89 protein-coding genes, 5 tRNA genes and 1 pseudogene (1 of these 95 running past the window's edge) are annotated in these 115,343 nt (G+C 22.9%); 41 read left to right on the top strand and 54 right to left on the bottom strand.

Annotated elements, in window-relative coordinates:
- From nuoF to Lyticum_RS03735, 4 genes and pseudogenes are all read left to right on the top strand, one after another.
- Nucleotides 1-676: the 3' portion of an NADH-quinone oxidoreductase subunit NuoF gene (nuoF, locus tag Lyticum_RS03750; protein ID WP_322498995.1), read on the top strand. The gene continues 593 nt to the left of window position 1, outside the view; 676 of the gene's 1,269 nt are visible here — the last part of the coding sequence; its start codon lies off the left edge, out of view; the stop codon is at nt 674-676.
- 183 nt (nt 677-859) lie between these two features.
- A tRNA-Trp gene (locus tag Lyticum_RS03745) sits at nt 860-935 on the top strand.
- 210 nt (nt 936-1,145) lie between these two features.
- Nucleotides 1,146-1,340, top strand: a pseudogene (gene rpmI, locus Lyticum_RS03740) (50S ribosomal protein L35); the annotation flags it as partial.
- Between the two features lie 449 nt (nt 1,341-1,789).
- Complete coding sequence (locus tag Lyticum_RS03735; RefSeq protein ID WP_322499047.1) at nt 1,790-1,915, top strand: bL35 family ribosomal protein; 126 nt, start codon at nt 1,790-1,792, stop codon at nt 1,913-1,915.
- 523 nt (nt 1,916-2,438) lie between these two features.
- Here Lyticum_RS03735 and Lyticum_RS03730 read toward each other — a convergent pair.
- Entirely contained in the window at nt 2,439-4,553 is a 2,115-nt protein-coding gene (locus Lyticum_RS03730) for a M23 family metallopeptidase (protein ID WP_322498994.1), read from the bottom strand.
- Between the two features lie 338 nt (nt 4,554-4,891).
- Between Lyticum_RS03730 and Lyticum_RS03725 the strand changes: the two genes are divergently transcribed.
- Together Lyticum_RS03725 and Lyticum_RS03720 are read left to right on the top strand one after the other, a co-directional pair.
- Nucleotides 4,892-5,380 (top strand): hypothetical protein, encoded by a 489-nt coding sequence (locus tag Lyticum_RS03725; protein ID WP_322498993.1) that lies wholly within the window; start codon nt 4,892-4,894, stop codon nt 5,378-5,380.
- A gap of 27 nt (nt 5,381-5,407) precedes the next feature.
- Nucleotides 5,408-6,418 carry a type I glutamate--ammonia ligase gene (locus tag Lyticum_RS03720; protein ID WP_322498992.1) on the top strand — a complete coding sequence of 337 codons (1,011 nt, stop codon included), beginning with the start codon at nt 5,408-5,410 and terminating at the stop codon, nt 6,416-6,418.
- On the opposite strand, the gene Lyticum_RS03715 is transcribed toward Lyticum_RS03720, so the two are convergent.
- From Lyticum_RS03715 to Lyticum_RS03705, 3 genes are all read right to left on the bottom strand, one after another.
- The gene (locus Lyticum_RS03715) at nt 6,399-8,327 is read right to left on the bottom strand and encodes a hypothetical protein (RefSeq protein WP_322498991.1); all 1,929 of its coding nucleotides are present in this window, start codon (nt 8,325-8,327) and stop codon (nt 6,399-6,401) included. The genes Lyticum_RS03720 and Lyticum_RS03715 overlap by 20 nt on opposite strands.
- Nucleotides 8,328-8,864: 537 nt before the next feature.
- Complete coding sequence (rplQ, locus tag Lyticum_RS03710) at nt 8,865-9,251, bottom strand: 50S ribosomal protein L17 (protein ID WP_322498990.1); 387 nt, start codon at nt 9,249-9,251, stop codon at nt 8,865-8,867.
- Nucleotides 9,252-9,487: 236 nt separating this feature from the next.
- Nucleotides 9,488-9,564: transfer RNA gene (locus Lyticum_RS03705), tRNA-His, on the bottom strand.
- A gap of 394 nt (nt 9,565-9,958) precedes the next feature.
- Between Lyticum_RS03705 and dapF the strand changes: the two genes are divergently transcribed.
- Complete coding sequence (dapF, locus tag Lyticum_RS03700; protein ID WP_322498989.1) at nt 9,959-12,484, top strand: diaminopimelate epimerase; 2,526 nt, start codon at nt 9,959-9,961, stop codon at nt 12,482-12,484.
- Nucleotides 12,485-12,661: 177 nt separating this feature from the next.
- Nucleotides 12,662-13,363, top strand: coding sequence for a hypothetical protein (locus Lyticum_RS03695; RefSeq protein WP_322498988.1), 702 nt, complete (start codon nt 12,662-12,664; stop codon nt 13,361-13,363).
- A gap of 379 nt (nt 13,364-13,742) precedes the next feature.
- Here the strand turns inward: Lyticum_RS03695 and Lyticum_RS03690 are convergent, their stop codons facing one another.
- On the bottom strand, nt 13,743-13,907 hold the full coding sequence (locus Lyticum_RS03690) for a hypothetical protein (protein ID WP_322498987.1): 165 nt from the start codon (nt 13,905-13,907) through the stop codon (nt 13,743-13,745).
- 350 nt (nt 13,908-14,257) lie between these two features.
- Here Lyticum_RS03690 and rpsP point away from each other — a divergent pair, with 350 nt between their 5' ends.
- A complete protein-coding gene (gene rpsP / locus Lyticum_RS03685; protein WP_322498986.1) occupies nt 14,258-14,551 on the top strand; it encodes a 30S ribosomal protein S16 in 294 nt (97 codons plus the stop codon).
- A gap of 239 nt (nt 14,552-14,790) precedes the next feature.
- Here the strand turns inward: rpsP and Lyticum_RS03680 are convergent, their stop codons facing one another.
- From Lyticum_RS03680 to Lyticum_RS03655, 6 genes are all read right to left on the bottom strand, one after another.
- Nucleotides 14,791-15,708, bottom strand: a complete 918-nt coding sequence (locus Lyticum_RS03680; protein ID WP_322498985.1) for a hypothetical protein — start codon at nt 15,706-15,708, stop codon at nt 14,791-14,793.
- A 37-nt stretch (nt 15,709-15,745) separates the two neighbouring features.
- Entirely contained in the window at nt 15,746-16,465 is a 720-nt protein-coding gene (locus Lyticum_RS03675) for an alpha/beta hydrolase (protein ID WP_322498984.1), read from the bottom strand.
- 252 nt (nt 16,466-16,717) lie between these two features.
- Nucleotides 16,718-17,377: an RDD family protein gene (locus Lyticum_RS03670; RefSeq protein ID WP_322498983.1), complete on the bottom strand. Its 660-nt coding sequence runs from the start codon at nt 17,375-17,377 to the stop codon at nt 16,718-16,720.
- Between the two features lie 103 nt (nt 17,378-17,480).
- A complete protein-coding gene (locus Lyticum_RS03665) occupies nt 17,481-17,996 on the bottom strand; it encodes a thioredoxin domain-containing protein (protein WP_322498982.1) in 516 nt (171 codons plus the stop codon).
- Between the two features lie 284 nt (nt 17,997-18,280).
- Entirely contained in the window at nt 18,281-19,684 is a 1,404-nt protein-coding gene (locus tag Lyticum_RS03660) for an MFS transporter (RefSeq protein ID WP_322498981.1), read from the bottom strand.
- Between the two features lie 207 nt (nt 19,685-19,891).
- On the bottom strand, nt 19,892-20,332 hold the full coding sequence (locus Lyticum_RS03655; RefSeq protein ID WP_322498980.1) for a ribonuclease H family protein: 441 nt from the start codon (nt 20,330-20,332) through the stop codon (nt 19,892-19,894).
- 434 nt (nt 20,333-20,766) lie between these two features.
- On the opposite strand from Lyticum_RS03655, the gene Lyticum_RS03650 reads away from it, so the two are divergent.
- The gene (locus Lyticum_RS03650; protein ID WP_322498979.1) at nt 20,767-21,606 is read left to right on the top strand and encodes a TrbG/VirB9 family P-type conjugative transfer protein; all 840 of its coding nucleotides are present in this window, start codon (nt 20,767-20,769) and stop codon (nt 21,604-21,606) included.
- 173 nt (nt 21,607-21,779) lie between these two features.
- Here the strand turns inward: Lyticum_RS03650 and Lyticum_RS03645 are convergent, their stop codons facing one another.
- The 3 genes from Lyticum_RS03645 to Lyticum_RS03635 form a co-directional block, all read right to left on the bottom strand.
- The gene (locus Lyticum_RS03645) at nt 21,780-23,732 is read right to left on the bottom strand and encodes a hypothetical protein (RefSeq protein ID WP_322498978.1); all 1,953 of its coding nucleotides are present in this window, start codon (nt 23,730-23,732) and stop codon (nt 21,780-21,782) included.
- A 189-nt stretch (nt 23,733-23,921) separates the two neighbouring features.
- On the bottom strand, nt 23,922-24,440 hold the full coding sequence (gene lspA, locus Lyticum_RS03640) for a signal peptidase II (protein WP_322498977.1): 519 nt from the start codon (nt 24,438-24,440) through the stop codon (nt 23,922-23,924).
- A 361-nt stretch (nt 24,441-24,801) separates the two neighbouring features.
- A complete protein-coding gene (locus Lyticum_RS03635) occupies nt 24,802-26,754 on the bottom strand; it encodes a hypothetical protein (RefSeq protein WP_322498976.1) in 1,953 nt (650 codons plus the stop codon).
- A gap of 587 nt (nt 26,755-27,341) precedes the next feature.
- Here Lyticum_RS03635 and Lyticum_RS03630 point away from each other — a divergent pair.
- Nucleotides 27,342-28,208, top strand: coding sequence for a sigma-70 family RNA polymerase sigma factor (locus tag Lyticum_RS03630; RefSeq protein WP_322498975.1), 867 nt, complete (start codon nt 27,342-27,344; stop codon nt 28,206-28,208).
- 395 nt (nt 28,209-28,603) lie between these two features.
- Here the strand turns inward: Lyticum_RS03630 and Lyticum_RS03625 are convergent, their stop codons facing one another.
- From Lyticum_RS03625 to Lyticum_RS03600, 6 genes are all read right to left on the bottom strand, one after another.
- A complete protein-coding gene (locus Lyticum_RS03625) occupies nt 28,604-29,050 on the bottom strand; it encodes a hypothetical protein (RefSeq protein WP_322498974.1) in 447 nt (148 codons plus the stop codon).
- A gap of 121 nt (nt 29,051-29,171) precedes the next feature.
- Nucleotides 29,172-29,852: an adenylate kinase family protein gene (locus tag Lyticum_RS03620; RefSeq protein WP_322498973.1), complete on the bottom strand. Its 681-nt coding sequence runs from the start codon at nt 29,850-29,852 to the stop codon at nt 29,172-29,174.
- A 54-nt stretch (nt 29,853-29,906) separates the two neighbouring features.
- Nucleotides 29,907-31,187, bottom strand: coding sequence for a preprotein translocase subunit SecY (gene secY, locus Lyticum_RS03615; protein ID WP_322498972.1), 1,281 nt, complete (start codon nt 31,185-31,187; stop codon nt 29,907-29,909).
- 498 nt (nt 31,188-31,685) lie between these two features.
- A complete protein-coding gene (grxD, locus tag Lyticum_RS03610; protein WP_322498971.1) occupies nt 31,686-32,015 on the bottom strand; it encodes a Grx4 family monothiol glutaredoxin in 330 nt (109 codons plus the stop codon).
- A gap of 232 nt (nt 32,016-32,247) precedes the next feature.
- Complete coding sequence (locus Lyticum_RS03605; RefSeq protein WP_322498970.1) at nt 32,248-33,465, bottom strand: sugar phosphate nucleotidyltransferase; 1,218 nt, start codon at nt 33,463-33,465, stop codon at nt 32,248-32,250.
- 473 nt (nt 33,466-33,938) lie between these two features.
- The gene (locus tag Lyticum_RS03600; RefSeq protein ID WP_322498969.1) at nt 33,939-34,859 is read right to left on the bottom strand and encodes a TatD family hydrolase; all 921 of its coding nucleotides are present in this window, start codon (nt 34,857-34,859) and stop codon (nt 33,939-33,941) included.
- A gap of 114 nt (nt 34,860-34,973) precedes the next feature.
- Here Lyticum_RS03600 and Lyticum_RS03595 point away from each other — a divergent pair, with 114 nt between their 5' ends.
- The 4 genes from Lyticum_RS03595 (at nt 34,974) to Lyticum_RS03580 (ending at nt 40,333) form a co-directional block, all read left to right on the top strand.
- Nucleotides 34,974-35,126 (top strand): hypothetical protein, encoded by a 153-nt coding sequence (locus Lyticum_RS03595; protein WP_322498968.1) that lies wholly within the window; start codon nt 34,974-34,976, stop codon nt 35,124-35,126.
- A 303-nt stretch (nt 35,127-35,429) separates the two neighbouring features.
- Nucleotides 35,430-36,536: a tRNA guanosine(34) transglycosylase Tgt gene (gene tgt / locus Lyticum_RS03590; RefSeq protein ID WP_322498967.1), complete on the top strand. Its 1,107-nt coding sequence runs from the start codon at nt 35,430-35,432 to the stop codon at nt 36,534-36,536.
- Nucleotides 36,537-36,610: 74 nt separating this feature from the next.
- Entirely contained in the window at nt 36,611-38,488 is a 1,878-nt protein-coding gene (locus Lyticum_RS03585; protein ID WP_322498966.1) for a ribonuclease E/G, read from the top strand.
- Nucleotides 38,489-38,578: 90 nt separating this feature from the next.
- Nucleotides 38,579-40,333, top strand: coding sequence for an ABC transporter ATP-binding protein (locus tag Lyticum_RS03580; RefSeq protein ID WP_322498965.1), 1,755 nt, complete (start codon nt 38,579-38,581; stop codon nt 40,331-40,333).
- A 71-nt stretch (nt 40,334-40,404) separates the two neighbouring features.
- Here Lyticum_RS03580 and Lyticum_RS03575 read toward each other — a convergent pair whose 3' ends face one another.
- The 3 genes from Lyticum_RS03575 to hslU all read right to left on the bottom strand — a co-directional run bounded on the left by Lyticum_RS03575 (nt 40,405) and on the right by hslU (nt 44,041).
- Nucleotides 40,405-41,550 carry a rod shape-determining protein MreC gene (locus Lyticum_RS03575; protein ID WP_322498964.1) on the bottom strand — a complete coding sequence of 382 codons (1,146 nt, stop codon included), beginning with the start codon at nt 41,548-41,550 and terminating at the stop codon, nt 40,405-40,407.
- A gap of 107 nt (nt 41,551-41,657) precedes the next feature.
- Nucleotides 41,658-42,551, bottom strand: coding sequence for a lipoyl synthase (gene lipA, locus Lyticum_RS03570; RefSeq protein ID WP_322498963.1), 894 nt, complete (start codon nt 42,549-42,551; stop codon nt 41,658-41,660).
- Between the two features lie 149 nt (nt 42,552-42,700).
- Nucleotides 42,701-44,041, bottom strand: coding sequence for an ATP-dependent protease ATPase subunit HslU (hslU, locus tag Lyticum_RS03565; RefSeq protein WP_322498962.1), 1,341 nt, complete (start codon nt 44,039-44,041; stop codon nt 42,701-42,703).
- Between the two features lie 319 nt (nt 44,042-44,360).
- Here hslU and Lyticum_RS03560 point away from each other — a divergent pair, with 319 nt between their 5' ends.
- The 3 genes from Lyticum_RS03560 to Lyticum_RS03550 all read left to right on the top strand — a co-directional run bounded on the left by Lyticum_RS03560 (nt 44,361) and on the right by Lyticum_RS03550 (nt 48,700).
- A complete protein-coding gene (locus tag Lyticum_RS03560) occupies nt 44,361-46,628 on the top strand; it encodes a glycosyltransferase (protein ID WP_322498961.1) in 2,268 nt (755 codons plus the stop codon).
- A 148-nt stretch (nt 46,629-46,776) separates the two neighbouring features.
- Nucleotides 46,777-47,565, top strand: a complete 789-nt coding sequence (yajC, locus tag Lyticum_RS03555; protein WP_322498960.1) for a preprotein translocase subunit YajC — start codon at nt 46,777-46,779, stop codon at nt 47,563-47,565.
- A gap of 151 nt (nt 47,566-47,716) precedes the next feature.
- Nucleotides 47,717-48,700, top strand: coding sequence for a DMT family transporter (locus tag Lyticum_RS03550; RefSeq protein ID WP_322498959.1), 984 nt, complete (start codon nt 47,717-47,719; stop codon nt 48,698-48,700).
- 594 nt (nt 48,701-49,294) lie between these two features.
- On the opposite strand, the gene Lyticum_RS03545 is transcribed toward Lyticum_RS03550, so the two are convergent.
- Nucleotides 49,295-50,809 (bottom strand): pseudouridine synthase, encoded by a 1,515-nt coding sequence (locus Lyticum_RS03545; RefSeq protein ID WP_322498958.1) that lies wholly within the window; start codon nt 50,807-50,809, stop codon nt 49,295-49,297.
- A 520-nt stretch (nt 50,810-51,329) separates the two neighbouring features.
- Here Lyticum_RS03545 and tatC point away from each other — a divergent pair.
- A complete protein-coding gene (tatC, locus tag Lyticum_RS03540; RefSeq protein WP_322498957.1) occupies nt 51,330-52,166 on the top strand; it encodes a twin-arginine translocase subunit TatC in 837 nt (278 codons plus the stop codon).
- Between the two features lie 391 nt (nt 52,167-52,557).
- Nucleotides 52,558-52,632 (top strand) — tRNA-Asn (locus tag Lyticum_RS03535).
- A 409-nt stretch (nt 52,633-53,041) separates the two neighbouring features.
- Here Lyticum_RS03535 and Lyticum_RS03530 read toward each other — a convergent pair.
- On the bottom strand, nt 53,042-54,097 hold the full coding sequence (locus Lyticum_RS03530; RefSeq protein WP_322498956.1) for a hypothetical protein: 1,056 nt from the start codon (nt 54,095-54,097) through the stop codon (nt 53,042-53,044).
- Between the two features lie 447 nt (nt 54,098-54,544).
- Between Lyticum_RS03530 and Lyticum_RS03525 the strand changes: the two genes are divergently transcribed.
- Nucleotides 54,545-55,375, top strand: coding sequence for a M15 family metallopeptidase (locus tag Lyticum_RS03525; RefSeq protein ID WP_322498955.1), 831 nt, complete (start codon nt 54,545-54,547; stop codon nt 55,373-55,375).
- 190 nt (nt 55,376-55,565) lie between these two features.
- Here the strand turns inward: Lyticum_RS03525 and Lyticum_RS03520 are convergent, their stop codons facing one another.
- The 4 genes from Lyticum_RS03520 to Lyticum_RS03505 form a co-directional block, all read right to left on the bottom strand.
- The gene (locus Lyticum_RS03520) at nt 55,566-55,892 is read right to left on the bottom strand and encodes a HesB/IscA family protein (protein ID WP_322498954.1); all 327 of its coding nucleotides are present in this window, start codon (nt 55,890-55,892) and stop codon (nt 55,566-55,568) included.
- Between the two features lie 132 nt (nt 55,893-56,024).
- On the bottom strand, nt 56,025-56,249 hold the full coding sequence (locus Lyticum_RS03515) for a DUF167 domain-containing protein (protein WP_322499046.1): 225 nt from the start codon (nt 56,247-56,249) through the stop codon (nt 56,025-56,027).
- Nucleotides 56,250-56,374: 125 nt separating this feature from the next.
- Complete coding sequence (locus Lyticum_RS03510; protein WP_322498953.1) at nt 56,375-58,729, bottom strand: ACT domain-containing protein; 2,355 nt, start codon at nt 58,727-58,729, stop codon at nt 56,375-56,377.
- 137 nt (nt 58,730-58,866) lie between these two features.
- Nucleotides 58,867-58,952, bottom strand: a tRNA-Leu gene (locus tag Lyticum_RS03505).
- 201 nt (nt 58,953-59,153) lie between these two features.
- On the opposite strand from Lyticum_RS03505, the gene ruvA reads away from it, so the two are divergent.
- Together ruvA and mlaD are read left to right on the top strand one after the other, a co-directional pair.
- Entirely contained in the window at nt 59,154-59,801 is a 648-nt protein-coding gene (gene ruvA / locus Lyticum_RS03500) for a Holliday junction branch migration protein RuvA (RefSeq protein ID WP_322498952.1), read from the top strand.
- Between the two features lie 194 nt (nt 59,802-59,995).
- A complete protein-coding gene (mlaD, locus tag Lyticum_RS03495) occupies nt 59,996-60,580 on the top strand; it encodes an outer membrane lipid asymmetry maintenance protein MlaD (RefSeq protein ID WP_322498951.1) in 585 nt (194 codons plus the stop codon).
- A 143-nt stretch (nt 60,581-60,723) separates the two neighbouring features.
- On the opposite strand, the gene Lyticum_RS03490 is transcribed toward mlaD, so the two are convergent.
- The 4 genes from Lyticum_RS03490 to Lyticum_RS03475 form a co-directional block, all read right to left on the bottom strand.
- Nucleotides 60,724-61,005: a glycine zipper 2TM domain-containing protein gene (locus Lyticum_RS03490; protein WP_322498950.1), complete on the bottom strand. Its 282-nt coding sequence runs from the start codon at nt 61,003-61,005 to the stop codon at nt 60,724-60,726.
- A gap of 295 nt (nt 61,006-61,300) precedes the next feature.
- Entirely contained in the window at nt 61,301-61,825 is a 525-nt protein-coding gene (locus tag Lyticum_RS03485; RefSeq protein WP_322498949.1) for a GNAT family N-acetyltransferase, read from the bottom strand.
- A gap of 285 nt (nt 61,826-62,110) precedes the next feature.
- Nucleotides 62,111-62,842 (bottom strand): peptidase associated/transthyretin-like domain-containing protein, encoded by a 732-nt coding sequence (locus Lyticum_RS03480; RefSeq protein WP_322498948.1) that lies wholly within the window; start codon nt 62,840-62,842, stop codon nt 62,111-62,113.
- Nucleotides 62,843-63,006: 164 nt separating this feature from the next.
- Nucleotides 63,007-63,501 (bottom strand): NuoB/complex I 20 kDa subunit family protein, encoded by a 495-nt coding sequence (locus Lyticum_RS03475; protein ID WP_322498947.1) that lies wholly within the window; start codon nt 63,499-63,501, stop codon nt 63,007-63,009.
- Nucleotides 63,502-63,718: 217 nt separating this feature from the next.
- Between Lyticum_RS03475 and Lyticum_RS03470 the strand changes: the two genes are divergently transcribed.
- Nucleotides 63,719-64,618, top strand: a complete 900-nt coding sequence (locus tag Lyticum_RS03470) for a lysophospholipid acyltransferase family protein (protein ID WP_322498946.1) — start codon at nt 63,719-63,721, stop codon at nt 64,616-64,618.
- Nucleotides 64,619-64,720: 102 nt separating this feature from the next.
- Here Lyticum_RS03470 and tsaE read toward each other — a convergent pair whose 3' ends face one another.
- Entirely contained in the window at nt 64,721-65,242 is a 522-nt protein-coding gene (gene tsaE, locus Lyticum_RS03465; protein WP_322498945.1) for a tRNA (adenosine(37)-N6)-threonylcarbamoyltransferase complex ATPase subunit type 1 TsaE, read from the bottom strand.
- 235 nt (nt 65,243-65,477) lie between these two features.
- The gene (locus Lyticum_RS03460; RefSeq protein WP_322498944.1) at nt 65,478-67,301 is read right to left on the bottom strand and encodes an ABC transporter ATP-binding protein; all 1,824 of its coding nucleotides are present in this window, start codon (nt 67,299-67,301) and stop codon (nt 65,478-65,480) included.
- Between the two features lie 246 nt (nt 67,302-67,547).
- On the opposite strand from Lyticum_RS03460, the gene Lyticum_RS03455 reads away from it, so the two are divergent.
- From Lyticum_RS03455 to Lyticum_RS03440, 4 genes are all read left to right on the top strand, one after another.
- The gene (locus tag Lyticum_RS03455) at nt 67,548-69,071 is read left to right on the top strand and encodes a Do family serine endopeptidase (RefSeq protein WP_322498943.1); all 1,524 of its coding nucleotides are present in this window, start codon (nt 67,548-67,550) and stop codon (nt 69,069-69,071) included.
- Between the two features lie 76 nt (nt 69,072-69,147).
- The gene (uppS, locus tag Lyticum_RS03450) at nt 69,148-69,906 is read left to right on the top strand and encodes a polyprenyl diphosphate synthase (protein WP_322498942.1); all 759 of its coding nucleotides are present in this window, start codon (nt 69,148-69,150) and stop codon (nt 69,904-69,906) included.
- A gap of 344 nt (nt 69,907-70,250) precedes the next feature.
- Complete coding sequence (mraY, locus tag Lyticum_RS03445; RefSeq protein ID WP_322498941.1) at nt 70,251-71,330, top strand: phospho-N-acetylmuramoyl-pentapeptide-transferase; 1,080 nt, start codon at nt 70,251-70,253, stop codon at nt 71,328-71,330.
- Between the two features lie 31 nt (nt 71,331-71,361).
- Nucleotides 71,362-73,191, top strand: a complete 1,830-nt coding sequence (locus Lyticum_RS03440; RefSeq protein ID WP_322498940.1) for a Mur ligase family protein — start codon at nt 71,362-71,364, stop codon at nt 73,189-73,191.
- 701 nt (nt 73,192-73,892) lie between these two features.
- Here the strand turns inward: Lyticum_RS03440 and glmM are convergent.
- Together glmM and Lyticum_RS03430 are read right to left on the bottom strand one after the other, a co-directional pair.
- Nucleotides 73,893-75,245: a phosphoglucosamine mutase gene (gene glmM / locus Lyticum_RS03435; protein WP_322498939.1), complete on the bottom strand. Its 1,353-nt coding sequence runs from the start codon at nt 75,243-75,245 to the stop codon at nt 73,893-73,895.
- 49 nt (nt 75,246-75,294) lie between these two features.
- A complete protein-coding gene (locus Lyticum_RS03430; protein WP_322498938.1) occupies nt 75,295-76,257 on the bottom strand; it encodes a zinc-binding dehydrogenase in 963 nt (320 codons plus the stop codon).
- Between the two features lie 190 nt (nt 76,258-76,447).
- On the opposite strand from Lyticum_RS03430, the gene Lyticum_RS03425 reads away from it, so the two are divergent.
- Nucleotides 76,448-77,863 (top strand): hypothetical protein, encoded by a 1,416-nt coding sequence (locus Lyticum_RS03425; RefSeq protein ID WP_322498937.1) that lies wholly within the window; start codon nt 76,448-76,450, stop codon nt 77,861-77,863.
- Between the two features lie 300 nt (nt 77,864-78,163).
- On the opposite strand, the gene Lyticum_RS03420 is transcribed toward Lyticum_RS03425, so the two are convergent.
- From Lyticum_RS03420 to Lyticum_RS03400, 5 genes are all read right to left on the bottom strand, one after another.
- Nucleotides 78,164-79,096: an RlmE family RNA methyltransferase gene (locus tag Lyticum_RS03420; RefSeq protein ID WP_322498936.1), complete on the bottom strand. Its 933-nt coding sequence runs from the start codon at nt 79,094-79,096 to the stop codon at nt 78,164-78,166.
- Between the two features lie 136 nt (nt 79,097-79,232).
- Nucleotides 79,233-82,001, bottom strand: a complete 2,769-nt coding sequence (gene ppdK / locus Lyticum_RS03415; protein ID WP_322498935.1) for a pyruvate, phosphate dikinase — start codon at nt 81,999-82,001, stop codon at nt 79,233-79,235.
- A gap of 176 nt (nt 82,002-82,177) precedes the next feature.
- On the bottom strand, nt 82,178-83,110 hold the full coding sequence (locus Lyticum_RS03410; RefSeq protein WP_322498934.1) for an EamA family transporter: 933 nt from the start codon (nt 83,108-83,110) through the stop codon (nt 82,178-82,180).
- A gap of 83 nt (nt 83,111-83,193) precedes the next feature.
- Nucleotides 83,194-83,267 (bottom strand) — tRNA-Gly (locus Lyticum_RS03405).
- Nucleotides 83,268-83,437: 170 nt separating this feature from the next.
- Nucleotides 83,438-84,043 (bottom strand): DedA family protein, encoded by a 606-nt coding sequence (locus Lyticum_RS03400; RefSeq protein ID WP_322498933.1) that lies wholly within the window; start codon nt 84,041-84,043, stop codon nt 83,438-83,440.
- 272 nt (nt 84,044-84,315) lie between these two features.
- Between Lyticum_RS03400 and Lyticum_RS03395 the strand changes: the two genes are divergently transcribed.
- On the top strand, nt 84,316-85,068 hold the full coding sequence (locus Lyticum_RS03395; protein WP_322498932.1) for a DUF2659 family protein: 753 nt from the start codon (nt 84,316-84,318) through the stop codon (nt 85,066-85,068).
- A gap of 222 nt (nt 85,069-85,290) precedes the next feature.
- Here the strand turns inward: Lyticum_RS03395 and thrS are convergent, their stop codons facing one another.
- Together thrS and Lyticum_RS03385 are read right to left on the bottom strand one after the other, a co-directional pair.
- Nucleotides 85,291-87,321 carry a threonine--tRNA ligase gene (gene thrS / locus Lyticum_RS03390; RefSeq protein ID WP_322498931.1) on the bottom strand — a complete coding sequence of 677 codons (2,031 nt, stop codon included), beginning with the start codon at nt 87,319-87,321 and terminating at the stop codon, nt 85,291-85,293.
- A 329-nt stretch (nt 87,322-87,650) separates the two neighbouring features.
- Nucleotides 87,651-88,595 carry a 16S rRNA (uracil(1498)-N(3))-methyltransferase gene (locus tag Lyticum_RS03385; RefSeq protein WP_322498930.1) on the bottom strand — a complete coding sequence of 315 codons (945 nt, stop codon included), beginning with the start codon at nt 88,593-88,595 and terminating at the stop codon, nt 87,651-87,653.
- A 381-nt stretch (nt 88,596-88,976) separates the two neighbouring features.
- On the opposite strand from Lyticum_RS03385, the gene Lyticum_RS03380 reads away from it, so the two are divergent.
- The 4 genes from Lyticum_RS03380 (at nt 88,977) to lptB (ending at nt 95,499) form a co-directional block, all read left to right on the top strand.
- Complete coding sequence (locus Lyticum_RS03380; protein WP_322498929.1) at nt 88,977-90,323, top strand: cytochrome ubiquinol oxidase subunit I; 1,347 nt, start codon at nt 88,977-88,979, stop codon at nt 90,321-90,323.
- Nucleotides 90,324-90,334: 11 nt separating this feature from the next.
- Nucleotides 90,335-91,462 (top strand): cytochrome d ubiquinol oxidase subunit II, encoded by a 1,128-nt coding sequence (gene cydB / locus Lyticum_RS03375; protein ID WP_322498928.1) that lies wholly within the window; start codon nt 90,335-90,337, stop codon nt 91,460-91,462.
- A gap of 611 nt (nt 91,463-92,073) precedes the next feature.
- Complete coding sequence (locus Lyticum_RS03370; protein ID WP_322498927.1) at nt 92,074-94,317, top strand: transglycosylase SLT domain-containing protein; 2,244 nt, start codon at nt 92,074-92,076, stop codon at nt 94,315-94,317.
- Between the two features lie 477 nt (nt 94,318-94,794).
- Nucleotides 94,795-95,499, top strand: a complete 705-nt coding sequence (gene lptB, locus Lyticum_RS03365; protein WP_322498926.1) for an LPS export ABC transporter ATP-binding protein — start codon at nt 94,795-94,797, stop codon at nt 95,497-95,499.
- A gap of 118 nt (nt 95,500-95,617) precedes the next feature.
- Here lptB and Lyticum_RS03360 read toward each other — a convergent pair whose 3' ends face one another.
- Both Lyticum_RS03360 and argS read right to left on the bottom strand, forming a co-directional pair.
- The gene (locus Lyticum_RS03360) at nt 95,618-95,746 is read right to left on the bottom strand and encodes a hypothetical protein (RefSeq protein ID WP_322498925.1); all 129 of its coding nucleotides are present in this window, start codon (nt 95,744-95,746) and stop codon (nt 95,618-95,620) included.
- Between the two features lie 104 nt (nt 95,747-95,850).
- Entirely contained in the window at nt 95,851-97,764 is a 1,914-nt protein-coding gene (argS, locus tag Lyticum_RS03355) for an arginine--tRNA ligase (RefSeq protein ID WP_322498924.1), read from the bottom strand.
- 220 nt (nt 97,765-97,984) lie between these two features.
- Between argS and rsfS the strand changes: the two genes are divergently transcribed.
- Nucleotides 97,985-98,479, top strand: coding sequence for a ribosome silencing factor (gene rsfS, locus Lyticum_RS03350; RefSeq protein WP_322498923.1), 495 nt, complete (start codon nt 97,985-97,987; stop codon nt 98,477-98,479).
- Nucleotides 98,480-98,958: 479 nt separating this feature from the next.
- On the opposite strand, the gene Lyticum_RS03345 is transcribed toward rsfS, so the two are convergent.
- Nucleotides 98,959-99,852, bottom strand: a complete 894-nt coding sequence (locus tag Lyticum_RS03345; RefSeq protein ID WP_322498922.1) for a ribose-phosphate diphosphokinase — start codon at nt 99,850-99,852, stop codon at nt 98,959-98,961.
- A gap of 41 nt (nt 99,853-99,893) precedes the next feature.
- A complete protein-coding gene (locus tag Lyticum_RS03340; protein ID WP_322498921.1) occupies nt 99,894-101,048 on the bottom strand; it encodes a hypothetical protein in 1,155 nt (384 codons plus the stop codon).
- 156 nt (nt 101,049-101,204) lie between these two features.
- Here Lyticum_RS03340 and fliP point away from each other — a divergent pair, with 156 nt between their 5' ends.
- Together fliP and eno are read left to right on the top strand one after the other, a co-directional pair.
- Nucleotides 101,205-102,047 carry a flagellar type III secretion system pore protein FliP gene (gene fliP / locus Lyticum_RS03335; protein ID WP_322498920.1) on the top strand — a complete coding sequence of 281 codons (843 nt, stop codon included), beginning with the start codon at nt 101,205-101,207 and terminating at the stop codon, nt 102,045-102,047.
- Nucleotides 102,048-102,103: 56 nt separating this feature from the next.
- A complete protein-coding gene (gene eno / locus Lyticum_RS03330; RefSeq protein ID WP_322498919.1) occupies nt 102,104-103,441 on the top strand; it encodes a phosphopyruvate hydratase in 1,338 nt (445 codons plus the stop codon).
- 53 nt (nt 103,442-103,494) lie between these two features.
- Here the strand turns inward: eno and Lyticum_RS03325 are convergent, their stop codons facing one another.
- On the bottom strand, nt 103,495-104,139 hold the full coding sequence (locus Lyticum_RS03325) for a hypothetical protein (RefSeq protein WP_322498918.1): 645 nt from the start codon (nt 104,137-104,139) through the stop codon (nt 103,495-103,497).
- 231 nt (nt 104,140-104,370) lie between these two features.
- Here Lyticum_RS03325 and Lyticum_RS03320 point away from each other — a divergent pair, with 231 nt between their 5' ends.
- Entirely contained in the window at nt 104,371-105,666 is a 1,296-nt protein-coding gene (locus Lyticum_RS03320; protein ID WP_322498917.1) for a hypothetical protein, read from the top strand.
- Between the two features lie 128 nt (nt 105,667-105,794).
- On the opposite strand, the gene Lyticum_RS03315 is transcribed toward Lyticum_RS03320, so the two are convergent.
- The 4 genes from Lyticum_RS03315 to Lyticum_RS03300 all read right to left on the bottom strand — a co-directional run bounded on the left by Lyticum_RS03315 (nt 105,795) and on the right by Lyticum_RS03300 (nt 108,734).
- Nucleotides 105,795-106,310, bottom strand: coding sequence for a dihydrofolate reductase (locus tag Lyticum_RS03315; RefSeq protein WP_322498916.1), 516 nt, complete (start codon nt 106,308-106,310; stop codon nt 105,795-105,797).
- A 105-nt stretch (nt 106,311-106,415) separates the two neighbouring features.
- Nucleotides 106,416-107,252 carry a TrmH family RNA methyltransferase gene (locus tag Lyticum_RS03310; protein ID WP_322498915.1) on the bottom strand — a complete coding sequence of 279 codons (837 nt, stop codon included), beginning with the start codon at nt 107,250-107,252 and terminating at the stop codon, nt 106,416-106,418.
- 25 nt (nt 107,253-107,277) lie between these two features.
- Nucleotides 107,278-107,880, bottom strand: coding sequence for a NifU family protein (locus Lyticum_RS03305; protein WP_322498914.1), 603 nt, complete (start codon nt 107,878-107,880; stop codon nt 107,278-107,280).
- Nucleotides 107,881-107,984: 104 nt separating this feature from the next.
- Nucleotides 107,985-108,734 carry a F0F1 ATP synthase subunit A gene (locus Lyticum_RS03300; protein WP_322498913.1) on the bottom strand — a complete coding sequence of 250 codons (750 nt, stop codon included), beginning with the start codon at nt 108,732-108,734 and terminating at the stop codon, nt 107,985-107,987.
- A gap of 255 nt (nt 108,735-108,989) precedes the next feature.
- Between Lyticum_RS03300 and Lyticum_RS03295 the strand changes: the two genes are divergently transcribed.
- Complete coding sequence (locus Lyticum_RS03295; protein WP_322498912.1) at nt 108,990-109,640, top strand: hypothetical protein; 651 nt, start codon at nt 108,990-108,992, stop codon at nt 109,638-109,640.
- A gap of 104 nt (nt 109,641-109,744) precedes the next feature.
- Nucleotides 109,745-113,455 carry a hypothetical protein gene (locus tag Lyticum_RS03290; RefSeq protein WP_322498911.1) on the top strand — a complete coding sequence of 1,237 codons (3,711 nt, stop codon included), beginning with the start codon at nt 109,745-109,747 and terminating at the stop codon, nt 113,453-113,455.
- A 226-nt stretch (nt 113,456-113,681) separates the two neighbouring features.
- Here Lyticum_RS03290 and Lyticum_RS03285 read toward each other — a convergent pair whose 3' ends face one another.
- The gene (locus tag Lyticum_RS03285) at nt 113,682-114,392 is read right to left on the bottom strand and encodes a hypothetical protein (protein WP_322498910.1); all 711 of its coding nucleotides are present in this window, start codon (nt 114,390-114,392) and stop codon (nt 113,682-113,684) included.
- 319 nt (nt 114,393-114,711) lie between these two features.
- Between Lyticum_RS03285 and Lyticum_RS03280 the strand changes: the two genes are divergently transcribed.
- Nucleotides 114,712-115,077, top strand: a complete 366-nt coding sequence (locus Lyticum_RS03280) for an HIT domain-containing protein (protein WP_322498909.1) — start codon at nt 114,712-114,714, stop codon at nt 115,075-115,077.
- Nucleotides 115,078-115,343: the final 266 nt, after the last annotated feature.

The raw sequence follows: 115,343 nt of genomic DNA, 5'->3' as shown, positions 1-115,343 counted from the left end.
TCCTGCAGTAAATGGATTATATGGATGTCCAACAGTTGTAAATAATGTAGAAACTATTGCATCTGTTCCTACAATTATAAGACGTGGTGCAGATTGGTTTAAAAGTATGGGAAGACCTAATAATTATGGTTGTAAAATATTTAGTATATCTGGACATGTTAACAATCCTTGTAATGTTGAACAAGAAATGTCAATCCCATTAAAAGAGCTTATCAATAAGTATGCTGGAGGTGTGAAAGGTGGATGGGATAATCTTCTAGCTATAATTCCTGGTGGATCTTCTGTACCTCTTTTACCTAAACATATATGTGAAACTGTTTTAATGGATTTTGATAGCTTAAAAGAAGCAGGTAGCTATTTAGGTACAGGTGGTGTAATAGTTATGGATAAATCAACAGATTTAGTTGCTGCAATAGCTAATCTTTCGAAATTTTATATGGATGAATCATGTGGCCAATGTACTCCATGCCGTGAGGGAACAGGATGGATATATCGCATAATGTCACGTATAGCAGATGGAAATGGAAGTATTGAGGATTTAGAAACATTATTTCAAATCACAAAACAAATTGAAGGTCATACTATATGTGCTTTAGGTGATGCTGCTGTGTGGCCAATTCAAGGATTATTTCGTCATTTTAAAGTAAAATTAATGAAAAAAGTGAATTTTTATTAAAAAAATAATTTTGTAAAGATATAAAAAGATTTTAAATTTTTCTTAAAAAATTTTTAATATATGAATTTAATATTAATTATATTATTTTTTAATATATAATTCTTTATAGATAAATTTTTATTACAAAACTTTATATTGTTTTTTTATAAAATATGTGTATTAATATTCGGTATAGCTTTATATAGGAGCGTAGCTCAATTGGCAGAGCACCGGTCTCCAAAACCGGGGGTTGAGGGTTCGATTCCTTTCGCTCCTGCCAGCAAAATATTAATTAATTTGCTGTACAAATCTTTAATAGCTATATTTATAAGTAATAAATATGCAATAATATAAGTAAATTTTATATTAATGTATTTTTAGTTCATAAAATGATATTTTCCAAAAGCTGTTGCAATTTCAGTATTACTTTGATAGCATAAAATTGTTTAAAAAGTGATTGAAATCATTTATAAAATATGAATATTAATATATGCCTAAGCTAAAAACTAAAAGTGGTGCTAAAAAAAGATTTAAAGTATTAGCTAGTGGAAAAATAAAATCTACACAAGCTAATAAAAGACATAACATGAGAAAATTAGGCAATAGACAACTTAGAACTCTACGCGGTACTACAATATTAGATCAAGTTGAAACAAGACGTGTACGTGCTTATTTTCCATATAACTCTAAAAGAAGAAAACCAAAACAAGTTATTTCTTTTACTGATGAACAAATACGTGAATTTAGTGAACTTGGGGAAAAGATTCTATCTCAAATAGAAAATATCAATTAAATAAATTAAAGTATTTTTATAGTAAAATCATAGTAAAATATAAATACATGTAATGAATTACATATAATAAATATGTAATAAATTTATAATTTTTATTATTATGATATATAATAAATACTTCATCAATAATATCATAAATATTACTATAAATATAATTAATTTTTCTTTTTTTTGATGAATTACTAATATATTTATTTTTAAAATCTTAATTTTAATCTTTTAATATATAAAAGTATATATTTATATATAATTTATTTAATAATATTAAAATATATAATAAATAATTAATATTTCATAAAATATTGTATAAATATTATTTATATTAAATAAGGATTGAATAAATACTAGCTAGTGGAAAAATAAAATCTACACAAGCTAATAAAAGACATAACATGAGAAAATTAGGCAATAGACAACTTAGAACTCTACGCGGTACTACAATATTAGATCAAGTTGAAATCTTTTAGATCATTTTTGAATTTATCACATAAAAATGGAAAATACTTGATTAATAAAGTTATTTAATAAAGAATATTTAATTAATAAAGAATATCTAATTATTTTTTATTATTTATCAATATTTTCTTACAGCATTTTCTATTACTTTATTATTTTAGATCATTTTTGAATTTATCACATAAAAATGGAAAATACTTGATCAATAAAGTTAATTAATAAAGAATATTTAATTATTTTTTATTATTTATCAATATTTTCTTACAGCATTTTCTATTACTTTATTATTTTAGATCATTTTTGAATTTATCACATAAAAATGGAAAAATACTTGATCAATAAAGTTAATTAATAAAGAATATTTAATTATTTTTTATTATTTATCAATATTTTCTTACAGCATTTTCTATTACTTTATTATTTTAGATCATTTTTGAATTTATCACATAAAAATGGAAAAATACTTGATCAATAAAGTTATTTAATGAAAAATACTTGATTAATAAAGAATATCTAATTATTTTTTATTATTTATTAATATTTTCTTACAGCATTTTCTATTACTTTATTTATTTTACTTTGTTGTTCTTTAAATGCTATCATTTGTTTTCTATCAATAGAATTGATATTTCCTATAATTGGTGCTGGGTTTATTCTTTTGCCATTCTCATGTATTTCAAAATGCAGATGTGATCCTGTTGCACTACCACTACTTCCCACATATCCAATGAGTTGTCCTTTCTTTACAAATCTACCAATATGAATTCCTGGTGCAAAATTAGACATATGAGCGTATAGTGATAAATAGCGACGATTATGTCTAATTTTTATTGTTTTACCAAAACCACCATTTTTACCCTGCTCAACAATAAATCCATCTCCTGCTGCTACTATTTTTGATCCATAAGGAGCACCATAATCTACACCATAATGCATTTTATATCTTTTATGAATTGGATGATAACGTACTCCATAATTAGAATTAAAAGATCCTATACTAACTGGTTTAATCCAATCAATCTCTTTTGAAAAAAATTTATTATCATTTTTCATAAGATAATATCGATCACCATATTGAGATATATATCTATATACTTCAATTTCTCTAGCATTTTTAGCTTTTTTTAAAGAAAAATAAAGCAATTCTGGCTTATTATGTAATAAATGTGAATTTAAATTATTCTCACTTTTTTTATTATAAACAATAATAAATTCTTGTTGTTCTTTTATTTTATAAATATCATCATTATTAAATGCATATCTTAATTGAGATACAACTGTTGATGGTATATTGTGTGTAAGAAAAGACTTAAATAAGGATTTTCCAGGATTAACAATTCCTTTTATTAAAACTGTATTTCCTTTTTCATTATTCTTAATTAGATTAGTTTGTAGATTAGTTTGAATTAATTGATTATTATTATCAGTTTTTTTAATAAAATTATTCGTATTTTTATTATAAAATCCATTATCTAATAAACTATTAGTAGTATTATTGCTGTTAATACTATTATCTATGTTGGTATTATTATTTATATTTAATAATTTTTGTTCTTTTTTATTTTTTTGATTATTTTCATTATTTATTAAACTTAATTCTGTTAATTTATTATTATAATAGTTAAATTCTATGATATTTTCTTGATTATTATTATGAGTATTAGTATTAGGATAATTATTTGTTATTTTAGATGAAATATTATCATCTATTGTTATAATCTTTGCTATATATTTATTTTTATCAGATTTAATAACAGCAATCAAATTCTTATCTGTTTTTATTAGAGCAATAAATTCAATTGAAAAACCTTCTGTATATAATATATTACTGATATTCGATGCTAGAGTTTTTTCAGTATTTTTTGAATAATTTATTTTTAAATTACTGAAACTTTTATCTTTTAATTTTTGTTTAAATAAATGAGAAAATGCTCTGAATAAAACTTTAGAATCTTTTTTAATGATTTCTTTATTAGGTAAAAAAATTTCAAGTGTTTGATCTATTTTTAGTCTTTTTAATGTAAAAACTTTATTAACAGCTTGTGATACTAAATGTGAAGATTTTGTATTTAATCCTGATATTGAAAGAATTTTTGATAATGTATCTCCTGATTTTATTTTATAATTAATTATATCAAAATATTTTGTGGATTGTTTAAAGTGATTTGGAATTGAAATATGAGGTAAATTCGAAATTAGTTTATTATTTACACAATCATTAATATTATAGATTACATTATCTATATTATCATAAATAATATTATGTAATAATGTAATATTTACTTTTTGATTATATAAATTTAATTTATAACTTGGTTTAGTTTTTTCCGAATTTTCAATTAATTTTTCAAATATATATTTCTCTTTGGTATTTTTTATGCTAGAGATTGAAATATTTATATCACTTATAATAAGATTTACATCTTTAAATAGGGTATCATTATTATAAAATATGCTATTACTATTATAAAAACTAAAATTTACTCTATTAACTTTTAAATTGTTAAATTTATATGAAAAATTAAAAACTATAGCAATGTATGCTAAAAGAACAATTATTTTATAATAAGAAATTTTATTATTATAATGATTTTTTAGTATAATTTCGCAGTTTGATATGATCTCACATAAATATTTCTTTAAAATCATTCCAGAAACCCGTTGAAGCTATTGTATTTAAGATTGAGTTTTAAGTACTACTTTACATTTATAAAATATAGTATTATTATTATAGTTTCAGAAAAAATAAAAAAGTCAATAAAATATTGCATATAATATGATATATATCGCTTAAAATTATTATTTTATTTAATTTAAACATTTAAATTAATTTTAAGTATTATATATAATACAAATTTAATAGATAAAGAATTATTATATTTTATTAATTAAAATATTAAATTTATATTAAAAAACATATTTATTATCTTATTAAAAGAATAAATAAAAAATACGAAATAATAATCAATATTTATTTATAAAAAATCATGTTTCTTCATTTTTTAAGAAGTGCTTTTATAATTTTAATTATTTCTATTTATGTGAGTGGATGTGTTTGCAAAAATTCTTATATGCCAACTATAGATATAGTAAATCCAGAAGATAAATTTTTAAGTTGTGAAGGGTTAAAAGTTTCTATCATTCAAATGAAAGCACTTATGGAAAATGTTAAGATTAGATGTGAACGTCCTCATTTATTTAGCCCGTATCCACCATGCACTCTTTGGATAAAACAAGATGCTGCAAAAAACTATCATATTATTCACGATAGAATTGCTTATTTGAAGAAATTAGGTGATGAACAGAGTTGTAATATCGATTATGAAATAAGTAAATGTTGTGAATCTCTTGGTTTAAATGAAATTATAAATAATCCTAAAACTATTGAAGATAATTTCAGCTCTAAAGATATTTCTATATCTTCTATTGAAAATACCAATAATGCTAATTATATCAATTTACCTGATAACAAATAAAATATATATTAATTAAATAATATAAATTTGCTGAAAAAGTTAATAAATTACTTAAATAAAAATTATAATTTATTTCCAGTTATTGGAATAGAAGTTGAATTCTATCTTTTTTCTAAAAATTGTGATCAAACCGATGAAAATAATATAATTTTAACATTTGAATATGAAATAGAAAAATATTTTAAATATTTAAAATATTCTCAAATAAATAAAATTCTTTTTAAAAAAGAAAGAGGCATAGATCAGTATGAAATAGTACTACCTTTAATGGAATTAACAAGTAATATTAATAATATCTTTGAAGATTATGATAAAATAATTTCTATGATAAAAAATATTGCAGAAGTATATAATTTTTTTGCTGATTTTTCCCCAAAACCTAAACTAGATGATTACGGTTCATCTCTTCAAATTAATATATCCCTTCATGATAAAGATAGAGCAAATTTATATGATTCATTGAATAATTCTGATAATAATATAAATTTTAATACTAATTTAAATTATCAAAAGAAATATTTATTAAGCAATATATTTTCTTATGAAAATATTACAACTAATGATATATTACAACAAAGCATTGCAGGTATTCTTAGAATTACTGATGAGATAATTCCTATAATTTGTGATTATTTTCCAGAACAAATATCTAGATTAAAACATAGTAATGCTTCAAAATTTATGGCCCCTTGTACATCAAATTGGGGTGTAAATAATAGATATACAGCTATTAGAATTCCTGAGAGCAATAATTTACAAAGAAGAATTGAATATAGACTTGGAGGTGGTGAAATGTCACTTTATTTTTTAATTTTAGTTTGTATATCTGGAGTTGTATTAGGGCTACAAAATAAAATTTTACCACTTGAACAAGTTTATACTATACCTAAAGAGGAAGAAAGCAAATGGGATATTATTTTTAATGAATTTGTGAATAAAAATAACACTGAGACTTTTCTGTTTAATAAAACAAAAAATGATAATATAAACAAAGCAATTATGAAATTAAAATCTATAATTAATAGATATTTCTTTTAATATTCTTTTTAATACTCTTTAATATATTCAAAAACTTTTTAATTAAATTTTTCTGTTTAATAGAAATTATTTTCTTATTTAGTATAGCACTTACTATCTCTATATAGATTTTATTGATATTTCCTATAGTATCAATTTTTATACGTAAAATATCTTCAGTTCTAGAAAAATGCATACTAAAATATGATATTTTGTTACTAATTCTAATAGAATGTTGATCTTTATAATCTATTTCATAAAAATTAGAATTATTTTTTTTATATTTTATAGATTTATTATTATAATAATATTTTCTTTTATATTTATAAAAATAATAAATAATATTTTTAATTATTAGAGATTTATTGATTTTATTATAAAATTTTGATAATTTAATTTCTATTATTTTTATTTTAGCTTTCGGAATGATTTTTTTACTTGTACAATTATTTTCATAATCAATTTTTAGCGAATTATTATCATTCAAGTTATTATTAACTAAAATACTTATTATTAATGAAGATACTAATATAGGATCTTCATAAATTGCGTAATTATTGAAAATTTTTTGTCTAATATAAATATGTCCACTACTTTCAAAAGATATGATAATATCTTTATTATTTTTCATAATATTTTTTATACTAGTATGACCATTTGTACAAAATTTACCTATAATATTAGGATATTCTTTAGATATATAATTTATAAATCTTTTTGAAGTATTAACATCATAAAGTATTATAAATTTATCATAAAAAATATTTTTTTCTGTATTAATAGGAAAATTAATAAATTTTAGTAAAAATATTATTATATTTTCAATTATAGATATATTTTCATGAATATTGAAATTATTATTATATTCTACTACATTATCTAAAATATTACCTCCTACTTTATACCCTATTAATGATATTCTATCACCATCTCCATCAAAGCTAAAACATATAACCTTCTCTTTATTCTTTATTTCATTTAAACTATCAAATTGAGCAGAATTACTATATGGATTATAATCCCATGATAATGTATTGGTATTAATAAAATGCGTAATTTTTTTTGAGAATTTATTATCTAAAATATTAATAACTTTAGGAATAATAGATAGCATTGTGCTTTTACCAAGATTCCATACAACTTTTAATTTTATATCTGAGGAATGATATTTTTGAGAAACATTACAAAAAATATTTTTATTATTAATAGTATTATTAAGATATAATATATAATTATCACACCAATACTTATTACTATTGTTTATATTAAAATAATTATTAGATTCATTATATTTGTCAAATAAATAAGAAATATTTTGATAATTATTAATAATTGTCATCATTTCTGATCCATTTAAGCTACGATCTCTATATAAAATTTTAATTCCACTATAACTTTCTGAATTATGAGAAGCTGTAATCATTATATGAATTATAGCTTTTTTATTTTGTATTTTGTTATTTTTTTTTGTATTTTGTTGAAAATCTTTTAAAGTTATTAGATTTTCAGATAAATTATCTTCTGTATTAAGATAATTATCTACGTGAGATATATAATATAAAATAGGTATAGGTATTATACCTAAATTATCAACAGATCCTCCTGCTGCAGTTACACCAATTCTTGCTGCATTTGCCAAAGAATAAGAAGAAGAACGAAAATCATAAGCAATTCTTACTGTTACTTCTAAATTTATTTTTTTTTGTGGATTTATTTGTGAATCTAACCGTTGTTCTTCTTGGTTATTATTATCATTTTCTTGTAGATTATTTTCTTGTGTATTATATTTATATGAAAAATTATTATTTGGATAATTGTTCTTTAATTCCTCATTTTGTGCATCTTTTACTAATCCATACAATAAAGAAAAAATCATATCTTCCTTGATTGATTTCCTATAAATTCCTCTTAAGTCATAAGAATTAAACATTGAATAAAATACAATTAAAAAGAATCTTTAACAAAAGATTTAAAAAATATAAAAACTTAATAATTAATTTTTTGACTTTTAATGAAATAAACCAAAAAAAATATTTTTTGGTAATTCATTAGTATGTTAATAATTTTTTATTTTAAAAAATTTTATTATATTCTTTCAATACGAAAATAAATTTTTTCGATATGAGAATTATTAAATATAATATTTAATTTTAATATAAAAAGCTGTAATTTTAACAAAAAATTATTTAATATATTAAAAATATATTTTGAAAATATATTTAATTATTAATAAGTTTAATAATATATATAAAAAATTGAAAAATGCATAGATTTATGCATTAGCGAACGTATGTATAGAAAGTATCTAAGTTTTTGTGTTAAACATACAATTCACTAAAAATAATTAAAGTATTATAAAATAACTTTTCAACTGACAAAAAGATATTTATAAGTTATTCTAAATTAGAATTTTAAAAAAGCTTCTTTTTACAAAGAAAAATCTTATTTATTATTTGATATAAGAAAGTTAAGCTTTTATAGATCTTGTATCTGGATCGTATCCAATAAACTCTATTATTGCCATTGGTGCAGAATCACCAGTTCTGAAACCATGTCTCATTATTCTTAAGTATCCTCCTGGTCTTTTTTTATAAATTGGCGCAATTTCATCGTATAATATTTTAGCAATTTTACTATCATTTCCTAATCTACTGATTATAGTCCTATAGGAATGTAATGTACCTCTTTTTGCTATTGTAACAAGTCTCTCAACAGTGCCACGTATATCTTTTGCTTTAATTAAAGTTGTTTCTATACGTCTATGTTGAATGATTGCTTTAGCTAAGTTGCGAATCAATGCCTTACGATGACCTGATTTTCTACCAAATTTTGTATTTTTGTGACGATTAGTCATTTTGTTAAATTTTTATTTATTTATTTTTTTATTTAATTCTTATTAATTAACTTTTCTACTATTTTAGAAATATTTAATTAAATGTCAATAGAGATAAATATACCATATTTAAATATCAGTATACAAATAAAAAAGCATTAATTTATATAATTTATTTGTCTTATATTGCTAAGAGTTTATTACTTTTAAGACCAATTTTTAATATATTTTTTTTATTTTATATATAAAACTTAATGTGGGGCGGGTGACGGAGATCGAATCCGCGACCTCAGGTACCACAAACCTGCGCTCTAACCGACTGAGCTACACTCGCCACAATGGAGTGATTTTATAATTTTATCTTATAAATAGCAAGTAGAAAAATGAATATATAATAAATGAATATATATAAATAAATTATAAATAGAAACTATGAAAATGCGGAATTTATATCTATAATATCTATAATATTTATAGATATGTAGTATCTAAAAATAGATAAAGTTTTTTTATTTTTTTTATTTTTTTAGATTGAAACTGACTTCCATGATCTTTTAAATTTTATCATAATTATATACACATCAATTAATATGTATATGATGTATGTGTAATAATCATAGGTTAAAATTAATATATTATAAAATTTATTTAAATTGAGCATATTTTAGTAAAATTTATCAAATAACAATTATTTTATATTATATATATAAATTATATTAAATATTTTTATGTCAAAATTTTCACACAATCAATATAAAATTATTCCTATCATTTTATCAGGAGGAAGAGGAACTAGAATGAATTCAAATTTACCAAAAGTTTTACATAAAATAGCTAATAAACATATTATTAGTTATGTTTTAGATGCTATAAAGTATGGATTAAAAGAGAGTTTTATTGATTATACTGCTATAGTTGTTAATAGTGATATAATAAATAATCAAGAATTTAATGAATTATTGAGTTATTATCCAGAGCTCAAAATTCAAATAATAAATCAAGAAGAAAGTAATGGTACGGGAGATGCTGTTTTATGTGCAATCAAGTATGGTAACAATGCTATAGATAGTAAATCAGATGATAAAACAATAGGATTAGTACTCTATGGCGATGTTCCATTTATCAGACCAGAAGATATAAATATTATGTTAGAAAAGGTCTATAATGGTGCTCAACTTGTTGGGGCTTTTTTTACATCTGAAAATCCATTTTCATATGGTAGGGTTGAAATTTCTAATAATCATATAAAAATTGTTGAAGATAATGAATGCTCAGAGGAGCAAAAAAAGAATAAATTATGTAATGCTGGGATGATTGCATGCAATTATTCATTATTAAAAGAATTTGTTGAATCATATAAATACCATTTATCTGATTATTTGAATGAAATTCAATATATAAATAATTCTACATATGTTAATAATTTAGAAAATGTAGAAGAATATAGAGAAAATCAAAATAATAGTAGTGAGAAAATCAAATCTTTTAAAGAAAGAGAATTTTATTTAACTGATATATATAATTATGCTAGTAGAAGAAATGCATTAATAGATTATATTAAAATTCAAGAAGAAAAAGTAATCGGGATAAATACTCTTTATGAATTGATAAAAGCTGAAGAATATATTCAATCTGAACTTAGGATAAAATTTCTTAACTTAGGAGTAAAATTGATATTACCCAATACAATAATGTTAAGTTATGATACAAAAATAGGAAAAGGGACAATTATTGAACCAAATGTAATAATAGGCCCTAATGTAAGTATAGGAGAAGATTGCCAGATAAAATCAAACTCTGTTCTTACGAATTGTACAATTGAATCAAAATGTTTAATTGGACCATTTGCTCATATAAGATATGGAACAAAAATTGGTGATCAATCACGGATTGGAAGTTTTGTTGAAACTAAAAATGCCGAATTAGAGAATAATGTTAAAGCTCCTCATCTTTCCTACCTAGGTGATGTTAAAATTGGATCTGATTCAAATATTGGAGCAGGAACTATAATTTGTAATTACGATGGAAAACAAAAACATAAAAGTTTTATTGGAAAGAATGCTTTTATTGGGTCTAATTCTAGTATAATATCTCCAAGAATAATAAATAATAATACTAAAATAGGAGCAGGTAGTGTAATTACAGAAGATATTCCAGAAGGGTATATGGCTCTAGCTAGAAATATACAAGTGAATAAAAAAATGAATTCATATAATAATCATGAAAAAATAAATATAGAAAATAATACTATAAAGTCTAATACAGATCAGATTTTAGAAAAAAATACAAATTTTTATTCTTACTCAGCTTCTAATAGAAAAGTTGTAAATTTTTATAAAATGCATGGTTCTGGAAATGATATATTAATTATAGATATAGACGATAATAACGAGATATTTCCAGAAAACAGACAAAATTTAGATTATAGAAATAATTATCATTCCAAAAGTATTGGAGAAGAAATTGCATTATTATGTGATCGTAATCTTGGCATAGGATGTGATCAAATTATACTTGTTAGTAATATAAAAAATGATTCAGCAAATATATCAATATATAATAATGATGGAAGTGAGGCTCTTACATGTGGAAATGGGATGCGTTGTTTGGGTTTATGGATATTCATTTATAAACAATTAAAATATAATAAAATATTATTTTTAAATGATGTAAAAAATAATAATTTAAATGATAAAATTAATCAAAATGGAATTTTATTTAATTGGCACTTAAAAAATAGATCATTAACAACTAATTTATTAAATATTCAAACTAAATCAAATCAAATCGGAATATCAGGAGATGTTATTGCTGAAATGGGAGAATTTCGTTTTCGTGAAGTTGTACTTGAATTACCTATAAAATCAAATGGTGTTTATCATGTATCTATAGCTAATGATCATTTAGTTATTGTTTTAGATAATGAAAAAGATTGTGATATGAATCTGGCAGCATCATTATCAGTGAGTAATATTTTATTTCCTTATGGAGTTAATGTTAGTTTTATGATTATAGATCCTAAACACGATTATATCTCAATAAAAACATGGGAACGTGGAGTAAAACAACAAACAATGTCTTGTGGTAGTGCATCTGCTGCTTGTCATATTGCTGCACTAATGGCTAAATTCATTACAAAAGATGAGATTATTGTAAAAAACATAGGAGGAAATTTAATAAGTAAAGTTTCTAATAGAGATATATCAATTTATGGTCCTGCAACTATGGTATTTTCCGGAGAAATATTAATATAGTTAATAATAAAATTATTATATACAATTATATACATTTATATATTATATATATTTATATTTATTTTTCTAATTTTAAAATTCATGATTTTTAATTTTAATATTTAATGATATAAAATATAGTAATTTATAATGATTGTATAAATTGTATTTTTATATAGAAATTAATTTTAAATCACAGTGATTAAATTATTTTTTTATTACATTTTTACTATATTATTCGCAAAAACAGTATTATATCAAGATGTATCACTTTATGCTAGATCTATATTTAATAATGAAGAAAATGCTTCAGATGATAATAAAAATAAAGATAATTTATTAGAAGAAGAAGATTATAATAGTATAGGTTCTTATGAATCTGATGATATTCCAGATGAAAATTATAATCAGAATTATAATAATTATAATACAGATTCAAATGAAAAATATCCAACAAATGGAGATATAAAAAATATAGAAAATCTCAATAGTGAAGAAAATCAAGATAAAGATAATTATTCTAATGATTTATATTCTTATGATAAAAACAATAATGATGATATAAATGATGATATTGATTATAATCAACCTTTAAAAGGTAAATTTGTTAAAAATGCTAATATAAAATTAATTTCGTTAAATAGCGGATATACATTAAATCTTACATTAAATATTGATAAAATAATTAGTTTTTCTGATTCTAAAATAAAAATGATAAGTTGCTGGGTAGATGATAACAATGAGCTACTTGCAGACAGTAGAGTTAGTATATCTGTAACTAATTATAAATCAGATGGCTCAGAGGATAATATTTATTGGATAAGTAAGAAATATGGAATATTAGGTAGTACTCTTACTATATCAAATGAATATATTGTTTTATTAATAAAATGTTATTAAATTTCACATTAAATAGTGATAAAATGTTATTAAACTAAATCTTACATCTTAATATTAAATAGTGATAAAATAATTAGTTTTTCTGGTTCTAAAATTATGATATATTGTTTTATTAATAAAATGTTATTAAATTTCACATTAAATAGTGATAAAATGTTATTAAACTAAATCTTACATCTTAATATTAAATAGTGATAAAATAATTAGTTTTTCTGGTTCTAAAATTATGATATATTGTTTTATTAATAAAATGTTATTAAATTTCACATTAAGTAGTGATAAAATGTTATTAAACTAAATCTTACATCTTAATATTAAATAGTGATAAAATAATTAGTTTTTCTGGTTCTAAAATTATGATATATTGTTTATTATTATCTTATTTATTATTATCTCTTAACTCAGGTGGAATGATTAGTTTTTTATATTTTTTTTGATCAATTGGGAGTTGTGGAGAATCAGTTTGTAAACCTAACTTGTTACTTAAAGCTATTTTTTTATGATCACTACATCCAATCATAAAAATTGAAGATGTAAAAATCATTACTGTTATTATTAATATTTTATAGGTATATGTATATATGTAATTATATTTTGTATTATTTTTCATAAAATTGTTAAAAAATTATTAAAAATTTTTACTTTAATGATAGATTATTTGATAATTATTTTATTTTTCTTTATTAAGAATAATTATAAAAATAATTATTTATTAAAAACATTTGCTTTTGCATTTTATATTATTTTATTGTATGATAATCGAATCTCTATTGGTTTTTAATATTACAAAAAATACAAATAATAGTAAGAATTAATAAACACATTATAGATATAATAATCAAGAATTTAATAATTTAAAATAAGTTAATATATTTATTAAGCGATAATTATAAAATGCCAGTAAAAATCATACTTCATAGATTAGGGAGAAAAAAAAGACCCTTTTATAGAATCGTAGTTTCATCATCAAAAAAAAATGGACAGCTGGGATACTATGATCCATTTTCAATAGTTAAAGGTGGATTAAAAAAAGTTGTTTTAGATACAGAAAAATTTTCTAATTGGATTAAAAATGGTGCTCAACCTACGGAGTCTGTTGCAAGGTTAGTTAGAAAAATAGACCCTAATTTATTACCAAAAAAAATGCAAGTACCACATTATATGAAAAAACAATCAACACAATTATAATAAATAATATTAATTAATGATTATTAATATAATAATTTTATAAAATTTTATATATTATTTAGTTTAATATATTTATTTATAAGAAAAATAAATTTTATTATTTATATTATATAATGTAATTATTGAATCTATTAATTTATTAATCAATATTAATCAAGTTTTTTCTATAATAATAGTATAATATTAAGTTTCTTACAAAAATAATATAATAACTATATCAATAGTTTTAAATATTTATATTAAACTGCAATATCAATAGTTTTTTGAACAATTTGATTTTTTATATTATTTATATAATTTTCATTAGAGATATTATATAAATCATCATTGTTCAACAGTTCATTCACAGATCTTTCTATTAATTTATTGGTATTGTTATCATTATATTTAATATTCTCATATTTTATATTATTGATCCCACCAATAAATCCTTTTATTTCATTCAAATTATATTTCTTTTTCTTATTTGTAGTAAAATAATCATCTTCAGTAAAGACTGATGTTATAGTTTGATGTCCATATGTTTTTATACTTTTTTCACTAAAATCATTATGATTTTTTACAAAAACAGTACAACGTAAATCTTCAATATCTGCATTACTATTTAAAATTTTTTTAATATTTTCATCATCAAGTTTAAATTCTATATCATAAATATTATTTTTATTATTTTTTATATTTTTTCTTGAAATTTCTTGATTTGTTAAAAATTCTCCAGATTTATCATAAATCGCAATATTAAATTTATCATTATCTGAAAAATTAATATCTATTGCACATGTTATTGTTCCATTTCCATTTTTATCAAAATAAAATTCATCACTAGGAACTATTACTTCTTTATTGATTAAATTACTTTTAAAAGCCATTTTTTGATACTCATTTCCTTCACGAATACTTTGATATTGTAAATCCATTCTTTCTAATTCAGCTATTTGACCAATAGTTTTTACAGATAGATCGTTAGAATCTTTATCTGCTAAAGGATTAATAAATTTACTTTGATTTATTAATAAATTAAATAAAAATTTCTTTTGCTCTATAATTTTACTTTCAATAGAAGAAATATTCTTATTTTCTTTAGATGATATATTTGTTTTTTCTATTGGTAAAAATTCTTGATTATATGAATTATATGGAATCTGCGTACTAGACATACTATATTTTTTTATAATTTGTAGGTTTTATTGATTATTAAGTAGATAGATTATTATTTTCATAACGACGTCTTCTATCTCTTTTTTTTCCTTCAATAAGATTTCCAAATCTATTATCATCTAATGATTTTTTCATATATTCAACAAGAATATCAGATAATTCATTTAATTTCCCATCAAACATATGATTTGCTTCTATTAATTGATAATCAACTTCTTTTTGATTACTTAAATTTTCCCAAAGCTTATAAACTGACTGCTCTGGAACAATCTCATCTTTAGTTCCTTGTATAATTAATCCAGAAGTTGGGCATGGTGATACAAAACTAAAATCATAAGAATTTGTAGGTGGTGCAATTATAATAAATCCTGAGACTTCAGGTCTTCTCATCAATAATTGCATTCCTATCCATGATCCAAAAGAAAATCCCATTATCCAATATGCTGATGCTTCTGGAGCAGAATTTTGTAACCAATCTAATGCTGTAGCAGCATCTAATAATTCACCCACTCCATTATCAAATGATCCATGTGATTGTCCTACACCACGAAAATTAAATCTTAGAGCAGAAAATCCACCTCGTACACAAGCATCAAATATTCTATATATAACTTTATTATTCATACTTCCACCATATAATGGATGAGGAGAAAGTATAAGAGCAGCAGGGGCTCTAGGGTTCTCACACTGATAATATTTTCCTTCTATACGTCCACTACTATAGAAAATCACATCATTTAAAGTTTTTTCTTCCATTTTTATTTTAATTTCTATTTTTATTTATATAATCTTATATTATTATATATTATTTTTTATATTATAATTTAATTTGTTGTATTATTAAGCTGTTGTATTATTAATAGGTATAGATATCTTTTTTTTTGGCTCTAATAATCACATCATTTAAAGTTTTTTCTTCCATTTTTATATTTTAATTTATGTTATTATTTATATAATCTTATATTATTATATATTATTTTTTATATTATAATTTAATTTGTTGTATTATTAAGCTGTTGTATTATTAATAGGTATAGATATCTTTTTTTTTGGCTCTAATATTACTATAGTATTAGCAAAATAATCATGAAGAGATCTTCTTCTTTTAGAAAATCCAATTCCAATAAGACCTAGTCCAAAAAATCCTATCGATATTATGATAGAAAAACATCTTATAATAGCTTGTTTTTTAGACATTTTTTGTCCAGTATCTGCGTCAATTACACAACAACGTAATAACATCTTTCCTGGAGTTTTTGACCATTTGACCCAACAAATAATAGTTAATACCATTATAACTACTATCATAATTAATTGATAAAAAATAAAATTGCTAACTATACCACTAAGTATATTATCTTTCATTGCATTACCAACAATATCAACAACATCACCATAATTTACAGGTGGTACTAGAGAGGAATCGATAATTTCTTGTCGCTTACGACCTAATCCAGTAATATTTTCAGTAATAATAGAAATTGGTTGTGTAACAAATGAAATTATTAATGCATCTAATGAACTTGCAAAAATTCTTCTATCAAATGATGCTAATTCATATTCTTTATCATTTATAATAACTTTTTTTGTCTTTTTTTTTATGAAATCAGAAAATAGTTTTTTATACTTTTCTTTATATATTTTTTTATCAAAAATTTTATTTTCCATATAAAATTTTATTAAAATATTTTTAATTTCAAATTTATTGTTTAATTAATGAAGAATATCAAAATCTTATTATATTATTTATAATTTATACAAATATAGTTAATTATGCTTTGTTTATCATTCGCAAAATAATTCTCATATCTGCATTATCATTAAATAATAATTCATCTTTTTCATCAAAAATAGTGACGTGTGGTACAGAACCACGATATCCAACTCTCAGTATATAAAAAATACGAGATATCTCCAAATGATTACTAGAATGATAAATATTAAAGTTATCATTTGTAAAAGAGTTAACAAATGAATGTAATTCGTTAACATTATCATCTAATGCAAATAAAAAAAACTCTACATTGTAATTCTTTTTATTTTTTATAGATTGATCAATCCAATGAGATATATCAGTTATTAATGTACGACAATGTCCACACCAAGAAGCAAAAAATACAACAATCTTACGAGTTTTTGTTGATTTTACTTTTTTTATAAAATCAATACTATTTATTTCTACTGTATGCGCTGCATAGCAAAAAACATTATCAGTAAATTTTAAACAAATTAAAAATAATAAGAGTATTAATATTGATTTTATGTTTGCTTTGGGTTTTTTAAACATGCGTCAATTTTTTTTTTAATTATAAAGAAATTATAAAGAGTTATAAATGATAATAACTTCTAATAAAATTAGTTAAAATTAATATTGAACAAATGTCAAAATAAATAATCTATTATGTTTAGAAAAAAATTAAATAAAAGAATTAAATAAAGATATAAAATATATTTTCTAACAAATAAGAAACTATACAAATCAAATAATAAAATTAAGATGATTCTTTAGATATAAAAAATTATTAAGAATTTAAATATTCAAATAAAAATAGAAAAAACATTAATTTAGCATCAAGGATTACTGTTAATAAAATCTACTGAATTGTATTGATCTTGATTTTCTTCGTTAGTATCAACATTAGTACCCCAAAATCCTCCATCTGGTAATTTCGGATCGATATTATTTATGTGTTCGAAATATTTTACACTATAAGCAAAACCAATTGCTACAGGAAACATAACACACCAAGTTGGACCCCATGAACCCAAATTATCAACAAATATAAACAACATTGGTAATCCACCAAAAATCACTGCTCTTGAAAAAGAGAAAATAAAAGTTATTGCTGTAAATCTCTTAAATATTGGTAAATGTTTATAAAATATAGGGTAAGCACCAGCACTTGAGAATAATAATCCAACCATAGCAAATTGTAATAATAAAATATGAATTGGTGAAGTTGCAGCATCTAATATAAATGGTGATATAAAAACTAGTATTACAAATAAAACTAATTTTACTTTTAGAATTTTTAAAGGAAAGAATTTGTAACTTAATACAACTAAAACTACCCATGAAAAGGCTTCAATTATTGAGACGAAAAAATTTTGCCTGATAATTTCTTCTTGCGATAATCCAAATTTATCACGTAAAACTTGTGCACAGTATATATATGAAAAATTAAAAGTTACTGGCAAAGCAAATTCTAATAATAGTAAATGTAATAATGTTTTATAATTTAGATTATCTTGCCAAATATTAATTCTCTTAAAAAGACCAATTTTAATTTTTTCTGGTACTTTTCCTGTAACTCTTTTTTTAGCATTGATAAAGTCTGTACTTTCACGTAATCTAGTGCGTGCTATAAAACCAACAAAAGCTATGCATCCTCCAATTAAAAATGCATATCTCCAGCTCATCTTGTTTGATAAAACAAGACTAGCAATACCAAGAGCTGCAAATCCACCAAGAGCTGCAAATAAATCGACAATTGTCACTGCAGAGTAACGTACTGGAGGTTTTGTGCTTTCAGTTATATATATTTCTGCACCTATAACTTCCCCCATAGAAGACATTCCTTGAAGTATACGACATGCTGATAACGCATAAGTAGACATAATTCCTATGTCTGAATAGGTTGGAAGAGATGCCATCACAAAACAAGATACTGCCATCATACCAGTTGTTATAACAACAGTTGCTTTTCTTCCGATATTATCACCAACATATCCAAATATAAGTGATCCTATAGGTCTAAAAATAACAGCCATTGCAATTCCTATTGCTTCATTAATACGCGCAGTATGAGGATCTGCTGTTGGAAAAAATATTCCATTTAAAATATATGCCATATGAATATACAGCATAAAATCAAAATATTCTAAGAATGTACCTATTGATAATATTCCTATAGTTTCTTTTTGATTTCTTGTTAATTTAGAATATGAACCTTGTTCATCATATGAATCACTCATAAGTTGTAAAAATGAAGTTATTTATTAAAAAATCATTTTATTATAAAAAATGATAGCCACTTTTACTTCATTTATTAGTTTTAAGTCAACAATAAATTATTAAAACAAGTTATTAAATATAATATTAATATTGTTATCAACAAAATTTTATTTATTAAAATAAATAATAAGATTTTTAATACTAATTAAAAGATATTATCTAAAATATTATTTAATAATAGCTGCTGTTGCTAAATAATCAGCTCTATTATTATATACGCATTGACTATGTCCTTTTACCCAATACCAATATATATGTTGATTTAATTCATCTAATTTCACCCATAAATCCTTATTCTTTACTTTCCCATTTTTCCAATTATTTTGTTTCCATTTTTTAACCCAAAATGTAATACCTGTTTTTAAATATAGACTATCAGTAAATATAAAAATTTCTATATTATTTCCATACAAATTATATAAATATTCAATTGCAAAGATCGCAGCAGACATTTCCATTCTATTATTAGTAGTTTGCTTACTATTACCCCAAATTTCATTTAATAATTGATCATTATCATTTAAAATTACAGCCCCCCATCCTCCAGGTCCTGGATTTCCAGAGCAAGCACCATCACAATATACTTTATAAATTTTACACTGATTCATTTTTTATAAATTTAAACCATAGGTTAAAATAACTAATTTATTATTGGTAATTCATATATTTACATATTTCTCTAAAAAAATAAAATAATATAAAAATATATACATAGTAAAAACAATATAATCCATAAATTTAATTACATGTAATTAAAAAATATAGTAAAAATTATGTTAATCTATAATTTTTTCTTATATAAATATAAAAATATTATTTATTCTAACGTAAGTTGTTATAAGTAAGAACAGATGATAATAATTATTTATATAAATAATATTCAGTTTATTTTTATATTGTTTTATCATATCAAGTAAATTATCATCTATTAACATAATGATATTAACAGATTTACATATTCTATTTATCAATTAGTTTTTTAAATTTTAATTGTTTAATTGATAAATCTTTTTTAACTTAAATATATATTGTATTTTTTTATATGTTATTTTGTAATATAAAATATATATTAAATATTTTAAAATTTTTTATTTTAATAATATTTTTTTTTATAAAATCACCTTTTTATTTTCCAAAAGCTATTGCAATAGTTCAATCACGTCCTATAGGATCTGAGAAAAGGATTAAAATAATTAATTACTCTCCAAATAGTGTGATTAAATTCGTAGGACATTATATGTATCATTCTATTATAGAATTTGCACCAGATGAAGAAATAAAAACTATAACAATGGGTATATCAGGTGGATGGCAAATGCATCCAGCAGGAAATAGAATTTTCCTTAAACCAATCAATGAAGATAAATCTACAACAAATATGACTGTTATTACTGATAAAAGAATGTATTTTTTTGAAATGCATGCAGAATATGCTACAAGCATAAGAGATGCTAATCTTTCTTTTATCACTAAATTTTTATATCCACAGGCAATGACATTTGGTGAAAATAATAATGCATCTGGTGCTGCTGTAGTGTCTCTTTCTGATAATAATGTTGCTCCTGATATAAGTAAACCAGATGCTTATAATTTTGGATATAAAATTAGTGGACCAAGCACTAGAATAGAACCAATTATGATATTTGATGATGGAGAATTTACATACTTTAAATTTCGTAATATAAATGCAGAACTTCCAGCTATATTTTTAGTAAATGAACAAAATGATGAAGAATTAGTGAATTATAGGGTTGCATCAGGATATGTTATTATTGAGAGGGTACATGATAGGTATACTTTACGCTTAGGAAAAAATACAATATGTATTTTTAACGAAAATTTTGATAAAAAAACATTTAGAAATAAAAATAAATCTCAATAAATCTAAATGAAATTTTTATTTAATTGAAATAATTTTAAATTAACATGTAATTTTATACTGTAAATAATTTTTTATAAAATTTTGTAAAAAAATATATTATAAAAAATAATACATAAATTATTATAATAAATATATGTATAAATATAACAATTATTATCTTTTTAAATCATTAATTAATAACGATTAAGATTAATATTATTGACATTATTAATAATATTATTTATTTTATTCTGAATTATTTGATTATTCTCATATCTTTGAAGTTTTATACCATAAATTGCTGGAATAGATACTAAAAAATCTAAAATATACTCATAAATCTTTTTGAAGATTGAGACATTTTTTGTTTCTGATTTAATAGTATCAATAGATGATTTTATATTACTTAATCTTTTTTTTATTTCTAGAGAAATGTTATCCTCTTGACTTCCTTTTTGTGGGAAAGAAACTTTAACAAATTGATTGAAATAAGATTCACAAGAAGTATAAATTTTATCCAAATCACATCGTGCAAGAAATAATTTTTCAGATATATTTTTTTGGGTGTTTTCATCTTTTATCTGCAAAAGACTATTACAAATAGTTTCAATTTGAATAATTGGATTATTTGATTCATTTTGTTGATTAAAACATATTTTACTTATTCTATTTTGATAAGCTCGATTTTGGATTTGTTTAGTTCGTTCATTTTTATGAACTTGACTTTGGAATTGTTCATCTAGTTGACTTTGATCAACTTGGAGTTCTTGACTATTATTAACTTGAGATTCTTCATTTGGTTCATTTTGATTAAATTGGAATCCTTGACTTTCATCCTCATTGTTTTCTCCAATAGATTGTCTATTTTCTTGGATTTGATATTTAATATTTGCGTGTTCTTCAAGAAATTTTTTAAGACCACTTTTTTGATTTAATGAATCATAATTCATAGGAAGAATATCTTGCTCTAAATATTGTAGATTTTCTCTTGTTTTTCCATCAAGCAAAATTGGAGTATGTGCTGAATTTGTTATACAATAGACAGGAGATTTTAAATTGCTATAAGTCTTATAAAGGTCTTGAGCATAAACGATCGATTTTCTCATTAATTTTTTAGCTATCTCAGTTTTTTGCTTCTCATTAAATTGTCCTTCGAATTGTTCTTCAACAAATTTCTCAACTATTTTTACATGTTCTGGATTATCTTTATCAAGAGTTCTTGTTAACATTGTCATTTTAAACTGACCATCTTTATTATTTAAAAGTTGCGCATGATAATACAAGTCCTCTCTAGTAGAAATATCTACATAATCAATATTATTACCAAAATTATAAGCAATTGCATTTCTTGACATAACTGAAGGATCTTCTGTTACTTGAAGATATTCCTGAGGTAACGCTGTAAAATCAGAAAATAATATATCTCCATATTTTAATGAAGATTTAACAGCTTTATAGGCTATATATCCAGAAAGCGCTGATAATCCTGAAGATATATTTAAATAATTTCCTTTCGGTGCAAGATTATCAACTGTTGCAAGTTTTAATAAATCGCCAGAATGTATTTGTTTATTTTTTATACATTTAATAAGATTCAAGATATTATTTGCATTATTATTTTCCTTAAAAACTGTAACGATTTCTTGTGAAAATCGTTGACTTACATTTGATAACTCTACTAGTTTTTGATCATCCGGATTATCATTATCGAATGAGTCCTCTCCATTTTGTAATAAGTATTTTGCATCAGCTTCCATTATATCAAGAATATTCTTTCCTTTTTGGTTTAACTCTAGATCTTGCGACTCTATATTAATAGCTGCTCTTATTAAAATTCCCCACATCATTGATCTTCGACCACAATTACCATCTCCTTTTACAGGATATATTTTCGCATTCAGACCATTTTTAGTAAATTGATTATCATCAATCTGATAATTTTGCTTTATTATATTTCTTACTCTTATGGAAAGATTAGTGAAACTGGGATTTTTTATTTCTATAACATTGTTATCGTTCTTATTGTTTATTAGTCCACCATCGACATTGAGTGGAATAATTTCTCCTATTCCCTCATCATAAAAAAGATGCCCTTTATTTTGTCTAAGAAAATCGCATTTAAAATTATTAAAATCTATTGATAGCATAATATATATTTATAAGTTATAAATTATATTCATATAATAATTTTACTATATATTTTTAATTAATATATAATAAATTGTATATTATATATTTTTATCATATATTTTTAAATTTTACTATATATTTTTTTAATTATTATACCTATAATATATTATTATGGTTAATTGATTTGTATTAATAATATAGTATTACTATATCGATTTATTGGATAAAGAAGTATTTTTTAATTCATAGAACGTAAATAATATTGCTCCAATACAAATACAAATATCAGCAATATTAAATACAGGATAATGAATATTTTTTATATGAATATCTATAAAATCAATAACATATCCATATTTTATTCTATCTGTAAGATTACCTATAGCTCCCCAAATAATTAAATTCAAAAAGTAAATTGATTTATTATTAAAATAGTTCTTTATTATCCAAATAATCATTAAAATTATTAAACATAATGATAATATTATTAGTATTTCTTTTGGAAATGAATCAAGCATACTAAAACTAATACCATAATTATGAATTTCAGTAATATTAAAAAAATTATTTATATTAATTAATTTACTTCTATCTGAATTATATTTTATAGAGTGAAAATAAGATATCACATAGAATTTTGTTATCTGATCCAAAAACAAAATTATAATTCCTATTAAAAACATTTTTATATATATTTTTATAGAATCTTTTTTTAAATCTTTCATATAGAGTTTTTTTATACACTAATTAGTATAAATACAATAATAATATAATAATTTTTCTAATTAAAGTTTATATAAATTAATTTATATATATATTTAAACATATATTTTAACTCAAAATATAATCTATTACAAATTTTTAAGGATATAGCTAATACTCTACAGTATAATTACTATTACTAATTACTATTACTAACTATAATTATTTATACATATTAAATTAATATGTAATTTTATACTGTAAATAATTTTTTATAAAATTTTGTAAAAGAATATATTATAAATAGTATTTAGAACTTTTATAATTTTATAAAATTGTATAATAACTATACTAATAACAATTATTATCTTTTTAAATCATTAATTAATAACGATTAATATTAATATTATTTGTATTATTAATAATATTATTCATTTCTTTCTTAATTTTTTGATTATTCTCATATCTTTGAAGTTTTATACCAAAAATTGCTGGAATAGATACTAAAAAATCTAAAACACATTCATAAATTTTTTTGAAGATTGAGATATCCTTTATTTCTAATTTAATATCATTAATAGCTGATTTTATATCAGTTAATTTTACTTGCATTTCTTGATAAATTTTATCCTCTGGACTTCCTTTTTGTAAACCACTACCTCTAATAGATTGCTTTAAGAGATTATCACAAGAAGTATAAATTTTATTCAAATCATATCGTGCAATAAATAATTTTTCAGATATACTTCTTTGAGCCTTTTCATTTATTATTCTCAAAAAACTATCATAAATAGTATCACTTTCAGTATTTGATTGTTGAATTTGTTCAATATTCTCTTGAAATTCTTGAGTTTGACTATTATTTTTACGATTTTCATTACCTCCAACAGATTGTTTATTTTCTTGGATTTGATGTTTAATATTTGCGTGTTCTTTAAGAAATTGTCCAAGACCACTTTTTTGATTATTTAATAAATCAGGATCTATAGAAAAAATATCTTTCTTTAAATATTTCAGATTTTCTCTTGTTTTTGCATCAGTCATCATTACAGTATGTCCATTGTTTGTTATACAATACACAGGAGATTTTAATTTTAAATTATCATAAGTCTTACAAATTTCTTCAGTAAAAACAATTTTGTTTGCTATTAATTTTCTAGTTATCTCATTTTTTTCATTTTCATTAAATTGATATCCTATCTCTTCGAATTGTTCTTCAACAAATTTCTTAACTATTTTTACATGTTCTGGATTATTTATATCAAGAATTTTTGTTAATTCTTTTATCTTCAAAGAACCATCTGGATTACTTCCTGTTAAAAGTATTGCATTATATGCATAGTCGTTTCTAATATTAATATCTACAAAATCAATATTATTACCAAAATTATGAGCAATTGCTTTTCTTGATTCAGTAGAAGAACTTTCTCCCATCTGAAGATATTCTTTAGGAGGCGACATTGTAAAATCAAAAAATGATGCATTTCCATCTTCATTTTTCAATGAAGATTTAACAGCTTTATAGGCCATATATCCAGAAAGTGCTGATAATCCTAAAGATATATTTAAAGGATTTTTAACATTACCTTTTATAGTACTATCAACTGTTGCAAGTTTTAATAAATCGCCAGAATGTATTTGTTTATTTCTTATACATTTAATAAGATTAAAGATATTATTTGCGTTATTATTTTCCTTAAAAACTGTAACGATTTCTTTTGAAAATCGTTGACTTACATTTGATAACTCTACTAGATTTCCATTATCCGGATTATCATTCTTGAATGAGTCCTCTCCATTTTCTAATAAGTATTTTGCATCAGCTTCCATTATATCAAGAATATTCTTTCCTTTTTGGTTTAACTCTAGATCTTGCGACTCTATATTAATAGCTGCTCTTATTAAAATTCCCCACATCATTGATCTTCGACCACAATTACCATCTCCTTTTATGTAATGAAATTGAGTACCATTTTTACTATAGTTTTTTCCTATAAGAGTGTTTATTACTGTATCTCCAATTTCACCATTTATAATCTTATTTTTTTGATTCGGAACTACAATTCCACCATTTCCAGTTTCCTTTGTTATAGCATTTTTTAAAATTTTTTCATTATCCTCTAAAATTTCATCATTTTCAGTTTTCTTTTTTTTATCTTGTTTATCATAAGTCTTAATAATCTTAAGTTTATTATTTTTAATAAGTTCTTCCTCAATATCACGAATAATTAATTTATTATCAGACGTAATCTTATTTTTACTTTCATCATAAAAAATGTGAGTTCTAAAATACTCAGTATAACCAAAGTCCTCTGAATTTTTGTCTATTGTATTCATAATATATATTTATAAGTTAAAATTATATTTATATAATAATTTTACTATATATTTTTAATTAATATATAATAAATTGTATATTATATTATTTTTATATAATTTTACTATATTTTTCTAAATTTCACTATATATTTTTTTTAATAACAAAAATTTCTTATTTGACACTCCCACTATAAATAATTTTAGATAAATTATTTAATATCTGACTAAAAAATATTTTTAAATTATTTTTTAATAGAAAGTAATATAAATTAATTTATATATATATTTAAACATATATTTTAACTCAAAATATAATCTATTACAAATTTTTAAGGATATAGCTAATACTCTACAGTATAATTACTATTACTAATTACTATTACTAACTATAATTATTTTTTTTATGAATAAATAATAATACTAAATATGAATTTATATTTATGTATATAATCTATAAAAAATACTATATAATAAACATTTATGTACTACACTTTTTTATGTACTATACTTGAAAAAAATAAAAATCAGACTATAAATAATAAATTATAGTTTATCTTTCTTCATGTCAGTTAAAAATACACTAATTTAAATTTCTATAAATTAATATGACAAATTTAGTTTTTAATTCGGGATGTGAATTAAGCCGTTATATCAATGAAATAAGTAAATTTCCTACTCTATCTTTAGAAGAAGAAATTGATCTTACAAGTAAAATAGATAAATATGGAGATAGATCTGCAGCAAAAAAGATAATACTTTCGCATTTGAGATTAGTTGTGAGAATTGCTATGAATTATCGTAATTATGGATTGGCAATTCTTGATTTAATATCTGAAGGAAATATAGGTTTAATGTATGCTGTTTCAAAGTTTAAATTAAATATGGGATGTAGAATTGCTACATATGCGACATGGTGGATAAAATCTCATATCCAAAGCTTTATTCTAAAATCTTGGTCTTTAGTTAAGATTGCGAATAATAGATTAAGAGAAAAATTATTTTGCAAACAAAAACAAGTTCAAAATCTTATTAATAATTATGAAGATATCACAAATGTTAATTTCTTAGCACAAGATCAAAATAACGCAAAAATCATTTACCTTGATAAATCTGATGAAGATACTAATAATAGTATAAATTATGAATCTATTGCAGATAATAAATTAAATATTGATGAAGAATTAATTAATTCTGAAGAAAAAATAAGAAAAAAAGCTATTGTTAATATAGCAATTAGTAAGCTTGATTTAAGAGAAAAAGAAATAATAATTTTTCGAAGAATAAAAAACAAAATTCAAACTCTTGGTGAATTAGCACTAAAATATGGAGTATCATCAGAGAGGATCAGACAAATTGAAGAAAGAGCATTATCAAAAATGAAAAAAGTTGTGAATGATTTGAATACTTTACCAACTTATGCCCTTATTTCAGAATTTAAAAAATTATCTAATATATTTTCTTGTGATGTATAAATTTCTATAATTTCAAAATAAATATTAAAAATTAAAAAATATCTTAAGTTAAATAAAATTAATCTAAATAAATTAAATAAATATCAATATAAATTCAGAAAAACTTCTGTATTTAAGTAATTAAGTAATTAATATAGATAACTGATTAAAATAATGATTTTAATTAAAAAATTATCTAATATATTTTCTTGTGATGTATAAATTTCTATAATTTCAAAATAAATATTAAAAATTAAAAAATATCTTAAGTTAAATAAAACTAATCTAAATAAATTAAATAAATATCAATATAAATTCAGAAAAACTTCTGTATTTAAGTAATTAAGTAATTAATATTTTTATTAGTTTTATTCATAGACAACAAATAATTATCAGTAAAATTCTCTCTTTTAAGATTATCTAATTATTTGAGTATTTTGATTTGTAGAAGATAAACAATCATCAACAAATTTTTCTGTTAAAAGATAATCTTTCATCTTATATCTAAGAGTTTCATATCCTAAATATAAAGCAATAATATCAAACAAATCTAATATTTTTTCTATTATTTGTGCAAATATCCCTACTTCAATTTTGTCTATTTTTGTTTTTAAATCCGAAACTCTGTGTTGAGAATTCTTCAAATGATCTTGGGGGAATAATTCATTTAATCTACCAGTAAATAGATCTTTAACAAATGATTGGAAAAAATAACTTTTACTATCTCTTATAATTCCAGTCATAATACATTCAACGCTATCCAACCAATCAATATTATTTAATTGTTTTGCTGGTTGTATATTTTGTATATTTTTTTTAATTATTTCACCATTAATCTTATATTCTTCTTCAATTTTTTTCATATTTAAAAAAATATTATTTATATATCTATTATTTATATATTAACTAATATTATCTTTTTGTATAAAAAAGTCAACATATATTAAAAATATAAATATATAGAGATATTAAGATATTATTAATCTATAGTTTTAAGATATTTCTTATTTTTTTATGAATTAAATTATATATTTCTTGTTTACTCCCAACATTTCCATTTATCGAAATAAAATTAGAATTCTTGGAATAATATTCAATTATTGGGCTAGTTTCTTGATTATATACATCAATTCTTTTATAAATAATATCTTCTATATCATCTTTTCTTGTTATAAATTCTTCACCATTACATATATCACAAACCCCATTTATTTTAGTTGGTAGTAAATATTTATTATATATAGCACCACAATTTTTACATGAAAAACGCCCAGATATTCGTTTTAATAATAAATCTGTTTCTAAAAAAATATTAATAATAATTTTAAAATCTATCTTAATATTATCTAAAAAAGAATCAATAATTAAAGCTTGATTCATATTTCTTGGGAATCCATCTAAAATAAAACCTTGATTGCATTGTTTTATTTTTTCTATCATTATATCTATAATTGCATTATCAGATACAAGCTTACCATCAGCAATAGATTCTCTTATAAAATTATACTCTGGAAGATTAGAACTAATTACTTCTCTTAATACATCTCCAGATGATAGAGATGGTATGTTATATTCAGCACTTAATAAGGATGATTGAGTTCCTTTGCCAACACCAGGCGGTCCTATCATTATGATAGATAATTTTCTTTTTTTTAAAAAATTCATTTATATAATTATATTAATAATATTAATTTTTAATTAAAAATTATTTTTTATTTTTTATTTTTTTCTCATTTGTTGGAGCATTGTTCCATATTTCCCACCCATAATATAAGATTGAAATTGTTGAAATAATTCAATAATTACATTTACTACAATAAGTAAACTAGTTCCACCTAAATAAAATGGAATAGAATAATAATTCACTAAAATTTCAGGTAAAACACATATAAATGATAAATATATAGCACCTATTGTTGTAATTTTATTTAATATTTCACTGATATATTTTGCTGTTCTTTCTCCTGGTCTTTGTCCACTAACAATAGCATTTGATTTTTTTAGATTTTCTGCAGTTTCTATAGGATTTAATATAGCAGATGAATAAAAGAAACTAAAAAAGAATATTAAAAAAATATAAGTTAAAATATATAGTGGTTTTCCATTACTAAAGTAATATATAAAGTTATAACTAAAACTACCAGGCTCTGGTGAAGATTCATTGAAGCCTATTATTGTCATAGGGAACATTAATAATGAACTAGCAAAAATCGGTGCCATCACTCCTGATGTATTAATTTTTATTGGCATAAATGAAGTTTGACTAGCATAAAGTTGTCTTCCTACTTGTCTTTTTGGATACATAACACTAATTTTACGATATCCACGTTCAACTAAAATTATCCCAAATACCATTCCTATGCAGATAATTATTATCATGATAATAAATGGTGTACTTATTGTGCCATTTTTTCCCATATCAAGTAAAGTAGCAACGGATTTTGGAATTCCAACTACTATTCCTGTAAATATTAATAAAGAGCTTCCTTGCCCTATACCAATTGCACTTATTTGCTCAGTTAACCAAATTACAAATACAGTTCCTCCAATCATGGATAAACTTGCAATAAAGCGAAAAAGAAAACCAGGATTATCAACTAAATAAGTTCCTTGTAATTTCATGTTCTCTGCAGCAACAGCAAATCCATAAGATTGTATTGTAGCTAAAATAATTGCTAAATATTTAGTATATTGCGTTATTTTACGACGTCCTCTTATTCCATCTTTTCTTATTTCTTCAATTTCTTTAAAACTAAAGCTAAGTAACTGTATTAATATTGATGCTGTAATATAAGGCATTATATTGAGCGACAAAATAGACATTCTTCCAAGAGCACCACCTGTAAACATATTAAACATTGCAATCATACCTCCTGAATTTTTTTTGAATATTTCTTCAAGAACAACAGTATTAATTCCAGGTAATGGTATATAAGTTCCAAAACGATATATGATTAAAAATAAAATAACTATAAGAATTTTTTTAAAAAGCTCAGACATTTATACTTATATAAATAAAATATTAATAAATAATTAAAAATAACTCCTAGTAATGAAATTACAAATACATAAATACAAAATAGATTATATTTTGAATTGATTATATAATATTAATATCAATGCCGAGATGCAAGATGTTATTTTTTTGCTATTTTATTATATATAGCAAAAATAGCATTATCATGTAAATAAATGTTATTTTATTATTTATATGAAATAATATTTTATTGTCGTTATATAACTATAAATAATTAACTATAACTTATAGGTATAGGAAAAGAATTTATATTTAATTATGAGTTATCATATTTAATTTTATGCATATTTTTTTATATTAGTTATCTAATAATAATTAATAATAATTAATAGAAACCATAATATGATACACTATTTTATCTAAATTCATTATCTAAAAATCATATATTTTGGTAAAAATTTTATATGTTTAATTAATAATTAAAGAGAAATTATTTATTTTGTGATAATTTATTTAATAAATTATATAGTATCTATTAACTCTTTTAATGATCCATCTTTGTACATTTCTTTGCATATATCACATCCACCTATAAATTTTTGACTAATGTAAAGTTGTGGTATTGTTGGCCAATTCGCATAATCTTTGATTCCTTGTCTTATATTCTCATCTTCTAAAACATTGACATAGAAAAAATCTTTCACACCACATAGTTTAAGTATATTTACCACAGTAGAAGAAAATCCACACATCGGATTTTCTGGGTCTCCCTTCATAAATAAAATTATATTATGTGTAGATATTAATTTATGAATATCATCTAATATTTTTGTATCTGTATTTTTTGACATAAAATTATTTTTAATATTTAATTTTTACAATATGAAATATATAATCTGCAATTATTAATATAAAGTAGTTATTAGAATAATTTATAATAAATTTAAGCATTATAAGCAGTATAAAATGGGACTATAATACAATAATTCAATTTAGTACAGTAAGTAATGAAAAAAAATTTTTCCATATAAAAAAACACTAATAATTATCTATTATTTATTAATAATAAATTTTTTATACAATTTATATATCTGATATTTTTAGACTAGCTATTTTTGATAAAATTTTAGGATCAGTAAAATTTTTCATGATAATAGTATTATCATTAACTTTTGTTAAAGGTAAATAATTATTCCTCTTTATTTGATCTGCATATTTTTGATCCATAACAATGATTTTATCAGATAAATTTAAAATAACAATATTATCAGCACCTAAAACGTAAAGAGGTTTTTCATCACTGTAAGCATAACTATTACATGTATTAATCATAGTGATATTTTCTTGATTAGGAGAATGTTGACTTGCTCTAGTAAGACCAATAAATGATCCAATATCTTCCCAAACAACATCTCCTAAATCCAAACATACTACATTATTTTGACATTTTTCTATCACAGCTTTATCTATTGAATCAAATGATTTATTCAAATAAACCTTTATATCATCTAACAATTTAAAGTTTATTTTTTGATTCGGAATATCAACATCATGTACTTGTAAAAATATTTCTCTATTATTATTTTTTTCATTGTCATTCATTGCTCTTTCAACTAATTTTTGAGATTCAAAGAAGACTTCTGGAGCGTGCTTACGAATTTCATTTAAAAAAACTTTTGCTTTAGCGCAATAAATACCGCTATTCCAAAAGCAGTTATTATTTTGAATATAATGATTAGCAATTTCAACTGAAGGTTTTTCACAAAATTTCTCTATTTTTTTTATTGATTCTTTTTTTCTCTTTTGATTGGATTTTTGATGAATAAATACATATCCATAATCACTTGAAGCAAATTGTGGTTTTACCCCTACACATACAATTTTGTTATTTTTTCTTGCATAATTTGATATTTTTTCCAATCCTTTTATTAAAACATTTTCATCTCCCCAATATTGATCACTTGGTATGATTACTATAACAGCATTTTCACCATTTTCCTTTTTTACTTTATGAGCAAAGCTAGAGATTGCAAAAGCAGTATTTCTTCCTTCATTTTCCCATATAGCTGTATTAAAATGTAATTTTTCTGATGATGTTTGTTCAATAATCTCATTACGATGAATTTTATTACCAATTAGAGTGACATCAATATTACTTTTATTGATTATTGATATTATTCTTTGTAATGAGCTTTGATTTCCAATCAATTTTAAAAGTTGTTTTGGTTTTGATTCTTGTGATAATGGCCATAATCTTTTACCAGCCCCACCACACATAATTCCAGCTATTAAGTCTTTCATAATTGTGAATATTAAATTAAAATTAAATATTAAAATTAGTCTATGAAAAATTTTTAAGATTGCGAGGCTGTATATCACTTAGATTTTTAAAGTGCAATCAATTTTATATTAATTGTAATATTTTTTTAATATAAAGATTGTTGTATATTACAATATACTACAATTATAAAGAGAATCCATGGTAATTCGATAATTTTATACAACTTAAGATATTATCAAAAAATAATTTAATAAAATTTTAATAATTAGATAACAAATTAAAGTAAGTATAAATATAAAATAATTATCAAATAAAAATTATTTTAATATTATTTTAATATTTTAAAAACAATCATAAGTGCAATACAAATATTTAAAATTGTAAATTAAACTGAAATATTTTTTATCTTTATATAATTTTTATATAATTTTTATACTTTATATTATTATCACTTCCTAAAGAATTATTAATGATATGATAAGTTGATAAGTTATTAATCATCAATTTTTAACGCAGTTGAAAAAATACGATAAAAATTAGAAGTTGTTACATTACAAATATCATCAAATGATATTTGACGTAAATTCGCCAAAAACAATGCTATTTCTTTGATATAAGATGGTTCATTATTTTTACCTCTATATGGTATAGGAGCAAGGTAAGGAGAATCAGTTTCTAATAATATACTGTCTAATGGAATCATTGTGAAAATTTTCTGAATTTCTTTAGCATTCTTAAAAGTGACTATCCCAGATGCAGAAATCCCAAAACCAATATCAATCATTTCTCTTGCTAATATCTCACTACCAGTAAAACAATGGATAACTCCAGAGAATTTTTTAGTTTTAATATATTTTTTTATAATAGATATTGTATCATCTTCTGCATCTCTTGTATGAACTATAATAGGTAGACCAGTTTCTTGAGCAGCTATAATATGAGCTTCAAAGCTGGCATGTTGCAATGCAATACTTTCTGAGTTTGTACAACGATAATAATCTAAACCTGTTTCACCTATTCCTATTATATTTTTGTTATCAGTTAATTTTATAATATCATCTACAGTTGGAATTTTTTCTTCATGAACATAAAGAGGATGTAAACCAACTGAACCAAAAATACGAATCTTATTATAAATATTACTTTTATTACTCGATTTAGTTATATTATTACAATTATTATAAGAATACGTATTATCTGTAGTATTTTGTATTCCATTTAAAAGTGGATTTATATTATTCAATTCTTGAGAAAGATCATATTTCTTAATCAAATCAAGAATTTTATTAATCTCAGAAATACGTGTTGATATAGTTTGCATAGCAAATACATTAGACTGAGATGATCTTAATAAAATATCTTTAATGCTTTCTTGTTTTTGAATAAGATCTAAATGGCAATGTGTATCTATCATATTAATATAAAAAATTAAGACTTTTATAAAAAAAATATATTTATATTGATTTTTTTATAAAAAAAGGTATTATAATTAAAATATTTTTAATAATTTTTTAATTTGTAATGATATATGAACGAAGATTTTAATATAGATAATTTAAGTTTCAATAAAATTAAATTACTTGAAGAATTTATAAAAGAAGGCATTAATAATAAAGAAATTGAAAGAATTTGGCAAGAAGAACAAATAATAAGAAATAAAAGAAATAATAGATCTTTATAAAGATAAAAGATTTTAGTAGTATTAAAAAATTAATTGTAAGATTAATTATAAAAAACACTTATGAAAATAAGTATTATGTATTTATAATAATGAAAATGAACTAGATTAGAAAAATTACGAAAAATAAAAATTTTGTATAAATATTATTGGTATATACTTTTATTGAATTTAATTTTGATTATTGTTTTACTATCTGATATAAATCAAATGGTCTAAATTCAATCACAATTTTTATTTTTTATACCATTAAAGTATACAGAAATTAAACTTTTTTAAAATAGTAAAAATCATTGTAAAATATTTGTGAGTCATCAGTTTTTTTTTAAAGTAAGTAATACAAGCAAAAATTCTAGAAAAGGTATAATTCAGACAGCTCATGGAGATTTTCCTACACCATGCTTTATGCCAGTGGGAACACAAGCTACTGTAAAAGCAATGCGACCTGAAGATGTATTAAATACTGGTGCTAAGGTGATTTTAGGTAATACATATCATCTTATGATAAGACCAACAGCTGAAAGAATTAATCGTTTAGGGGGTCTACATAAATTTATGAACTGGCCACATACAATACTTACTGACTCTGGAGGCTTTCAAGTAATGTCTCTTTCTTCTCTTACGAAAGTAACAAAAGCTGGAGCTGAATTTCGATCTCATATAGATGGTAAAAAGATTATGCTTTCACCAGAAAGATCAATAGAAATTCAATATCTTCTTGGAAGTGATATCACAATGATCTTTGATCAGTGTATTCGAAATTCTAGTTCAAAAGATGATACTGAAAAAGCTATGAATTTATCTTTAGAATGGGCACTTAGAAGTAAAATATCATATTTATCATATCAATCTAGACCTGGTTATGCAATATTTGGAATAATACAAGGAGGTCTTTATCCTGATTTGAGAGAAAAATCAGCTCAAGAATTGATTAAAATAGGGTTTGATGGATATGCAATAGGAGGATTGGCAGTTGGTGAAACACAAGAAGAAATGTTTTCAATATTAGATAGTATTGTTCCTTTTATTCCAGTAGATAAACCTAGATATCTTATGGGGGTAGGAAAACCAAAAGATATAATAGGAGCTGTTAAACGTGGAATAGATATGTTTGATTGTGTTATTCCAACACGTTCTGGTCGTAATGGACAAGCTTTTATTAGAAAAGGTGTAGTTAATATACGTAATACTGTATATGCTGAAGATATGAATCCATTAGATAAAATGTGTATTTGTTATACATGTCAAAATTATACTCGTGCTTATCTTCATCATTTAATAAAATCTAAAGAGATATTGGGAGCAGTTCTTATGACACAACACAATATTCATTATTATCAAGATTTAATGCAGGATCTAAGGGATTCAATAAAAAATAATAATTGGGAGATGATAGACAATATTCATTTATAAAAGTAATATAATATAAAAAAAATATATGAAATTATTAATAGAAAATACTTTTAAAATATTTAAGATATTAATAAATGAAAAAAAATACTCAAAAAAATACAATATTAATTGATGCTTATTTCTCTAATGAAACAAGAGTTGCACTAGTAAAAGGGAATAAACTTATTGATTTTTATTCGCAAGATAATGCTATAACAGCAATAAAGGGTAATATATATCTTGCTAAAATAGAACAAATAGAACCTTCTCTACAAGCAGTGTTTGTGAATTATGGAGGGGAAAAACTAGGATTTTTACCATTTAATGAAATTCATCCAATATATTTATCGGATAATTTAAATAAAAATCCATTTTTAGCGCTAAAAAAAGATCAATCGTTATTAGTTCAAATAAATAAAAACTCAAAAGGCACAAAAGGTGTCATGATGACTACATATATAGTAATCAGTGGTCGTTATACAAGAATTCTCTTAAATAAAGTAAGTAAGACAATAATATCACGTAAAATAGAAAATAAAAATGAAAGAGAAAGATTAGAAAAAATAGGAGATGATTTAAGAAAATCAAATGAATTTTCTATTATTATTAGATCATCTTCAATATATAAAACAAAAAAAGAAATTTATAATGATAGTTCATATTTACTAACACTTTGGAATATAATTCAAGAAAAGAGCCGTGATGAAATTGCCCCATCTTTTATATATGATGAAGGTGATATCATTCTTAGAGTAATGCGTGATTTGTATGATACAAATATCGAAAGTATTATTATTTCTGGTAAAAATACCTTTGATAAATTGAATTTATTCATAAGTTTAATTCTACCTACTCATATAAATAAAATACTTCAATATTCAGATATTGAGCCAATATTCTCAAAGCATAAAATAGAAAGACAAATTTCATCAATATATAATAATAAAGTAGATTTAAAAAATGGTGGATATATAATTATTAATCAAACGGAAGCTTTAGTTGCAATAGATGTTAATTCAGGTAAACCAACAAGATCAAGTAGTGTATCTCAATTATCATATCAAAAAAATAAAACTGTTGCCTCAAACAGTACAGCTATTAATATAGATGCTGTTAGTACTATTGTAAAACAGGTAATTTTAAGAGATTTATCTGGAATAATTGTAATAGATTTTATTGATATGCATAATCATGATGATCGTATTTTGATAGAAAAAATGATAGTTAAAGCATTTTCTAATGATAAAGCTAAAACTAAGATAGGAAAAATAAGTGAATTTGGATTATTAGAAATGACAAGAGAAAGAATTGGTCATAGTAATACTGTAGAAGTAAATCGTATAATTTGTCCAAGCTGTAGAGGTAGAGGTAGAGTACGTACAATTCCTGCTAGTGGAAATGCTATATTACGTGCTATAAGTGCTGATTTATTTAAACTTAGATCTAATAATAATAAAAAAGAAGATAATAATGTTATTAGAGTTAGTATTGATGCAAATATTGAAATTATTAATTATCTATTGAATTATAAAAGAAAAGAGATTGTTCAGATTGAAAAAGATTATAATGTAATAATTACAATTACTGAAGAAAATAAAGCTGGCTATGACTGTTTTTTTATAGATTATTTAGATTATGATTCTAATAATTATATAGATAATATATCAATTCCTATGCCATCAATTTCTACTATGAATAGAAATGATAAAGAGAAATTACAATATAAAATAAACGATGATAATAAAGAAAAAAAAAGAAATTTTCTAAAAAACAACAATAAATTCAACAATAAATTCAAAAATCAAAATGAAGCTGATAATTCTTTTAAAGATTCAGATAATTTAATATCTGACATTAACAATCACAAAAAAAAATTAAATCCTGATAATATGCAAAAAAATGCTGATACAAATATAGTAAATGACGATAAAAAATCATTGTTAAAAAAATTATGGAATAAAATTATTAATTAGTAATATTTACTAATTATACTAATTTATCTGTATTTCATAATATAACTAATTGATTTTTAGAAAAATTTATGACATTATTTAAATAATTTTATGAAAAAAAAAAATCAAGGAATTCAAACTTTATGTAGATTAATTAAAGAGTACGGTTACAAACAAAAAAAACTTATTATAACTGCAATTATATCTTTGGTAATTATATCAATAACTGGGGCAGTTAATGTATGGATATTAAAGCCATTACTTGATCGTTTATTCCTTAATCAAAGTATAAAAATGCTTTGGATGATACCTATAGTAGTTTTTATAAATACCGCAATAAGGGCTGTATCTAGTTTCTATGAAAGCTCAGCAAGAAAAATCATATCTTATAACATAGGTACTCAAATACAACTTGATTTATATAAACATATTATTCATGCAGATAATAGTATGTTTGATGAATATCCATCTGGAAAATTTATATCACATTTTACTAGTGATATAAATGCTATGCGTAATGCATGTACTACGCTATGTATATCTTTAGTTCAAGATATATTGAATTTATTATGTTTAGGTGGGTTGATGTTTATACACAATCCTAGTCTTTCTTTTATATCACTTACTATATTTCCAATAACTGCTTATAGTATTATACATATAGGGCAAAAAATTAGAAAAATAGCACGAAATATGTACAGTGGTATTGATGATTTTATGGGATATTTAGATGATACATTAACTAATATATCAATAGTAAAAGCATATAATAGAGAAGATTATGAAATTAATAGAATAAAACTTATTGTAGAAAGATTTCTTGAATCATCACATAAAGCTGCTAAAATGGAAGCTATTCCATCTCCGCTTGTTGAAATGCTTGGAAGTATAGCAATGACAGCTATTATTATATATGGCGGATATGAAGTTATTGCTGGAGGTATTTCCCCAGGTGAGTTAATATCCTTTATAGCTGCTTTATTTATGACGTATAGACCACTTAAAAATATATCACAAAGTAATACAACGATTCAAGAAGGTATAACTTCTGCTAATAGAATATTTAATATATTAGATGCAAAACCAATTATTGCCGATAATGAAAATTCAAAAGAAGTTGTTATTAATAATGGTAAAGTAGTATTTAAAAAAATTAATTTTGCGTATAAAAGCAGAAAACAAGTACTTAAAAATTTTAATTTAGAAATTCAACCAGGTAAAACTATTGCATTTGTAGGTCATTCTGGGGTTGGTAAAAGCACAGTCATTCAATTACTTCAAAGATTTTATGAACCAGATTCTGGAGAAATAATTATAGATGGTTACTCAATAAAAGATATAACAATATCATCATTACGTAAGGCAATATCATTAGTATCACAAGATTCAGGATTATTTGATGATACAATTATAGAAAATATTAGATATGGAAAACTAAATGCAACTGATGAAGAAGTATACAAAGCTGCAAAAGCTGCTGCTGCGCATGATTTTATCAGTAAAATGCCAGAAGGGTATTATACTAAAATAGGTAAAAATGGTGGAAAATTATCAGGAGGTCAAAGACAAAGAATAGCAATAGCAAGAGCTATTCTTAAAAATTCACCTATTCTTCTTTTAGATGAAGCAACTAGCTCTCTTGATATAGATTCAGAAGAAGAAGTTCAAAAAGCAATAAATAATTTACGAGAAAATAGAACGACTATTATTATAGCACATCGATTATCAACTATAAAAAATGCTGATTTAATATGTTTTTTATCAAAAGGTTACATATCTGAATGTGGTACACATAGTGATTTAATTAAAGAAGATAAAAAATATGCTCGTTTCTTTAAAAAATACAATAATAATGATTTAATATAATAAGATTATATGATTATTATAACTTTTAATATAAATTTCTAATATATTATTATAGTATAAAAAATATAAACTTATTTAGAATAACGTATTAAGTTAATATATTGTATAGCAGATAAATCAAATTTTGGAGATATAACTCCTTTATTATAACTCCCAACTATTAATCCTGCTGGTATATGAGGCATAATTCCAGAGGTTATGATAATTTCTCCATCAATAAAATTATTGATCTCTGGATTAGATTTATTTAAACAATGATAAGCATTCATACCAAAATATTCATTATCTTGAGCACCTATACCTTTTGCAATACATTTTAGACCAGTACTACTACCAATAACGTCTACACTAATATTAGTACTTGAAATTGTATCAACACGTGAAAATTTTTCTGATACTGCAGAAACTTTCCCTATGAAATGCCCCATATAAATTGCTAAATCTCCTATCATTATTCCATTTATTGATCCAGCAGTAATTATTAAAAAAGAGTTTGTATTATTAAAAGATTTTCCGATTATCGATGAAGTCATTAATTTAGTGAAAACAGGAGAAAAACGATTATTATTTACTTCAGAATAATGAAGATTTTGATTATTTATCTTATTTTTAATATTATCATTGTTTTCTATATAATTTGCTAAAATTTTGTTATCATCTGCATCATTATTATTTTGTTTAAGATTATTTTCTAGAGAATTAAACTTTTTAAAGTCAATAAGAAAGTAATTCTTATTAAAAAATAAAATCTCTTTTAATTTTTCATTTTCTGATTTTATTAATTGATATTGTGATGAAATTGATAATTTATCATTATTAGATAACAATGTTTTATAATTTAATTTACAATCAGAAATATTATGACGTATACAATATCTGAATTTAATCAAATCGTTAATCAATATTTTTTCATCTTCACTGATAACATCATCCCAATATCTATAAAAAAAATCTGCTATAATTAAATCAAATTTATCAGAAATATTATCTTTGTTTATTTTTAATGTATAAAAAATATTACCACGTATATTAATTATTCTTGATTGTAAAATTACACCATAGTCTGTAAAGATTAACCATAATAATATAAAAAAATAAAATAAAAACCTTATAATTCTAAGTAAATTTTTTTTCAAAAAAAACATTATTTCTTTTTGAAATTTCTTTGATAAATTATTTGATTCTCTGTTTTTTATTTGACTTAGTGACAAAATCATATTTCTTATCCTAAGATTTTGAGAAAAAATAAAAACTTAAAAAATAATAAAAATTATTAAGCATATTATGCTATAAAATGTAAACTATTAATTATTTCAATTTGTCATTATATTTTTATTTTTTGCTGATCTTTTTCATTTAAATAAAAATAACCTTCTTCTGCTTGATATGAAGACCTAACTAATGGACCAGAAGCAACATATGTAAATCCTTTATTTTTTCCAATATTTTTATAATTATCAAATTGTTTTGGTTCTACATATCTATCTACAACAGCATGTGATGGAGTTGGTTGAAGATATTGTCCAATTGTTAAAAAATCAACTCCAGCCATAACTAAATCATCCATAACTTGATAGATTTCATTATCTTTTTCACCTAATCCTACCATAATTCCTGATTTAGTGAATATTCTTGGATTCAATAACTTTACACGATTAAGTAATTGTAAAGACCAAAAATAGTTAGCTCCTGGCCTAATTTTTTTATATAGAGATGGAACCGTTTCTATATTATGATTAAATACATCAGGTTTAGATTCAACAATTATTTCAATAGCCCCAGGTTTTCGTAAAAAATCTGGTGTTAAAATTTCTATTTTTGTTTCTGGATTTAATTTTCTTATATAAATAATACAGTTAGCAAAGTGGTTAGCACCACCATCAGATAAATCATCTCTATCAACAGAAGTTAGTACTACATATCTTAATTCTAATTCTTTTATTGCATGAGCAATTTTTTCTGGTTCATGAGGATCTATCATATCAGGTTTCCCAGTTGCAACATTACAAAATTTACAACCTCTTGTACATATGCTACCCATTAGCATAAATGTAGCATGTTTTTTACTCCAGCAATCACCTATATTAGGGCATGCAGCCTCCTCACAAACTGTCTTCAATCCATGTTTTTTTATAATCTCAGCGGATGGAAATATAATATGAGGTTGAGGAGCTCTTACTTTTAACCAATCTGGTTTAGTTAATTGATTATATAACATTAAATTTAATTATTTATTATTTTTTCTCTAATCACATAGTTTTTTATTTTAAATATTAATAGATATTATTATATTTATATATATTATTTTAGTTAATATTACTTTAGTTATCAATCAAATTCAGACATTATATAATTAATATATTTTGACTAAAGTATAAATTTTGATCTATCAGTTGCTACTCCAGCAATACTATCTAATCTATTTGATACATATTGACTATCTATTAATATCTCAGTATTTGTTATTTCTTCTGCAATAAAACTTAAATCCTCCATCAATTTTTCAAGTACAGCATGCAATCTTCTTGCACCAATATCCTCGATTTTTTGGTTCATCTGAACAGCAATTTCAGCAATTTTTGCTATACCATCTTCTGTAAATTTAAGGCTAACTTTATCAACAGACATAAGTGCTTTGTATTGTCTTATGAGATTGTACTCAGGCTCAGATAAAACTCTGATCATATCTTTTTCTGATAAAGGATGTAATTCTACTCTTACTGGAAAACGTCCTTGTAATTCTGGAAGAAGATCTGATGGTCTAGCTGTATGGAAAGCGCCAGATGCTATAAATAATATATGATCTGTTTTTACAGATCCATGTTTTGTATTTATAATAGTTCCTTCTACCAGTGGGAGAAGATCTCTTTGCACACCTTCATTGCTAACATCCGCAGAATTACGTTTATCTTTCCCAGTTATTTTATCTATCTCATCTATAAAAACTATTCCTTCATTTTCAACTCTTTTTATAGCTTCTTCTGTAATAGAGCTTTCATCTATTAAACCATCTATTTCATCTTTAAGGAGTATATTATATGCTTCTTTTACTTTACATTTGACTAATTTAGTCTTTTTTGTTTTTCCTGATAATGCTTTTGATACAAGATCATTAAAATTAATCATACTAATATTTCCACCAGGGAAGTCTAAAAGAGGAGCTTCTGCAGAAATAGGAATATCTGGCAATTCAATCTCTATTTCTAAATTATCTAATTCTCCATTTGAGAATTTTTCTTTAAACATTTCTTTGCTAATATCTTTGGCATTTTCTCCAACAAAAACTTTAAGTATTTTATCAACAACTATATCATGTGCAGTTTCTGTATGAAGTAGTCTACGTTTATTTTTTGTATTTATTATGGTTTTATCGACTAAATCTCTAATAATTGAATCTACATCACGACCGTAATAACCAATCTGTGTAAAATTTGTAGCCTCTACCTTAGTATAAGGATAATCACCGTATTGTGCTATGCGTCTTGATATTTCAGTTTTTCCTATTCCTGTAGGACCAATCATCATTATATTTTTAGGAATAATATTTTCCGCCAATGATGGATCTTGTTTTTTGATTTGTTTTCTTCTTTCTCTATTTCTTAAAGCATTTGCAACACAGCACTTTGCTTCTTTTTGACCTATGATATGACGATCAAGCATTTCAACAATTTTTTTTGGTGAAAGATTCATAGGTGATGAATTTAGCATATTTTTTTTATCAATTTTGTTAGTTAATTTTTAAATGTTTTTTGGTTAAATAATTAAATATTTTAAATTATTACTATTTTAATTAATTTTGTTCTATTAATTTTGATTTTTTATAAAATTTTATTTTTAGAGTGTTTTATCAATTATGATTAATTATGACTGCATTACTACATTAATATATATACGATGTTTATAAAAAAAAACAAGATGTCAAATAAATAAAACAACTATAGGTTTCTAGAAAATTTTATAAAAAGTTATATAATATACAATTTCCTTTTATACTTATATTTTATTGTTAATTTAAATACTAGACGTAATGTCATCATATAATCATAATTCTGACTTTAAAAGAAAGAATAGTTTAGAAACAAAAAAAAAATTTAAAAAAATTCTTTCTGAAAAAATAAAAGAAAAACAACAAATAATATCTTCTAATAGTGATATAACAAAGAGAAATTTGTCATCTAATATATCTTTAAATTTTAATCAATATAATTTAAGTAAAAATCAACAAATAATATTTGATAAAGAAAAAAAACTTGATCAAATAAATAAAATTAATAAAAAATTTGACGAAAAAAATCATGAAATAAAAGATGATAATTCATTTTATGATTCTGCAAATCAGGCATTGTATACATCTCCATCAAAAAATTATGAGATAATATTAAATAAAAATGAGTATTATACTAATAAAAGTGAAGATATTAAAATAAACAGATTTAGTAAAAATATAGTTACTTTAAACAAAAAAATAAATCATTTTAATCCTGAAAATAACAAAATAAAAAACTTTAATGGATTAAAAAATTTTAAACAAAAAAAATATCTAAGAACTAAATCTGAAAACTTAAAAGATATTAAAAAATATACAGAAAAAAATATTTTTATATCTAATATTATCAAAGAAAATAATTTTTTTTATAAATTTTATAATAAAAGTATTTATAATATAAAAGAATCAATTTTTTACAATATTTATGAAGATAAATATAAATATGATATTCATATATCAAATAAAAATCTTTTTTCAGAAAATTACTTATATCCATATACAACGAGTTTTGCAAAAAATGTTTTATCAGAAAAACAAACATTATATCTTCATATTACAATTATTATAATCATAATATTAGTAATATTATATCCTATATGGATAGTATATTTTTTCTCTATTTTTGGTCAATTTTTATATTTTCAACTAACTCTTCATAAAAATATATTTTTTTATCAAGGAAAAAATAAAGAAAGTGTACATTCAAGTTTATTATATGATTGGATTGGTGAAAGTTATACTAATGAAGATTTGTTTTTTAATAACTTAAAATCACAAAAATCTAAAAAAATTTATAATAATTCTCAAAATAATATATATAATAATAGTTATAATAAAGATATTAAAAATGATTTAATAAAACTAAATAATTCAAAGATAGCACCTTATTATACGATTCTTCTTCCTGTATATAAAGAAAATTATTTAGTTTTAAATACTTTAGTAAAAAATATTAATCAAATTATTTATCCAAGAGAAAAACTACAAGTATTACTTATTATTGAAGATCATGATCAAATTACTAAAAAAGCTATTGATTGTATTAATTTACCAAATTATTTTGAAATTATTTCTGTTCCGACAGGAACTCCTCAAACTAAAGGAAGAGCATTAAATTACGCTTTAAAATTTACAATAGGGGAATATGTTGTGGTATATGATGCAGAAGATAAACCAGATTGCTATCAACTCTTAAAAGCAATAAGATGTTTTAATCTTCATCAAAGTATTCAAAAACAACAACATCCTAATGAAAGAGAATATTTAGCTTGTGTTCAGGCTAGACTAAATTTTCATAATAAAGATGAAAGTATTATATCATCATTTTTTTCACTTGAGTATGCAATGCAATTTAACTATTTGATGCCTGCTATGACACAATCTGGAATATTTGTCCCTCTAGGAGGAACAAGTAATCATTTTACATCTCATGCTCTGAAAAAATTGAATGGTTGGGATATTTATAATGTTACAGAGGATGCTGATATAGGAATGAGAATATCATTATTAGGATGGAAAATAGCAATGATTAATTCTGTAACTTTAGAAGAAGCTCCTATAAGCATGAAAGCCTGGATTAAGCAAAGAACTAGATGGTTTAAAGGTCATATGCAGACATTTTTAGTACATATGAGAAAACCTACCGAAACATATAAAAAATTAGGAATAAAAGGCTTTATAAACTTTGTATCACTAATGGGAATAGCAACTTTTGGTGTAGCATTTATATTACCAGGAATAATATCGTATGTTGGAAGTATATATTTAGATTCATTATTTACATATAATCAACGTTTAATTTTATTATCATTATCATCATTTAATTTAATTTTTTGGATAATATCTGTATATTCATCTTTTAATATTATAAGAAAAGAAATAAATATAAATTTATTTATATTTATTATTATTATAATTTATTTTATTATGCACCTTATTGCTGCAGTTCGCGCTATAATTGAGTTAATATTTAATCCACATTATTGGGATAAAACACAACATGGAGTTAGTAAAATGTATGAACATTAAACTATAGTGTGTATTAGTGTGTATTAGTATGTATTTATTCAAATTTTTAATATTAATATAATAAAATTTGTAATATATAAACTATCTATATGCAATATAGATACAAACTTAATTGATATTGAAAATTATTGTAACTGTATTATATAATATGTTTGCAAGTACAATATTTATTGTTAGTACAAAACCAAATACAATCAAAGATATAAAAATTAAATATAAAAAAATTAATACAATGATTATAGAAACAATACTTAAAAATATGATAAATTTTCGTGAAATTTTTGCTGAAGATAGTAATAATGGAGAAAATATAGATGGTCTTGTTGCAGGGGGTGCTCCATTCAATTCTAATATGATAATAATGATATCTATGGTTGCTATATTTTACTTTATAGTTTTTAGACCACAGCAAAAGAAAGTAAAAGAACATAATGAAATGATAAATCAATTAAAAACTGGAGATAAAGTTATGATTAGTAACGCTATTTCTGGTGTTATAGTCAAAAAACTTTCTGATAAAGGAACATTTATAGTTGAAATAGCAAATAATGTAAAAATTGAAGTTACAAAGAGTAGTTTGAGTAAATTAGTTAATTCATCTTCAACTTCTTCTTCAAATCATGAAAATATTCATCATTCAAATAAAAGAAAAAATAATAGTATTGAGAAAATAGAAGATAATTCATTATCTGATGATAAAACTTTAAATGAAATTTCTAATAATATCCCAGAATCTGAAGAATTAAATCATATCAACAATAATAGTGAATATGATCATAATAATATAAATGATGATAATAGCAAAGAAGATAATAAGTTAAATAACTCTACAAATGATATAAAAAATGAAAATAAAATAAGAAATAATGATAAAAAAAGCACTGAGAATAAAATTATTAATAATAAGAAAAAAAATAAGAATAATGATAAAAAATAATAAATTATTTGTTATATTTACTATATATTAATGCATTATAATCAAAAGTTATAAAAAATATATTATAAAATATTTTATTATATTTATATTGATAAAAAATATATTATATGTTAACGACCTTTATAAGTCTGTTTAATATATAAAATATTTTATGAAGAATATTAGAATTAATGGTGCACTGTATGGAATAGTTTTTATGCTCATTCATACTTTATGTTTGAGTTTAATTGATGTTTCAGCAAAAATATTACGTAAATCTGAATTAAGTTCTGGTTTTGTAGTTTTTTGTTATAAATTTTCACTTTTATTGATTATTTTACCGTTTATTATTTATAAACGTAATCAATATTTAAAAAGTGATAGAATATTCGTTCATATCATACGGAGTATTAGTGGAACTCTAGGAGCATTATTTTTCTATCATGGATTAAAATTTTTACCTATGGCTGATGCCGCTGCTATAGAAAATATACAATATTTAATAATTTTCTGTTTAGGATTTGTTATTTTTAAAGAAAAAATTTCAAAAACTAAAATAGTTGGTATAATTGTAGGATTTATAGGTGCTTTAATAGTTGTTCGTCCTGATTGGTTTTTTAGTTCTACTTCTAAGATTGTACAAGCAAATGCTGATAAAACATATATTTATATAATAATTGCTATATGTTGTTGGGCATTTAATTCTATAATTATAAAAATGTTAGGAAATACAGAGCATAATATGACACAAATGTTTTATATATTGCTTTTTGCATCTATTATATCATTTCCTACAGCTATATTTGAATGGAATAATATAAATATTGTTGGAATAAATCTTCCATTAAATCCTTCCTTAATTGATTTTAAAAAATTTAATATTGGAACGGAAAATATACTTTTAATATTTTGTATGGCATTAATTTATTTTATTCATAATTCAGCCTATTTTCTTTCTCTTAGATCTGAATTATCAATAGTAGTCCCTTTTAGATATACAAAATTAATATTTAGTGGAATATTTGGTTATATAGCCTTTAAAGAAAAAGTAGAAATAGAATCACTAATTGGATATGGTACAATATTTTTATCAAGTTTAATATTAGCACGTTATCAAATGAAAAAACGTAAATCTAAGCATGAATTATTAAAATAATAAATATATTATTAAATATATATTATAAATGCTATTTATTTTTAAAACAGCATTTATAAAAAAATTAATTGTTAATTTTGCTTAGATAAAGAAAATAAAAAAAGTATATAAATAGTATATAATTAATATACTATTCAATAATTTTATTTTAAATTATATATTTCTACACTTTTTGTGAAATATTCTGGTAAAATTTATTATTTCAAAATTATTTCAAATTGTATAAAAATATACAAATCACAAATCATAAATCACAAATCATATATAAATAGTATATAATTAATATACTATTCAATAATTTTATTTTAAATTATATATTTCTACATTTTTTGTGAAATATTCTGGTAAAGTTTATTATTTCAAAATTATTTCAAATTGTATAAAAATATACAAATCACAAATCATATATAAATAGTATATAATTAATATACTATTCAATAATTTTATTTTAAATTATATATTTCTACACTTTTTGTGAAATATTCTGGTAAAATTTATTATTTCAAAATTATTTCAAATTGTATAAAATATACACAAATCACAAATCATAAATCACAAATAAATAGTATATAATTAATATACTATTCAATAATTTTATTTTAAATTATATATTTCTACACTTTTTGTGAAATATTCTGGTAAAGGAGCTTCTATTTCATGAGATTTACCAAATAATTTAAATGACATAGACTGAGCATGTAAATGCATCCACGATGCTTCACTTTGTGCTTTTTGCTGTTCTACATTTAAATCTAAGTCTATAAATGCTCCACTACTATATTTACGATCACCTAAAATTGGACAACCTTTCATTGCTGTATGAATTCTAATTTGATGTGTTCTCCCTGTAACAATATTATAATGCACCAAACTAAAATTTTCATTTTCAGAAACAACTTTATAATTAGTTATAGCATCTTTTTGTTCTCCACCACGATCGCGGTCTCTCTCATATTTTCCTATAGGAAAGTCGATAATACCATTTTTATCATGGAAAACTCCAGTTACAAGACCACAATATTTCTTGTCAATTTTTCTTTCTTTGAACATATATCCAAGTTCTGTAGCTGCTTCAAGATTTAAAGCTATAATGAGAAGACCACTAGTGCTACTATCTATACGATGTACTAATGATGCATCTTTGTTGAATACCCAAATTAAATCATCAATACTAATATCAACATTAGTACCGCCTTGAACAGGAATTCCTGCTGGTTTATTTAGAACAACAAAAGAATCATCATTATATATAGCCCATGTTTTTATGTTTTGACATAAAATTTGATATTTAGGAGAGTATTCTAAATGTTCTCTTCTTTTAGCTCTACGTTCTTCTTTAGTTAGACTATCGTTTTGATATGAATTTTCTCTATTATTACTACGAAATCTTGATCTATCATTAGAATTAGATCTTTCAGTTGAGTATCTACTGCCTCCTCCTGGTCTATCATTAGATGTTGAGTATCTACTACCACCCCCTGGTCTATCATTAGAATTAGGTGTTGAGTATCTACTACCTCCTCCTCCTGGTCTATCATTATATCTTCTTTCTCTGTTATTATATTGATCTCTAGACCTAGAATCAAATCTATTTCCATCACTTCTATTTTCATCTCTTCTATCATTTCCTCCTCTATCACTTCCTCCTCTATCATACCTTCTTTCAAAGGTTCTAGGAGATGATAAACGAGGATCATCTTTGAACATAGTTTCTGGAAAACTTACTTCTTGTCCTGGTTTTAAAGTATTTTCAATATTAGCACGTTCATTATTAACACGTAAACTACCTCTCTCTAAAAAGTGTTTTATCCTTTCTTCTGGAACATTAGCAAAATTCGCTTGACAAAACTTCATTATATTCATTCCAGAATGTTCACTTGAAACCATATATTTTTTTATTTCTGGGGGAGGACTATCAAAATTTCTTTTCCTACGCTCAAAAGTATCTCTTCTACCATTAAATCCACCATCACGCCTATCGCTAACTCTTTTGTTACCATCATGAGGACCTCTTCTACTTTTGAAATCACCTTTATAAGGTACAAATTCCCTTCTTCTATTTTCATTTTCTTTGTTACCGTAGTCATTGCTACTGTTATAATTGCCCATACCTAATTTTTATTTATATAAAATATTTTTTTTATTTAATCATTTTTGGAATTAATGAAAATAAATATAATTTATGGATATAAAGAATTACTATTTATAAAAAATTTTATAAAATTTCAAAAAAAATAATTATATCAAGAAAGATTATATTGAAATTACGCTAAAAAATATAATAATTTATTATAATATTATTAATTATTTTAATTAATTTTTTAATTTATTTATCATCAAGACCAGAACTTGATAATACCAACTATAAATAATATATGCAAGTAATAAATCAATGATGTAAAAATACTAGATTTAGTAATGCTACAATTTATGTAATGAAAATAATTTTATAAATTACTATATAGAAATATAAGATTTACTATCAATGCTTGTATAATCAATATATTTTAATTTTCTAATATTTTTAGAAAATATATTTATTATATGATTGCAATTTATTATTTAATACTATTTAATTTATTATTTTCTAATAAAAATTCATATAAATAAGAATATTATAGTAAATACAATGTCTAATGACAGTTTTAATTCTGATTATATTAAGAAAAAGCACATTCAAAATAATGATAAAAAATTAAATGAAATAAATAATAATAAAAAAAGAAATTCTTTTTATAACAACAATTTTCGACAATATACATTATTAGAACATTATAGTGAAATACGTTTACGATTAATATATTGTTTATTAGTTTATTCAGTGTTTTTTATAACTGTTTATTATTTTATAAATGATGTATATCATTTTATATTTTTACAAATTTCATCTAAAAATTCAATAAAGTTATTAGCAACTGATATTTCTGAATTATTTTCATCTTATATTACTTTATCTCATAGAATATCCTTATTAATAATATCTCCATTTATTTTTTGGCAAATTTATTTATTTTGTGCCCCTGGACTTTATTATAGAGAAAAAAAAATTGCTACATTATCTCTCTTATTTTTTTGTTTGTTAGCAATTTGTGGAGGAAGTACAGCTTATTTTTTAGTTATTCCTGCATCTTGGAAATTTTTCACATCTTTCTCTTTAAGCAAAGTTAGAGAAATAGATGTCATTTTAACTCCTAAATTAATAAATTTTATATCTTTTTATTTAGATATAATAACAGGGTTTGTTTGGTCATTTCAATTACCATTATTAATAGGTATATTATGTGTATCCAAAATAATTAGTATTTCTACATTGCGATTATGGCGCCGTTATTTTATAGTGATATCATTTATATTTGCTGCAATTATTACACCACCAGATGTCATTAGCCAAGTTTCTGTTGCGATTCCATTAATAATAATTTATGAATTAATGATATTTTTTTGTAGTTTTTTTTTAAAAGATTAAATCATAATTGGTTTTTTAGTATGATCTCTTAATTAACCTAATTAATTAATCTAATAGAAGTATTTAATTGGTTTATAAATTCAAATGAGAGTACTATTTTTAGACCTTCTATAAAATGATCTCATATAGACGGCATTTTCTATATAGACTGTATTTTCTTATTGCTCAACAATATATATATAAATATTTTTATCAAAAAATAATTTTAATTAGCAGATAAAGTATTTTATTCATTTAAATGAACAAAAAATTATAATAATTAGCGTATTATTTATATTAATAAATATATATTTGAATAATTCAAAATATTTTTTGTTGATAAATTATTTTATTTTTCAATACAAAAGTACTAGACATAATACTATCGATAATGATATTATAAATTTAATGTTCCTCGGTAGCTCAGCGGCAGAGCAAGCGGCTGTTAACCGCTAGGTCGCTGGTTCGAATCCGGCCCGGGGAGCCATTTCTTTTTCTCCGTTTTGTTTTTGTATTTAGTTATATAATTATTCCTTTCTTCATTAGGGAAATTATATTCTTCATAATTTTTTATATATTAAAATCTCAAATTTTTAAGACTTTTTATAAAGTTTTGATAGAGAATATCTGAGAATATCTTTATACTTTATAAAAGATTATAAAAAATATTATAAACTTATAAATACTTACAAATAAGTTCTGTTAATATTTTCTCAAATAGTAAATAAATAATAAACTAAACTCAGTTTAATAACTGTAAACATTATTACCAGTTTCATCTAATAATATAATTATCTATATATAATCTGGAGTATTAATATAAAAATCTTTTATCGTCTCTATCAATATATCTTTTTTTAATTTTTTAGCTTTTTTTTACTGATATTTTTATTTTATTAAATAAAATCAGTTGATTTTTTGAATAGTGGAGATTTATTAGTTGAAAGTATTATTGCTTCTATAGTTTTTCTATTTTGTAATTTTACATTGTATTGACTTCCAGAACGATATTTTACTTCGTATATAGCATTACACAGATAACTTTCATCTTTAGTATCAACCCATTTCTTCATATTTTTAGAAAAATTAGTTTCTTTTCCATTCCATATTGTTACAATTTTTGGGCCATTATATGCAATATTCAAAATTGCAATCTGTTCATTACCTATAAATTTATTCCAATATTCTTTATAATGATCAGAAATAATTTTATATATTTCTTCAAAACTACATTCAAAAAGCTTGAATACTTGCTCTTCAGTTAATGAAATCAGTCGATTATATGCATCATTAAAATCAGGAATATTATCAGGAATATTATTATCTTTTTTATCAAAATTTTCTGGAAAAGCACGTGACCATATAGTTCTTGCACCAGGATCATCCATATTAAAACCAATGCCAATTGTAATTCTACCACGCTCAGGATTATTATCTTTATAAGAGACATACCTCTTTCCTTCAGATTTAAAAAGAAGATCTTTTGCTACTTCTTTTATTTTCCTATTATCATTTTCATTATTAGGATCTAAATTAATTGTATCATCTCGGATTTTTTCTGCAGCTATTTCATCTTCTTTCTTAAATTGCTTTTTTATAATATCATCTATTTCCTCTTTTGAGAGTGCTTCTTTTAATTTTATATTATTATCATATTTATTAATACTTTTGTTATTTAAATTAGAATCAATCCTAGATTCATCTTTAATCTGTTCTATTTGTGAAATTTCTTCATCAAAATTTAATTTTTCTTCTTTATATGATTTAATAAAATTATTAATATGATTTAATTTGCGTATTTTCGGCTTAATTCCTCTTCTAAAAGAATTATCAACATTTTTTGAAAGTATATTTTCATATATATCTTCTTCCAAAGGATTTTTACTTTCTTCAAGAGAAATAACATTTTTATGATGATCAAAAAGTTTCTTTAAATTCTTATTTATAGTCATATATTATTACTATTATTTATTATTTTTATTAAGATTATTTATTATATTATTTACGAATTATCATATTTTAAACAAAATATTGTTAAATATTTTAAATAAATTATCATAGCTATAAAAAATACTTTACTATATTAAATATATAAATTCTTGTTTAGGAAGAATATTTTTAAAATATTTTTATTTTTTTATAAATAGATTTTGATGTTTTAAAATCAATAAATTTTTGAGAAAAAAAGTTATCTAATTTATTTTTAACAAATTTATTTTTAAGAAAAATATTGCTAATTAAGATATTAGCCACTATGTTATAAATCTTTTATAAAGATATTATACAGTACATAAATACAAATAAAATTTTAAGAATTGTAATTCTTCTTGAGAAATTTCAACAAAAAAAGTTTAAACATAAAACTTTATTATATGATAAATTTTATTATAATATTAATTATGAATTTTTTATCTGAAAATAATCAATTATTTGCATCTGAAGCTTCTAAACCTTGGGATTTTCCTGAAGTTAATTTTGAAATATCAGAAAATATACTTTATATCCCGATTGCAAGTGATAATGTTAAAAAAGTTAAATTAAATATAAAAAATGAAAAATTTATTGATTTACTTGAAGTAAATAATCCAAGAATCAAACCAATATCTGTTATAGATACAAAATATAAAAACACATACGATGGATATTCCAAAGTAAGATCTGGTTTATATAAAAAATTGCTAAAAATGCTAGAATTTTTACCTAATAATATAGGAATTGCATATTTTGAGGGATTAAGACCATTATGGAAGCAAAAAGAGTATTTTGACAAGAAATTTCTGGAAATTTTAAAAAATACTCAAAATAAAGAAATTGCGTATTATGAAACTACTAAACATGTTTCACCTTTTATAGATAATATTCCAACACATGCGACTGGAGCCGCCATTGATATAACATTATTTGTACAAAATGAAAATGATATTAATTTAATGGATATGGGAATGTTTGATACAATTTATGGTCATAATGATCAACAAGAAACATTTTCTAAAAGAACTACACAAAAACAAAGAGAAAATAGACTACTTTTACTAAATGCTGCTATAAAATCAGATCTTGTTAATTATGGATTTGAATGGTGGCACTATAGCTATGGAGATAATGCTTGGGCATATGTTAAAAAGAAAGAGTCAATATATGGATTAGCAGTTGATAAAAATGAGAATATACTTCTGATGAGTAAAGAATCTTATTTGAATAAGATCATTAGTACTGATAATTTTAAATAATTTTATCAGAATTTTTAATTATTTATTAAATACTGCAGGATTTACGATTTTTTGTAAAGAATATTGATAAAGATAATAGAATAAAATTTATTATTCTAATTATAATATTTACATTTTAGTATAATCAGATTTAGTTCAATAATATTTAAATAATATTAAAGTTTTTATTAAAATCGAGAAATATTTTTAATTATATTCGAAAAGACTCTCCACAACCACAATACCCTTTAGCATTTGGATTTTTAAATATAAAACGTGATGATAATTCTTCTTCTATATAGTCGAGTTCTGAACCAATGAGATATAAACAAGATTTAGAATCTATTACAACTTTACAACCATTGGACAGAGTTATGATTTCATCTCCATTAGAATACTCATTAATGTAATTAAAAACATATGACAACCCAGTACATCCTCTTTCTCTTATCTTTATATGAAATGCAACTGATCCTTCAGGCGCTGATTTCATAAGAGAAAAAATTCTATTCTCAGCAGTTTTAGTTAATCTTATCATAATTTTTATAAAAATTAGTTTTTTATATTGTAAATAATTTATATTAGTATTTTTGTTTTAATATTATAAATTTTATATATATTTTATTAATACTGAATATTATTATATGATATAGTATTATATGCGATATATTTACATTATGAGTTGTACAATTTTATTTTTTGTTGTATGACCACGAATTAACTTTATACATGATACTGGAATCTTATAATATTCAGCCAGCATTTTCAACATTCTTTTATTAGCTAATCCTTTATCTGGTGGTTCTGTGACATATATAATCATTTGTTTCTGTCCATTATCAAGATAGCGAAAATCAGCAACAAAGTTTTTAGATGACTTTGGTATTAATCTAATAAAAATAGTTTTTTTTTATATCTACCATAATTTTATGAATTTCATAAAATTTTTATTTATTTTATTTTATAATAAATTATTATAAAAATCTATATAATTAATGTAAAAAATCAATATAAATTACTTTATATTTTAAAGTATCTCTTGCATTTATAAACATTAGACATTTTTTTTATTTTATCTATTAAGCAATTGAGTTGTTTTGCACATTTTACTTCTATTGATAAAATTATTTTTGATATGTTTACATTTTTATGATCGATTATAATATCATTAACATTAATTTTTAATTCTGAAATTGTAAGAAGTACATTAGCTAAACTTCCAGATTTATCAGAGATTAACATTTCTATCCTGCAATAAAAATTACTTTTTTGTGCTATGATATTAGACCAGCTAACATCAATAATATTGATAATTTCTTTATCATATTTTATTTTTTTACATTTTATATGATGGACTTGAAATTCTTCTTTTTTATTAACAATACATATTATTTCATCACCTGGTACAGGACAACAGCATTTAGAAAATTTTATATTAGTATTTTTTTTTAAAGCATAAAAATTTTTAATAATTACTGAATTTGCATTATTTTTTTGTATATTTTTTATATTTTTAATAAAATTTTTTATAATATTTTTAAAAGAAAAGAAAAATTCTTTTACAAATTTTTGAGATGTTTTATTATATAATATAGAATTTACAATATCATTTAATGATAAATCTTTAATTCCAATCTTATAAAAAAATTCTTCAATATTTTGACATTTGAAGTATTCTAAATTATTTACAAATATATTTTCATCATATACAATTTTTTTTTGACTTAAATAATTTAATAATGAAGTTTTACCAATTTTGACAAGTTTTTTATTATTAATAATATCTATATCTTCACTTTTAGTGATATTATGTGTCAACCAATGATGATTTTGTTGATCATTTAAAGATTGAACTATCTTTACACAGTCTCCATTAAAAAGTCTTGTGTTAAGAGTTCTAACTAAATTATTTATTTTAGCGTATAATGCCCTCTTTGCTATTCTTGAGTGGACGATAAAAGCAAAATCAAGCGCTGTAGATCCTTCGGGTAAAGATATCATTTTTCCATATGGAATAAAACAAAATATGTTTTTTTTTATATAATTATGATGTATATAATCTATATTAAAATTTTCTTGTATATTATTTTCCTCTTTATTATTACTTTCCTCCTTATTATTATAAATTATTATTTTTTGATCTAAAAAAGAGCTATATTTATATCCACTTTTATAATGCCAATGTGATGCTAATCCAAATTCTGCAATTTTATGCATTTTTGCTGTTCTTATTTGTATTTCTAAAGCAGAATTTTTATTATTATTAAAATATATTATAGTATGAAGAGATTGATAATTATTGCTCTTAGGAACGCTAATATAATCCGTAAATTCATGTGAATTTACTTTATATTTTGTATGTATTAAAGCAAGAAATATATAACAATCTTTAATATCTGATGTAATAATACGAAACCCGAAAATATCAAAAATTTTCTCAAATGGTATTTGTTTTTTTTTCATTTTTTTCCATATTGAATAAACTGTCTTTTCTCTTCCTTCAATTCTAAAATCGATGCCTTCTTGAGAAATTAAACTAGTTAATTCAATAATAAAATCATGTATATCGATATTATTATTTTGTTTTAATAGATTTAAGCGATTATTAATAGATTTATATAATGTTGGATTTTTTTCAAAAAAAAGTATATTTTCGAGTCTATTTTTAAAATATTGTACTTTAATTTTTGATGCAAGAGGGATATAAATATATTCCAATGCACAAATAAATTTATGTTTTTCTGTTGAAGATAAATTATTAATCTCAGATTCAGCTCTATATAATATTTGGGCTAATAATATTAATATTGTACGATTATCCTTAGCGATACTTAAAAAAGAATTATAAGCTTTACAATTATTTTGAACATTTTTTATATCTTTATAGGCATGTTCTAATTTCGATAATCTTTTGCTTATTAAGAAAATTTTATTATTAGAAGTAATTTTAGTTTTAATTTCTGTAATGTATTCTTTAGAAAGTAAATGACAATTCTGTAAAATTGCTGAAATTATAGTTTTTACATCAGTGTGAATATCTATTAAATATATAGCAATTTTTAAAGATATTTCTATTTTTAACTCACTAAAAACATAATTACTTAGAATAACATGATTATTAAAGTTTATATTTTTTACTTTAGTAATTAATTGATTTTTACATAAATTATTGTAATTACTATCAATATTTATATAATATGATTTTCTTTCTTGATCAATTTGACTTATCTTTATTGTTAATTGATTAAGTATTGATAAAGCTGTTTCAATTTCTATTATATCATTTTGTGAATATAAATCATTAATTCTTGAAAGAATTGTTTTTTCTAGGAATTTTAGCTTTTCATTGACATAAAAGTAGTTTTTATTACTCATTCTAAAAAGATAAATTCCCGAATATATTTTATAATATTTGAAACAAATTAATTGCTTTTTGTAAGTAGAGAAATATCTACTAAGAATTTAAAACGCTGATGAGTGAATAAAAAACAGATTGGAATATTACGCATTTATGGTACCCGCAGCCAGACTTGAACTGGCAAGAGAAAAATCCCCACGGATTTTAAGTCCGTTATGTCTACCATTCCATCATGCGGGCAGGAGAGAGTCTAAAATATTTATTGAAGCAATTGAAAGGATTTAGTATGTAAAGAGTTACATATACCAATAAGCTTCTTAATTAGGGAAATATAAATAACATATTCTAAAAATATTCAAGATTTTTATCAAGAATTTTTGAAATATTAAGTTAAAAACTAATGATTTAATTTCCTCTAACAAGAATTATAGCAGTAAAATAATGATAGGTCAACTAACAGGAACAATTATTTTTATCACATCTGATCACTTTATTATTAATGTGAATGGAGTTGGATACATCGTATATGGATCTGCGTCTTTATTATCTTCTCTTATTATTAATAAAGATGCTGTTATTATAACAGAAATGATTGTACGTGAGGATTCTCTTACACTTTATGGTTTTCAGAGTTATTTAGAAAAGCTTTTATTTAGTACTTTAATAAAAATTCAAGGAATAGGAGCAAAAATGTCTATTTCTATTATGAATTCTGCAAATTTAAGAAAAATACTTAATGCAATATTAACTTCTGATTATAAATTTTTTACTAATGTAAATGGAATTGGTAAAAAGATGGCTATGCGTCTTATCAACGAATTACATGATAGTAAATTCTTAAAAGAAATAGAAAATGAGTTAAATTCAATTGATTCAAATGCAAATGAAATCAATTTAAGTAGAAATTTAATAATTCAAAATGAAAAAAATATAGAATTATATAAAGATATTGTATCTACTCTTGTTAATTTGGGATTTCCTAGATCAAAATCACAAATTGTTGTCAAAACAGTAATGATTGATAATTCTGATTGCAATTTTGAGGATATGTTGCGAATTTGCCTCAGTAAAATAAATAACAATATTTAAACATTTATTATTTTGATTTAATTGTTTATAATAAAAATATATACTCATAACTCTATATAACTAAATAAATTTTTTATATATGTTTTTAAATATATATTTTTATTCTAATTTTTTATATTAATTATAATTTGAAATGATATTTTTAAAATAAGTAAAATTTAGACCATAAAAACTTAACTAATTGATTACCAAATATGAAAATAACAAATAGAACTGTTGAGGTATTAATTGGTGCATTTGTATTAATTCTTGTAATAAAGTTTATATTTATAATACAAAATTCTGATAGATTTTCTACTAATACTAATAAAGAATATATTCTTTATGCATCTTTTGATAGAGTAGATGGAGTAAATATTGGAACACCAGTAAGCATTAGCGGTGTTAAAGTAGGACAAGTTATAAATCAAGTTTTAGATAATCAAACTTATAATGCTGTTCTTACATTGGCAATTAATAAAGATATAAATCTTCCTGTTGATACATTAGCAGAAATAATAAGTTCTAGTCTTCTTGGAGAAAAATATGTATCTCTTGTTCCTGGTGCTGATAGCGATATGCTGAAAAATAATGATAAGATAGAATTTACTCAATCTTCAATTAGCTTTGAAAGTTTAATTAGTAGAATGCTTTTCGGTATGGAGTCAGGTAAAAACAAGGAATCATCTTTAAGAAATGAAAATAGTGAAGATTCAGTAATAGAAAATAATACCGATAAAAAAGAAGATGAAGATGAGAAAGGAGAACATCTAAGTTTTTCAGGTGCTAATATGGGGTAGATATAGGGTAGATGATTAAAATAAATAAAATGATATTTATATCATATAAAACAGATTTTTATTGTGTTAATGAAATAATATCATATTTATTAAATAATTTGCCTAAATTTTAATAATTAAATTAATACTTTAATACTAAATTATTATTTTTTTATATTTATATTTCTATTTATATTATTATTTTGAGTATTATTAACGATTCTTCGATTTTGATTCATTTCTTTTTCTAAATGATCAGTTTTATCCATATTTTCTCCTACTTTATTACCAATATATCCACCTGCTCCTGCTCCTATTACTGTTGTTAAAATTTTACCTGATCCACCTCCAAATGCAGAACCTATTAACCCTCCAGCAATTGCACCAGTCGCTGTTCCTATATCTTTCTTAGATGTATTACCATTACATCCAGTTAAAAGCATCATAATACTAAGAATTATTAACTTATTAGATAAAAATTTGATATATTTCATATAAAAATAAATTTAATGGTTGATATTTACACTACTAAATATAAATTTTATTATAAAAATAGTATTTTATCAATATATAACAGATCATATTTTATCAATGAATAAAATATTATATAATAAATATTATAAAAATATCTATATTCAATTTAGTTTTTTACTGAAAAATATTTAAAAAATTATTTTATTATAAATAAATATAATCATTAATAATTTAATAATTCTGTTATAGATATAATAGATAAAAACGCTAATGAATATCATATCTCATTAAAAAATGTTTAGATCCCGCGAAGCCATTTTCATAATTAGATATAGTATGAAATCCCATTTTATGATAAAATTCTACTGATCCTTGAATCATTATTGTATCTAAAATAATATATGTACATCCGAAATTCTTAGCATAAGAAATCAAATTTTCTATTAATTTACGACCTACACCACATCTTCTATATCTTTCATCAACCCAAGCTAAATGTAAAGTACATACATTAAGATATGCAGTTGTTACCAATCCTCCAGCAATTTCACCTTTTATATTATGCATACAAACAATAAAACTTTGTTGTTTAAATTTTCCTACTATCGAACAATTATAGTTATATAATCCAGTACTAATTTGTCCTGCTATTCCTTGCCTTGGATTATCAATAATATCAATTTCTTCGAGTAAATCAGGTATTTCTTGTTTGTTTATAGGAATATTATTATTTATATTTTGGCTTTTATTAGATACATCATTTTTAACTAGATCAAATATCATATTATTCATTTTTTATTTAAAATAAACGTTGATTTTTCATATTTTTTCTATTTTGAGAAAGATTACTTAATTTATATAATAATAGTAATATAAAATAATTTTATATACTTAATATATTTAAGTATTTAAGTAACATATCTTCATCATAGATTTTCCTATTATATAAAATCAATTTCATTAATAGTCATTAATATAATAGAAGTATATTTGTAAAAATCTAATTTTACACAATATTTTCTTATTGATTTATCAACTGTTTATAAAAAGAAAAAATGTATGTAATAATATTTTTCATTAATATTTTTTATATTTTTGTAATATTGGAAGAGTTATATTAAAAATAAATACTCTTTCATCAGGAAATATTATTTCATCATAAAAAGTCGAAGTTATTTCATTTGCAATGAGATATTCTGCATTCTTTGATATTTTTATTGATGAATTTACTTCTTTATCATTTTTCATTTCATCTATAGAAAAAAACATTTGTGTTTCCATAGAGATATTACTTTCTAAATGAAAAATAAAAAAATTTATCTTTTTTGTATCATTTATAGTTAATTTACCAGGTAAAATTGTAAAAAATTCGTATTTTCCTAAATTATTTGTAATACATGAACCTGACCCTGTAAAATTTTTATCCCCAGTTTCCTGCCTCATATCTATATCTTCTTCTCTGTATGAAGAAAAACTTTTATCCGTATCATATAGAAATTTATCATTTGTATAAGTATTTATAGTAGTTGTTCTAATCACTCCATTATAATCAGGATGCCATATTTGAACTAAAGCATTTCTTAATGGCACACAATCATTTGTAAAAATTCTTCCAATAATTCTTATTTTTTGTCCTTTTGCAATAAAAGGAGACCCAACTCTTTGTCTTAAATTATTTGTCTTATAAATAGGAGGTTTTGCTAAAACAGACCATACCTCTGGAGTTATAAAACAACTATCAACAATCACATCATCTGTAACTTCTGCGATAGATTTTGCAGGCATAAGATTAATAAATAAATACAGCATAAAAATACTATAATATATAATATAATAATTATAATTCCTTGATTTTATATTGATTAAATTATTATTTATTTTGTTTTTCATATAAAAATATTAATTTATTAAATAAATTTCTTAGGATTAAGAAGATTTAAACATCTTGAATATAGATAAAAATTTATAATTTTTTATATGATACTGTAATTACTTTTTCTCTTTATCTTTTTTTGTAGCATTAATAACCCATAAAGAAGAGATTCAGCACTTGGAGGACACCCAGGAATATAAATATCTACTGGAACAATTAAATCACATCCTCTTACAACAGAATATGAATAATGATAATACCCACCACCATTTGCACAACTCCCCATAGAAACAACCCAACGTGGTTCAGGCATTTGATCATATACTTCTCTTAAAGCTTTTGCCATTTTATTAGTCAAAGTTCCTGCAACAATCATCACATCGGATTGTCTTGGACTAGGTCTAAATAGCATTCCAAAACGATCCATATCATAGCGACTAGATGCTGCATGCATCATCTCAACAGCACAACAAGCTAAACCAAATGTCATAGGCCATAGAGAACTTCCACGTGCCCAGTCTACAATATTACCTAGCTTACTCAATATAAAGCCTTGATTATAAGTTTCATTTATGGCTTGTTTTATTAAATTCATAAAAATAATGTTAAATTTATTAAAATCGAGATAAAATATAATATTATTGTAGATTTTATTATTAAAAAATATAATATTTTATTTTATAATATATATCTGATTTATATTATCATAGTAAAATAATATTGTTTAAGTATATATTATAACATGGTAATAAATTGCTAACAATTGCTATATCCAACTATTTTATATTTTAAAAAAATATTATTTTATTAAAGTGTCAAAAAATAAATTATTTAAACATATTATTGCTCCGAAGTTATTATGTTATTTTGTAATATTACTCAAATATTTACCTATGTCTTTAAGGTCAAAAATTGGATCTTTATTTGGAAGTGTTTGTGGAAAATTTTTAACTTCATCTACAAAGCAAATTATTAGCAATTTATCTGTTATAAAACCGTTTTGTAGACCAGAATCTTCAAAATATTATAAAAATATTATCCATATGTCATGGAAACATATAGGAAGAGTTATTTTTGAATCATTATCTTTTTCTAAAGATAACAAAGAAAAAATAAAATCTATGATACTTCTAGAAAACTTTAATCCAGAAGATTTAGAACAACCGGCAGTATATATATCAGCACATTTTGGAAATTGGGAACTGTTATCTAGAATACCATCTGCTTATGATATTGACATAACTTTTTTATATAAAAAGACAAAAAATAAAATTCTGAGAAAATTGATAGATGATATTAGAGATATAAATAATACTGAAAGCAATATTTCTTGGGTTGAAAGTAGCATTTCACCAGTAAAATCTATAAGAAAATTAATGAAAGATCTTTCTAAAGGTAGAGCAGTAGGTATGTTAATTGATCAAGTAAATAGTTTTGATGATCAAACAATAGATTTTTTTTCTAAAAAAATAAAATGTACTTACTTACCAGCGTTTTTAGCATTAAAGTTTAATATATCACTATTTATTGTACATAATTTTTACGATGGAAAAATTTATAGAATAAAGTTAAATAAAATAGAACCACAAAATTATTTTGGAGTAGATACTAAAATTGCTGCAAAAGAGATAACTAAAATTATTTATAAAAATTTTGAAGAATGGATTAAAGAACACCCAGAACAATGGTTATCAATATATCGTTATTGGTGAGTTGAGATTATATAATAAAAATTATATTAAAATTTTAATATTTTTAAATATTTAATTAAATAATAAAAAATTTATATTTATTTATAAAACTTATAAAATAACTTATAAAATATAGTATGATTTAATTAATACAGATCTATCTTCTAATTCATAATTATTATCTATTTTAGTATCATCAAAACTATTAAAAGATATAGTTATATCAATAATTCTATCTTTTTTAATATTATTAATATAATCTTTAATTATCTCAGGCCATTCTATAATTATAGGTGATATTTCTTGGTATATAAGATCAATTAAACCTATTTGTATGATTTCTTCTTTATTATTTAATCTATATAAATCACAATGAATAAATGATTTTTTATTTCTTTCTTTCGAATTATCAATATGAATATTATTATCAATATATTCATTTATGATATTAAATGATGGACTTGTTATAATTAAATCTTCATTTTCAAGATAGAGTTTTATAATATTTTTCGCTAAAGTCGTCTTTCCTACTCCTAAATCACCATTTAATAAAATTACACTCTTTTGATCTATTATTGATGTTATTTTTTTAGCAAGATTAAATGTATCATCAATAGATTTCAATAAAAAATATTTATTTGTCATATTTTATACAAAATTTTAATTTTTTTAGAAAAAATATTAAATACATTAAATTAAAACTATTTTTCGCAGAATTATAGCAAGCAATCATAGTTATATCTATGAATTTTTTTAAAAAATAGATTTTTAATAAAAATAATCTTAATATTGAGGATAATGTTACAAATATAGTTAATAATGGTGATCATATTATAAATATAGAAATAATTGGAGATAATAATATAGTTAGTCTTTATTGCTAATCAGAAGTTTGTGTATTTTTACTAAAAAGTTTATTATTATTGAGTAATCTGTGATATTCACCATTTAAATCTTTTACTAAATCATTATGCTTACCTTCTTGTACTAATAAACCATCTTTAAGAACAATAACTTTATCTGATTTAAGTATTGTTGCAAGACTATGAGTGATAATTAATATTGTTTTATTTTTTAATAAATTTTTAATACCAAAAAAAACTTCATTTTCATTGTAATCATCCAAAGATGATGTAGCTTCATCAAGAATAATGAAACGACTTTTACGTAAAATAGCGCGTGCTATGCAAATCCTCTGTTTTTGTCCACCTGATAATTGAATACCTTTTTCTCCAATATTTGTCATTATTCCATTTGGAAGTGCATTAATAAAATCAATAGCAGCAGCAGCTCTAATAGCATCATCAACTTCTTTTTCACTAGCATCTAGTCTTCCATAAATTATATTATTATAAATACTACCAGCAAATATATAATTATCTTGACTAACATATGCTATATCTTCGCGTAATATATTATTTGGAATATCTTTTAAATTAATTCCATTATAAATAATTTCACCACTACTATAATCATATAATTTGAGAAGTAATTTCACTAATGTACTTTTACCAGATCCAGATTCTCCAACGATTGCAGTTATTTTACCACTTTCAATTGTAAGAGATAAATCAGATATTGAATCACAAATTTTTGTAAGATAATTAAATTTAAGATTTTTTATTACAATTTCAATTTTATCATTTTGTTTAAATTGAATACTATCTATTGAAATATTATTGTTTATATTTTTATCTGTTAGTTCATTTTTAATAAAATAATTTTCATATTGATTGATAAAATTTTTTATTTTTTCAAAAAGACCAAATAAACGACCAATTTCTGGTGCAGAATCAGCAACAGATCCTAATGCTGATCCGCAAATAACTAATAAAATTAAAAAAGATGATACAGCACCACCTGTTAAATTTTTACAAATCATCTCTTTACCACTAAGCCATATAAGAGCAATTACTCCAAAAAAAGATAATGTAAGAACAATAGCTACTAAGATGGATCTAGCGATTGAATGTTTTTTATTTGCTATTATTTTTTGCATCATTAAATCAGAGAATTTTTTTTCAGCAAATGTTTCTCTTGCATAGCTTTGAATTAAATGAAGATTATTGATCGAATTTTCAGTTTCTGTAAAAATTTCTGTTGAAATATTTTTACTACGTTTAGCTTCTTTTTTTGAACGGGAACCAAGTATTATAATTGGTGTTACTATTACAGGAAGTGATATAATTGTAAAAACACTTAAGCTTGGACTTGTTGAAAACATCATTATTATACTACCAATTGCCAATATAAGATTACGTATAGCTGATGATAGAGAACCTGTTATAATATTATAAATAATTTCAGTATCATAGAGTAGAATTGATATTAAATTGCCATGTTTTATTTCATCAATATCTTGACTACGCATATTAATAATTACAGAATATAATTTACATCTTATATCAGAGACTAAATTATTACCTATATGATTTATGTAATACAATCTAACTATTGATCCTATAGTTAGTATTACAACTAAAATCATCATTGTAAAACAAGACTTATTTATTATATCCATATTATAATGATAAAATCCATTATCAATCATATGTCTAAGAATACGACCTATTCCTAGTATTGATGATGAGCTTATAAATATAGCCATCATTATTATGTAAAAAAATTTAATATATGGTGAAATTATTTTTTGCAAAATATCTTCTCTTTTAGATTTTACTTTTTTTCTTGATAAGAACTTCATAATTATTACTAAATATATTAAAAATAATGATAAAAAAATTAAATTAAATTTTGTATTATACAAAAATAAATAGATATTTTATCCCATTGTAATTATAATAACATCATCAATATATAATAAATGTTATTTTGATTGCTAATTACTTGTTGTTTATTTATAAATTTTGTAGTGTATCTACAAGTAATAAATTAAATACATCAATTATTTAAAATTAAGAATAAAAAATCTTTTAATTGAATGATTATAATGAAAAAAAATTTTAGAAAAGTATCATTTTTATCACTTATATTGCATTTTTTCTTATTTTCAACACTTCAAAGTGATAATTTACGAATAGAAAAGTGCTTTGCTGAAGAAATATTGTCTTCTCAGCAAAAAATATCTCCTCAAATAGATTTAGCAGATATTGTAGAGAAAGTTATGCCTGCTGTTGTTAATATATCAGTTGTTCAAAAAAGACATAAAATTCGTGATGATCAATATAATGATGAATTGCAAGAAATGTTGCGAGAATTCTTAGAAAGAAGGTTTGGTGTTAATCCAGAAGATGAGGGTGGACCAAAACGTCCTAATGTTTTAGGGTCTGGGTTTTTAATTGATCCAAGTGGATATATTGTAACAAATAATCACGTTGTAGATGGAGCAGAGGAAATTACTGTAACATTAAATAATAGTGGAGTAATGGGTTATAGAGCTAAATTAATAGGACAAGATAGTAAAACTGATCTTGCATTGATAAAAATAGAAAGCAAAGAAAATTTACCATATTTAAATTTTGATGATGTTTCAAAATTGAGAGTAGGAGATCCAGTATTTGCAGTAGGAAATCCATTTGGATTAGGTGGTACAGTAACCCAAGGGATAATATCTGCTAAATCTCGTGCAATTAATGCTAACGGATTAGGTGATGATATTCAAACTGATGCAGCAATTAATAGAGGAAATTCAGGAGGACCATTATGTAATAGTAAAACAGGAAAAGTTCTTGGTGTTAATTCTGCAATAGTAACAACTACAGGTGGAAGTCTTGGTATTGGATTTGCTGTTCCAGCTAGTATTGCAAGACCTGTAATTGAGCAATTAAAAACAACTGGTAAAGTTATTAGAGGATGGTTAGGTGTCAGAGTACAAATTGTAGATGATAATATTGCAAAAAGCATAGGCCTTAATAAGCCAATAGGAGGTTTAGTTGCAGAAGTGATACCAGATAGTCCAGCAGAAAAATCTGGAATTCAAGTTGGTGATGTTATAACAAAAATGGGAGATACAGAGATAACTATTATGAGTAGATTACCTAGAATTGTTGCTGAAATTCCAATAGGAACAAAAACTTATGCTGAAATATTTAGAGGTGGAAAATTTATAAAATTACCTATAATTATCGAAAAACCAAACAAAAAAGATCCTTTTTCTTCAGATGAAGAAGATGAGAGTTCTATTGTAAGCAATGATACAAATAATATCCTTGGTGTTAAAGTTTCAAACATTGACGATGAAACAAGATATAAATACTCTATCAAAAATAATGCAACAGGTGTTGTAATTAGCAAAGTAAAACCTAAGTCTTTGGCAAGTATGTTTGGAATAAAAGTTGGAGATGTTATTATGAGAGTTAATGAACTTACAATTAATAATACAGAATCATTTAATAAAGCTCTACAAGAAGTAGAAAAAAGTAATAAAGTATTTATGATGATTCTTTTAATGCGTGGTAATACTAAGTCTTTTATTACAATAGAAACTAATAGAGTATTAGATCAAAATGAATAAATAAAATAATTCATATATTACACATTATTTATCCATTTTTATAAAAATTTATAAAACCTTTTTGCTTTTTTAGCAAATGAATGATTTAAAACATGTTGCTATTATTATGGATGGCAACTTGCGTTGGGCAAAAAAAAATAATTTTTCTATAAAAAATGCTTATGAAAATGGGGCAAATACCGCAAAAAAAATCATATTATATGCTAAAAAAGTTCAAATTCAGTATATAACATTATTTGCTTTTTCAACAGAAAATTGGAAACGTGATAATAAAATAATAGAAATACTTATAGATATATTTTTTTCTTCTTTTGAAGAATATATTAAAAATATCAATTCTTCATTTAATGAAATAAAAATTAATTTTATTGGTAATAGAAAAGATTTTCCTCAAAAATTACAAGATCAAATGAAATATATAGAGAGTATTTATATACCAATGCCTAAAGTACATGTTAAAATAGCAATAAATTATGGTGGTAAAGAAGAAATAGAACAAGCATCATTAGAATTGCTTAATTATTACTTAAATGATAAAAATGATAAAAAAGATAACATATTACTAAAAAAAATTGATAATTATAAAAAAGACAACAAAAATTATAATAAATTTTTTTCTTTAAAATTATCTGATATAATATCTTCTGATCAATGGCCAGAACCAGATCTATTAATAAGAAGTGGTGGTGAAAAAAGATTAAGTAATTTTATGCTTTGGCACATTGCTTATACGGAATTATATTTTTGTGATATTTTATGGCCTGATTTTGATGAAATAGAATTTGACAAAGCTATAGCAGAGTATAAAAAAAGAATTAGAAAATATGGTGGATAGATAATTAAAATTATTAAAAAAATACAAAATAAAGAAAATAAAGGATTATAAAGAAAGAAATTAAAGGATTATAAAGAAAGAAATACAAAATAAAGAAAATAAAGGATTATAAAGAAAGAAATACAAAGAAAGAAATTAAAGGATTATAAAGAAAGAAATATAAAATAAAGAAAATAAAGGATTATAAAGAAAGAAATTAAAGGATTATAAATAAAGAAATATAAAATAAAGAAAATAAAGGATTATAAATAAAGAAATATAAAATAAAGAAATTAAAGGATTATAAAGAAAAAAATATAAAATTTAATTTTTTCCTGTTAAGAAACAATTTTTTAAAAAATCAAATGCTGTTAGAACAACATGAATGTATAATTTTAATTATATTTTCATTTTTTATTCAAATTTTTCTTTATCCAAGTTTAATAAAATTATTTCTTCTTTGGCAGAATGGAGGTCAACCAATAAGAGATGATGGTCCTAAATCACATATTATAAAAGCTGGAACTCCTACAATGGGTGGAATAGGAATAATATTTACAGTTATTATTACAACGATTATTTATATGTTATTTTATAATAAATCAGTAAATAATTCTCTAATTTGGGCATGTATATTTATACTTTCTAGTTATGGATTGATAGGATTTATTGATGATTATATTAAAATTAAATATCGTAATAGTTATGGAATTTCTGGTAAATCTAGATTAATTACACAATTTATATTAGCTTTAATATCTATTTTGTTTATGAAAATAAGTATATTAGATATTTCTGATTCTTTTCTTAATAAGATAATATATTATATTATTAATATATATAAGCATCATAATTATGTAAATTTTCCATTTAATATAAAGATTAATTTAGGAATCTTTTATTATTTTTTTGCTGCAATAGTCATTGTAGGAGCTGCAAATGCAACTAATTTAACAGATGGTTTAGATGGTTTAGTTTCAGTTCCGTTAATAATAAATTTTGCTTATTTTTCATTGATTTCTTGTGGAATTATAAAATATAGTAATATTAATCACGATTTATTAAATATATCATCAATATCTTATTTATCTTGTATATGTATTGGTAGTTGTTTAGGCTTTTTATGGTATAATGCTCATCCAGCTAAAATATTTATGGGTGATGTTGGTAGTCTTTCTCTAGGTGGAATAAGTGGAATGATAGCTGTTTCTCTAAATATTGAAATTTTATTTTTTTTTGCTAGTGGATTATTTGTTATAGAAGCTTTATCAGTAATAATACAAGTAGTATATTATCGTATTTATAAAAAAAGAATTTTTTTAATGGCCCCTATACATCATCATTATGAAAAAAGTGGTTTAACAGAGTCTCAAATAGTTATAAGATTTTGGATTTTATCTCTTATATTTCCATTATTCTCATTTATTCTTTTTAATTACAAATAAATCATTTCTATAAATAAATTATCAATATATTATGACTTCGCCTAAATTATCAAATAATATAGCTATAATTGGTTTAGGTAAAACTGGTCAATCTTTTCTTGATTTTCTTTTATTTGATCAAAATTATTCAAATTATTTTTTTAATCATAAAGATAAATATCATAAAAATCAGAATATATTTATAAAATGCAAAGAAGTATATTATTTATGTAATAATTTTAAAAAAAATATCATTTTATATGATGAAAACGAAAAATTAATAAAAGAATTAATTTTATCTTATCAAAATAAAATAAATACTGATAAGATATTAAATATTAATTTGACTGGATGTATTTTACCTAAAACATTAGAAGAATCTGAAACATCTTTATTAAATTATGGTATAAATATTATTTTATGCAGTCCTGGTATCCCATTTCAGCCAGAGATTACACATCCAATTTTAACAGCAGCATATAACTTGGATATAAAGTTTATATCAGATATAGATTTATTTTATATATTTAATTCTGATGCTAATTATGTAGGTATTACTGGGAGTAATGGAAAATCTACAGTTGTAAGTTTATTAGAAGAAGTATTTAATAAAGCAATTAAAAATCATCATAAATTAAATTATAATTTAAATAATAGTAATTTTTCAAATAATATTGAATATGTTTTTGTTGGTGGAAATTTAGGAAATCCAGTTTTATACTCTAACAGATTATCAAAAGGATTATATATTTTTGAATTATCTTCTTATCAGATTGATTATATCAAGTACGCAAAATTTGATGTTGTTGCATGTTTAAATATTAAACCTGATCATTTAGATCGATATGGAACAATAGATCATTATGTAAGATCAAAAAATAAAATTTTTTCTTTATTAAAAGAAAATGGAAAAATTATTCTTTCAGAAGAAATGATAAATTTCAAAAAAAATGATTTAAATAAAATTAAAATAGATAAAATTAACAATAAAATTGTTAAAACAGATAAAACATATAAAAGAAATATAAATGAGTATTCATTAATAACTCATTCTGATATTCATATTAAGATTTTTTGCTCTGTAATATTATGCTCTGCAAAAAAAATTTCATTAGATTTTAATTTGAATTTTTTAGATAAATCTAATTTATATAAATTATTTTACAATTCTATTTATTTTCCACTAATATTTGAGTGGAATAATATTCTATGGAAAAATTGGATTAATGACTATCAAGATGAATATATTTATGATATAAATAAATATAAAATATTATGTCATAGTTTTAACGAAATTGATAAAAAATTTAAAAATTATTCAGATATAAATAATAATTTTAAAATTCTTAATACAGTTCCAGGAAAACATAATAGTTTAAATATTGCAGTTGCTTTAGCCGTAGCTCTTCAATATAATATCAAATATGAGGATTTTTTTAAATATTCTGCAGAATTTAAATCACTTCCACATAGATTACAAATAATACGTAATTATAATGGAGTTTTATATATAAATGATAGCAAAGCTACAAATATAGATTCAACAGAAAAAGCACTATCTATGTTTTCTGACAAATCAGTGCATTTAATTATAGGAGGAATAACTAAAAATGAAGATTTATCAGAAATTTCATATTTATTTGAAAAAATTATAGTTGCTTATCTAATAGGTAAAAGTTCTGAGGAATTTGCAACAGTTTTTAATAAATATAATGTTAAATATTATAAATGTATTACTTTAGATAATGCATTAGAAAAATCAAAGATTATATCAAAACAAGGAGAAATTGTTCTTCTTTCCCCTGCTTGTTCTTCACATGATCAGTGGAGAAATTTTGAAGAAAGAGGTAATGCATTTATAAATATAGTAAATAATTGGTAAAACAAATTAATAATAATAATTAAATTGTTAAAAAATATATAAATTCTTAATATTTATTAAATATATAGAAAGTTTTTTATTTCATCTGATTTTATTGGATACTTGAAAATTATATCACTTGTTTTCTTAATTAATAACATTATTTTAGATATATCATTTAATTCATCTATATAAAGCGATTTTAATGAATTTTTTGAATTTATTAAATATAATAGAAAGTTTTTTATTTCATCTGATTTTATTGGATATTTGAAAATTATATCACTTGTTTTATTAATTAATAACATTATTTTAGATATATCATTTAATTCATCTATATGAAGCGATTTTAATGAATTTTTTGAATTTATTAAATATATAGAAAATTTTTTATTTCATCTGATTTTATTGGATACTTGAAAATTATATCACTTATTTTATTAATTGATAACATTATTTTAGATATATCATTTAATTCATCTATATGAAGCGATTTTAATGAATTTTTTGAATTTATTAAATATATAGAAAGTTTTTTATTTCATCTGATTTTATTGGATACTTGAAAATTATATCACTTATTTTATTAATTGATAACATTATTTTAGATATATCATTTAATTCATCTATATGAAGCGATTTTAATGAATTTTTTGAATGTAATTCATTATTATATTGAATTTAATATAAATATAATATTTCTTTTAAGAAGAAATTTTCTTTTAAGATTTCACTGCAATACTTTTAAGTAAAATTTTTTTTATTTCTTCACCAATTTCAATAGTTTTGTGATGTATTTTTCCTTCAACCATTAATCTAATTAATCTTTCTGTCCCTGATTTTCTAACTAAAATACGATAATCTTTATTTAAAGATATAACCTCATCTATCTCATTTTTTACATTCTGTATCATTAGTGGATTATCACCATAAAAATAAATATTATCATTATATTGTGGATAAAGTGGAAATATTTTATGAATTGAACTAGTTTTTTTCTTTACTCTTATTATATAAGAAAGTATATGAAGAGCAGCAACAATACCATCACTAACTATTCCATAATCAGAAATAATAATATGACCTGACTTTTCAGCACCTAAAGAACTATTATTTTTTTTCATAGCTTGAGCTACATTACGATCTCCAACTTTTGTTCTTATAATTGAAAAACCCATATCTTTAGCATAATCACATAATCCATCATTTGATGTATCTGTAATAATAATAGATTCATTTTTTTTCATTCTTTGATTATGTAGCAGTTCTAAAGCAATAACACCTATAATATGATCTCCATCAACTATTTCACCATTTTCATCACAAATACAAACTCTATCAGCATCACCATCAAGAGCAATGCCAATATCTGCTCTTGTTTCAATAACTTTAGATTGTAAACTTTGTGGATAAATAGATCCACACAAATTATTAATATTTAATCCATCTGGCTCATTATGAATAGGTATAACATTAGCGCCTAATTCCCAAAAAACAACAGGAGCTATTCTATAAGCAGCACCATTACCACAATCTACCACAATACGAAATCCTTGTAGATTAGTTTTGTTAGGTAGAGCACGCTTTACATGCTCTATATAACGACCTGGTGCATCATCTAATCTCAGAACCCTTCCTAACTTATTTGGAGGAGCAAGTTCTTCTTCAAAATGATTTCTTTCTATTAATTGACAAATTTCTTTTTCACAGTTCTCTGTAAGTTTTTCGCCATATTTGTTAAATAATTTAAATCCATTATCATGATGAGGGTTATGAGATGCAGTGATCATTATTCCAAAAGATACACGTAAAGATCGAATTAGTTTAGATATAGCAGGTGTTGGCATAGGACCAACTAAAATTACATCAATTCCTACTGATACTAAGCCTGCTATTAACGATGATTCTAATAAGTACCCAGATAACCTGGTATCTTTAGCTATAATAACATTAGTCTTACATTCATTATCTTCGCTACGCAGATATATTCCTGCTGCCATACCAAAACGAAGAATCATTTCTGCAGTTAATGGATATACATTAACTCTACCTCTTATTCCATCTGTTCCAAACACTTATAATAAAAATATAATGCAATTAATTAGTAATTGATATTTTATTATCTTATTTAAATAAAACAAGTGGAGTATAGTGAGGATATTTTTGAGCTATGTCAATAGCTTCTTGGCAATTTTTTTCAGAAAAAATTTCATATTTTATCCCTAGATTCTTTTCATATATATTCTTAAATACATGAACAGCGGTCATAAATCTTTCGTCATCATTTTCTTTATAATCAAAAATAAACGGAGCTGTATAATAAATTGAACGATTTAAGAGCATCTGTCTAGAAATTTTTGGATCTTGTCCGCTTGATAAACCAGAACTAATAATCATTGCTCCAAATCTACAGGCCTTTATTGATCTCGCTGTTATATCTCCACCTATGTTATCATAGCAGATTGTTGCTCCCAAATGTTGATATTCTTCTATAATATTTTTAACCCAATCTTGATTATAATAAAAAATTGCATCATAAGAAGCAGATCTTAAATTATTAAAATCTACACTATTATCACATATTCCTATAATTTTATTTGCTTTACGAAGACGACAATGTTGACTTATGAGAATACTAGAAGCTCTACTTGCACCATGTATTATTACATCACTTTTTGTATTCATTACATAAGTTCTAGTAGTAACAGCATGAGCATAACAAGCTTTATAATAGTTTGCAGCTAAATGATTTTCTTCTATATTATCTGGTATTCTATTAAGATAACGAATTTGAACGTTTTTATGCTCCGCTAAAGATCCTGGTTCACGAACATAATATATAACCTTTTCACCAATTGAGAAGTTAGATTTACTATCTCCATTTATATTTTCAATTATACCCAATGCACTATGCCCTATAGTATTTTTACCAAAGTATAATATATTTTCAATATCATAATCTTCAATTGGAACAGCTATATTTCTTATTAATGCATATCCAGGTTCTAATAAAGGTAATGATATTTTTTCTTTTGTTACTTTTAATGATTTATCAGATTTTGTGATCTTAAAAGTTGTTGTGTGCATATATTCAAATATAATTATGGAAAATACAAAAATGCTAGTAAAAATAATATTAATCAATAAATCTACACATTTAATGATTAGTTATATATCTGATACTATTATATATCTGATACTATTTTAAAAGATATAACATATTATATATATAATAATAATATTTATCTTTTATAATTTCCACTATATTAACAAATTTATGAATACAATTAATAATTCTTATATGGAAGAAAATTTATTTTTATATGAAGATGTAATAATTAATACAATAAATAAATTTAATATTAATAAAAATAATATAAAATCGATTCTTAAATATTTTCCCAAAAATATTTTAAATAATATTGATTTTCAAAATGAAAAAGAAAAAGTATTAAAAAAATATGTCAAAATTCTTAATAAATACGATTATATTGTAATAATAGCAGTTGGAGGATCAATTTTAAGTATAAAAGCAATATTATCTTTAATAGAAGAGCATAATTTTTATTTTGACAAAGTAAATTTTTCTAAAATAATATTAATTGATAACCAAGATCAGATTATCTTACATAAAACTTTATTAAAGATTATTGAGAAGGATATAGCTATTATTACTATAAGTAAGAGTAATATCTCTATAGAAGTATTTTCAATGGTAAATTATATTATGAATTTATATTCAGATACTAATAATTTACCTCTTTGGATTCATATTGGGCAGTCTAGTAATGAAAATATTAATCAATATATCAGAAAAGACCATCAAGAAATATCATCTATATTAGAGCAAAATATTATATCAGAAAATAAAATATCATTAGATTTAAACTCTACTAAAAATTCTGTTAGTACTGTTAAAGAAATTTTCTCATTATTTAATTCTAAATTTTGTACAATAAAATTATTTCCTGATGAATTTATTGAATATGATGAAACAGTAACTGGTAGATTTAGTGTTTTTTCTACACCATCTTTATTGATAATAATGCTATTAGGATATAATACTAATGAGTTTTATTATGGAGCACAATTAGCATATAATGATTTTTTAACAAATTATTTAAAAATTAATAATTTTATTAGAGATATTGCAATAACAATAACATCATTATATCATAATTTAAATAATATATATTTATCTAATAATAATTCTCTTTATCAATTTAATATCTGGAAAAATATATTATATATTGAAAGTTTGGGAAAAAAAGAAGATTTATATATATCTTTAAACAGTTTAACAATAAATTGTTTTCAACATAATTATATTGAATATTTTATCAATTCTAAGAATAAAACAATTATACATATTTTTATATCTAATGATATTGATGATTATGATAATATAAATAATAATTCTAAATATATTGTTAATAATCAGTTTTTTGCAAAAAATCAGATATTAAAAATACAATCTGTATCGATTAAAACAATAATACAAACTTTAAAAGATAATTCATGTCCTTATATTTTATCTAAAATTCCTATAAACAATTTACAATCAATAGGGTATAATTTTGCTGAATCAATTATCAAAGTATTTATTATTGGATATTTATTAAATATAAATATTTTTGAACAAAATATAATTGATTTTGTAAAAAAAGAAATTTTTAAAAAAATATTATATTAATTTTATTATTATTATATAAAGTATTTATTATTAGATATTTATTAAATATAAATATTTTTGAACAAAATATAATTGATTTTGTAAAAAAAGAAATTTTTAAAAGAATATTATATTAATTTTATTTTTATTATATAAAGTATTTATTATTGGATATTTATTAAATATAAATATTTTTGAACAAAACATAATTGATTTTGTAAAAAAAGAAATTTTTAAAAAAATATTATATTAATTTTATTTTTATTATATAAAGTATTAATAATAAATTATTCATTATTTTTTAGTATTTTAATTTTAATATTATTTTTTATTAATACATATTAAAAATATTTCTGCTGAATTTTTATAACTTGATTCTGGTTTAAATATTTTTACTCTAGAAAAAATATTTTCAGCTTGTTTTATAATTTCATTAGTTTCTTTATTATTTAATAATTTACATAAAAGATTTCCTGTAGGTATCATATTTTGTTTTGCAAAGCAAAAAACATCATTTAAAATAATATTCATAGTTGCTTGATCTAAATCTTTATTTCCAGAAGATGACGGAGCCATATCACTTAAAATTAATCCTATTTTTTGAGAAATAACTTTTAAAATATCAGATATAGTATTAGAATTTGTAAAATCACCTGTTATTATTTTTGTATTTGGTACAAAATCAATTTTTTGTTTATCTAAACCTATAATTTCTCTATTTTTATGTTTTTGATAAATTTTCTTACCTTCTGGAATAAATAATTTAATATTTAATTTTTTATTAAAATATTTTTTATCTATTTTCTTTTTTTCATCCATTTTTGTTGGATATTTAAAAATTATATCACTTGTTTTATTAATTGATAACATTATTTTAGATATATCATCTAATTCATCTATATTAAAAGATTTTAATGAATCTTTTGAATGTGATTCGTTATTAACATTATTAATATTATTATATTGATCATAAAGTAAATAACTTAAAATTTGTAACCAACTACCAGGAGCACAACCTAGATCAATAATCGAAGATCTTACTGGAGAATTCGCAATTATTTTATATTTTCTCTCTATTTCAAGAAGTTTATAAGCTGCTCTTGAACGATAACCATCTTCTTTAGCAGCAGCAACATATGGATCATTTAAATGACGTTTAAGCCATTGTTGTGATGAAATACCGCATTTTTTATTGATTTTTACTTTAATCCTAGATTTATTATATATTACAGATTTAATCTTATTTGGTATCATTTTATCAAATTAAAAAAATTATATTTATAAATATATAATAAAATATATAATAATTTAAAGATTTACCAGCATAAAAGTACTATATTAGTAATATAATAAATTTAATATTAGTCTTTTAATTATTAGTTCTTAAAAATTATACTTGAGAAGATATTAACCTTGCTAATGGTATACGATATGGTGAACAAGAAATATAATCTATTTGCAAACTGTTTATAAATGGAATAGATTCAGGATTTCCTGCATGTTCACCACAAATTCCTATTTTAATTTTAGGATTAGATGATCTGGCTTTATTTATAGCTATTTTTAATAATTCTCCAACAGTTGACTGTTCAATAGTTACAAATGGATCATTATTCCAAATTTTTTTATTAACATATGTTGCAATAAAGTTTGCACTATCATCGCGTGATAATCCTAAAGTAGTTTGAGTAAGATCATTAGTACCAAAACTAATAAAATCACAAATTTCAGCAATTCTATCTGCTTGTAAAGCTGCACAAGGAAGCTCAATCATAGCACCAAATTTATAGCTTATTTTAGATAATGAGTTTTTTAGATCATTATCATTTAAACTTTCACAAAAATCATCAAATGTATCTTGAACTAATTTTTTACATATAGCTAATTCATTTACATTTGATACAAGAGGAATCATAATCTCAGGATATAATTCATATTCTGATACTTTTCTTTCTGAAACTAGTTTAGATATAGCACACAAAATAGCTCTAACTTGCATTATATATATTTCAGGATAAGTTATTGCTAGACGACAACCACGATGTCCTAACATAGGATTATGCTCTTTTTTAATAGCTAAAGATAATTTCACATCAGATTCAATTGAATTACTTTGTATACAAAATTCTTTAATTTCTTTATCATCGTGTGGTAAAAATTCATGAAGTGGTGGATCAAGTAATCTAATAGTAACAGCTTTTCCTTTACTAATTTCAAATATTTTTTCAAAATCATGTTGTTGATATTTCTCAAGAATATCAAGATTAAATACTCTATCTGAATGATCTTTTGATAGAATCATTTTTCTCATATAAAAAATCCGTTCTGGAGAAAAAAACATATGTTCTGTTCTACATAATCCTATAGCTGTTGCTCCCAAACTAAATGCAGATTCTATATCTCCAATTGTTTCAGCATTAGCATGAATATCGATTTTTTTATACTCATTTATCCAAGAATTAATCATTTCAAATTCATAAGGAATATTTGAAGCTATAATAGGTATTTGTCCTAAATATATCTCACCTTTAGTACTATCCATACTTAAATATGTTCCACTGGGAAACTTTTCTCCATTAATATGTATGTTTTTACCATCAACAAATAATCCAGAAACACTGCATATACAAGATTTTCCCATACCTCTAGCAACAACAGCTGCATGAGATGTCATTCCACCTCGTGCTGTAATTATCCCATCAGCAACAGCAATTCCTGACATATCCTCTGGGCTAGTCTCATTGCGTACTAAAATAACTTTACCCATTTTAGCCATTAATTCTGCATCTTTAACATTAGTTGCTACCATTCCTACAGCAGCTCCTGGAGAAGCTGGTAATCCACAAGTTAATGGAGGAATTTTTATGAATGAGTAATCTAAACCACAATGAAGTAATTGTTCAAATGTTTGAATTGGAATTATTTTTAAAGCTTGCTTTTTATTAATAATTTTTTCTTCTACCATATCATTAGCTATCTTTAATGAAGCTAACGAAGAACGTTTTCCAGATCTACTCTGAAGAATCCATAGCCTTCCGTTTTCTACAGTAAACTCTATATCTTGCATATCTCCATAAAAATATTCTAGTTTTTTAGAAATATTCTTAAGTTTTACAAAAACATCTGGCATAAGTCTTTCCATAGATTCTGGTATACTAATAGATAAATCTTCATTATTTATAATTTGCCAAGATTTTTCCATTTTTATACTAATTGGTAAACTATTTTTAATACCAGATACTATATCTTCACCTTGGGCATTTAATAAAAATTCACCAAAGATTTCATTATCACCATTTGATGGATTACGTGAAAAAATTACACCAGTACAACTTTTTTCACTCAAATTTCCAAAAACCATAGCTTGTACTGTAACTGCTGTACCTAAATCTTCAGATATATTATATATTTCTCTATATTTAATTGCTCTCTTAGATTGCCATGAATCTAGAACAGCTTTAATTGCTCTAAACAATTGATCATATACATTTTGAGGGAAATCTTCTTTTGATTGTTCTAAAATGATATTCTTATAGGTATTAATTAACTTTTTAAGTCCATCAACAGAAACATGGTGATCACTTGTAACTCCTTCTGAAATTTTTAAATAATCAAATGGCAAATCAAAAAGATTTGATTCAATTTGCATTACGGTTGTGCCAAACATATGTAATAAACGTCTATAACTATCATATGCAAACCTAGGATTGTTATATTTTTTAGATAATCCTTCAACAATTTCATCGTTTAAACCAATATTTAATATTGTATCCATCATACCAGGCATTGATATTGGAGCTCCTGAGCGAACAGAAATCAATAAAGGATTATCAATACTACCAAAAACTAAAGATAATGTATCTTCTAATGATTGAATTGCATGTTTAATTTTATTTTCAACTTCTGATGGAATAGAATTATAACTATTATAATAAGAACATAAACTTGTGTTAACAATAAAACCAGGAGGAACATCTATACCTAAACAACTCATAGTTATTAAGGCTGATCCTTTTCCACCCCAAATTTTTTTATCTACAATTAATTCTACTGTTTCTTTATTAAAGTTTTCATTTAAAATTTGTGTTATTTCTTTAGAATAATGAGAAAAATTAAAAATTATTCTATCTAAAGAGTTCTGATCTGAGAAATGCTTCATAAATATACTATTTGCATTATAAAATTTTATATATTTTTATATCTCTATATTTTTATTATTTTTAGCTTTTATATTACTCAATAAATCGATATTGATAAAAATATAATATTATTTTAATACTATTTTTTAATATTATAACATTATAATATTATTTTTTAATATTTTAGATTTAATTTTTATTTTTTAGCAGTAATATCATCTATATTATTAATATTTTTATCTATTTTTTTATTATGATTGATAATAATAAAATTTGTTAATATTATTATTATAGCAGCAGAAATAGTTTTTACTAATGGAACTTCAGAAAAAATAGAATAATTTATAGCTATCATAATTGGTAAGCGTAAATAACCCATTATTAATAAACTATTAACACTAAGATTTTTATAAGATAAAAAAATAGTAAATACAACTCCTATTCTAATAAATCCTAAATAAAAAGCAAAAATTATTTCATTATAAGGAATTTTTGTAATATTTGGAATTATCATTGGAGATGATATTATAACACTAGCCAAAAATACAATGAATCCTTGTAAAATTAAATCATCTGTTGATGATTGTTTTTTGCAAATTATTTCATACCCACCCCAACAAATAGAAGGAATAAGACCAATAAGTATGTTAATAATCGATATAATTTTATTTTCTTCTTTTAAAGAAAAAAAGACAGCTAATATACAAATAATTATTCCAAATACCGATGATAAGCGAATTTTTTCTAAATCTAAAATATGAGAAATAATAAGTGGTGATACAAGTCCTAAATATCCTATCAAAGTGACTTCATATGCGCCTAATTTTTTTGATATATAAGACCATACAGTCATTGCTATAAGTGATAGAATTGCTCTTACAAAATACCATTTGATATCTATTTGTGATATAGCTTGATATAGGGTTTGATTTCCATTTTTTCTATAAGGCTTAGTTGTGATTAACCATATAATAATTACACAAGTAGCAGATAAATTGGCAAAATATATTTGTTCAAATATACCGATTTTTGGATTTCTATGAACAAAAACCAATGTTATTATTGCAGATAGTATTAAACAGAATATTTTACTTAGTATTCCATTTAATCTACTTGAAATTGAAATCATCCCAAAATTCTAAGAGAAACACTTATATTAGCTATATAATTGCAGTTAGTAATAATACAAGGATAAAAAATGAGATAACTTTGTGGAGCGGGTGATGGGAATCGAACCCACGCAGCCAGCTTGGAAGGCTGGGACTCTACCATTGAGCTACACCCGCTAATAAAGCACAGATTGAATGTGCGTTTGTAGATAACACTTATATTATTAAACTTACGTAACACGCAACAAACTAATATAAGTTATTTCATTAGAAATTTTTTATCATAATTTATTACTGTTTGTCAAATATATTACAAAGTAAATTGTATAAAAATTTATTATTGTTTATTATTGGTTATTTTTTTTTATTTTATTATACCTAATATAAAATATAATTACGAATATAACTAGAAAAAATATGATATAATTCATTTTTTCAACATAATAATTAATTAAATCTTGATTATTACCTATAGTTATACCAATTAATATTAAAATTAGAACCCATAATGTTCCACCCAATGAACTATAAATAAAGAATTTCTTAAAATCCATTTGAGCTAATCCTGGAGGAAATGATATAAAATGTTTTATACCAGGTGCAATTCTACCGATAAATACAGAAAAAGGACCATGTTTTTGAAAAAAAGATTCCATTTTTTGCATTTTTTTATCATCAAAAAAGAAATATTTTCCATAACGCAATAATGCATTTCTACCGTATTTAAAAGCAACATAATAACTAGTCATTGATCCCATTACATTTCCTGCAGCACTTATAATTAATAATATCCAAAAATTAAATTCACCTTTTGATACTAAAAAACCAGCAGGTATTAGCGTTATTTCATTTGGAATTGGAATTAATGTTCCTTCTATGAATGTCATAAGAAAAATACCTATATATCCCATTTTTTCAACAAGATCAACTATATATAAAAGTAATTCATTCATCTGATAATAAGTAAAATTTTATAAAATTGCGCTTAATTATAACATTTACAATACTCAATATAACAGTAACTCTTATATTAAGATACCATAATTAATATCATGTATCACAATTAATCAATTAATATATATAAAATCTATTCACATTTTAATTAAATGATAGTAATAGATTTTTAATATATAACTATACTATTGTTAGTAATATGAATATTAAAGAATTCAAATAATAATATTATATTATTATATAATAAAAAATTTATAATAAATTAGATTTTATGTCAGATATATTAAATGAAGTTATAGATCAAGAAAATAATGAAAAAGTATACAAATTATCGACTTTTTTTATCAAAATAATTATTATAATAGGTATTTTTGCTATACTTGTAGCAATTTTTTTTTCATGGCAAAAGAATGAAAAAATTGAAATTGCAAAGCAAGATAGTGATGATCTAATGAATGCTCTTCATAAAATAAATTGGGATAATAAAGAATCTATTGAATCAACAATTGCTGATATTAATAAAATAGCTGATGCAGATAAGTCTGCGTATGCTATCTTTGCACGTCTTTACATAGGAATGATAGAATCTATAACAAATAGCTCATCACGCTGTATTATAGAATACAAAAAAATTGCTAACAATACAAAATATGATAAAACTCTGAGGGATTTTGTTTGGTTTAGCGCTATATCTGGTGAACTTAAATATGATCTTATTAAACCACAAGAAGCAATAAAAGAACTTGAAAAATTTGATAATTCTAATAAACCGTTTTATGCATCAGCATCTATTCTTCATGCTATTTTACTTTCAGAAATAGGAAAAACAGATGAGGCATATTCTCTTGCTAAAAAAATTGCTGATGATAAAACTATAGGTGTTAGTAAAATCAATAATATTGCAGATAAAATCAGGATTTATTTTAAGTATAATAAAGATTTTACAAAAAATACAGACTCTCAAACTAATAATAGAAATATTAATCTTAATAACCAAAATATTTTACATAAAGAAGAAAAATAAAGTTAATATAAATAATATTAATATAAATAGAGTTAATATAAATAAAGTGGAAGAGAATAAAATAATTTGATGTAAAACTATAGGTGTTAGTAAAATCAATAATATTGCAGATAAAATCAGGATTTATTTTAAGTATAATAAAGATTTTACAAAAAATACAGACTCTCAAACTAATAATAGAAATATACAATCTGAAAAAAGATAAAATAAAATTTTTATTTTTTATTTAATTGTAAAATTATATTTACTAAACATATCTTCTAAAGTGAAATAATAATTTGATTTACTGTTGATATTATGATCATGGTTTAAATCGTTAATTTTTTTATTTAAATTATTGATACTAAAATCATTATTTTCATTACTTTTATTATTTTCATTACTTGTATTTAAATTATCTCTTAAAGATATCATTTGCTCTGCTACTTCTTTCTCACCTATAGTTATGATAAGTGGAACTTTAGACATGGTATTTTTACGTATTTTATAGCTTACTGTTTCATTTACAAAATCTATTTTCACTCTTATTCCTACTGAAAACATTTTTTTAAATATTTCTTTTGCATATTGTATAACATTATCATGATTATTAACTGTTATAATTACAACTTGTAAAGGTGCTAACCATAATGGTAACCAACCAGCATAATGTTCTATCATAATTGCGATAAATCTCTCTAATGAACCAAAAATTGCACGATGTATCATAACAGGATGTTTTTTTTGTCCATCTTTTCCTATATAGAATGCATTTAGTCGATTTGTCATATTAAAATCTACTTGAATTGTTCCCATTTGCCAATCTCTTCCTAGAGCATCACGTAAATGAAATTCTATTTTTGGCCCATAAAATGCTCCTTCACCATGATTCCAAACATATGGAATACCAATTTCATTTAATCCATTTGATAATGCTTTTTCAGATTTATCCCATATTTCATTATCACCAATACGCTTTTCAGGACGATCAGCAATTTTCACAATAATGTCTTTAAATCCGCATTCTTCATAAACTAAAAACACCATTTTACACATTTGCATTACTTCTTCTTGTATTTGCTCTTCAGTACAAAATGAATGTGCATCATCTTGTGTAAATCCTCTTGCTCTCATTAATCCATGGAGTGCTCCAGAAGGTTCATATCGATATACTTTTCCAAATTCAGAAAATTTTATAGGTAGATCTCTATAGCTCACACTACCAAGATGGTTAAAGACTTGAATTCCACCAGGGCAATTCATTGGTTTTATTACATAATTCTTATGTTGTTCATCATGGCTATGTGCTGTAAACATATTTTCGCTAAATTTTTCCCAGTGACCTGATTGTTCCCATAAAATTTGCTCCATTATTTCCGGAGTAGATATCTCAAGATAACCATATTCTCTTTGTTTATATCTCATATACTGAACAAGTGTTTTAAAAATAGCCCATCCATTAGGATGCCAAAAAGTGACACCTGGTGCACTCTCTTGAAAGTGAAATAATCCCATTTGCTGTCCTATATTTCTATGATCTCGTTGTTCTGCTTCTTTAATTAAAGTGAGATATTTATTTAATTCTTCATAATTACGCCATGCAGTCCCATATATTCTCTGTAACATTTGGTTTTTACTATTTCCACGCCAATATGCTCCTGATATTTTTGTTAACTTAAAAGCTTTTAAATATGATGTTGATTGACCATGTGGACCTCTACACAAATCATAAAAATTTCCTTGCTGATATATACTAATATTATCATTTTCTGATAAATCTTTAATAATTTCTACTTTATAATTTTCTTTTTTAGATGAAAAAAACTCTATAGCACTCTTTTTATCTACAAATTGTTTTATGAATTTATCGCCTCTTTTAATGATGTGCCACATTTGTGCTTCTATTTTATCTAACTCTTCTATAGATATATGATGTGGTGAATCTATATCATAATAAAATCCGTCTTTAATATTTGGACCTATTGCTATTTTAGCTTCAGGATATAATTCTTTTATTGCTTGGGCTAAAACATGAGCAGTATCATGACGAATAATTTCTAATCCTTCATCATCATCTATAGTAATAATTTTTACGGTAGCATCTGATGTTATTATATCTGTTAAATCACATAATTTGTTATTTATCATAATAGCTAATGCTTTTTTTGCTAGAGATTTGCTTATACTCCCTGCTATTTCTAAGCCATTAACACCTGATTTATGGGTTGTTATTTTTCCATCAGCAAGCTTTATATCTATCATAATATCTGTCATATAAATTAGGAATTTAATTAATAAATGTTAATATAGAATAAAAATATCATTTTGTTAAATTATTTGAGAAAGAAAATTTCCTGATAATTTTAAATCTTACAAACAAAATTTACAAATAAGATTTACAAAATAAAATTATAAGTATCAATTATATGTATAGGAAGACTATATATAAAAAATTTTTATATAATTTATATTATAAATAATTTTATACTTTTTTATACTTTTTTTTAAATATTTAAAATTATTATGAAATAATTCTGTTTTATTTCGTAACATCTTGTTTATTTAATTAATTATTTGAATTAACAAATTAATATCTTATTTAGTTAACTATTTAAGTATTTTGTTAATGAACAAATCCAAGATGCTGCTGCAATACATGCAGTTTCTGCACGCATTATATTCTCTGAAACAGTTATGACAATAAATTCAGTTTTATTGTCAGATAAATTATTACTGATCAACGCATAATCAATAAATGTTTGACGATCTTTATCACTCCAACCTCCCTCAGGGCCAATATATACAAAATAGTTTGATATTATTTTTTTAATCCTATTTTTTAAAGAAGATTCTTCTATTATCCATTCTAATAATGGTTTTATTAAAAATTTTTGATTTATTTCTTGATATAATTTTATTTTACTTGGTATTTCAAAAATAATAATAGTATTTTTATTATTAAAACAAGATTCTATATTATTTTCACTTTTTATATTATTATTTAATATATTATTTTCACTTTTTATATTATTATATATATTGTTATTTTTATTATTAATTAATATATCTAAGTTTTGATGAATTGTTTGAACATCATAAATATTTGGAATTGTTAATCTATTACTTTGTTCAGTTGCTCCTATAGCAATACGATTTATTTTTTCAATATTAATAGTACGAACTATACATTTATCACTTATAATAGGGAATAACCCATCAATTCCTAATTCTGTAGCTTTTTCAATAACTAAAGAATTATTAGATAATTTTAATAAACTAAAGCATAAATATGCTTTATTATTCTTTTTATCTGGTGATTTTTCTAATTGATAAATTTTTTCTACAATATATTCATTGCGTCCTTTAAATTTTATTTCTGCATAAAATTCTCCATCTATTTGATTAAATATAGATATAAAATCTCCATTCTTTAAACGAAGGACATTTATAAGATGATGTTTCTGTTCACTAGAAAGGTAATTTATATCTTTTATATTTTTCATATATACTCTATATAAATTATCTTTTATTACTATTTTCTCTTTCATATTTTTTTGTATGTTTTTTATATGTTTTTTATATGTTTTTTAAGTGTTTTTTATATGTTTTTTAAGTGTTTTTTAGGATGTTGTAAAACATAAATTAGTAAAATATATGATTTAATATGTCTTTTATTTCGTTTTAAATAAGCAAATAATCATTCAATCTTAAATATTATAATCACAAAATAATCAATATTAATAATAAATAATACAAAAAAATGTATATTTAATTATAATTTTATTAATTAATAAAATTAATTATTTTTCTTTTTTTTTATTAGTTTTCTATTTACGAAAAGAAAAATTTAAATTATAATTTATATTATAAAGTCTATTTTCTGCCAAAAATGGCTGTTTTATTATAATATTATAATACATTATCGAGACATGTTTACAACATTAATGCTTGCTCGTATACAATTTGCTTTTACAGTAGCGTTTCATATCATATTTCCTTCAATGTCAATTGGATTAGCATTATTTTTAGCGATAATTGAGTTTTTATGGTTGCGTACTAAAAATGAAATATATTTTAAATTATACCATTTATGGATTAAATTTTTTGCTATTGGATTTGGATTAGGGGTTGTGTCTGGCGTTACATTATCTTATCAACTTGGAACAAATTGGTCATTATTTTCAGATCATATATCAAATGTTATAGGTCCATTAATAGGATTTGAAGTTTTAACCGCATTCTTTTTAGAAGCATCTTTTTTAGGGGTTATGCTATGGGGATGGAATAAAGTTTCACCACGTATGCATTTTATTTCTACATGTATAGTTGCATTTGGTACCGCTCTTTCGGCTTTTTGGATTATTTCAGCCAATAGTTGGATGCAAACACCTAGTGGATATTTTATTGCCAGTGACGGTCGTTTTTTTGCTAAAAATTGGATTGATGTAATATTTAATCCATCATTTAGACATCGTATAGTACATATGCTTCTAGCCTCTTATATAACAACTTCAATGATATTAGGTGGAGTTGGGGCATATTACATTTGGAAAAATCGACATCAACAGGAAGGAAAATTCTTACTTAAATTTGCAACTATAGCATTATCAATACTTTCACCATTACAGATATTAGCAGGAGATGCTCATGGTTTAAATGTTCTTAAACATCAACCTGTAAAAGTTGCTGCAATGGAGGGATTATGGGAGACAAAAGAAGGAATCCCTTTAATTTTATTTGCTATTCCTGATGAAAAAAATGAAGTTAATCATTATGAAATAGGAATTGATAAATTGAGTAGCTTAATATTAACACGTAGTTGGAATGGGAAAGTACGTGGTTTAAAAAGCTGGCCAAAAGAAGAAAGACCACCAATTCATGTGGTTTTTTGGGGTTTTAGAATTATGGTTGGAATTGGTTTTACAATTTTTTTTATGATGATAATTAATTTTATTATGATGATAAAAAATAAAATTGGTCAATCCACATTTATTAATAAACTTTGGATTTTAATGATACCATCAGGTTTAATCGCAATAATTGCTGGATGGTTTGTTACTGAAGTAGGAAGACAACCTTATACGGTTTATGGTCTTCTGAGAACAATAGATAGTGCATCTCCACAAATTACCGCAGGACAATTATCTTGGTCACTTTCTGTATTTTTATTGATTTATATAATTTTATTTATTTTAGGTATATATTATATGGCTAAAATTATTCATAAAGGAATAGTTCCAGATGAAAAAATTAATCAAATAAGAAATATTTTTTAAAATAATATCATATGTTTAATTTTAGTGAATTTATTAATCTTCCACTCACATGGGGATTACTCATTGCAATAGCTCTTTTAGTTTATGTATTACTTGATGGATTTGACCTTGGAGTAGGAATTATTTTTCCTTATGCTCCATCAGAGAAATCTCATCATTGTCTTATGAATTCAATATCGCCATTTTGGGACAGTAATGAAACATGGATAGTCTTAGCTGGAGGAGGATTATTTGTAGTTTTTCCATTAGCTTTTGCTATATTAATGCCTGCTTTTTATATTCCAATTTTCTTAATGCTATTCAGTTTAATACTGAGAGGTTCAGCTATAGAATTTTGGCATAAATCATCTAAAAATGAGCGTAAGATATGGCAATGGGTATTAAGTATAAGCTCACTAACTGCTTCTTTATCTCAAGGAGCTATTTTTGGAGCATTTTTAAGTGGAGTTAAAATTAATCAACGTAATTTTTCTGGAGATGCTTTTGATTGGTTATCTCCATTCAGTATAATGAGCTCTTTAGGTGTAACTATTATTTATGTTCTTCTTGGTTCAACTTGGATAATTGCCAAAAGTGAAAATGATACCGCATATTGGGCAAAAATAATAGCAAAAAAGACTTCATTATACGCATCTATTATGTCTTTAATGGCAGGTATTCTGATCACTATAAAGCATAGTTCTATTTATGTTTTTAATAATGAAAATCAAAAATTAATAGACTTACCATTAAAAAATTTAGTGATATTTACAGGAATTATATCTGCTATCATTTTTTATCTTATTTCATATATATTATCTAAAAAATATCAAAAAAATGAGTATAATTCTGATAATTTAGCAGAAAATACTGATTTATTAGTCAATAAAAATATTAAATTAAATAAATTTAATTTTACAGACTTTAAACCATTTTTTTTAACTTATATTGGAATAATAGTATCATATGTTGGAATTATGGCATCAGTTTATCCATATGCTATTCCATATTCTTATACTTTTGCAGATGTGGCAAGTTCTAATGAAAGTTTATCTCTAACTTTATTGGGAACAATGGTGTTTCTACCACTTGCAATATGTTATACAATTTATGTTTTTTATGTTTTTAAAGGTAAAGTAGAAGATGAAGTTAATTATTAAGATTATAAATAAAATTAAACGTTTTTTTAAAAAAAATCTTAAAAAATTTGATAAATATATAACTAATAGAAATTTCAATAAAAAAGTAGAAAATTGGATATGGATGATAATATTATGGATTTTTGGGGTTTTTTCTATTATAATAATAACTTTACCTATAAAATTATTCTTCAAATTAATATAAAAAATTGCAACTAATTTTTAATAAAAAATAACTGAATTACATATAATATTAGAAAATTTTTTAATAATTAGTATATAAAAAACATTATAAAAACACTATAAAAACATACAAAAAACACATAAAAAACATACAAAAAACATTATAAAAACATATAAAATTATACATAAAATAGTTGAATAAAAACCCAAAGTAAAAATTCAATTTACTATTAAATCTATTATTTACTGTTATAATTTTTGTCTGTATATCTATTTTTATCAGATCTAATAATAGCCAATTAAATTCTTATCATTTTTATTAAAGCAATAAATTCAATTAAAAAACTTTCTATATATTAATAATTGTATTACTCCAAATATTTTTTTATATAGATATTATACATCTATACATTATTATTGCAGTAATAGAAATTAGAAAATATTATAACATGAATAAAATAAAAATATTAAAACTTATCATTATATTCATACTTATTATTGCTTATAATAATCCTATAAATGAAAATAAAATTTTTTCTGAAGATGTACTTCCATCACCTAATAGAACTGATATTATTAAGTACAAAATACAACTTAATTATAGTAATAATATAACATATGGTGATATAAAAAGTATAAAAAAAAATAGTTATAATGATTTACCAACTATTTTAGGTAGATTTATTAATATAGTATATAAAAATAAGAAACAAAAAAATTATCTTGATTTGACATTAGAATATATTAAGAACTTCCCATTTCTTGAATCTTATGCTTCAGTCATTGAAAATAATATAGATATTAAAGTTCATTCAAAAGAAAGTATAAAAAGATTTCTTTATCGTAAAAATACTGACCCTGAAACTAATAATGGTAAAGTATTATTTGATATTATTACTGGGAATAAATTATATGTAAAAAATTGGAAATCAATGGATTTATCAAGAAATATTATTAGTATACTTTTGCAATATAATTTTATTACTATTAATGAACTACTTGATAAAATTAATAGTTTAATTATAGAACTTAAACATGATAAAGCTCTAGAATTAGCATATCTTTTACCACAGAATACAAGAAATGAAAAAATTGAATTAATCAAAAAATTATCTAAATATATTTCTAATAAAGAAATAATATCAAAACCTCATATAGTAAATAATAGAAGTAATATATATAATACTGAGAATATAGAGTATCTATACTATTTAAGAAATAGACTTAAATACAACGATTTAGATGCAGTTAAAGAAATTGTAAGATTGGTGTCAAAACCAACATTAATATCAAGATTAATATCTAATTCTTGGTCTTTATCTCATATTACAATAAGAAGTGCAATGCTTTATAAAGATTTTGCATCAGCATATAAAATTTTAAATAATACTACTATTCCGAAATCTCAAGATGATATTTTTAACTATTATTGGTTATATGCATATAATGGAATACAACTAAAAGTTAAATCTGATTATATTATAAATAATTTAAATAAAGCATATCATTTAACTCAAAATAGCAATTCTAAAACACAAATCTTGTTCTGGTTGGCGCAAGCATATAAACAAAAAATAAATGAAGAAAAAAATAATATATTAAAATTAAAAAATACGAAAAAATTTAAGTACTTAAAAGATAAAAATATTTCTAAAGAAATAAATTTTAAACATAATCAAATAGATATATATAATCAAAAAGTCATTGAATATTTGTACTTATCTGCAAGTTATGGAGTCAATTTTTACAGCTATTGTGCATTTGATGCAATAACAAAAATACATAATACACAAAATACAAAAATAAAAAGCAACTTTAAGAAAAATAAAACGACTTGGGATAATTATTTTAGTACGGAATTTACACTATATGATAATAAAACAAAGAATATTGAAAAGAAAATTAATATAAATTCCACAAAAAGTGGAGCAGATCCTATATTTATAGTAAATAATAATAAAAATATTACAAAAAATCAAAATACTGATTATAAATTGGCATTATTTAGCATTCAATTACTTTATGAAGCTAAAAATTTTGGAGAATCTGAAAGAATTATGATATGGTTAGTTAATCAAAAAAATATATCAAATTGGAAAAAAATAATAGAATATTTTCTAAAAAATAAGAATTACACTATTGTTGTAAAAATTAGCAATAGACTTCAATCATCTGGTAGAGGTGTAATCCCAATATCTTTCTTGCGTCCATATAAGATACCAGACTCAAGATTACTTCCAGAAAATATATATTTTTCAATTATAAGACAAGAAAGTGAATTTAATTATGCAGCAAAAAGCAAGAATAATGCTATAGGACCTATGCAAGTTATTGCAAAATTTTCTCCTAATAATAATAAGTTAATTGATGATTATTCTAATGGTGATATATATAGTGGATTAGTTTATGGTATTAATTATTTTGACGAGTTATTTAATAGGTTCAAAACGATATCAGGAGCTCTAGCTGCTTATAATACAGGTCCTGGAAGAATATCTGGTTTAAATAATCGAATTTGGATTAATGAGTTTGAAAATATCAAAAATATAGATGATTTAGTTAATTTAATTGAACAGTGCCCGTATAGAGAAACACGAGAATATATAAAACGTAATATTGCTAATTATCAGAGTTATAATTATTTTTATAAAGAAAATATGAATAGTATAATAAAAAATCTATATAAAAAATAATAAATCTATATAAAAAATAGTAAATAGTAAATATAGTATAGAATATAATTCTAATATTATATAATCTAATATTATAAAATTAAATTAATATAATATATATATAATAATGCTAATAGCAAATAATTTAACAAAAATAGAAGGAAATAAAATTATTATTAATAGTATAATAAAAAATCTATATAAAAAATAGTAAATAGTAAATATAGTATAGAATATAATTTTAATATTATATAATCTAATATTATAAATTAAATTAATATAATATATATATAATAATGCTAATAGCAAATAATTTAACAAAAATAGAAGGAAATAAAATTATTATTAATAGTATAATAAAAAATCTATATAAAAAATAAAAAATCTATATAAAAAATAGTAAATAGTAAATATAGTATAGAATATAGTATAGAATATAATTCTAATATTATATAATCTAATATTATATAATTAAATTAATATAATATATATATAATAATGCTAATAGCAAATAATTTAACAAAAATAGAAGGAAATAAAATTATTATTAATTCTTGTAGCTTTAAAGTTTCAAAAAGAGAAATAGTTGGTATATTTGGTCCAAATGGAGCCGGTAAAACAACGAGTTTTTACATTATAGCTGGATTAATATTCCCAAATAGTGGAACTATTAGATTAGATAATAAAGATATAACAAAATTAGATTTAGCACAAAGAGCAAAGTGTGGTATAGCATATCTTTCTCAAGAAAGTTCTATTTTTGAAGATATTACAGTTTATGATAATATTATGATTCCACTAGAGATCAATAATCATCCTAAAAAAAATCGTGATCAGAAAGTCAATGAAATCATGCAACAAATGAAAATAAATCATTTATCAAATGTAAAAGGTAGATTATTATCAGGTGGTGAACGCCGTAGAGTAGAAATAGCACGTTGTTGGACATTAAACCCTTCTTACATATTGTTAGATGAGCCAACAACTGGACTTGATCCTATTACTGTTGAAGATTTAAGAATTTTTATAAAAAAACTTGCATTAATGGGAACAGGAATAATGATAACTGATCATAATGTTAAAGATATTATACCAATTGTTGATAGAGCTTATGTTATGTATAAAGGAGAAGTTATAGCTCAAGGTAATTCTGATAATATAAAAAATGATGATTTTGTAAAAAAAATATATTTAGGAAATTAGTTTAGGAAATTAAGATTTTAGAAAAATTAATTCTTAAAAAATTAAAATATATTATACTTTATATTAAAATTTATTAATTTAAATAATATCTTTTTAATTCTTTTTAATATCTTTAATTTTAATATCTTTCTTTAAATATATCATTTATAAAAATTAATTCATTGTATATATTTCCTAAATTTTTATTATGAGCTAATAATATATCATTTTGACAATAATCAAAACCTACTAATAAGTTAAAGATCATTTTTTTTCTTAAAATAGATCCTATAATACCACTACCACATCCTATTTCTATAATATTATTATTATGTGGATTCTTAGTATATGGATTTTTATGAAAAATAATTTTTACATTATAGTTAATGCTTTTATTCCCATTATCTGTAATCCTTTTCCTAAAGTTTTTGCCGCAGCAAATAATATTGATATGCGTGCTCTTGTTAATTCTTTATTATCTGTAATAAAACGCATTTCTGAATTATTAACACCTAAATTCCATAATATATGGATTTCTGATGCAAGATTATATAAATAATATGATAATCTATGTGGTTCTAATGTAATAGCTGATTTTTCTATAATTTGTTGAAATTGTGCAATTTTATGGATAAGATCTTTTGCAAAATTATTAATAAGAGTATAATTTATATTTTTTCTAGGATAAAAATAATATTTTTGATATATTTTTTTATTACTTTTTATTTTTTGAATATTACTAGTATCAGTAGTTATATATTCATTATTTATTTTATCTTTATAAGGTTTAATATTCTCTTCAAAACTTTGAATAATAAATTCATCATTATCACAATATCCATCATCAACAGCACGTCTAATGGTTGAAAATATTCTAGTATGAGCATATTGTATATAAAATATTGGATTATCTTTAGACATTTCTTTTGCCTTAGCAAAATCAAGATCAAATTGAGTATCACTTTTCCTCCACAACATGGAAAATCGTAAAATATCTTTTCCTAATTCATCTACAACATCCCTTAAAGTCACAAAAGTTCCAGCTCTTTTTGACATTTTAATTTTCTTTCCATTTTTGAATAAATTTACAAGCTCTGTGATAATAACTTCAAAAATAATTTTATTATCACTTATTGCAGACACAGCCGCTTTTAACCTACTTATATATCCTATATGATCAGCACCCATAACTACCAACATTTTTGAGAAATTTCTTTGATATTTATGATTGTGATATGCTATATCAGATAAAAAATATGTTTGTGTTCCATCACTTTTACAAATAGCACGATCACTAGAATCACCAAACATACTGGATTTAAATAATAATTGTTCTCTTGGTTCCCAATCTTCATCTGATTCACCTTTAGGCTTTTCTAATACTCCTTTATATAAAAGATTTTTTTCCTGCAAAATATCTATAGTTTTTGAAATATTTTCTGAAATATCATCAGTTTCTGAAATAAAAACATCATGATAAACATCAATTTCTGCTAAATCACTCTTGATATCATTTAGCATTTTATTAAGTATAAAATCACGTAATAATTTATTTTTTATATTATTATAATTCTCTTCTTTTTCTGATTTATTTTTAATATTACATAAAATATAATTCTCTATGTCTTTATATTGATCTTTCAAATACTCTGCAGCTTCTATTAGATATTCACCAGGATAACATTTTTCAGGTAATTCAACTTCCTTACCACAAATTTGCTGATAACGTATCCATAAAGACTCAATTAAAATATCTATTTGTTTACCTGCATCATTGATATAAAATTCTCTTACAACTTCATAAGAACATTGTTCTAATATGTTTGCTAGCACATCTCCATATATAGCCCCACGTGCATGTCCTATATGAAGTGGACCAGTTGGATTAGCAGAAACAAATTCTATATTAATTCTTTGATTATCACCAAATTTTGATATACAATAGTCATCATATGAAGTTTCATTGATAATTTTTAAAATATCAGTCCAAAATTCATCAGTAAAAATTATATTGATAAAACCTGGTGTAACATATGTTGCTTGTTTTATTTTTATATAATACTTCTGTAAAGAATTACATATCTTTTTAGCAATAGTTATTGGTGACATTTTTAAATGTTTTCCTAATAACATTGCTAAATTCGATGATATATCACCATATTTTTTATCATTTGGTACTTCAAAATTTAATATAGAAAGTATATTTAATTCATTATGATTAAAATTTGGAAATTCTTCATTAAAAGCATCAAAAAAAGCTTTCTTCAATAAAAAAAGATAATTCATTTTTATATTATAAAAATTTGTTGTTATATTATTATTTTATATAGTTAGATTTTTATTAAACTTTTAATTTATTTTTTTTAAAAAATTCTTAAAAGAATTACAAGATATAAATAATTATGTTATATAATAATAATAATTCTCAATAGAAATATTGAGTCATAAAAATTAAATTAAGTAAAATACAATCAAAATTTATTAAAATAATAAAGATAATAAAAATATGGAAAAAAAAATATTTGAATATGAAAATTCGAATAATATAGATCAAAATCAACAAAATAATAAAGAGTTCTGTTATAATATCGTGAATGATATTTGCACAAAACTTGATATGGAAAAAGCAGAAGAGATTATTTCATACGAATTTAATGATAATACTTCTATAGCATATTATGGAATTGTTGCTTCAGGAATATCACCGAGACATGTCATTGCTTTGAGCAATAAAATAGTAGATGATATTAATACAAAATATTTAATTTCAGCTGAAACTAGTGGTCAATCTAAAGGAAATTGGGTCGTTATATATTTTGGAGAAATCATTGTGCATATATTCGAACCTCGCTATAGAGAAGCATATAATATAGAAAAAATGTGGTATGATTTGAAATTTATAGAGAGAAAAATTGGAGATTATCCAAAATACTTTGAAAAAGATAAGAAAGAATTTATTGATCCTGTTGATTTACTTATAAGAGATGGATGTTTTATATAAAGTATATATAAATATAAAAAAAAATATATAAATATTGTATAAAAATAAAATAAATAAGAATTATTCTAGTTCTTATACTTCATTTCTTTAATAAATTACTAGATTATTTAAATATTTCTTGAATTTATTGATCCTGTTGATTTACTTATAAGAGATGGATGTTTTATTTAAAATAAATATAAAGTATGTAAAAATAAATTAAATTATATAAAGTATATATAAATATAAAAAAAATAAGAATTATTCTAGTTCTTATACTTCATTTCTTTAATAAATTATTAGATTATTTAAATATTTATTGAATTTATTGATCCTGTTGATTTACTTATAAGAGATGGATGTTTTATTTAAAATAAATATAAAGTATATAAAAATAAATTAAATTATATAAAGTATATATAAATATTGTATAAAAATAAATTAAATTATATAAAGTATATATAAATATAAAAAAAATATTTATTGAATTATATTTATATTCATATAACTAATTTTATAGCATCTGCTAATATTGATGTAATATTCAGTGTATAAAATTTAGGATTGTTAAATTTTCTTTGTATAGTATTTGCTAAAAATAATTTTTCTATACAAGAAGATATTAGTTTTTGCTCTGTTTTTCTAGAAAATACAGCATGAGTTGCAATCACTTGTATGCTTTTAGCACCATTATTCATTAATAAATTTGAAGCTTTTATTATAGTTTCACCAGTATCAATAATATCATCAATAATAATACAATTTTTACCCTTTATACTCGAACTAATATCATACATATTACAAGTATTTTTTTCTGTTCTTATTTTATTAAGAAACACAAAATCACAATATAAAGCTTTTGCTAGGCTTTGTGCTCGATTTATACTTCCTTTGTCTGGTGAGACAATTATTTTATTACTAATATTATTAATTTTATTGATAAATAATGGAAATAATAATTCAATGTCGAGGTTTTCAATCCCTATTTCAAAATATTCTTTAGATTCTTTAGAGTGTAAATCTAACGTTATAACATGATCAATTCCTGCAGTTTTTAATATTTTTGCAATAACTTTCATAGAACATGGTTCTAACGGATTGTATTGATTCTGTCTGCTATATCCAAAATATGGAATAACAGATATTACTTTTCTTGCTCCAGATAATTTTATGGAATCTACTAAAAGTAGTAATTTTAGCAAATTATCATTAACAGGATTACATGTTGATTGAATTATAATAACTTGTTCATCATAAAGATATGATTTCAATTTAATGTGGAATTCATTCCCAGAAAATTTATTTATAATGACATTAATATAATCAATATTTAATATACATGCGATATCTTTGGAAAATTTTTTATATTTCCCAGACCCAATGATTTTTACCACTAATTTACAATTAATTATTATTATAAAGTAATTGTATTAATTTATATTTCTGTTTCTATTTTTTCATCAAAAATTATATCTTTTTTTTCCACTAAAGCTATATCTTTTACAAATGCCATGGTATAATAATGTCTTTTATCATTGGCGGAAGATAATACACTACCATTATCTATATTTTGTATTAAATACCATCCATGAGTTTCAAAAATTTCCTGAACTCCTAATGGAGAAAAAGTAAAATCCTCACGATATGCATTAAATTTAAAAATGTCTTCTTTTTGTATTGTACTATCACCTCTAAAACAAATAATTAATATTTCACAATGAGCAAAATTATTTATAATAAATTTAATATCATTAATATAATTTATAATTTCATAGATAATTGCTATGCTATATTTACTTAAGTTATTTGATATATCTTTAAATATATCATTTATAAAAATTAATTCATTGTATATATTTCCTAAATTTTTATTATGAGCTAATAATATATCATTTTGACAATAATCAAAACCTACTAATAAGTTAAAGATCATTTTTTTTCTTAAAATAGATCCTATAATACCACTACCACATCCTATTTCTATAATATTATTATTATGTGGATTCTTAGTATATGGATTAATTTTAGATAATATATTTACAATACTAATTTTAATATCTAATATATTTTCAATAGCTTTACTATTTTTATTAAGGTTGCTATTCTGCTGATATCGTAATTGAATTATTTTTTGTGGAATACTTGTTATCTTTTTGTTAATTTGATCTATTGAATCAGGTTCTCTTTTTGACAAATGATAAGCAATAATATTTGAAAATTCAGCTTCTTGAAAAAATGTTTGATCACCACTTCTGATATAATGATCTAGATATATTTTAGCTCTAGAATATTTTTGATTAATAGTGTATATTCTCCCCATATAATAATCTATCTTCGGATCTTTATTTTTCCATATAATACGAACAATATTAAAACGCATTATAGCATCATTGTTATTACCAGAATTGAAATGATATAATGCTAAGTCATAATTAGTTTTTTCAAGGTTACTGAGTTTTTCTTTAATTTCTAATACATGTTCTTGAATTATACTTTTATATTTTACAATATAGTTTTTAAACCCTGTTTTTTTTAATTCATCAGTATGTTTATAAAATTTTTCTCTCAATTCTTTTATTTTATCAAGCATTAGATATATTTTTATGTATAAATTAATTTATATAATCTGACAGTAAAATTATCAAAATGTTAATACAATTTGTATTAAATAATGAATGTTAATAAGGTTATCAGTCGTCATCTTTAAACACAAGTAAATCATTTAATAGAAATAAAATTATTATAAATGCTTTCCATATATTTAAATATTTATAACAAATGTCAAATAAATAATATTTATCCTTGTAGTAGATATAAAATATATGCCAAATATTATAAATATTATATTTTAATACTTTTACTGATTTTAATTATTATACCAAATCTAGTATTCGCAAGCGAAAGTAATACTAGTTTTAATCTTAATATATCAAATAACGAAACTGGTATTACACATAGTGGCTTTACAGGGCGAGTGATTCAAATGCTTGGTCTAATAACTTTAATAAGTGTTGCTCCATCATTAATAATGATGGTAACATCTTTCACTAGAATATCTGTTGTATTTTCGTTATTACGCAGTGCAATAGGATTACAACAAACTCCTCCTAATGCAGTAGTTACAGGGCTTGCACTTTTCTTAACATTATTTATTATGCAACCTTATATAACTAAATCTTATGATGAGGGAATACGCCCACTTATTGAGCAAAAAATAAAAGAAGAAGAAGCTTGGGATAAAATTGTATATCCTTTTCAACAATTTATGATAAAAAATACACCAAAAAAGGAATTAAAGCTTTTTATTGATATAGCAAAACTGAATTTACATAAAATAGATAAAGCACCATTATATTGTCTTATACCAGCATTTATGATAAGCGAACTGAAAAAAGCGTTTCAAATAGGTTTTTTACTTTTTTTACCATTTTTAGTAATTGATATATTAGTAGCATCAGTTTTAATGGCTATGGGAATGATGATGCTGCCTCCGGCAATGATTAGTTTACCAATTAAAGTTATATTTTTTGTTATGATTGATGGATGGTATTTACTATGTGGAAGTTTAATTAAAGGTTATGGTCTATAAAAAATATTATTTTATAATAACAAAACTAATAACATTATATTCTATATTCGCAATATATGTTTAAAATAAAAAAAATTATAGGAAGACAAGTATTTGATGCTAGGGGAAATCCTACAGTTGAAGCTGATGTATTTATAGAAGATAATATAATGGGAAGGTCGACAGTTCCTTCTGGAACATCAGTAGGTCAATATGAGGCTTTTGAGTTGCGTGATGTGTTTTCTGAAGCATATGGTAAAAAAGGTGTATCAAAAGCTGTATATAATATTAATACTATTATATCAGATGCCCTCGTTGGTTGTAATTTTTCTAATCAGATAGAATTAGATAATACACTACTCAAAATAGATGGATCATATAATAAAGCTAATCTAGGTGCAAATGCAATATTGGCTGTTTCATTAGCTTCAGCAAAAGCATTTGCAAAAAAAGTTAATAAACCATTATTTCAATATATTGCACAAGAATTTAGCAATTATGAGCAAAAAAATAATATAAATAATAAATATATTCAAATTGATTTATCAGATAATAAAAATTTTATGTTAGATAACACCGATCTAGAATCGAGAGTTATTACTACGCCTATGTTTAATATCATTAACGGAGGACAACATGCTGATAATATGCTGGATATACAGGAATTTATGATTGTACCTGTAGGAGGTAAAGACATAACGGAAAAATTAAAAATGGCTAATGAAATTACTAATTCATTAAAACAAATTTTGATAAATAAAGAACTAGGAGTAAATGTTGGAGATGAAGGAGGTTTTGCTCCAAGAATACAAAAAACAAATCAAGCTTTAGATATTTTAAAAGAAGCTATAAAATCTGCAGGTTATAATGATAAAGTTAGAATAGCAATAGATGTTGCAGCTTCAGAATTCTGGAAAAATAAAAAATATTCTTTTGAAGGAGAAGAACTAGATAGTATAGAAATGATAGATTTTTATTGCTTTCTTATTGAAAAATATCCTGAAATAATGTCTATAGAAGATCCATTTGCAGATCAAGATATTATAGGATGGCAACTTGCTACTAAAGCTCTTGGTAATAAAGTATTATTAGTTGGTGATGATTTATTTGTTACAAATGTTAATAAAATTTATGAGGGATTAGAATATAAAATAGGAAATTCTATTTTAATAAAACCTAATCAAATAGGTACTTTAAGTGAAACAATAGCTGCAATTCAAATGGCTTATAATAATAAATATATACCCATTATATCACACAGATCTGGTGAAACAGAAGATACAACTATAGCACATCTAGCAGTAGCAGTTAGTGCTCTTTATATCAAGACTGGAGCACTTTGCCGAGGTGAACGTGTTGCAAAATATAATGAATTATTGCGTATAGATGAATACTTAAGTATTCAAAACAAATAATGTATTCAAAACAAATAATTGTTAATATTTAATTTAAAATTATTAATATTTTGTTATATTTTATTACAAATTGCAAAAGATTTTATAACTTCTTTTGTAATATTGGTGCCATTTTTAGTAGAAGATATAATTTTACCAATGTTTTTTTCATAAAGAATATATATACATATTCCTCTATTATCTATTAAATTTCTTATTATAATATCATCTACTGTTTTTTCTTCATATCCACTCATAATAGGGTTTTGATATACTATAATGCTATATGGTTTCTGTTGTAACTTATTTGAAAAAGAAATTTTTATATTTTTATAAATAGATTCAGATTTTAGATTATTATTTTTTATTATTTCTAAAATTTCAATACCTCTATTGATATCATCAGGTGATTCGGTGATACCTATAGAATTTAACTTGAGATGAGCAAGAACATGAAGAAGGTATCCCTTACTACAGCTCATAATTGCAATATTATTTATATTTTCTAATATTTTTAGATTTTCTTCCGTATATTTTCTAATATAAAAACAAAAAATTGCCGTGTTTTTTATAGAAGGAATATATGGAAAGAAATCACGATCTGAATATGCAATAGGATGTAGATTCTCAGGTAAAAAAATTTCTCTAGGAACAGAAGATATAGCATTGATTATATCGGGATCATATCCTACATCGTTAAATATCTGTTCTTGTATCATCTGATTATAATTTAAGATTATAGATTATAATTTAAGTATTTATTATATTATTATATAATTAGAATATATCTTCATATAAAAGATATATCAACATAATTCTTATCATATTGTTTTTTTTATAAGTTTAAATTGATATTTAAATCAAATTTTATAGCAATTAAAAAAAAATTGTTATAAAATAATATATAATTAATTTAATAATATTAATTTTATATATTAAAATATTTTTTTATGCAAAATCAAGAAGAATCATATGAAAAATCAATATTAGAAGCTTGTTTAAAACTTAATCCTGATTTAAATACAGATGATGATAAACCTGTTAAGGACTTTATTAGTAAAATAAACGATCTTAATGAGAAGAATAAATATAATACAATTAAATCACCACAAGTTGCCGAAGCTTTAAAAGCCGTACAATGGATTTTTTTTGATAGAATTCTAACAGAAAAAGACCAACAAAAAGAAAATGAATTAAGAACTCAACTTAAGACTATATTAACAAATAAAAATTATCAATCTCTTCTAGAGGAAATAAATAAAAAAGATAAAGGGATTATATCAGATGAAGTTCAAGAATTTGCAAAATTAAGTGGAGAATTAACAGGCGCTGATCTAAAGATTGAGAATGGGAATATTATTCCTGTTATTTATGAAAAAGATCAAGATAAAATAAATAATGATGATTTTATAGATAGTAATATTAAAACATTTAAACGACAAAAAGAAAAAATACAAAAATGTGCAGAGATTCTTGTTACAAAAGATAATGAATTCATTTATCTAGGACAAAAAACAGATAATTTAGGAAATCTAGCTAATAGTCCAGATTTTACAAGATTTATCACACCTTTTATGATATTTGCACAAAAAAATCGTCCTAATTTAAATTTAGATATATTAAAAGAAGATAAAATTACTGTATTTGCAGATAAAATATCAATGTTTAATAGAATTAAAATTAATACAGCTAGATTTTTGATACTTACAGCAATGGTAGCAACCCCAATTCTTGTATTTAATATTGTTCCAGCTCTAGCTGCTATTGTAGCACCTATTAATCCTGTTATTGCTATAGGAATTGGTATTCTTATTGCAAGTGCAATTATATCATATAAAAAAAATGCAAATATAAAAATTGAAGGTGGAGATGCACCTAAGATTGAATCTTCCTTAATAACTCAAATCGTTAGAGAATCCATTATTGGAATTCTTGAAGCTATAGGAATTAAATATAATGCCGTAATAAGCAAATCATCAGAGGAATTTATAAAAGAAGCTTTTGTTAAACAAAGACAAAAAAATGGTGAAAAAACTAAGAAAAAATCAATTAAAAATAATACTAAAAATTTTAAAGAAAAAATAGCAAAATTTGAACAAAGCTTAGATAATAAAGGAATTATTGGATTTGGAGGTCAAAATAACGTTAGATTAAAACATAAAAAATCTACTGATAATCAAAAAAAATCTTTCAAAATGATTATAAAAGAAAAAACAAATGAAATAAATCCTGGTATAACTAAATAAAAAATTTTAGAAAAATTACTAAATAAAGCAAAGAATCTTAATCGAAAATATTTTATAGAAAAAGAAAAATTAGAAAAAAAACAATAATTAAAAAAATCTAAAGATAAAAGTAGAGAAAAATAAAATATTTATTTAAGTAGATAATGTTTAAATTTTAGTAAAAAAATTGTGTAATTTTTACATTTTGTAATAATAATTTTATTACAATTCTGAAAATATTTCATATCAAGATGTATATCACCTTGATATGGATAATGAATTTCTGTTAATAAAAAATATGATAATAATTGAGATTTAATAAATAATTCAGCTATTGTTGCTCCACCTATCATATAAATTTTGGATTTTGGTTTATTTAACGTGATTTTTGTTAATATATTAATGCAATCTTCCAGCGATGAACAAATTGTAGCAAATGGTAGTTTTATATTGTTTTGACGAGATAAAACAATAGTAAATCTAGAAGATAAAAATTTCTTTGATAAAAAATAATAAGTTTTACTGCCCATTATGATAATATTATTTAATGTAGTAAAAGAAAAATGCTTAATTTCTTCAGGATAATACCATGGAAGTCCTGTATTACTCGAAGAACATCCAATAACTCCATCTTTTGTCATCGCCATAATACCTATAATATTCATATTATGATTTTTTATGCTTTTAAATATTTTCTGATTTTTTTATTTTATATACTGATTTATAGATTTATAGATATGATTTATAGTAAAAATTTTATATTTATATATTTATATGACTTTTACAGAAAATTTTGATGATATTTGTTCAGTATACATAGTAATTGCTGCAGCATTTGAAACATTAAGGCTTTCTAAAGTATTATTTATATTTATTTTAGCAATAAAATCACAATTTTCTCTTACTAATTTCCTTAAACCATTCTCCTCATTTCCTAAAATAAATACTTTCTTTAACTCACACTTCTTATTATTCAAATCAAATAAAAGAGCTGTAATATCTTCAGATGAAGACCCATCTAATCCTATAATAATATAATTTTGAGACTTTAGTTTTCTGATAAGTTGGACTAAATTTACAATAGAAATATATGGTATTCTTTCTATACTACCTGCTGCACTTTTAGCAATTGTTGCATTTTCTTCCGGTGATCCATCATTAGGAACAATAATAGCATCAAAACTAAAAGCTTCCGCTGATCTTATTATCGCACCAATATTATGAGGATCACTTACTTTATCTAGCATAAGGAATTTTTTTCCTATTGAAATTATTTCATTAATATCAGGTTGAATAAGTTTTTTTATATTTGCAGCTATACCTTGTATAACATTTTCTGATGATAATTTAGTTATTTTAGTAAATAATTCCTTATCTTTAACTATATTAATTAAATTTAATCTATTACTTATTATTTCTCTATTTATCTTAGATAAAGTCTTTATATTCTCTTGTATAAAATCATATCCATTAAGACTTGCTATAATTTGAAGAAATTTACGATTTGGATTAGATAAAGCATGTAAAACAGTGTGCTTACCATACATCCAATAATAGTCTTTATTTGTTTTATTATAATACTTCGAATTTTTATTTGAATTTTTCATTATTGAAATTATAAGATTATATTTATTAATAATCCTCAACTTTTTCAACTGAGTGAATCTCTGGTATATAGTATCTCAACATATTTTCAATTCCATTTTTTAAAGTATAAGATGAACTAGGACAACCCGAACATGCACCATGCATTTTAAGGTATACAATCCCACTATCAAAAGAAACAAATTCGATATCTCCACCATCCATTGCTACTGCAGGTCTAACTTTTTCTTCTATTAAAGCTTTTATATGAGATATTATTCCTTCATTAATGTTATCTTTCTCTGTATTTTTTTCTAAAAAAGAATTATTTTTTAATGAATGATTAATAATATCATGTTCTTCTAAAAAAATTGGATAATTTTGAGATATGTGATCAATAATAGTTGTTACAATTAATGTCTTTGTTGTAATCCAATCTGCTTCCTCTTTTTTAGTCACAGATATAAAATCATTTGCGATCATAATTTTATTTACTGACGGGATAGACATTATAGACAATGCAAGAGGAGATATTGAACAACTATCAACAGTATCAAAATGATAAGTTTTATTTTTTTCTTCCAAAAGATTTATTCCAGGAATAAATTTCAATGTATTTGGATTTGGTGTTTCTACTATCTGAATAAACATGTTTTTTGTAATTTATAATATTATTATAATATTAATATAATATTTTAACTTATATGATATTTTTAATTAGTATTTTTATATTTATTTTTATATTTATAAATTTTTTAATGTAAATTAATTGCATCATTAAGATACACACAAACTAACATTGTAAAAATATAAGCTTGTAATATTGATACAAATATTTCAAAACCTGTTAGTATTATCAGTAATGCAAAAGGAAGAAATCCCATTACACCAGAAGATACAACTAAATAAGCAATGACTTTTAATATGATATGACCAGCCATAACATTTGCCGCCAATCGCAAACTCAAACTTATTGGTTTAGCAAGATAAATACATAATTCTATTACAAACATCATTGGTAAAATGAAGAATGGTGCTCCTTTAGGTATAAATAATGATAGAAAATTAAAACCATGCTTACATATTCCAAATATAGTCATACCGATAAATAACACAATAGCAATAGAAAAAGTAACCGCAATATGACTAGTTACAGCAAAAGTTGCTGGAATCATACCAACAAGATCATTTAGTAAAATAAATAAAAATATTGTAAATATTAATGGCATAAATCTTAATGCTTTTTGTCCAGATGTACTAATCAACATAGTTTCAATCATTTGATATATTAATTCAAAAAGCATATGAAATTTAGTTAATTTACATACAGGATTTTTCATAGCACGATCTTTATAAATTCTTGATATATATGCCATAGATACTACTATCAAAAGAGAAATTAGCATTGATATTGCTGCATTGCTTATAGAGATATCTATCCCCCATGGTAAATATAAAGGAAGTAATCTCGTTACTGCAAATTGATGCATTGGATTAAATGCCATATAATTAAAATAATTGGTCTGTTAATAGTAATTATTTCAGAATAATATCATATAAATAAAAAATTAACAAAGTAAAAATTGAGAATATAATATTAATATTATACTAATTTAATAGTTACTCTAATAATGTTATTTATTTTGATTTATTTAATATTTATTATTTTTTAAAAATTTTATTAAATAAATTTGTATATTATGTTATAATTATAAAGTATTAATAATTAATAGAAAACTATTATCCTCAAATATTAAGTTATGAAAAATAATCTCAAGGAAATTACTAATATTTTAAAAATTGCTTTACAAGATGTTTTTAAACAATCAGAAACATTATATACTAGAAATACTCTTGAAAAATATAACAAAATAGTTAATGATTTCGCAGCTGAATTAGATATCCAAGAACGAAATAAATTTATCAAACACTATAATAAACTTACTCCAAAAGGAAAAAAAATTTTTTCTTCTTTTATAAAAAAAACTAGAAAAAATGGAAAAAATAAAGATAAACAAAAAATTTTAGAAAAATTACTAAATAAAGCAAAGAATCTTAATCAAAAATATTCTATAGAAAAAGAAAAATTAGAAAAAAAACAACAATTAAAAAAATCTAAAGATAAAAGTAGGGAAAAACAAAAATCTAAAGATAAAAGCAAAGAGAGACAAAAAGATAAAGGTAAAAATAAAGAAATTGCAAATAATTTTAGTGCAATTGTTAGAGATGGATTAGATGCACCTGATTATATAAAACAATCACCAGGAGCAAAAAATAAAACTTCTATTTTACATAATGAAGAACTTCAAAAAAAAATAAGTAGCGTTACTGGGATTCTCCAGAAAGCAGTTAATAATAAAGAAATAAATGGATTCACTCAAAAAAATCAAAAATTAGGTAGATCAATCTAAAATTAAAATTATGTAATTCATTATTATAACAAATTATTAAATAATTGCATAAATAATTATATAATAAAAAATTTTTAACTTAAAATTTATATTTTAATATATATATGAATAATAACAAAGAAGAACAACAACAACAACAACAACAGTTAGATCAACAGAATGATGATCAACCACAAAACGAAAATGATCATAATAACCAAGAAGAAAATAATCATAATAATAATAACGAACACTTAGATCAACAAGATATTGTTCAACCACAAGAAGCAGATCAACAAGATATTGTTCAACCACCGATAAATCCACAGGTTCCTGTACAAAAAAATGACTTACAGAATGTAATTTCTGATGAAGATCAAAGAATTAAAAGTGATAGTTTTGGAAATGCAAATGAGGATCAGAATCAGCAAAGCTTCAAACAAAGTATAATTCAACACAAAGACCTTATTGATAAAAAAATACTACTTGAACTCTATAATGGTATGATGAAGAGTGGTTTCAATGAGAACAGTCGTAAGTTCTCATGGCGTCTAGAAATGTTAAATCATACCATTGGAAATACTCCTGATCTTATTAAGGAAAACTATTCAAGAGAACTTGGAGAAAAAAGTCTTAATATAATAGATAATAGTTCAGTTAAAGGTCAACCTGAATATAATAGAACTATCTCCGAATTTAAGATGAATCTTTTTTATAGAATGGAAAAAGCAAATCTATTGTATAATAATCATCTATTGGATAATAATCATCTATTGGATAATAATCATCTATCGAATGATAATAAAATAAAATTCATTAATCTTATCAATGGGTATAAATTTAAAGATGATATAAAACAAAAATTAACTAATGAAGAAACTCAAGGTATTATTAATACTATTAAGAATGATGATGAATTCCAATTTCTTTCTAATATAGAAAAAGAAAAGTTAGATGATTTAGTTAAAGAATTTAAAAAAGTTGATCAATCTGAAATATATAGTGATATGCTATCATTAACAGATATGATGATACAAAAAAGTTCAATAAAAGACAATAATAGAAGTTTTCATCAGAGCAAAGATGAAGACATGCAGGATTTTTTAAGTAATATATTAAAAGATCAAAATAGATCAGACAAATTTAAAGAAGCATTTAATTTTAAAATTAATAATGAAAATTTTAATTTTAAACAAGAATTAGACAATTGTGTAAAATTACAGAAAGATTTTGAAGAGGAATCAAATAAATTGCAAGAAAAAAAAGCTCAGGGAGATAATTCTAATCAAGCAGATCTTAAGACTCTAGAAGATAGTGTCAATAAACTAAAAGCAGATCTTGATATAAATAAGGAAAAATTCTTAAAACAATTAGAAAAATATCAATCTGATAATAAAGGAGAGATTAGTGATATTGTAAAATCAAACGATATAATTCAACGTAAGTTATTAGAAAATAACTTTTCAAATAATTCACAATCAGCAAAAGAAAGAAAAATAAAGGATAATGCTCGCAAATTAGCACATTTAATCCTATCTGATACTCTTCCTCAAAATGGGGAAAATGAACAACAAAGAAATGATGAATTTTATCTTAAACATGCAAATTATTTTTATGCAATTATTTCAAAGACTGATCTTGATAGTTTAAATGACCAAACTATAACTCAATTCGCTAGTAAATTAAAATTACATGCTAGATCAGGTATTACATATGGAGAATCAAGAGCTTATAATCTTGATTTAAAATATAAAAAACCTATTTCGATTGATAAAATAGAAAAATCAATGAAAAAAGATCCGTTTGGTGTAACAAAAAAGGGAACTTTTCAATCATTATCTGATCAAGCAAAGGAATGGATTACTCCTGATCCTAATAAACCAGAACCACCTAAAAATATTTCTAATTATTTTAGCGGCTTTAAGGAATTTGCAGCATGGTCATTAATTTTAGGACCTTTTGCGCTTTTATTTATTAATGAAGACGAAAAAACTTTTATAGGTGGCGTAGTATCTGTGATAAAATTTTTTACTGCTTCTATATCTACAAGTGCTGCTTTTCTAAAAGGTGCATTTAAAGGTATAATAAATGGAAAAAATCCATTTAAAGAAGGGATTAATGCTGCTAAGAAAAAATGGAGAGATCATTACCCATTACCAGAAGAAAAAGCAAAGAAATTAAGAGATATTTGCGTAAATTATGAAAATAATTCTAATCAGAAAACTAAGAAAACAGAATTAGAAAAAGCATCTATACATTTACCACAAATACAGCAGAAAATACAAGAATTACAAACAAAACTAGCAGAAGTACAACAACAACCGCTGAATCCAGGCCAACAAGTACAAATACAAGAACTACAACAAAAACTAAAAGAAATACAACAGCAAGCGCAATGGTTGGACGGTGAGCAGCAGCAGCAAGTAAATAAAACTCTAGAACAAATACAGAAACAAATACAGCAGCAACAGAAAATGCAAGAACTGCAACAAAAATTAGTGGAAATACAGGAGCAGCAGCAGCCGCAGCTGAATCAAGACCAACAAGCTCAAATACAGGGAATGCAACAAAAATTAGTGGAAGTACAGCAACAAATACAACAAAAGCAGCAAATACAACAACAAATAGAAAATCTGCAACAAAGTCTAGAGCAGCCACAACAACCTAAGCAAAAACAGCAAATACAACAGCAAATACAAGACCTGCAACAAAACCTAAATCAGTTACAACAGTTGGATCAACAAAAACAAATACAAGACCTAGAGAAATCACTGCAGAAAATACAACCGCAACAACAGCCGGTGGAAGGACAACAGCCTAATCAAGTAGAAGTAGAACAGAATGTGCAAGAAAAACAGCCGGTGGAAGGACAGCAGCAACAAGAACAGCAACAGGGGAGTCATCTAGATGAACAGCAAGTAGAACAGCCGGTGCAAGTAGAACAGAATGTGCAACAACAGCCGGCGCAACAAGGACTAGGAGGTCAAGTGCAAGTAGAACAGCCTAAAAACAACCTAGAAGGACAGCAGCAGGGGAGTATTAAGATTGATCAGGAGATTCAAGTAGATCTAGATAAAGAGCCTAATCTAGAAGTACAACAGCCTGTGCAAGTAGAACAGAATGTGCAAGAAGAGCCGGTGCAACAGAATGTGCAACAAGGACTGCAGCAGGGGGAAGAACAACAGAATGTGCAAGAACAGCAGGTGGAAGGACAGCAGCAGAAGATTAAGATTGATCAGGGGATTCAAGTAGATCTAGATGAACAGCCTAATCTAGAAGAACAACAGAATGTGCAACAAGAACTGCAGCAGAAGATTAAGAAAAAAAATCAGGAGATTCAAGTAGATCTAGATAAAGAGCCTAATCTAGAAGTACAACAGCCTGTGCAAGTAGAACAGAATGTGCAAGAAGAGCCGGTGCAACAGAATGTGCAACAAGGACTGCAGCAGGGGGAAGAACAACAGAATGTGCAAGAACAGCAGGTGGAAGGACAGCAGCAGGGGAGTATTAAGATTGATCAGGGGAATCAAGTAGATCTAGATAAAGAGCCTAATCTAGAAGTACAACAGAATGTGCAAGAACAGCCGGGGGAAGTACCAAAGCAGGCGCAAAAAGGACTAGGAGGTCAACAACAACAGCAGGTGGAAGGACTACAACATGGGGAAGGACAACAGCCGGCGCAAAATCTAAATGAACAGATTAATGGTATTGCAGTAGTATTAGGAGAAGTAAATAGAAAAAGATCAAAAAGTCTAAATCTAAATAATAATGATCTAAATAATAATGATCTAAATAATAATGATAAAAAAAGAAGAAATAGTACTCAAATTTCTTGAAAATATTAGTAAAAGTGGAATTTATTTAAATATTTTATTATATAGTTCTACTTTTACTGATTATACAAATACAAATATAATCTATTTTGTATTTAAAAATTTTGTATTTAAAATATAGTAAAAAATGATAAATTATAGTAAAAAATGATAAATAATATGTAATTTTATAATTAATTTCAATACTTTATGATTAATATAATTACAATTTTTATCTTTTTCTATAGTATTATCTCCTAATAGAATTATTATTATTTTTAGAAGTAAAAATTTTAGCTATACCTTTACCTATACGATTACATATACTATATGACTTATATATAAAAATACAAAAAATCATAACAGAATATGAATGTAGAATTGCCGGAATATTAGATATTTTTTTGTCTGCGTTTTTTATTGCTGTTCTTAAAACCATAATAGTATTTCTCTTCCTATTTATGTATGCTTTAATAGGACAGAATCTATCGATAAGATTATATTTTAAAGTCTCAAGATGATAGTTTTCTTGGTTGATAATATTGTATTTTTTTGATATAGATAAGAATGTCTTGATATCATTTATTTGTTCTTGTCCTATTTCATTTGCTGTTTTTTTAAGTAGACTTTCACTCGAATTCTTGGCATTCATTTTAATATTTTGTATGATATCTCCATTTAGAAAATATTCTACATGCAAAGAGAGAGAAGTATTCATATCATCTATATTAATATATTTTTGATCATCTATATTAATATTATTACTTTGAATATGTAGAATTTCGTTAAAACTATTTATAATGAAACGGCCAGAAAATATTTGAAGATCTAGAAGGATATTATTAAGTCTTACATTATTGTTATTTTGATTAGGAATAATAGAATACTTTAGATATATTTCATATAATTTTAAAAAATCTTGTTTTTGTTGTTCATCAGGAATTCTTTGATTATTTTGCATAAATTTTTATTTTTTTATGAGTTGTTGTTTTGAATATTCTGAATAATAATATATATTTTCACAAAATACAATAATAAATTTAATTAAATACTTATATTATCTGTTTTTATTGCGTTATTTGTAGAAATTGCAATAATAATAGTAGAATTAGTAGAATAGATTAAAATTTTTTAATAGACATTAAAAACAATACCATTTATTATTTATATTTATGTGTAATTATTTCTTTATACATATATATATTATTTATATTTATTTTTTTAATAAATGAATTGTTAATTGTTAATTTTTTATAGTTATTATTTATTAGTTATTACAAATGTACAACAAAGAAAATGTTTTTGCAAAAATTCTTAGAGGAGAAATTTCTTGTGATAAGATTTATGAGAATAATTTTGCTTTAGTTTTTCATGATTTATATCCTAATGCTCCAGTTCACGCTTTAGCAATTCCTAAAAAAGAATATATTCATTGGAATGATTTTTATACGAAAGCATCAGTAGATGAAATACATGGGCTCACAGATGCAATAAATAAAGCAGTTGAGTTACTTGATCTCAAAAATAGTGGATATCGTATAGCAACTAACATTGGAATACATGGAATGCAGACAATTTATCATTTTCATTATCATATATTAGGTGGTGATTTCCTTGGTGAAATGGTACAAATGAAAAGTTTATAATGAAAAATTCATATCATACGGAAGATCATATTTATTAACATGTTGGCTGTGCGTAGGTTTAGTTTTAAACTGTTGCAAAGATAGCAAATAGCAAAAAATAATAAGGAGAAATAAAAAAATTAGAAAAATTAGAAAGATGTGGTATGAGTATAATAAAAAGATAGAACTTTAAATTAAAAAGTATATAAAAATATATAAAAAGAATATTTTAAAAAAAATATTAGTAAAAAGTTCAATATAAAAGATTAATGGAGAAGAAGTATAAA

This window comes from Lyticum sinuosum, assembly GCF_034471385.1.
Classification (GTDB): domain Bacteria; phylum Pseudomonadota; class Alphaproteobacteria; order Rickettsiales; family Midichloriaceae; genus Lyticum; species Lyticum sinuosum.
This window is presented reverse-complemented; position numbering and strand designations above follow the sequence as displayed.

Bases quoted from the DNA above. Each gene is read 5' to 3' on its own strand.
- Lyticum_RS03730 (WP_322498994.1), bottom strand. From the start codon at position 4,553: ATGATTTTAAAGAAATATTTATGTGAGATCATATCAAACTGCGAAATT.
- Lyticum_RS03725 (WP_322498993.1), top strand. From the start codon at position 4,892: ATGTTTCTTCATTTTTTAAGAAGTGCTTTTATAATTTTAATTATTTCT.
- Lyticum_RS03715 (WP_322498991.1), bottom strand. From the start codon at position 8,327: ATGTTTAATTCTTATGACTTAAGAGGAATTTATAGGAAATCAATCAAG.
- rplQ (WP_322498990.1), bottom strand. From the start codon at position 9,251: ATGACTAATCGTCACAAAAATACAAAATTTGGTAGAAAATCAGGTCAT.
- dapF (WP_322498989.1), top strand. From the start codon at position 9,959: ATGTCAAAATTTTCACACAATCAATATAAAATTATTCCTATCATTTTA.
- Lyticum_RS03690 (WP_322498987.1), bottom strand. From the start codon at position 13,907: ATGATTTTTACATCTTCAATTTTTATGATTGGATGTAGTGATCATAAA.
- rpsP (WP_322498986.1), top strand. From the start codon at position 14,258: ATGCCAGTAAAAATCATACTTCATAGATTAGGGAGAAAAAAAAGACCC.
- Lyticum_RS03680 (WP_322498985.1), bottom strand. From the start codon at position 15,708: ATGTCTAGTACGCAGATTCCATATAATTCATATAATCAAGAATTTTTA.
- Lyticum_RS03675 (WP_322498984.1), bottom strand. From the start codon at position 16,465: ATGGAAGAAAAAACTTTAAATGATGTGATTTTCTATAGTAGTGGACGT.
- Lyticum_RS03670 (WP_322498983.1), bottom strand. From the start codon at position 17,377: ATGGAAAATAAAATTTTTGATAAAAAAATATATAAAGAAAAGTATAAA.
- Lyticum_RS03665 (WP_322498982.1), bottom strand. From the start codon at position 17,996: ATGTTTAAAAAACCCAAAGCAAACATAAAATCAATATTAATACTCTTA.
- Lyticum_RS03660 (WP_322498981.1), bottom strand. From the start codon at position 19,684: ATGAGTGATTCATATGATGAACAAGGTTCATATTCTAAATTAACAAGA.
- Lyticum_RS03655 (WP_322498980.1), bottom strand. From the start codon at position 20,332: ATGAATCAGTGTAAAATTTATAAAGTATATTGTGATGGTGCTTGCTCT.
- Lyticum_RS03650 (WP_322498979.1), top strand. From the start codon at position 20,767: ATGTTATTTTGTAATATAAAATATATATTAAATATTTTAAAATTTTTT.
- Lyticum_RS03645 (WP_322498978.1), bottom strand. From the start codon at position 23,732: ATGCTATCAATAGATTTTAATAATTTTAAATGCGATTTTCTTAGACAA.
- lspA (WP_322498977.1), bottom strand. From the start codon at position 24,440: ATGAAAGATTTAAAAAAAGATTCTATAAAAATATATATAAAAATGTTT.
- Lyticum_RS03635 (WP_322498976.1), bottom strand. From the start codon at position 26,754: ATGAATACAATAGACAAAAATTCAGAGGACTTTGGTTATACTGAGTAT.
- Lyticum_RS03630 (WP_322498975.1), top strand. From the start codon at position 27,342: ATGACAAATTTAGTTTTTAATTCGGGATGTGAATTAAGCCGTTATATC.
- Lyticum_RS03625 (WP_322498974.1), bottom strand. From the start codon at position 29,050: ATGAAAAAAATTGAAGAAGAATATAAGATTAATGGTGAAATAATTAAA.
- Lyticum_RS03620 (WP_322498973.1), bottom strand. From the start codon at position 29,852: ATGAATTTTTTAAAAAAAAGAAAATTATCTATCATAATGATAGGACCG.
- secY (WP_322498972.1), bottom strand. From the start codon at position 31,187: ATGTCTGAGCTTTTTAAAAAAATTCTTATAGTTATTTTATTTTTAATC.
- grxD (WP_322498971.1), bottom strand. From the start codon at position 32,015: ATGTCAAAAAATACAGATACAAAAATATTAGATGATATTCATAAATTA.
- Lyticum_RS03605 (WP_322498970.1), bottom strand. From the start codon at position 33,465: ATGAAAGACTTAATAGCTGGAATTATGTGTGGTGGGGCTGGTAAAAGA.
- Lyticum_RS03600 (WP_322498969.1), bottom strand. From the start codon at position 34,859: ATGATAGATACACATTGCCATTTAGATCTTATTCAAAAACAAGAAAGC.
- Lyticum_RS03595 (WP_322498968.1), top strand. From the start codon at position 34,974: ATGAACGAAGATTTTAATATAGATAATTTAAGTTTCAATAAAATTAAA.
- Lyticum_RS03585 (WP_322498966.1), top strand. From the start codon at position 36,611: ATGAAAAAAAATACTCAAAAAAATACAATATTAATTGATGCTTATTTC.
- Lyticum_RS03580 (WP_322498965.1), top strand. From the start codon at position 38,579: ATGAAAAAAAAAAATCAAGGAATTCAAACTTTATGTAGATTAATTAAA.
- Lyticum_RS03575 (WP_322498964.1), bottom strand. From the start codon at position 41,550: ATGATTTTGTCACTAAGTCAAATAAAAAACAGAGAATCAAATAATTTA.
- lipA (WP_322498963.1), bottom strand. From the start codon at position 42,551: ATGTTATATAATCAATTAACTAAACCAGATTGGTTAAAAGTAAGAGCT.
- hslU (WP_322498962.1), bottom strand. From the start codon at position 44,041: ATGCTAAATTCATCACCTATGAATCTTTCACCAAAAAAAATTGTTGAA.
- Lyticum_RS03560 (WP_322498961.1), top strand. From the start codon at position 44,361: ATGTCATCATATAATCATAATTCTGACTTTAAAAGAAAGAATAGTTTA.
- yajC (WP_322498960.1), top strand. From the start codon at position 46,777: ATGTTTGCAAGTACAATATTTATTGTTAGTACAAAACCAAATACAATC.
- Lyticum_RS03550 (WP_322498959.1), top strand. From the start codon at position 47,717: ATGAAGAATATTAGAATTAATGGTGCACTGTATGGAATAGTTTTTATG.
- Lyticum_RS03545 (WP_322498958.1), bottom strand. From the start codon at position 50,809: ATGGGCAATTATAACAGTAGCAATGACTACGGTAACAAAGAAAATGAA.
- tatC (WP_322498957.1), top strand. From the start codon at position 51,330: ATGTCTAATGACAGTTTTAATTCTGATTATATTAAGAAAAAGCACATT.
- Lyticum_RS03530 (WP_322498956.1), bottom strand. From the start codon at position 54,097: ATGACTATAAATAAGAATTTAAAGAAACTTTTTGATCATCATAAAAAT.
- Lyticum_RS03525 (WP_322498955.1), top strand. From the start codon at position 54,545: ATGAATTTTTTATCTGAAAATAATCAATTATTTGCATCTGAAGCTTCT.
- Lyticum_RS03520 (WP_322498954.1), bottom strand. From the start codon at position 55,892: ATGATAAGATTAACTAAAACTGCTGAGAATAGAATTTTTTCTCTTATG.
- Lyticum_RS03510 (WP_322498953.1), bottom strand. From the start codon at position 58,729: ATGAGTAATAAAAACTACTTTTATGTCAATGAAAAGCTAAAATTCCTA.
- ruvA (WP_322498952.1), top strand. From the start codon at position 59,154: ATGATAGGTCAACTAACAGGAACAATTATTTTTATCACATCTGATCAC.
- mlaD (WP_322498951.1), top strand. From the start codon at position 59,996: ATGAAAATAACAAATAGAACTGTTGAGGTATTAATTGGTGCATTTGTA.
- Lyticum_RS03490 (WP_322498950.1), bottom strand. From the start codon at position 61,005: ATGATGCTTTTAACTGGATGTAATGGTAATACATCTAAGAAAGATATA.
- Lyticum_RS03485 (WP_322498949.1), bottom strand. From the start codon at position 61,825: ATGAATAATATGATATTTGATCTAGTTAAAAATGATGTATCTAATAAA.
- Lyticum_RS03480 (WP_322498948.1), bottom strand. From the start codon at position 62,842: ATGCTGTATTTATTTATTAATCTTATGCCTGCAAAATCTATCGCAGAA.
- Lyticum_RS03475 (WP_322498947.1), bottom strand. From the start codon at position 63,501: ATGAATTTAATAAAACAAGCCATAAATGAAACTTATAATCAAGGCTTT.
- tsaE (WP_322498945.1), bottom strand. From the start codon at position 65,242: ATGACAAATAAATATTTTTTATTGAAATCTATTGATGATACATTTAAT.
- Lyticum_RS03460 (WP_322498944.1), bottom strand. From the start codon at position 67,301: ATGAAGTTCTTATCAAGAAAAAAAGTAAAATCTAAAAGAGAAGATATT.
- Lyticum_RS03455 (WP_322498943.1), top strand. From the start codon at position 67,548: ATGAAAAAAAATTTTAGAAAAGTATCATTTTTATCACTTATATTGCAT.
- uppS (WP_322498942.1), top strand. From the start codon at position 69,148: ATGAATGATTTAAAACATGTTGCTATTATTATGGATGGCAACTTGCGT.
- mraY (WP_322498941.1), top strand. From the start codon at position 70,251: ATGCTGTTAGAACAACATGAATGTATAATTTTAATTATATTTTCATTT.
- Lyticum_RS03440 (WP_322498940.1), top strand. From the start codon at position 71,362: ATGACTTCGCCTAAATTATCAAATAATATAGCTATAATTGGTTTAGGT.
- Lyticum_RS03430 (WP_322498938.1), bottom strand. From the start codon at position 76,257: ATGCACACAACAACTTTTAAGATCACAAAATCTGATAAATCATTAAAA.
- Lyticum_RS03425 (WP_322498937.1), top strand. From the start codon at position 76,448: ATGAATACAATTAATAATTCTTATATGGAAGAAAATTTATTTTTATAT.
- Lyticum_RS03420 (WP_322498936.1), bottom strand. From the start codon at position 79,096: ATGATACCAAATAAGATTAAATCTGTAATATATAATAAATCTAGGATT.
- ppdK (WP_322498935.1), bottom strand. From the start codon at position 82,001: ATGAAGCATTTCTCAGATCAGAACTCTTTAGATAGAATAATTTTTAAT.
- Lyticum_RS03410 (WP_322498934.1), bottom strand. From the start codon at position 83,110: ATGATTTCAATTTCAAGTAGATTAAATGGAATACTAAGTAAAATATTC.
- Lyticum_RS03400 (WP_322498933.1), bottom strand. From the start codon at position 84,043: ATGAATGAATTACTTTTATATATAGTTGATCTTGTTGAAAAAATGGGA.
- Lyticum_RS03395 (WP_322498932.1), top strand. From the start codon at position 84,316: ATGTCAGATATATTAAATGAAGTTATAGATCAAGAAAATAATGAAAAA.
- thrS (WP_322498931.1), bottom strand. From the start codon at position 87,321: ATGACAGATATTATGATAGATATAAAGCTTGCTGATGGAAAAATAACA.
- Lyticum_RS03385 (WP_322498930.1), bottom strand. From the start codon at position 88,595: ATGAAAGAGAAAATAGTAATAAAAGATAATTTATATAGAGTATATATG.
- Lyticum_RS03380 (WP_322498929.1), top strand. From the start codon at position 88,977: ATGTTTACAACATTAATGCTTGCTCGTATACAATTTGCTTTTACAGTA.
- cydB (WP_322498928.1), top strand. From the start codon at position 90,335: ATGTTTAATTTTAGTGAATTTATTAATCTTCCACTCACATGGGGATTA.
- Lyticum_RS03370 (WP_322498927.1), top strand. From the start codon at position 92,074: ATGAATAAAATAAAAATATTAAAACTTATCATTATATTCATACTTATT.
- lptB (WP_322498926.1), top strand. From the start codon at position 94,795: ATGCTAATAGCAAATAATTTAACAAAAATAGAAGGAAATAAAATTATT.
- Lyticum_RS03360 (WP_322498925.1), bottom strand. From the start codon at position 95,746: ATGATCTTTAACTTATTAGTAGGTTTTGATTATTGTCAAAATGATATA.
- argS (WP_322498924.1), bottom strand. From the start codon at position 97,764: ATGAATTATCTTTTTTTATTGAAGAAAGCTTTTTTTGATGCTTTTAAT.
- rsfS (WP_322498923.1), top strand. From the start codon at position 97,985: ATGGAAAAAAAAATATTTGAATATGAAAATTCGAATAATATAGATCAA.
- Lyticum_RS03340 (WP_322498921.1), bottom strand. From the start codon at position 101,048: ATGCTTGATAAAATAAAAGAATTGAGAGAAAAATTTTATAAACATACT.
- fliP (WP_322498920.1), top strand. From the start codon at position 101,205: ATGCTTTCCATATATTTAAATATTTATAACAAATGTCAAATAAATAAT.
- eno (WP_322498919.1), top strand. From the start codon at position 102,104: ATGTTTAAAATAAAAAAAATTATAGGAAGACAAGTATTTGATGCTAGG.
- Lyticum_RS03325 (WP_322498918.1), bottom strand. From the start codon at position 104,139: ATGATACAAGAACAGATATTTAACGATGTAGGATATGATCCCGATATA.
- Lyticum_RS03320 (WP_322498917.1), top strand. From the start codon at position 104,371: ATGCAAAATCAAGAAGAATCATATGAAAAATCAATATTAGAAGCTTGT.
- Lyticum_RS03315 (WP_322498916.1), bottom strand. From the start codon at position 106,310: ATGAATATTATAGGTATTATGGCGATGACAAAAGATGGAGTTATTGGA.
- Lyticum_RS03310 (WP_322498915.1), bottom strand. From the start codon at position 107,252: ATGAAAAATTCAAATAAAAATTCGAAGTATTATAATAAAACAAATAAA.
- Lyticum_RS03305 (WP_322498914.1), bottom strand. From the start codon at position 107,880: ATGTTTATTCAGATAGTAGAAACACCAAATCCAAATACATTGAAATTT.
- Lyticum_RS03300 (WP_322498913.1), bottom strand. From the start codon at position 108,734: ATGGCATTTAATCCAATGCATCAATTTGCAGTAACGAGATTACTTCCT.
- Lyticum_RS03295 (WP_322498912.1), top strand. From the start codon at position 108,990: ATGAAAAATAATCTCAAGGAAATTACTAATATTTTAAAAATTGCTTTA.
- Lyticum_RS03290 (WP_322498911.1), top strand. From the start codon at position 109,745: ATGAATAATAACAAAGAAGAACAACAACAACAACAACAACAGTTAGAT.
- Lyticum_RS03285 (WP_322498910.1), bottom strand. From the start codon at position 114,392: ATGCAAAATAATCAAAGAATTCCTGATGAACAACAAAAACAAGATTTT.
- Lyticum_RS03280 (WP_322498909.1), top strand. From the start codon at position 114,712: ATGTACAACAAAGAAAATGTTTTTGCAAAAATTCTTAGAGGAGAAATT.